Raw genomic sequence first — 115,343 nt, forward strand, 5'->3', positions numbered from 1 at the left:
GAAATCCTCCCGATTTTTCTTCGGGAGATTGCAGTGTACAGCCTGACGCAGCTGTAACGCAGAGGAAGCTGGGGCATGCTCAAAAAAAATCCCTCTTGAGAATGTCAAAAGGGATTGTGTTGCTGAACTAATGCTTTTCTCGACTGCGCTCGAACTGACTGCTGTGTACTCTATAAATTGAAAATTATTCGTTTTCTTCTTCGTCTTTGTCTTCTTTTTCCACCGCGTCTTTATAATCAGGATATAAAAACTTATTGTACGGAAAACGGGTGATGTGAATTTGTCGTACGGCTTCGTAAACACGTTCTCTGAATTCCTCAAAATTTTCTTTCTCGGTAGCCGAAATGAACAAAGCATTTTGCTCTCCTACTCGGCTCATCCAAGTTGCTTTCCATTCTTCCAGCGTGTAATGTCTTGGCGTTTTTTCGGTCATTAAATCATCTTCATCAATAGTCAAATGCTTGTAGGCGTCGATTTTGTTGAAAACCATAATAACGGGTTTGTCATTTGCCTTGATGTCCAATAACGTTTGGTTTACGGATGCGATATGATCTTCAAATTCCGGATGCGAAATATCAACAACGTGCAATAACAAATCAGCTTCGCGAACCTCATCCAACGTACTTTTGAAAGAATCAACCAGCTGTGTTGGCAATTTCCTGATAAATCCTACAGTATCCGAAAGCAGAAAAGGCAGGTTTTTGATAACTACTTTGCGAACGGTGGTGTCCAATGTTGCAAAAAGTTTGTTCTCTACAAAAACGTCACTTTTCCCAACTGCATTCATCAAAGTCGATTTTCCCACATTAGTATACCCAACCAAAGCCACGCGTACCATGGAACCGCGATTGCCTCTTTGCGTTCCCATTTGCTTGTCGATTGCTTTGATTTTATCTTTCAATAAAGCGATTCTATCTCGTACAATACGTCTGTCTGTCTCAATCTCTGTCTCTCCAGGTCCACGCATTCCAATTCCCCCTTTTTGACGCTCAAGGTGAGTCCACAACCCCGATAATCGAGGCAACATGTAGATACATTGTGCTAATTCTACCTGCGTTCTTGCATACGAAGTTTCGGCACGTTGCGCAAAAATATCCAGGATAAGGTGCGTTCTATCCAGAATTTTACATTCTGTTATAATTTTAGATATATTTTTTTGTTGTGAAGGCGATAATTCATCATCAAATACCAAAGTTGAGATATCATTCTCTTTTACAAAAAGATGAATCTCTTCAATTTTTCCAGTTCCTACAAAAGTCTTGGGATTAGGGCGTTCCATTTTTTGCGAAAAACGTTTCACCACTTGGCCTCCTGCGGTAAAAGTCAAAAACTCCAATTCGTCAAGATATTCGTTTAGTTTCTCTTCACTTTGGTTTTGAGTCACAATACCAACGATAGCCGTTTTTTCGAAATTTATTACTTCTTTTTCTAACATATTTTTGAATAAGTTACAAATTTAATGATTTGTAAGGGACTTATTGAGTTCTGGGTTTATAAAAAAATCATAACGTGTGAATAATGATAGTATTTTGGTCAAGACGGAAATAAGATGAAAAAAAAATTTGCCTCGGGTTAATCTTTACTTTTTTAAAAAATCAGTCAAAATTTGGATAATTGATGGCTAAAAAATTTATCACCCGAAATCAGCGAATTTGCCGTTATTTTGAAAACTGTTGCTTTTGCACGAACGACTTTAGGAGTTCAACTGGATTTTTAATTATTTTTACACCAATATAATCCCATTTGAATGAATCGCTTTTTGACATTCCTCATTGCATTCTTGTTCCCCGTTTTTCTTTTTGCCCAAAATAATTCTGAGGAATTATTAGAGGAATTGGATCAAACGGTAGCTGATTATGCTCTTTATTCCAATAAAAAAGAGATTCAAATCAACAAACTCAAAGAACTGCTGCTTTCTACTACTACCGATATTCAAAAATATGCTGTTTACGGAAAGTTGTATGCGGAATATAAATCGTATCAATCGGATTCCGCTTTAATTTATGCTCGAAAGAGTTTTCAAATAGCCGAAAAACTAGATGACATTGAAAAGCTAAATCATGCCCTATTAAATCTAGCTTCCATCATGGGAACATTAGGAATGTACAAGGAAGCAACCGACATTCTTAATCGAATCAACATCACTACCTCACCCGAATTAAAAGGTTATTATTTTACCGTAAATAGCGTCGTTTATGGCTATATGTCTGATTATGCGGCTTCGCTTCAGGAAAAAAAGAACTATATTGTTTTAACAAAAAAGTACCGTGATTCCTCCTTAAATTGCTACAAATCACAATCAAGTGCTTATATTATGGCAAAGTCCAGTACGCTTCTTGATGCCGGAAAACACAAAGAAACACTGGATTTATTACTGAACTATTTCCCGAAAATTGCTCACAACAGTGATGATCGAGCAGTTATTGCCTACATTATTTCGCAGGCTTATCGCCAAAAAAAGGATGCTGAGCAAGAGAAAAAATGGTTGACTATTTCGGCTATTTCCGATTTGCAGTTGGCCAAGAAAGAATACATTTCGTTGCGTTCGTTGGCTTTTCTAATGTATGAAAACGGGGATATTGATCGCGCTTACAAATACATAAAACGCTCGCTGGAAGACGCTCTTTTTTGTAATGCACGCCTACGAACCTACGAAATATCGAAGATGCTACCCATTATCAACGAAGCGTATCAAAAACAAAATGAAACCAATCGATTTCAGTTGATTCTGTTTTTGATAAGTGCCAGTATATTATCCGTGTTCTTGTTGGCGGTGCTTTTTTTACTTTTTAAGCAAATGAAAAAATTGTCTAAAGCAAAGCAGGATTTAAGTTTGGCTAACGGCAAGCTTTCGGAACTGAATACAGAATTAAATACTTTCAATGAAAAATTGAATGAGACGAATTATACGCTGACCGAAGCCAATCTTCTGAAGGAAATATACATTGGACGTTACATGGATCAGTGTTCCGATTATTTAGGCAAGTTAGACGAATACCGCCGAAAACTGAATGTCATGGCAACGACAGGAAAAATGAACGACCTCATCAGTGCCGTAAAATCGAAACAATTTGTCGAAAATGAGCTTAAGGAATTCTATACTAATTTCGACAAAACATTCTTGCAACTCTTTCCTAACTTCATACCGGAATTCAGGGCTTTGTTGCTTGATGACGAAGCAACACAATTGAAGGAAGGCGAACTGCTGAATACGGAACTAAGAATCTTTGCACTCATCCGTTTGGGCATCAAGGACAGCGCAAAAATTTCGACTTTTCTTCGGTATTCGGTATCTACAATTTACAATTACCGCTCACAACTTAAAAATAAAGCAGCAGGTCCACGAGAAGATTTTGAAGCTAAAGTAATGCGGATTGGAACCCATTTAAAATAGAAAAATTCTGTTTTTAAAGGAGGTGTTCGGGATTAAAACAATCTCGAACACCTCTTTTTCATTATAAATTCACCACTTTTTTTAAACGATAAATTTACACAATACACAGTTATTCAGTATCTTGCATGTAAAAAAGAAAAACACAATCTACTTTTTTAGAATGATAAAAATATGTAGTGTGTAAAGCGTTTACTTTTACTTCCTCGAAATCTGAAAAACTTTGGTTTTTTCAATAAATCGATTTCGTGAAAATCATGTTTATCACAATCTATTACCAAACCTGAAAAATTAATTTATCAAATTCTATTTAAAAAATGAAGCAATTTCTTTTCACAGCCCTAATGTGGCTCGCGTTTTTTAGCCCTGCAAAATCGCAGCAGTTAAAATCACCAAATGGAAAATTTGTAATGGAGTTTACATTACAAAATGACGGAACTCCAAGTTACAGTTTAAATTACAAAAATAAAGCAGTTGTAAAACCAAGTAAATTGGGTCTTGAGTTAAAAAATGACAAAAAATCACTGTTAAATGACTTTACGGTTGTTGACTCGAAAGCGACAACTTTTGATGAAAACTGGCAACCAGTTTGGGGAGAAGTAGCCTCCATTCGCAATCATTATAACGAACTCGCAGTAACCTTAAATCAGAAAGAAACTGACAGAAAAATTCTTATTCGTTTTCGTTTATTTGACGATGGTTTAGGATTTCGCTATGAATTTCCTTCGCAAAAAAACCTTACTTATTTTGTAATCAAAGAAGAAAGAACCCAGTTTGCAATGACTGGCGATCACACTGCGTTTTGGATTCCGGGTGATTATGATACCCAAGAATACGATTATACTACCTCAAAATTATCAGAAATTAGAGGGTTATCAGAGAAAGCAACTACTGCAAATGTTTCTCAAAAGTCATTCTCTACAACAGGAGTTCAGACTTCGCTAATGCTAAAAACAGCGGATGGATTGTATATCAATTTGCATGAAGCGGCATTAATTAATTATTCCTGCATGCATTTGAATCTGGATGATGCAACCATGGTATTCGAATCGTGGTTGACACCAGATGCCAAAGGCGACAAAGGATATATGCAGGCTCCAAATCACTCGCCTTGGCGTACCATAATAGTCAGTGATGATGCAAGAGAAATTTTGGCTTCAAAAATGACCTTAAACTTGAATGATCCGTGTAAAATTGAAGATACTTCATGGATAAAACCCGTTAAATATGTAGGTGTTTGGTGGGAAATGATTACCGGAAAAAGCTCTTGGGCGTACACGGATGAATTTCCAACGGTACAACTTGGCGTTACTGATTTTGCAAAAGCGAAGCCTAATGGAAAACATGGTGCAAACAACACTAATGTGAAAAAATACATTGATTTTGCAGCTAAACACGGTTTTGATGCCGTTTTGGTCGAAGGATGGAATGAAGGTTGGGAAGACTGGTTTGGTCACTCCAAAGATTATGTTTTTGATTTTCTGACTCCTTATCCGGATTTTGATGTCAAAGGATTGCATGAATATGCTAAATCAAAAGGCGTAAAAATGATTATGCACCATGAGACTTCGGGTTCTGTGCGTAACTACGAACGTCACATGGACAAAGCGTATCAGTTTATGAAAGACAATGGTTATGATGCCGTGAAAAGTGGTTATGTAGGAGATATTATGCCAAGAGGCGAAAACCACTACAGCCAATGGATTGTCAATCATTATCAATATGCAATAGAAAAAGCAGCCGACTATAAAATTATGGTGAATGCGCACGAGGCAGTTCGCCCAACAGGAATTGCAAGAACATATCCAAACTTAATTGGTAACGAAGCGGCACGCGGAACAGAATATCAATCGTTTGGCGGGTCAAAACCAAATCATGTAACGGTGTTGCCTTTTACACGTTTAGTGGGCGGACCGATGGATTACACGCCGGGTATTTTTGAAATGGATTTGAGTAAAATGAACAAGGACAACAACTCCCATGTGAATAGCACGATTGCAAATCAACTGGCATTGTATGTAACGATGTACAGCCCGTTGCAAATGGCAGCGGATACTCCAGAAAATTATGATCGTTTTCCGGATGCGTTCCAGTTCATTAAAGATGTAGCCGTAGATTGGTCGGACAGTAAATACCTTGAAGCAGAACCGGGTCAATATGTTACCGTTGCGCGTAAAGCAAAAGTGACGAACAACTGGTTTATCGGTAATGTAAATGGCGATACTTCTCGTACCTCAACAATCAAATTTGATTTCTTGGAAAAAGGAAAAAAATATGAGGCAACGATTTATGCTGATGCAAAAGATGCGCATTATAAAACCAATCCGCAAGCCTATACGATTCGTAAAATGACCGTAACCAACAAATCGAAACTGACACAACTCAGTGCTCCGGGTGGAGGTTATGCGATAAGCATTGTCGAAATCAAAAAGTAAATAACTAAAAAAGGCTGTCCAAATAGACAGCCTTTCTTGATTTTATCATAGCCTTAAACTAATTCACTGAAATAAGTTTTACCTCAAAAATAAGTACAGAACCTCCGGGAATACTACTGTAATCATTACTCCCATAACCAAGATGAGAAGGTACCAAAAGTATTCCGCTTCCGCCTTCTTTAAAATAAGGGATTCCTTCCGTCCATCCTTTTATCACTTGGTTCAAATCAAATGAAATTCCTGAAGCATTACTTTGATCAAAAACATTTCCATTAGTAAAATACCCTTTGTACGCAACTGTTACATTAGAGGTTGCGGTAGGTTGTTCTCCATCACCAGCTTCATTAATCACATAATACAATCCTGAATCGGTTTTTGTGGCAGTCAATTTATTTTTGGCAACGTAATCCACGATTTCTTTTTCGTTTTGAACGGTGTAATCAACAGGTTTAGATGCTTCATTATCTGATAAACAAGAAACAAATAATAAAGAAATTAGGGCTAATAAAGTAGATTTCATAATTTAATTTAAATGTTAAGGCTGCAAATATAGTAATTCAAGTAAAGCCTTTAATAAAAATTATTTGTCTCCAAAAACCTGAACATCATCTACTTGAAAAGCACCATCCAAAGCCAGGTTTTTACCGGAACCCGTATATTTAAAAGCAATGTTGATTTTACCTTTATACGAAGACAAATCTACTGCGCCGCTTCCTACAAATTGATACCAAGGCGTAGCTTGTTTGGGTAAATTAACAACTAACGGAGTCCAAGTTGCGGTAGTAATATTCAACCCGTCAAAATTACTGGAAACATACACTTCCAAAGAATTTAACTGGGAATCAACATCTAAGTGATGCTGAGCCGTTCTAAAAGTCAAGACTTCTTTCGTATGAACCTCCATATCTATTTTTGGCGAAATCAACCAAGCCACATTCGAAACGACTTTGGTTCCTGTGATACTAAATTCGGCATAACCGTTTCCGGAATAAACAGTGCCTTTCCAGAAAAGCGTTCCTTTTTGGACCATATTTGCCCAACCGGGAAGATTTAGTTTAACATTATTTTCAACCGCTTCAAAATCTTGAGAGAAAAAAGGAGTCGCTCTGCTTCCGGTCATCACCACATCCTTTTCGGAACGCGGTAATAATTGGTAATCACTTCCGTATTTCGTTAAAATTCCTCTTACTTTTCCACTTCCATTAGGGACTAATTTAGTCGCAAAATCAGAAAAACTGCTTGTTCTAAAATACACTTGATTCCCTAGTTTATCCACCAAACTCCAATTCGTCGCACCGCCGACATTATTTGTTTCTTCAAAATAATGACGCCCTATTGCGGCAGCTGAAAACTGAACATCAGATAACTCAACCAACGTATTCAAGTTAGAATCATTCAGTAATTCTGACATGGTCAGAGACCGAACCAAAACCTCTTCCTTTACATTCGTGCAAGATGCGTTCAGGACTTTTTTATACTCATTTTGAGAAAGTCGCCCTACTCCGCCTTCATTATAGGAATTCACAAAAATGCTTCCTATGCGCATCCCGCCAAACGAAATATCCGTGTATTGGTCTTTCAACTTTATGTATACTTTATTGCCCAGTCGGTAATCAATGTACAAATTTGTGGCATCCACGGGAACACTAAATCCTATCGCAGGTGTTGTGGCTGTTGCCAAAGTCTGAAAGGAAATCGACTTGAAAAAATTCCCCGATTCATCACTGGAAACCACATACGCCTCGATAATGTCATCGTATTTATACTGGGCTACAATCGCATTTGCAACCGAGTGAACTTCGCTTACCGTTGTATTAGTAATTAAATCCGGTTGCGTACAAATGAGTTTTGGAGTGGCAACCTCATCCGTTACGCAACTGCTGAAAGTAATTGTCAACAGTAAAAATAATTTGCAGAATGTTGATTTCATATGCTTTAATTTAAAGATTGATATAAAGATTCACGAAATACGTTCTTCCGTATCCGTAGAAATATTTTGGCCCAAAAGAAGGCGTACCACTGGAAACATCCTGATTGATTTGCCTGAAATTAGCGTTTCGGGCTTGTTCGTAACCGCCCGTTTTATAAGTAACATCCAGCACATTATTGATACTGGCAAAAATTCCAACATTCTTTCCATAAATGCGCCATGATTTTCCACCAACAAGATTGAGCAACATCGTTGGGTCAAATTCTTCTTGTTTTAATAGTGTTGCTGCACGTTCCTCGGTTGCCTCCGGGAAATTAAAACCGCTTGCGGGATTTTTATAAAATATTTCGGTTCTGGAAATAGGCGAAATATCAATGTAACTATTGGTGAGGTAATTTAGATTGGCACTAATCCACCAATAATTTGGATCTCGATATTCAATTCCCACGGAATACGCTCGCTGTGGCATTCCTGCTTGTTTGTAATTTTTGAGTGAGGCTGTTCCAAAATCAAAAACCGGACTGGTGTTTTCCAATGAAGCTTCGGCATCGTTTGTCAACGTCACATGTGGATTACTGTCATACGTATATTCCCCAAAAGCTGCTGAAAAAGTAGTTTTAAACGTTTGGCTTAATTGGTATTCCAAACTGAATTCTGCACCCATATTCTTCTTGTTCAATTGCGTTAACGTCTGACTCACAAAAGCATCGGTGTTTAAATAACCCGCGCCATCATCAAAAATCCCTTCGGCATAAAAAAAGGAAATTTGAGTCGCATTTTTAATTAGGGAATAATAAGCTGTCAGTCGGGCTTTTAATTTTGGGGAACGATAGACATAACTGGCATCCAAACTGCTGATGTTCTCACTTTCGAGTCCGTCAACAATTGAATTATTCAATCGGGAATTTGCAAAAGTATTTCTCAGAGAAGGTGCTTTGGTCAAATGCGCCGCATTGAAAGTCACCAACTGTTTGCCGGAAATTTTTAAATTGAATCCGGCTTTGAAGCCAAAGTTTTCAAACGCTACTTTCTCACTTTTCCCAAAGGAATTCGTTTCATAGATTCCGTTTTTGTACAAACCTTCCCTCTGATAATTTACAGTGGAGAAATTTTGAGCCAGATAAAAATCTACTTTATTATACGTGAATTTAAATTGCGTGAAAGCCTCTAAAGTATTGGCAAAATAATTATAATTGTACCCATACGTATCCCCAACAACTACTTGGCGGTCTGGATTATTCAAATCAGATTGGGATTGGTTTCCGCTGTAAAAAGCGTCGATATCTTCAAAATAGGAACCACCAAGCAAGTCCAAAAGCTTTTGAGAATTATGTGATTTTAGTTTTTTGAATGATGCTCCGGCATTCAAAAAAATGTTTTCTGACAGTTGCGCACTCAAATTTGTTGTGGCAACCGCCATTTGGTCTTCCACTTGATCTTCATACAAAACGTACTTGCTTTTTGTGGGTTCATAACCTGAAATTGTACCGTTGGAATCCAAAACTGGATTTTGATTGGCTTGGTACAAAGCCGTCCAATCGATTTGCGAATGGGCTAAAAATTCTGCTTTGCTTTTCTCCGCATTTTCATAATCTGGAGTAAATGCTCCCGAAAATTCTCCGTTATCCGGCGCATAAAGTGAGCTGTAATAACTAGGCATTTTTCTGTAATACGTGGGGTCTGGACTATTGGCATTTTGATAATCGATGTTGCTGTTGGCAATTTTTCCAAATTGATACATCACACTCGAATTCAGATTGGTTTTATCATTGATTTTAAAATAATGATTTAGCATTATTGTGGGCTCTTCAATGGTTTTTATGCGGGCATTTCTCTTTTCACCATCTTGAAAACCCCAATACGAATTGTATTTCACACTGGTCAATTGCATAACTTCGGCAGTGTTTGGAGAGTTTTTGGCTCTGGAATTGGGAGTATACATTGCCGTCAGATTCAACGAATGATTCTCGTTTAATTTTTTTTCGAGACTTATAAAAAAGGAATTCGCATCATAATTTGTCCCTTCAAAGTAGCCTTCTTGCGCCCAGCGCTTTCCTGCCGAAACTACAAAAGCCCAACCGCGGGAATTCATTCCGGAAGCATACGTTCCCATGGTGCGCCAACTGTAATTAGTATTGGTTGATGAAAATGAAATTCGGGAACCCGGTCTGTAAATAGAGGCTCGTGTGTTAATTTCCTGTGTTCCTAAAATACCGCCAAACGTATAATCCGAAGGTGCTGTTCCCAATGTAAATTCCTGATTGCGAAGCGCATCATTCAATCCGCCCCACTCGCCCCATTGCGGTCTTCCATCATAAATTTTATTCATGGAAACGCCATTAATCATCATCGTGGAATGTTCGCTGTCTAATCCTCGAACTCTAAAACGGGCTTGTCCCCAATTGAAAGCTGCGGCTTGCAAAAAAGCATCTCGGGACGATTGTAACAATCCGGAAGTACTTTCGGAACTGCTGTTGTCATCGCTAAAATCACTTTCGATAAGTGTGATGATACTATTTTGTTGTTCTGTGGATTGATCTTCTTCTAAAGTTATGATTCCTAAATCCAGCATTTTCCCTTCGATAATTTCTATAGGATACAAGCCATCTTTGAAACCTTGACTGTGAATAAGCAGCAATATATTTCCCGAAGGAGCGGTTTGAAAACTGAAATTACCATCGGCTTTGGTGAGTTGCATTAAAGTAGTGTTTTGAACACTAACGACTACAAACCCTAACGGATTTTGTGTTTTGGACTCGATAACTTTACCGAAAAATCCCGTATTATTTTGTGCTATAACGCATCCTACTTGAACGATAAAGAAAAAACCCATGTAAAATTTATTCATATATTCAAATGTATGGTGATGGTATATAGTCACTAAAATTGCGGTCGAGAGGATTTCTTTTTATTATTTCTAGCAAGAAGTTCAACCGTTAAAAACAAATTTCAACGGTTGAACAAAAAGCATAGAAAGCGTCATCCAAAATGGAACAACAGCTTAAAATAATTAAAAATGGATTTTGGAAATATGGGACGTAAATCCCAATGGGTATACTTATAAAGAGTGGTATTTGAAATTTCTTATTGAAAGAATTATAATGTTAAATATACAAAAAAATAGTATACAATTGATTTTTAAATAAAATTTTTCTTATAAAAACAAAAAAAGTAGTAATTAGCCCCGATGGAAGCAAGTATCCTTTTTTATAAACGCTTGGAATTCATTCATCGTTTGGAATGCGAATAGGTTGCGTTTAAAAAAAGATACTGCGCACAGCGGGAGGATGTGTTATTATGGAAACAAAATGTAGTGCTCCTAATACTTCTATTTATTCGATTGCTTTGATTCTCGATACCATAATTGCGATGAGAATCCCAAAAATACCGATGAAAGCAAATGAAAATCGCAAGCTTGATAACTCAGCAATGTAACCGATAATAGGCGGTCCCATAAGAAAACCCAAGAAACTGACACTTGAAACTGTCGTTAACGCTACGCTGGGAGAAACGTTCGGGTTTTTTCCGGCAACGCTGTAAACGGTAGGCACAATCGTGGAAACTCCCAAACCAACAAACATAAATGCAATGGTTGCGGGGATGACAAACGGGAAAAATACTGCTGTAAAAAGCCCTGCGGAAATCATGATTCCACTGATTTGCAAAACGGTTTTTCGACCAAATTTATGAATAAGACCATCTCCTAAGAATCGTCCGCCCGCCATCATAATCATAAAAGAAGTGTATCCCAAAATCACTAATGGTCCGGGTGCTTTGATGACATCTTTGAAATAAACACCGCTCCAGTCAAACATAACTCCTTCACTTGCCATGCAACAAAAACCAATGATACCAAGCCAAATTAAGGCACTGTCCGGTTTTGAAAAGAGTTTTTTCTTTTCGGTTTTAACGGTTTCTTTCGCTTTTATTAAAAATTTATAATTGAAAGTAATCATCAAAAGCACGATTCCCGCAACGATTAAAAAATGTTGGTATGGATTAAGTTCCAAAGCCAGCATTCCTAAACCTACTAAAGCTCCCGTGAATCCGGCAAAACTCCACATTCCATGAAAAGAGGACATTATGGTTTTTTTGAAAAGGACTTCGGTATAAACACCTTGTGTATTGACAGCGATATTCGATAAATTACCAAAAATCCCAAATAAAAACAAGCCCAATGACAGTTGCCAAGCCTGAGCAGCCAAGCCCAAATTAGTCAAACATAAAACATAAAAAAGCAGGGATGCTATAAGAATACGGTGGCTCCCAAAACGAGTGACCAATTTACCGGAAAAAGGCATAGCAACCAATTGCCCTAATGGTAATGCAAATAAAATACTTCCTAAATCTCCTTCGCTTAACTGTAATGCTGTTTTAATATCCGGAATGCGGCTTGCCCAAGTGGCAAAACACAAACCCATTGCAAAATAAAACATGGAAACTGCCCAACGCGTTCTTTTCAAATAGGAAATCTTAGCGTCTTTATATGTTTTTTTGAATTTTGCTTTGGTTCTAAATCGGGATATAAAATTTAAGTCTATCAAGATAATTGGATTTTGAAATTTGATTTATCAAAATTACAAAATCCAATCATTGGTTGTTTCAAAACAACACATAAGAAAAAAATACATCGTTATTGTTTATAAAAATACAGATTACTGCTATAAAAAGTGATGGCCGCGAATTCGCGAATTCCTTTTATACTTGGTAATTGATAGTTGATTTTACAAATCAATCCCTTTTTTCTGGGCACTGCTTTGAATGGCTGCTTCAATAATTTGCATCACATGAACGCCATCTTGTGCCGTTACCGGTACCATAGCATCTTGTGCAATTGAATTGTAAACGCCGTCAAAAAAGTCATAATAATTCCCCTGAAGAGTTGGGATATATTCTTTTACTATTTCACCATTTATTTCTGTGTGTAAAAGTCCTTTTTTATCTGAAGATTCCGTTCCCCAAGTATCCAAATTCGGTTTCATTCCTAATTTTAATTCGTCTTCTTGTACATCGCCACGCGCTTTTAGAAAAGAGCCTTTCTTACCATGAACCACAAAAGACGGAATGGCTTCGCGAACAAAAAAACCCGCTTTTAATCGGACACGGAAATGGGAATAATACAATAAAATATCAATGTAATCATCTACCAAAGAATGTTCGCGTGTGATGCGAATATCCGCAAAAACCGATTGAGGCAAACCAAACAAACACAACGCCTGATCAATTAAATGTGGTCCTAAATCCTTCAGAATTCCAGCACCAGAATTCGCCGTTTCTTTGTGTTGTTTTGGACTTAAAATCGGATTGTAGCGATCAAAATGGAACTCGGCTTCCACAATTTCGCCAAGGACATTATCTGAAATGATTTTTTGTACCGTTTTGAAATCGCTGTCCCATCTTCTATTTTGGAAAACGGACAGTTTCAATCCTTTTTCTTTGGCTAAAGCCGCTAATTCCTGCGCTTGAGCAACAGTTGTGGTAAATGCTTTTTCGACTAAAGCATGTTTTCCTGCCAGTAAAACTTTTTTGGCATATTCATAATGTGTATCTACGGGCGTATTAACTACCACTAAATCAACATCATCTTGCAATAACTCTTCAATCGTGGCGTAACTTTTCACCGAAGGATAATCCTGATGAATTAATTTTTTACTTCGTTCCCAAGAACCTAGTAGTTCAAATCCGGGATGAAAATTTAAAAAAGGAGCATGAAATACTTTTCCGGACATTCCGTAGGAAAGCAAAGCAGTTTTTATTTTTTGCATGGTATTATTTTATAAAATACGAATTTATACTTTTTAATCTTAAGACTTATATTCAAATTTTAACCACATAAGGAATATAAGTTCATCGAAAAGATGGGTTTTGTTATTTAATTTTAGCTCTTTCGTATTGTTTAGGCCATTGAATATCCGCCTGAAGTTCCTCGGCAAATTTCAATCCTAAATTTGGATTTCTAAGCGATTCTCTGGCAAATAACACTAAATCTGCTTTTCCAGAAGCAATAATTTCCTCGGCTTGAGCGGCTTCGGTGATTAAACCAACTGCGCCAGTCAAAATTTCGGTTTCTTTTTTTATGCTTTCGGCAAAAGGAACTTGGTAGTTTGGGCCCAACGGAATTTGCTGGTGTGAGACTAATCCTCCCGAAGAAACATCGATTAAATCCACTCCTTTTTCTTTTAATATTTTCGAAAGTTGCACTGATTCTTCAGCATTCCATCCGCCTTCTGCCCAGTCTGTTGCCGAAATTCTAACAAATAAAGGTAAGTTCTCCGGCCATTCCGATTGAACTGCATCCACAACTTCTAGTGTCAAACGGATTCGGTTTTCAAAACTTCCACCGTATTCGTCAGTTCTAAAATTGGACAAAGGCGAAAGAAACTGATGCAACAAATAGCCGTGAGCTGCATGAATTTCCAGCACTTGAAAACCAGCTTGAACCGCTCTTTTAGTAGATGATTTAAAGTCGGAAATTACTTTTTCAATTCCCGTTTTATCTAATGCTATAGGTGTTTTTTCGTTATCATGATAAGCAACAGCACTTGGCGCAACAGTATTCCAACCGTCTTGTGAATCGTCTAGTTTTCTTCCGCCTTCCCAAGGAGCCGCAGCGCTTGCTTTTCTTCCGGCATGCGCCAATTGGATTCCGGGAACGGATTTCTGACTGACAATAAACTGATTAATTTGCTGCATTTTTTCGATTTGTTCGTCTTTCCAAAGTCCTAAATCTCCGGGAGAAATTCGACCTTCGGGAGAAACTGCAGTCGCTTCCTGAATAATTAATCCTGCACCACCGCTAGCGCGACTTCCCAGATGTACAAGATGCCAATCATTGGCAAAGCCATCTTGAGCAGAATATTGACACATGGGAGAAATTGTAATTCTATTTTTGAGCGTAATGCTCTTTATTTGGAGTGATGAAAACAATTGAGATGACATACCTTTTATTTTAATAAAATTTAAGTGAAGATAAAGGAAATTTCCTTTTTGGAAAAGTAAAGTTAAGGGACAACGACCAAACTAGGAATTGAATTTCTATTAATTAACAAACATTTAAAATGGTATGGAACAATTATTGTAAAATAAACAAATAGAAAACCTTACTTTTGTGAGTTGTAAAAGAACTAAAATTAAAAAATGGACATAGTTATCAAGCTTTCTCAATTTTTATTGAGCTTATCATTACTTATTATACTTCACGAATTAGGACATTTTATTCCTGCTAAACTGTTTAAAACCAGAGTCGAAAAATTCTACTTGTTTTTTGACGTTAAATATTCCCTTATAAAAAAGAAAATTGGCGAAACTGAATACGGTATCGGTTGGTTGCCTTTGGGCGGTTATGTAAAAATTTCCGGAATGATTGACGAGAGTATGGACAAGGAGCAAATGGCTTTACCTCCGCAACCATGGGAATTTCGTTCTAAACCGGCTTGGCAACGTTTGATTATTATGTTGGGTGGTGTTACCGTCAATTTTATTTTGGCTTTCATTATATATATCGGAATGGCATTTGCTTATGGCGATACTTATATTGCTAATGAAGATTTGAAAGACGGACTTTTGATTGAGAATCCAGCAATGAATAAAGTAGGTTTTCAAACTGGAGATAGAATTATTGCTATTGATGGTGAAAAAATCATCAAGTATGACAATGAGATGAATATCAAAATCATCATGGCTAAACAAGTCTTGATTGAAAGAAATGGAATAGAGCAAACTATAAAAATACCGGTTGATTTTGTGGATCAATTGTCTAAGTTAGAAAAAGGTACTTTGGTTTCGATTAGAAAACCATTTGCCATAACTTCAATTTCTGAAGGATCATTGAATACTAATTTACAACCAAAAGATATTATTTTGTCTTTAAATGGACAATCGACCAAATATTATGATCAGGTAACTTCGGTTTTGGAAAAGAATAAAAACAAAACTATTTCGGCTGTTGTTTTAAGAGATGAAAAACAAGTTCCGTTGCAACTTATTGTTTCTAAAGATGCAACATTAGGCATTGGCATTGGAAGCTTAGGAATGGAATCATTAAAGAAACTGGGATACTATAAAATCAGCAAACAGGAATTTAGTTTCATGGAATCTATTCCGGTTGGTATTACTAAAGGAAAAGATCAATTAGTAGGATATGGAAAACAATTGAAAATGATTTTCAGTCCAAGTACGGGTGCTTACAAACAAGTAGGTGGTTTTAAAGCGATATTTGATATTTTTCCTAATACTTGGAGCTGGGAAGTTTTCTGGAACATCACTGCTTTATTATCCATTATGCTTGGTGTAATGAACTTATTACCTATTCCGGCACTTGATGGTGGGCATGTAATGTTTTTATTATATGAAATCATCAGCGGTAAAAAACCAAGTGATAAATTCTTAGAGAATGCGCAAATGGTTGGTTTCGTATTACTTATAACACTGTTGTTATTCGCTAACGGAAACGACATTTACAAGTCAATTGTAGGGAAGTAAAAAAAATTAATTTTTTTTTAATTTTTGCTTGCGAAAATCAAATTAAGCCCTATCTTTGCACCGCTTTACAAGTGAAACACACTTCATCAATAAGCAACAAAAAAACGTTCATTCATTATCAGAATAAAAATATACAGTTTCCTTCTTAGCTCAGTTGGTTAGAGCATCTGACTGTTAATCAGAGGGTCCTTGGTTCGAGCCCAAGAGAGGGAGCTTTAAAAGCCTGACAGCAATGTCGGGCTTTTTTTATGTCCAAAAATTAGTGATTCCTGATTTTTAAATTTCGAAAAAAGGCATCCATTTTATATAAAATAATTTTTATTACCAAATAATTGATAAATTAGAGGTTCTAAATTATTTACTATGAAACGTCGTCAATTTCTTCAAAGTACTGCCCTTTTTTCTGTGGCCTCTTTAGTAAACGCAAATGAACTGTTTGCCCAAACTCCATTAATCAATAAAGCAGGCTTAGGTTTATTCTCTATCCCAAAAATGCTAGAGAATGACTTTGATGGTGCTTTTGCTATGTTAGCTAAAATGGGATACAAAGAAGTGGAATGTTTCGGTCCTTATGAATTCAGTACTGAAAAAGCAAAAGCTTCATGGAATGCCGTTACACCCCAACTAGGATTTAAAGGGAGCGGCTTCTTTAACAAAACTGCTGCTGATTTTTTTAAAGCAGCGAAATCAAATGGCATTAGTATTCCTGCCATGCATACTGATTTAGATACACTATCAAATAATATGGGTCCATTGGCGGAAGCCGCTAATTTAATCGGTGCAAAATATGTGGTACTGCCTTCCATTCCAGATGCTGAAAGGAAAAACTTGGACGATTATAAACGAGTAGCAGAAAAATTCAACTCGATTGGTGCTGAAGCCAAGAAAGAAGGAATTCGTTTTGCCTATCACAATCATGGTTATGGTTTAAACAATGTGAATGGCGTAATGCCGTTAAATATTATTTTTGACCAAACTGACCCTAGCCTGGTTTATTTTGAAATGGATCTTTATTGGACAATAGCCGGCGGAGCAGATCCTGTAGAATTATTCAAAAAGCACAAAGACAGGTATAAAATGGTCCATATAAAAGACATGAAAGAAGCTAAAAGATTTGCAGGAGATGGTGGCGATGCATCACAATGGATCAGTCTTTTTCCATATATGACTTCGTGTGGTGAAGGTGTGCTAGATTTGCCTACAATACTTACTGCTGCTAAACAAAATGGTGTGGAGCATTTCTTCGTGGAACAAGATATGGTACAATCACCTGAAATAGCATTGAAAAAAAGTATCGATTATTTAAAGTCACTTTAAATTTATATAGGCTTTTTTCTTAGAAAGAGAACTGTAAAGCCTGACAACAATGTCGGGCTTTTTTATGCACAGAAATTAGGGATTTCTGATTTTTTAGGGATTAAAATTTTAAAGAATTTGTTGACCGCAATTATGGATTGGTTTTTCTACTTCACCATTTCGGTAACAATCTTTTTTGCTTCATTCGAATTACCCCAGCTTGCGATTTCATGCAAAACAGGCATCAAACTTTTCCCCGAATCGGATAACGTATATTCTACTCTTTGCGGGCTTTCTTTAAACTCTTTTCGTTCAATTAATCCTAAAGTCTCTAATTCTTTTAATTCATTAGAAAGCACTTTGTTAGAAATAGCAGGCATTAATTGGTTCAGTTTCCCGAACCGCAATGAACTTTCGCCAATACAATTCAATATTATAGGTTTCCATTTTCCACCAAAAATGGACATGGCTCGTGTTACAGGACAATCATAAGGGTTTTCTATATATCTCATATAATTTGTAGTAACCTACTGGTTACCGGTATTTAATTTCTTGGTTACAAATATACACTAATGATTGTAAATTTGTAAAAACTATAAAAACAAGAAACATGAAAAAGATTGTATTACTTCTGACCGTATTTTTATCTATGAGCAATTTGAATGTACAAACAACAACAGTAGATATTCTTAAAGACTGGGAAAGAGCCAAAGCGTATACTAAAGAATATCTGGATGCAATGCCTGAAAGTGGCTATTCCTTTAAGCCAACAAAAGAAATGCGTTCTTTCTCAGGTCAAGTTTTACACTTGAGCGATGCGATATATGGTTTTGTGGGTTCCGCAACCGATGAGAAACCGCCAGTAGGTTTTGGGGATTTAGAAAAATCGGGTGATGAGAACAAAGCAAGCGTTACCGCCAAAGTAATGGCTTCCTATGATTTTGCTATTAATGCTATCAAAAAATATCCTAATGCAAAACTTTCGGAGCCTATTAAATTGTTCGGACAATTTGATATGAACAGAGAGCAGGTTTTAAACAAATGTTTTGAACATCAAACCCATCACAGAGCACAAACTACTGTTTATTTGAGATTAGTGGGCGCTACACCTCCAGCTGAAAAATTGTTTTAAAACCTACATATGAAAATCAATAAAAGGATTTGGCTGGCAATTATTTTGCTGGCTTCCATAAATATATTTGCTCAAGAAAATACTAGTGAGAAAAAAATTGGTATACATTTATATGTGAATCCAAATGTAGGAAAAGATGATTCCGATGGTACAAAGGACAAGCCGATTAAATCATTACCCGAAGCGGCGAAACGGGTCAACAAAATGGTTGGAGAGGGGACTATTGAAGTGTATCTGTCATCCGGAACGTATGGCTTATCTGAAACAGCCGCTTTTAATCCCGTGAATTGGAAATTTTCAAAAAAGGATCGTTTGATTATTCGTGCTGAAATTTTACCTGATAGCACGGTTTGGAATCCAAGTAAAATGCCAATTATTATTTCAACAATGCCTTTTAACTTAGAAATAAATGATAAAAAGGAAGTAACAGGTGGTTCGAATTATGGCATTTTGATTGAAACCAGTCATGTGACAATTCAAGGATTACGTATATTGGGAGAACCAGTACACGAAAAACCTTCTGAAGGAGCATTAGTTCGAAATTATCCTATCGTTTGGGACGGTAAGAATTTAAGAGATTTGAGAATAACACAATGTTTGTTTTTAGGCAACATATTTGCTTTGCCAAATCACTTAGGGATTCTAGCTAGCGGTAAAGAATTAGAGGTTGACCATTGTGTTTTTTATGGTGTTAAAGATGCTGTTGTTATGTGGAATACACCGGCAGATCAATGTACAATGCACCACAATTTGATTTTAAATAGTTATGGAGCCGTCGTATGGACGTGGTCCACAATGGAGGATTTTAAATTTTATAATAATGTAATCAGTGGTGCCAATGTATTGTGGGTTCTAGAAAAAGAAGCAAAAAATGCTTACACGATTCAAAATTCTATGTTGGTTGGCTATAATGAATTAGTGAATAAAGGTGGTGGTCCACAAGATTTTGGAATCCCAGCCGATCCAAAAAAATTAAAGTATAATTCAGATTTTAAGATTAAAAAAACGGGAAGTTTGGCAGTTGAAGAAGATCAAACCAGTCGTTATTATTTACAATTGAAGCCGGGAACATTAGGAACTGCCTATGATGCAGGATTATTTTATAAAGTAAAGTAGATGAAAAAAGTAATAGTATTTTTAGTAAATGTAGTTTTTTGTTGTGGTGCGTTTGCACAAAAACCGTTACGACATTTTATGCAGCCACCAAATGTAATTAATACCATTCCCTATGGTAATAATCCACAGGCAGGGCATTATGTACAATCTAAAGATGCCAAAATTTATTACGAAGTATACGGCAAAGGGCAACCCATTATAATATTACATGGCGGATTGTTTGGTTCAACCGTAGAAATGGCAAAAATCATAGATAGTCTTTCAGTTGATTTTCAGGTAATCGCTGTTTCTACCCGTGGGCATGGGAAATCAGAAATTGGAACCGAACCATTGACATTAGAACAAAGAGCGAATGATGTACTGGCAGTAATCCAAAAAGTAACTTCAGAAAAAGTAATGATTCTTGGATTTAGTGATGGCGGATTTACCGCTTACAAGTTCGGCTCAATGTATCCTGATAAAGTTAAAAAAATGATTGTTATAGGTGCCGGTATTTTATATCCCGGATTAAGGGATTTTAGTTTTAACTTCAATCAAGCGATGGAAATGGATGCGGAATTTTGGGCACAACAACGCGACTTAATGCCAGAACCGAATCGACTGAAAGAGGTGTTTCAGCAAATTGCCGCTTGTTATAGCCAACTTACTGTAGGAGCTGAATTATTGGGCGCTATCCAATGTCCCGTTTTAGTGATGGCGGGCGACCGAGATGAGGGCAACTCCGTACAAAATGTTTTAAATGCCACATTGCTAATTCCCAATCATCAGTTAGCGATTATTCCAAATGCTGGTCATCCTGCTTTTATTATAAATTTTAACGCCTCCTGGGCAAGTATAGTTCCGTTCATAAAAGAAAACTAAATCCGTTCAAAATGAAAAAAGCACTTATATTGAGTATCCTTATTTTACAAATTACGGGAGTATTTGCTCAAAAATTCACCTGGGATAAACATGAATTTGAAGCTGTAAATACCAAAGCAGAAATCGTCAATATGGACGGTGTCCAAGTCTTAAAAGTGGAGCGTGATTTAATTGCCTTTCCTTTTGATGAGAAAAACATAGACACTTCAACGGATGGTCCTACATACGTTAAATTAACTAATGTTGCTATGGAGAACGGAACGATTGAAGTTAAAATGTTAAGCCGAATCATGGAAAATTCCCCTTTTCCTGCTGCGCGTGGATTTATTGGCGTAGCATACCGCGTAGATCAGGAAAATAAAAATTTTGATGCTATTTATCTTCGTCCAAGTAATGGAAGAGCCGATGATCAATTGAGGCGCAACCACACCATTCAGTATTTTTCCTATCCGGGAAATACCTTTGGCCGCTTGAGAAAAGAAGCGAACGGTTTATATGAAACCTATGCTGATATTGGTTTAAACGAATGGATTGATGTGCGTATTGAATTTCAAGATGAAAAGGCAGTTTTGTACATCAATAACCAAAAATCGCCTTCATTTATCGTTACTAAAATGCTGGGGACTTCTAAAACTGGCAGTATTGCACTTTGGGTTGAGATAGGAACAGTAGGATATTTTAAAGATTTAAAAGTGACGATGAAATGATTGATTCTTAAATTCGATGATTCTTGGATAAAAAACCCGACAGTACTGTCGGGCTTTTTTATGGCTGAAAATTTGCAATTGCTTTTTATGTTTTCCACCAATTCGTTGACCAGATTAAATTTGTACTTTTCACCTATTCATCTCCATTCTTAAATCAAAACGAAGCCTTTCATTTTTTCTCAGATGAACTAGAGCTATCTGTCGATATTCTATAGGAAACTGCCGATTCTCATTTTGGGACTTAATTTATTGCGTATATTTATTTTTAAATTGTACCGGATGAAACCATTTTCAGTCAAAGACATTTCGATTTTTTCAAAAGCTTTACTCTTTCTTGGGTTGCTTATAGTTCAAAGTATGCCACTATACATGAATATTAGTTTTCCAATGGAATTTTGGATCAAACAAATCTTCATGTATGTTTTATGGATTTCCGTATTTTATCTTACCTATAAAATAATCATCCCTACTCTTTTATTTCAAGGCAAGAACGGTTTTTTCTTTATTGCAATATGCATTCTTATAGTATCAGTTCTGTACATTAGTGACACTTTTAACTCACTCATAAACCTTGATGCTATTTTAAATCAGCATTTTAAAATTTCGAAAAAAGATAACTTACAAGGTGCTTTGATATCAAATTTAAGTGAAATCATAATAACCTTATTAATGGTGGGAGCCAGCACAGTCATAAGTGTTGCCAAAAAACTGCAAGTGGAAACCCAAGTGCGACAAAATCTTGAAAAGGAAAAAGTCACTTCGGAATTATCATTCCTGAAATCTCAAATCAATCCTCACTTTTTTTTCAATATCCTGAACAGTATTTATGCTTTGGCGGGTACCGAAAATCAACCGGCACGGGAAGCCATATATACGTTGTCACACATGATGCGCTATGTGCTTTATGATACTAAAAACAACTTGACAACGCTAAGCAAAGAAATAGGTTTTGTAACCGATTATCTTAAATTGATGGAACTCAGAATAACAGATAAAGTGCAGGTAATATTTGAAAAACCTACAAGTATCAAGGATGTGGAAGTAGCGCCAATGCTATTTTTACCTTTTATCGAAAATGCCTATAAACATGGAATCAGCGGGATTTATCCAAGCTATATTTACATCGGAATTGAGCAGTCCGAAAAATTGCTGCAAATTGAAGTCCGCAATTCTATATTTGAAAATCAAACCCTAAGCAAAGAAGAAAGCAACGGAATTGGTTTAATTAATACCCGCCGAAGACTCGATTTGATTTATCCGGGCAAGTATGAATTGTCTACTAATGAAGATACCCTTCAAATGGAATACACGGTAATCTTAAAATTACAAATCTCATGATATTAAAATGTATCGCGGTTGATGACGAGCCGCTGGCGTTACAAATTCTAGTTTCTTATATAGAACAAACGCCATCCTTAGCATTAGTGGGACAGTTTTCGAATGCCATCGAAGCATTAAAAGCAATCCATGAACAGGATATTGACCTGATTTTTCTTGATATTCGAATGCCGGACATAAACGGAATTGAACTGGCAAAAATTGTCGAACAATACCATGTAAAAGGGAATTTAAGAATCATATTTACAACGGCTTTTGACCAGTACGCGCTTGATGGTTACAAGGTAGATGCACTTGATTATCTTTTAAAACCTTTTAGTTTTGTTGATTTCAGTAAATCCGTTGCAAAGGCGCTGGGTTATTTTGAGCTCATCCGAAACCCGGAACAGGAAGTACAAAAACTGAGTCCGCCAATTCCCGAAACTGAAGTTGCTTATATTTATCTAAAATTTGAATACCAGCTCGTTAGAATCGCAGTCGATGATATCATTTATGTAGAAAGCATGAAAGATTATGTAAAAGTATTCCGCCTCAGCGAAGACAAGCCCTTATTGTCACTGACAAGTATGAAATCATTAGAGGAAAAGCTTCCTGAAAATAAATTTATGCGCATTCACAGGTCTTATATTGTATCGCTTGATAAAATAAAATCTGCTACAAAAAACTCCGTCCAAATTGACAAAATCACCATTGCTGTCACTGACCAATACAAAGATAATTTCATGAAATTTTTCCAAGACTGGGCTTAAAAGTTTGGATTGTAAAAATTCCGTCGACGTTCTCCGCCTCTCTGTCGAATGTGCTGGCATATGTTCCTCTTAAGATGTTGCTTTGTACCGTAATCCAAACGAATTTATTGAAATAATTCTAATGGATTTGGAACTTAAAATATCTTGAAATGAAAAAAATCATCCTTATTACCGTAATGCTTTTTGCTGTTTTATCTGTAAAATCCCAAAATTTTACTGGAACGAACAGTTTAAAAGGAAAAATTTCTGGTACCGTAATCGATTCGATAACTCAGGCACCGGTAGATTATGCTTCGGTAAGCCTTTTCAAAATTAACTCAACGAAACCAGTAACAGGCGTTTTGACCGATGCTACCGGAAATTTCAAATTGAGTGAAGTTGAAGCTGGAACCTATACTGTCACCATTTCGTTTATTGGCTACAATGACAAAACTATTAAATCCGTAATTACAACAGATGCAAAACTGGATCTTGAGATTGGGAAAGTAATTCTAAGTCCGGAAACAAACACGTTGAAAGAAGTTGTTGTGGTTGGAAAAACGCAACAAGTAACAAACAAGATTGATAAAATTGTTTACAACGTAGAAAAAGATTTGACGGCAGGTGGCGGTAATGCTACAGATGTTTTGCAAAAAGTTCCTATGGTAAATGTGGATATTGACGGCAATGTATCCATTCGTGGAGATGCAAATGTACGTGTGCTTATCAACGGAAAACCATCGGGAGCAACTTCTGCCAACCTTGCGGATGTGTTGAAAACAATACCGGCTGACCAAATCAAAAATATCGAAGTGGTTACTTCGCCATCCGCAAAATATGATGCAGAAGGATCTGCCGGAATCATAAACATTATCACCAAACAAAAAAGTGTTTCGGGAGTGAGTGGGTCTGTAAGTGGCGGTATTGGCACGAGACAAAATAACCTTAATGCCAATATTAATTATAACAAAAACCGTTTCAGCCTTTCGGCGAATGTTGGATTCAACAATGGTTGGCCTCAAGAATCCGATTCCGAATCGAATCAAATTTTGAACAATAGTACTGCCAACAGTTTACAAACGACCAAAGGTACTAATGAAGTGCAACGTAGCGGCGTAGTAGCATCTGTAACGGCAGGATATGATTTTAATGCTTTCAACAGTTTAAGCACAACCTTTAGATATAATGAAGGAGGATTTGAACGAACAGGTACCAATGAAAATCAGTTTACTGATTATATGAATCCTTCAAATAGTACTGCTTATACCAGACAAAGCAGCGCGAAAAATTCTTTTGGAGGATTCGACTGGAGCCTGAATTATGCCCATAAATTTGCAAAAGAGGGACATGAACTTACCTTTTCATCACAATGGAGTCACAATATAGTGGAAACCAATTACCAAAATATCTACTCTGGTTTTTATACCAATCAAAAAGCAAATAATGACGGAAATAATGATGAATACACGCTTCAATTGGATTACACCTTGCCGGTAACTGAAAAATTTAAACTGGAAGCCGGAGGTAAAACAATCATCAGAAAGATTTCTAGTGATTTTCAAAATTACGTTCCTGATGCACAAAATGCATTTGTTTTTGACCCAATCAGTTCTAATTTATACAATTACGATCAGGATGTTGCGTCGCTTTATACAGTAGGAACGGTTACTTTACCCAAAGGTTTTACTGTAATGGCAGGTGCGCGTTTTGAAAACACAGCCATCAAAGGTGATCCTACAAATGCGCTGCAAACCGATTTAAGTCCATTCAAAATTAACTACGGGACATTTATTCCAAGTTTTACCGTACAGAAAGCATTGTCAGCATCGTCTTCTTTAAAATTGACGTACAGCAAACGTATTTCAAGACCAAGCTTTACCTACCTCAACCCATTTATTAATAAATCAAATATTCAAGCACAAACACAAGGAAATCCAACCCTTGATCCTGAAGTTTCACAAACTGTAGAATTTGGATATTCCACATTTTCGCAAAAGCGTACGCTGAATATTTCGGCCTATTATAGATATACATCAGACTTAATCGAAGGTATTGCCACACCTTTATCAGACGAGACAGGAACAATCACTAATTATCAAAACATTGGAAACAATAAATCGTTTGGAATGAGTTTTTTCGGTTCTGTAAATCCGTTTAAGATATTAACCTTGCGTGGAAACTTTAATGCCTTTACCTACAAACCAGATCCATCCGGGGCATACAATCTGGAACAATCCACAAATGGCACATCCATACAATATTCTGCGTTCGTGAGTGGGACACTTCAATTTAAAAACGATATTTCTGCGGAAGCGTTTGTAATCCAAAATTCTTCTAAGAAAACACTGCAAGGCACCAGTCCAGCTTTTAATTTAATGGTTTTTGGAGTCAAAAAGCAATTATGGAAAAAAACAGCATCCTTTGGATTGAACATAGTGTCACCATTCAAAAAGGATTTGGAATTTAAACAAAATTCAAGTGGACAAGGCTTCAGCCAAAGCAGTACTTTTAAATTTCCTATCCGTTCTTTTGGAGTTACATTCAGTTATAATTTTGGTTCAATGAATTTTACTGGAGCTAAAAAGAAAGGCGTTAATAATGATGACCTTAAAGAAGGAGATCAAAACAATCAAGGGGGCATGCCTGCCATAAAATAAGACTATAAAAATAGAATACAATTCCAAAAGGTTATTCAAACAAATAAAAAGAGTTATTTTTCTTTTATATTTTTAAAATTTCGATATTTACCTATTAAAAAATAAATTAATGATGATACGAAGAAGATTTATTGGTTCCGCAGCTTTATTTGGAGTTGCCGGTATTATGGGCTTTGCAATGCGTCCAAAGAAAAAATCATTGTTACACCATGTCTTTTTTTGGTTAAAGAACCCACAATCAGAAGCTGATAGACAACAATTGATTACTGGTTTGAAAACTTTAGCAGGAATTCCAACGATTCGTCAAATTCATGTGGGCGTTTTAGCTTCGACCGAGAAACGGGAAGTTGTAGACACCTCTTGGGATGTTTCAGAGCTGATGTTTTTTGATGATGAAGCCGGACAAAAAATATATCAGGACCACCCTATTCATCAGGATTTTATAAAGAACTGTTCTCATTTATGGGAAAAAGTAGTGGTTTATGATGCTATAGATGTATAAATATTGAAGGTGTTGGCTGTTGCCAACACAAGAAAAACACAACTAACAAAGGGTTACAAGAAATAAATCTTGAAACCCTTTTTTATGCGCACTACTTTAGTTTCGACAACTACGGAATTAATCGGTCAATACGGAGCTGTTCAAACAAATCGTAAAAGGAATCTTCCGTTCTTTGAAAAACAGGAAATCCGAGTTTACGACTTTTAGACATATCCGTCATGACTTCAATTGGTCTCCCTAAGTCAAGATCAGTATGCCACGCAGAAGCCAATTTATTTAAATCAGACTCTTCAAGAGCATATTGAACAGCAATGTTTTTCCAAACCGGAGCTTCATTTACCATTTGTTCTTCAAGTGGATGAATTGTGCCGACAAACCCTATTGCTTCAATCCCGAATGATGCAGCTATTTTTTTCCAAAGCCATTTCCAACGAAAAAAATCTCCATTTACTACATTGAATGCTTCGTTACGAGCCGCTTCTGTAGTGGAAGCCCATATTAAATGTTCTGCCAATACTCTGGCATCCGTAACATCTGAAAGTCCATCCCATTGTGCTGCTGAACCCGGCCACTGAAATGGCTTTCCTGTTTCTTTACAAATACTGGCATACACCGCGAGCGTAGTTCCCAGATTCATTAAGTTGCCTACCGCTTTTCCTATAACCGTATGCGGGCGGTGGATGCTCCATGTAAAACCATCTCGCGCTGCAGCGGCATACACTTCATCTTCTTGAGCATAATAAAAATTCTCTATTTCAAGACGCGGTTGCTCTTCCCTAAGTGGAGTTTCAGGCAAAAACCCTTCTTTGGCGTAAGCCTCAAACGGCCCAAGATAATGTTTCAGTCCTGTAACAAGCGCTACGTGTTGCACTAAATTTTTAGGCGATAATGCTTCGAGAAGGTTTCTGACCATTAAGCTGTTCACGCGTATGTTTTCGGCTTCAGAGCCCTGACGCATCCAACTTGTAATGTAAATGTGTGTGGGAGAAATATCTTTTAAAGCTATTTTTAAATTCTCCAAATCCAAAAGATCTGCAGCAACTGGCTGAAGATTTTCTATGTCTTTTCTTGGGTTTCTGGCTAAACCGAAAGTCGTCCAGCCTTTAGCAATAAGTTTTTCTGCGAGATTGCTACCCGTTATTCCGGTAGCTCCAACTACTAACGCTATATTTTCCATAATTCTATTTTAAAATTTTACGAAGTACAAAATTCGAAAACATTCTATGGATTATAAAGGACATACCTCACAGAAAATTTGTGACCTATATCACATCAATGTGACAAACGACTCAATGTTTCTCTTGAAATACCAAGATAAGATGCTATCAAAGTTTTAGGAATGCGGTGAATCAAATCTGGATATAACTGGATAAATTGCGTGTATCGTTCCTCTGAATTCTTGCTCATTAATGATAGAATTCGGTTTTGAAGCGCAATATTACCAGCGGTCATTTTTTGCAAAAAGAAGAATTCTATTTTCTGCAACTCGGCACACAGCTTTTCTCTGTTATCAAGGGTAATGTAATAGGTTTGCGCGTCTTCTAAGCAGTCAATATTGAGTGTGGCATTCTGGTTATTATAAAAACCCTGATTATCCGTTATCCACCAATCTTCCATGGCAAATTGCAAAATATGGCTCTTACCCGATTTGTCTATATAAAAAGATTTCAACAGCCCTTTTACAACAAAATGAACATACGGAACAGGATTTTCCTGCTGAACAATGTATTGATGTTTTTTATACTTACCAACAGAAAAGTGAGAGAGCACCAATTGAAATTCATCATCTGTTACTGGTACAATTTTCTCAATTTGTCTTCTTAAAACTGCTTCCATAGTTCGTTTTGTTAATATCCGATAAAAATACGAATTAAAAGAACGATTAAAAATCTTTACAATCGCAAACATGAATAGCAGAAAATTTTTGTACAATTTTTGATTAAATTGAAAACTACATTCTCGGTTATTTTATTTTAATAAAAATGTGAATCTTGTGCATTCAAGAGAATCCATTTTTTGTCACTATTGAGTTTAAAGGTGCCAATATGTTCCTTGTTCCATTCATTAGGACCTATTAATGAAAGAAAATTTACACCTTCAGCATCTCTATACAAATGATAGATTTCCCCAATAACGGGTTCAAATGAAAATTTAGCACTGTATACTAATTCGTTCCATTCGTATTCCTGCATCAGTTTTTCATATTGCAGTTTCAGTTCATTAAATTTATTGCCTAGCTCTTTATTCACATTATCAATTCCTCTGCTTTTCCAGGAAACCACGTCATCAACTCTAATCACCGGTGCTCCAACTCCAGTTGCGTAAGGCAGAACATTGGCATTATATCCTGCTTCGACTGTGTATACAACATTATCTGGTTTTTTATTTTCCATTTACTTTTTCTTTTATTTTAAGATAATTAATTAACCTGAGTAATTAATTAATACCGACTAGTTTCATGTATAATTTTTTAAAGATGAATTCGAAATATTTATTCGTTCAAAAGTATTCTTTGATTCCCAAATTTTACTCAAAACAAAAGCCGACTCACAAATTTTAAAAAACGATTATTTTGTTTAAACATAACGACACAAAGTTAAACAAAAAAACATAAATACTCAACACAATTTGAACCTTAAAAGGCAATAATTAATTTCGTTTTTGCATCATATTGATGGCCCAAAAAAATATTTTTTCAATGTATTTAAATAACACAATTGTTTTTTACATTTGGAAACTACAAAACGCTATTAGACTGATAAATAAACCATCATTAAATCAAAAATTCTTCTTCTTACGTCTTTATTGTTACTACCTGTATCATTGAATGCGCAATCCAAATAGACTCAGTTTTGCTTAAAAATATATGTTTCAAAGAATTTTTTGTGCTTTTTATGAATTCATTGCGTATAATTGACGCATTGTTCATATGTTTGCAATCTATTTTAAAGAAAAACCACAATAATTCCATTTTATGAATAAAACTTTACTTGTAATTATTGCCACTCTTTTTTGCACCTTTGCTCATGCTCAATCTGCCAGTTTTGAGGCGAGTACTGGGGGATTCTCTTTTATTCCTGCTTTTACTTCTGAAGATCCGCATTTAATAATTAATGCTGGAACAAATGAAAACAAAAAGCTTTCGTTTCACCTATTAACCACGATACGATTAAGCAATCTAATTCCCAGAAGCGTCGTTTTTATCTCCCGATATAAAATAATTGACAAAAAATTAAAAGTAAACATAGGAGTTCATTTACCTGCATTGCAAATTAGTGAAGATTATCTTGTGGATACATTCTTTGCCCAAGAATTAATCACGAGTTATGAATTGTCCAAAAGAGTTTCGATAGGCACGTTCTATTTGCATGGCAATGGGAAGAACAATGATTTTGAGGCTAATTTTTTAGCTTTTAACACTACTGTAAACAAAGGCAATTTTAGTTTTGTATCTCAATTATACGGTTTGGATTTAGATAATACGTATGGTGTTTCGGAAACGATTACGTATAAAATAAATAAAAATATTGCTGCCAGAGGATTTGTGAATAAGACAATATCTGATGGCAAATTCAATTGGACTTTAGGACTTAGGTATAACCTGTAAATCAAAAGTATTTTCAAAAACGGACCACATTAGAGTTTTTGTTCTTCTAAATCAAATCCGTAACAAGCAATACCTAAATTATTGTTTTACTAAAGCATTGTGTTTCAGCGAGACATTATTTGTTATATTTGAAATAGCTATTGCATTTTTTTTATCAAAATTTACTATTTCTATGAAACAAAACCACTTTTCCAAATGGTGCATTATTTTAGTGTCCTCAATAAGTTTACTGTCTTATGCTCAAAAAACAGAGAGTCACAATACATTAACTGACGAACAGAAGCAAGAAGGTTGGTCATTGCTTTTTGACGGAACAACTACAGCGGGTTGGCACATTTATAATCAGGAAAATATTAAGTCCGCTTGGGCGGTTATTGATGGGGAGTTAATTTGTGATCCCAATACCCAAAACGTCCAACGCGGCGACCTCGTTTCGGATAAAACGTATGATAATTATGATTTTACTTTTGAATGGAAAATCACCAAAGGAGGAAATAGCGGTGTATTCATCAATGTTCAGGAAGCAGCCGAGTTTCCAACAGCCTGGACAACTGGTCCTGAATACCAACTGTTGGATAATGCAAATGCCTCAAGCCATAATTTGAAAGATGGAAAGCGCTTATCCGGTTGTATTTATAGTTTGTCTCCATTAAAAAATAAAGTACAGTCAAAAAAATTTGGTGAATGGAATACTTCTCGAATCCTTCAACAAAATGGCCAAATTACATTTTGGTTAAATGGTGTTTTAACGGGTCAGGAAGACATGAAGAGCAGTCGTTGGAAGGAGTTAGTTGCAGAAAGTAATTTGGGAAAATTTCCGTCTTTTGGAAAAGCAACTAGCGGTAAAATTGCATTTCAGGATTGGGCAAATGGAGTATCTTTAAGAAATATCAAAATAAAAGAGTTGAATTAAGCATTCATAATTATATGAAATAATACGTAAAAGACTATCGGTACTGATGGTCTTTTTTGTTTTTGTCTCATAATCAAAATGCCTTTTACTTATTACAACCATCGTAAAACCTATATTTTGAGTTAGTTATAGCTGTATTTTAACAATGTTTTTTTATATCATTGTGTTGATGTGACACATTATTTATTATATTTGAAATCGTTTTCGTAAATTTAACGGAAACAGAAAAGGGTGTCAATTACAATTTTGCCTTTTAAAACAAGATTACAAAATATAAACCACTATAATTTAGCTATTTAATTACCAAAAACAAGAACCAAGATATGAAAAAAAGAATTGTATTACCTGCGTTACTTTTACTTGTTGGAACGCAAACGTATGCCCAAAAAAAATGGACAGAAACACCTAAAAACTCCCATAACATTGTTCAAAACCAAGGAGGACAAACATTAGGATATTCTCCAAAATCAGGAATTAAAATCATACAAGCAGGCGGCTTGGCTTTTAAAGACCTCAACAAAAATGGGAAGTTAGATATTTATGAAGATTGGAGAAAACCGGTAGCGGAACGTGCCAAAGATCTAGCCTCTAAAATGACGGTAGAACAAATGGCCGGATTAATGTTATACAGCAGGCATCAAGCTATTCCAGCTCAGGAAGCAGGAATGTTTACTGGAACCTATAATGAAAAACCATTTTCTAAAAGCGGTGCAAAGTCATCTGATTTGTCTGATCAACAAATTGCATTTTTAACCAAAGACAATTTACGCCATGTACTAATGACATCTGTTGAAAGTCCAATAGTTGCAGCAACATGGAATAATAATATACAAGCATTAGTGGAAGGTATTGGAATGGGAATTCCGTCTAACAACAGTTCTGACCCAAGAAATGGAGCTAATAAAGATGCCGAATACAATGCAGGTTCCGGTGGAGCTATATCACAATGGCCTGAAGAACTAGGATTAGCTGCTACTTTTGATGCCGCTATCACGGAACAATTTGGTGCAATTGCTGCAAAAGAATACAGAGCCATGGGAATCACCACAGCGCTATCACCACAGATTGATTTGGCAACAGAACCAAGATGGAATCGTTTTGTGGGTACTTTTGGCGAAGACCCGAAACTCGCGACTGATATGGCAAGAGCTTATGTAGACGGATTTCAAACGTCACCAAAATCGATTAATGCATATGAAGGATGGGGAAATCAAAGTGTCAACGCGATGATCAAACACTGGCCAAGTGGTGGTCCGGAAGAAGGAGGTCGTGATGGACATTTTGCTTATGGAAAATTTGCAGTATATCCGGGAAATAATTTCGAAACCCATTTAAAACCCTTTACAGATGGTGCTTTTCAGTTAAAAGGAGCTACCAAAAAAGCCTCAGCAGTGATGCCGTATTACACTATTTCGTATGATCAGGATAAAAAATACGGTGAAAATGTGGGTAACGGATTCAGTAAATACATTATTACAGATTTGTTAAGAGACAAATACGGGTATGATGGAGTGGTTTGCACCGATTGGTTAATTACAGCAGATGAAGGCGCTAAGCCAGATATCTTTTCAGGGAAATCTTGGGGTGTTGAAAAATTAAGTGTTGCCGAAAGACATTATAAAGTCCTAATGGCGGGTGTGGATCAATTTGGCGGAAATAATGATATCAATCCAGTGCTGGAAGCATACCAAATGGGTATAAAAGAGCACGGAGAATCATTTATGCGCAAGCGTTTTGAGCAATCAGCAGTTCGTTTGCTTTTGAATATTTTCAGAGTGGGATTGTTCGAAAACTCCTATTTAGATCCTAATGAGACCAAAGCTATTGTGGGAAAACCTGATTTTATGAAAGCAGGTTATGACGCGCAATTGAAGTCGGTTGTGATGATTAAAAACCAAAATAAAACGTTGCCAATTGCAAAAGGGAAGACAGTTTATATCCCAAAAAGAGTTACTCCGGCGGGAATCAACTTTTTTGGTCAGCCTTCTCCTGAAAAAATTGAATATCCGGTTAATCTAGAATTGATTAAAAAATATTATACGGTAACCGATGACCCAAATAAAGCGGATTTTGCTATCGTATTTATCAAAAGCCCGATAAGTGGCGGATACAGCAGAGCCGATAGAGAAGCTGGTGGAAATGGATATGTGCCCATTAGTTTGCAATTAAAAGACTATACCGCAGTTGATGCCAGAGCACAAAGTATTGCTGCCGGAGACCCTGTAATTGACCCAACGATTACCAACCGTTCGTATTTGAATAAAACGTCAAAATCAAATTCGTACCCAGATTTAAACACCATTCTGGAAACGAAGAAAGCGATGAATGGAAAACCGGTATTGGTATCTGTGAATATTTCTAATCCGATGGTTTTTGGAGAATTTGAAAAAGAGGTTGATGCAATCGTGGGAGAATTTGGCGTACAAGTAGAAGCTTTATTAGATATTGTTTCGGGTAAAACAGAACCTTCCGGATTGTTGCCTTTACAAATGCCGTTGAATATGACTACTGTTGAAAAACAAATGGAAGACGTTCCTCACGACATGACACCCTATAAAGATGCTACTGGAAATGTGTATGATTTTGGTTTTGGATTAAACTGGAAAGGGGTAATCAAAGATGCCAGAACTGCAAAATACAGCGTCAAGAAATAAACAAATTATATTTAAACCACCTAGCTATTTAGGTGGTTTTTTTATGTCCAATTCCAAATTTGAATTTGAATTCTGACGATAAAAAAGAGATCCAATCGGTTTGTTTTGTTAATTCTACGCAAAATTAAAGACTTATTTGTCTTTTTAAATCCGCTTTTACTACCTTTAAAAAAGATTTCTTTCTTTAAAAGATTAAAAATTATACTCATGAAAAAAATAATAATAGTCTCCCTCTCGATTCTTTCATTTCTCTCTTTCAGTTGCGAAGCACAAGTAAAGCCAAATGATATTTCTATAAAAGACGAGGTAAAAAATTATACCATTGAAATCGTAGCTTCTGATATTGCAATTCCGTGGGGAATGACTTGGTTGCCAGACGGAACAATGTTAGTTACTGAAAAAAGTGGTATTCTGTATCATATCAAAAACGGTATAAAAACCGAAATCAAAAATGTTCCAAAAGTATATTCTCGTGGACAAGGCGGATTGTTAGATATCGTTTTACATCCTGATTATGCTAAAAATGGTTGGATTTATATGACTTATGCTTCCGATGAAGGTGAAGGTACCGGCGGGAACACTAAACTTATTCGAGCAAAATTATTGGACGGAAGTCTGACACAAATCGAATCGCTTTACAAAGCCACTCCCAACACTACAAAAGGACAGCATTTTGGATCCCGAATTGTTTTTGACAACGATGGTTATTTGTATTTCTCTGTTGGTGAGCGTGGCGATCATTTTGTAAATCCGCAAGACATTAAACGCGATGGTGGAAAAATATACCGTTTAAATGACGACGGAAGCATTCCTAAAGACAATCCGTTTGTCGGTCAGACCGGAGCCAAAGAAGCGATTTACACCTACGGGAATCGCAATCCGCAAGGAATGGCAAAAAACCCCGTAACAGGAGCAATTTGGGCACATGAACACGGTCCTCAAGGTGGCGATGAAATCAACATCATAAAAAAAGGAGTCAATTACGGATGGCCTATTGTTACTTATGGCATCGATTATGACGGAACAACCATCAGTAAAGAAAACGAAAAACCAGGTATTGAAAAACCTATTTATTATTGGCTGCCTTCTATCGCTCCAAGCGGAATGACTTTTGTGACCGGTGATAAATATCCAGACTGGAAAGGACATTTGTTGGTTGGTTCTTTAAAATTCCAATATCTTGAATTGCTAAAATTGAAAGGCAATGAAGTTATAGGCAGACAAAAAATTACTACCGATATTGGTCGTGTGCGTAATGTGGTGCAAGGCCCGGATGGCTATATTTATATGGGCGTTGAAGGAAAAGGAATACTCAAAATTATACCGAATTAAATTATGTTGACAACGAAATTATTTTTAGGATTTGGAGTGTTTATATTGGGAAGCTTCTCTTTTGAAAACCCATTTTCCCAAGACAACTATATTGAATTGAATAAAGAAACCGCTGTTGTTTCAAAATTTCAGTCACCCGGAAAAGAAATCTATGCTGATTTTTGCATGCAATGTCATGGTGCAAATGGCAAAGGAGACACTAAAAACTTCCCTCCTCTTGATGGTTCTGACTGGTTGAAAACCAAAAGAAATCAAAGTATTGCTGCCGTGAAATATGGACAAAGTGGCGAAATTGTTGTCAATAAAATCAAGTACAATAGTAGCATGCCAGCCATGGGACTTACGGATCAGGAAGTTGCTGATGTGATGAATTACATCATGACTTCTTGGAGCAATAAACAAACCAAAATCGTTACTGAGAAAGAAGTAGCAGCCATTAAAAAATAAAATTCAGGCTTAGGATTTCTATCTAAAAAACATACGATACCGAAAAACCACCATAAAAATTTACGGGATTTCCGGGGTAAAAATAACGTGGTGCAGCAGTGCCAAAACCAACTGCGTTAGGCAAAATATTAGCCGCATATTTAGTGTCCAATGCGTTATTGACTCCGGCATTCAGCTCTATTTTTAGGATTTTAAGAATCGTAAAAACATACGCCGTTTTAATATCGAGCAACGAATACCGCTCACTGTATTTTGTATTGGAATCATTTAACGGAATTTTACCCATCGTTCGGAAAGACGTGTTTACACTAAATCCGTTTTTTGTGTTTAAATCCACTCCAAAATTAAATTGCTTTTCGGGAACGCCCGTAAGTTGGTTTCCCGAATAATCAGCATCACCATCCAAGAATTCTTTGAATTTAAAATTATTCACCGCACCTGAAAAATAAGGGGTGATTTGAAGTTGGGTCTGTTCTATAATTTTATAATTAACCAAGAATTCCAATCCCGTATGCGAACTGCTGCCTGCATTAATCCCTACAAATTGATCATCGGCAGTGCGTCGTGCCACTAATAAATTTTTAATTTGTGTGGTATAAAAAGTTACTTCGGTGTATATTTTATTTTTAAGCCAATTCCCTTTGAAGCCCAATTCATAATTCCAACCGATTTCTGGTTTTAAATCGGTGTTTATTTGACCTTCGGGAGTCAATGTTTCTGCAACTGATGGAACCGAAAATCCTTTGCTGACGGATGTAAATATGTTTTTTCCATTGCTTATTTTATACGAGAAACCAACTCTTGGCGACCAAACATTTCCAAATGTAAACGGCATCTTTTTATCGCCAGAATTATTTTCGAAAACATCTTCTAACGAATATTTGGTTGTGTTTAATGCCACTCCGGTTTCCATATGTAGCTTTTCTGAAATCCAAAGTTCCATTTGTAAAAAGTAGTTGGTGTAATTCCGATTTTGTTTGATAGCGCTGAACTCGTCGCCTTTTATACTTCCTTGTCCCGGTTGCGATTGATATAAATTTTCAAAAAGCGAATACGCATACTTTTCCGTTAATAATTCGGTTCCCAAACTCAGTTCAAACGGCAAAGAAAACAATCGGTCTTTATAATTCACATTGGAACGAAAACCTGCAGCACTTGTTTTTTCATCCAAAATATCAAAAGGTCTGGGCTCATAAGCGTCTTTAAAATTAGAAAAAACACTAGTTTGCATGGACCATTTTTCAGAAAATTGATGGTCGTACCCTAATCCGAGCATGAATTTATCATACGACTCAAAACCTTGTGCCGCAGCCCAAGTAGCAGCTGCTTTTTCAGGATTGTTTTTTAAATCCGTTTCATTGATAGAACTCGGAATAAAAGCTTTCAATCGAGTGAATGTTCCCAAAAATGACAAACTGCCCTTGGAACCCATTTTTTGTTTGCCGTGGAGATTAAATGATTTTCTGTTGTAGGAACTATTGACTCTAAATCCGTCACTTTGTAAATTAGTATAACTTGTGAATACATTTGTTTTGGAATCGCTGTATCCAGCCGAAAGTCGGTTTTGCAACAACCCAAAACTTCCAAAAGTGACCGTAGATTTTCCAAATGATTCCAGCAAAGGAGTCTCTCTTGAAAACAGCTGAATCACTCCACCCAAACCGGAACCAAAACTGGTGGAATTTGGTCCTTTTATAATTTCTATTTTTTCGATTGAAGCCAAATCAATATCATCAATAGTAGTTTCGCCTTCACCGGAACTCAATGGAATCCCATCAAAATAGGCTTTTATTTTATTGGTTCCGTATTGAGATCGCGCGCCAATACCACGAATAGTAATCCTGTTGGTATTGAAAGCGCCTTGTTGCATCGTAACGCCAGGGATTTTGTTTAAAATTGGAGTCAATATAATTCCGTCACTTTTATTAATGTCAGCTGTAGTAATCACTGAAACGGAGGAAGCAACATTTTGAAGCACATTCTTGATAGGCGAACCTTTCAAAGTGATTTCTGAAAGTGCAATAGTATCTTTTTTTATTTGTCCAAAAATAGCAGTGGCACTGCATAAAAAAAGAAGAAAAGAAAGGAAATTTTTGAACAATTGTTTGGTATTTAGATGAGTGAAAACTTTTATAAAGTTAGCCTTTTCTTTGTATTTCCCAAAAGCTATTCTGAAATTCTGATAAAGGCAAATTGTCTTTTTATAAAAATTAAAAGCGAAACAATTAACCGAAGTACATTCCGTTTTAATATTAAACGGGAAGAAGATTAAAATTCAAGTCTGATAAATTAAAATCCGTAAATTATATAAAAAATAGCCCCTTGAAACACTATTATAATTGATATCACACTTCTAAAATACTTTATCTTTACATTGAAAATAAATAGAATTAATTTATGAAAAAATCAGCTATTGCATTAATTGCACTTCCATTACTGCTTTTAACCATTTCCTGTGAAAAGGGAAAAGCGGCTGATGCTGCAAACAGTACAGAAAAATCAGATACCGTAAAAACGAATACAACAACAACAACCCTTGCCATTGATACTGTTGACTTCAACAAAAGAATGGTGGCATTAAGTAATAATGACACTACCGGCAGATGGCCTGTAAAAGCGCCCTATCCTTTGCCTGGCGCATTATTACCGTACAATAGAATTATTGCGTATTACGGAAATTTATATTCTACAAGAATGGGAATATTAGGAGAGCTTCCGCGAAAAGAAATGTTGGCAAAACTACAAGGAGAAGTAGCTAAATGGCAAGCAGCGGACTCTACCGTCAAAGCAATTCCTGCTTTGCATTACATTGCTGTTACCGCCCAAGGTGCTCCGGGGAAAAATAATATGCACCGCATGCGAATGCCGTTTAAACAGATAGACACTATTATAAGTTGGGCTAAACCAATCAATGCTTTGGTTTTTTTAGATGTACAAGTAGGACACAGTACCGTTAAGGCCGAAGTGGAACAACTGGAACAATATCTTGCTTTGCCAAATGTTCATCTAGGAATTGATCCTGAATTTTCGATGAAAAACGGAGAGCGTCCAGGTTCTAAAATCGGGTATTTTAATGCTGAAGATATTAATGATGCAATTGATATTTTGGCAAACATTGTGCGCAAAAATAAGTTGACTCCAAAAGTACTCGTAATACACCGCTTTACCCAAGGAATGGTTAAAAATTATAAAGCGATTAAAACCGTTCCTGAAGTTCAAATTGTAATGGATATGGATGGTTTTGGTAGTAAAATACTAAAAAAATCTACTTACTTGAGTTATATTTATAGAGAGCCCGTACAGTTTACTGGTTTTAAATTGTTCTATAAAAATGACAACAAAAAAGATTGGAAAATGTACAGCCCGGAAGAGTTAGTTAAATTTACTCCGAAACCAATTTACATTCAGTACCAATAATTACTATTTGATTTATGAAAAATATCTTATGTCTTATTTTTGGTGCATTTATAGTATTGGTCGGCTGTCAATCAGAACCTCGTAAAACAATCCCGGAAACACCACTTATTGCAGTGCCCGTAAAAAAAGTTGTGACCAAAAAAGTCATGGCGGATGCAGCGACTATTCTTTCGAAAAAAGAAGTTCCTATTTTATGTTATCATAACATCAAGGATTTTAGCACCAGTGCGAGCGGAAACATAAAAGTGTACACCGTAAAACCTCCCGCTTTTGCAGAACAAATGAAAGCCTTAGCCGATGCGGGTTACGAAACTATTTTGCCGGAACAATTGTATGACTACTTAGTCTATGACGGTCCATTGCCTGCAAAACCTATTATGATAACCTTTGACGACACCAGAGAAGAACAATTCAGCATTGGTGCAGCCGAAATGAGAAAATACGGTTTCAAAGGCGTGTTTTTTATCATGACCGTTTCTATTAACCGTCCCGGATATATGAGCAAAGAGCAAATTAAAAGCTTATCTGACAATGGACATCTTGTAGGCGCACACACTTGGGATCATCATATGGTCACAAAATACACCGGAGATGACTGGAATACGCAATTGGTAAAACCAAAAGCAAAATTGGAAGATATAATAGGAAAACCAGTTAAAGATTTTGCCTATCCGTTTGGTTTATGGAATACAGCGGCAATTCCTGAAATAAAAAAGAGCAATTATAAAATGGCTTATATCTTGTCTACCAAAAGGGATTCTATAGATCCATTGTACACCATCAGACGCATCATCGTTTCTGGAACTTGGTCTACTGAAGGGATGATGAAGGCTATAAATTCTTCCTTTAATAAAACAGAGTAATTGACAAACCAATATAATTTTAAAAATCAAAAGACACATTGGTTTCCTTAAATTAGGTTGGAAATGGCCTTTATAAAACCCATTAAACCGCCCTTATCCGTTAGTTATACGTATTTATAACTGGTCACCTTCCATAAAAAAGCACTATTTATTCGAAGGAGTAAATAGTGCTTTTTTTATATAAAATAACCGTTTTATCTTGGTGATAACCAACCTTCGGGATTATTGTAGGTTGTGTTTTGAAGGATTAAAAATTTGATTATCGTTTTTCCAGTCTCGCCATTGGTCCTTACTTTTCCAAGGCTTTGCTTAATACTCACTTTATCCCCTTTGCTAACATTGACAGAGCTCAAATTTTGATATACTGTAAAGAAATCTCCGTGTTGTATCATTACCGCTTTGTTTACAGGTGATAAAACAATAACACTGGTTACTTCTCCGCCAAAAACGGCTCTTGCGTTTGCGCCACGGTCTGTTGTAATTTCTACACCACTATTGTGAACCGTTATGGTATTGAATAACGGATGTGTTTGATTTCCATAGCCAAGTGATATAAATCCTTTTTCCACAGGATAAGGCAACCTTCCTCTATTTGCTCTAAAATTATCAGCAATCATTTTAGACTCTGGTGTTAATTCTATTTTTGATGATGAAACCGCAGCTTTTGAAACTGGAGCACTTGGATTTGCTTTTGCTTTTTCTAAAGCTGCTTTTCTATTGGCAGCCGCAATAGCTTCACGTATTAATTTATTGATCTGCCTGTCGATTGTTCTGTATTCCTGTTGTCTTTGCTTAATTTCTCGGGCAATCTTATTTTTGTCTTTTTTTATGGAATTGACTAGCTTTTGTTGCTCTTGCTTCTCTTTTTCTAATGTTAATCGCTCTTTTTCGTTCTCAGCTATCAGTTTTTGTTTCGCTTTTTTCTGAACATATAATTTCTCGTTATAATCCGTAAGCTGATTAGATTTCGATTTTATTTCTTCGCCTTGCATTTTTCTGAAACCAGTATATTGTTTCATGTACTGCGCTCTTTTATACGCTTGTAAAAAATTCTCAGAGGACAACAAGAACATGGCACGACTTTCTTCGGAACGGCTTTTATATGATTTTACAATCATTTCAGCATAATCTTCCTTGAGTAAAGCCAATTCTTTTTTTAGCTTATTAATTTGCATTTGATTGATATACATATCATTTCCAAGCAATTTAGTTTGCTTTTCGGTAGTGTTTATCAATTTTTCTTTAAGCTTTATTTTAGTGCTTTGAATCACTATTACATTCACAGCAGATTTTTCTTTTTTCTTAACGGTTTGTAATAACCTTTCATTTTCTCTAATTTCTTTTTGAATTTGAGCTTTACGTTCTTCTAATTTTTCTTGTTGGGATTCCTGACTCCATAATAATGAAGTCATACAGATAAAGATTAGGCTAAGGAGAAATTTTGGCATATTAAAAAAATATTTTTGCTAATTTACTTAATTATAATTCTTTTGTACCCATTTGGAACACTATATGGAAAAGAAAGTTCTTCATTGAAAGTTACCGTGTTGTAATCCAGATTAATTTCGGTATTGCCTTTCTTCTGAAAAGTATTGATCAGAACACTTGTAGGCAACGTTGCCTCATTGTACACTTTACTGTCAGCATAAGCCACTTTAATCATTCGTTCTTCAGCAGTTTGTGTGATTTCTTGTTTTTGAACCAAAAAATTATCGGCATCTAAAAAGAACGATTTTTTCGTATTTGAATTTGAAGCATCATCTAATCGATACGTTTTTTCCAATAATGATTCAAGATATTTCCCTTTTGTCAAATCATCAATCGCTTGTCCCAATAACATATTTTGAATTTTATTGTAATCCAAATCAGTTCCCAGCCATTGACTTAAACTGCTAAAATCCCCTTCAAAATAACTACCGTTTATTTTTTCATAATAGTTCACTGACTTTGGCGTAATCAATGCTTTCGCCATTGTAATTCCAAGAAAACGAATGCTTACCAAAATTTGTTCGTCCTTCTTAATCCTAATTTCGGCCGTAACATTTTGAGTTTGTTTGTTGTCAGCATAACGGGCGCTTGACTTAATATATAATGTAGAAAATTGATTTTTATTGTTGTAGTGATTTTCTATTATTTTTTTGGACGTCATATAACCCGCCGCCTCAGTTGTTGGCGCATTACTGGCCGCAACCGCAATGGCTTTCGATTTACAGGAAACCACAAAAAGAGCGAGTACTATTATTATTGCTATTTTTTTCATTATTTTTTTTCTTTTAATAATTGATTGGCTTTAGAAAAATACATTTCTTTTTTCTTGAAATCTCCTAAACCGTTGTATGCTTCTCCCAACTGAATGTTGAAATTTATTTCTAATGCTCTGTCCTCTACTAAATAATCCAAGCCCATTTCCAGCATATCCTTGGCTTTTTTAAATTGTTGCAATTGATTATTTGCCATCCCTGAATAGTAGTAAAACTGAGGCTGTGTTGGAAAAGTATCCACCATTGCGGAGGCTTTTTTGGCAACTAATTCAAATTGCTTTGTCTCTGTATACGTTTGAAGCAAAAGCAAATTAGTTTCGATATCATCTCCTGAACCGTTTTTCAATGCTTGCTCATAATACTTTGTCGCTTTTGCCCATTGCTTTTTAGCGTGGTAAAACTTCCCTATTTCCTTAGCGACATTAACCGCTGCGTCATTATCAAAATACGAAATCGCTTTTTCTAAATCAGCTGTGTATTGCGGATTTTTATCTGCAAAAATCAAAAACTCATTCAGTATTCTGTGCTTTATTTTAGCATCTATTTTGGTACTGGCCAAAACCACATTCATGGCGTTTATTGCTTTTGGAGCGTCATTACTATCCAAATAATTTTTGAATAATGTTACTTGAGCCCATTCGGAATTTGGTAAAGCTTTTTCGAGTTTTTTGACAATTTCAAATGCTTTTTCTTCCTCATTATTTTTAGAATACAAAACAATCAAACTGATATAATTAGATTCTTCTTTGGGGTTCTTTTCAATTTGCTCTAACAAATTTGAAGCTTCCATATTCTGAAATTTCCCTTCCGATAAAATCTGGCTTTTGTATAAATCCCTTCTGTCCGTTTTTCCAAATGTTTCGTTTAACTCGTTGATTAAATCCAAGGCTTTGTCAAATTGTTTGGTTCCCATATAAAGCGATGTCAAATCTTCTTTATACTTCTCATCAAATTCTATCAATTTATTGATAACCATTATTGCCTGGTTATAATCGCTCGTTTCATAATTCACATCGTACATTCCCACCCAGAACCATTTGTTTTTTGGATCAATTTGTGTGGCTTTTTCAAATGAAGAATAGGCATTTTTATATTCCTTTAATGCTAAATAATTTTTCCCTAATTCATAATATACAGCGGCATCATTCGGTTTAATCTTGATACATTTATCCAAAGCCACTACTGCTTTGTCATAATTCTCGATTCCTTTTTGAAGTAATGATTCATAAAAAAATTCCTGAAACTGATCTGCATCGAGCTTAATTTCTTCGGGTTCCGTTTGTGCCAATAGCAAAGCTGAATTGCATTGCAAAACCAGAAATAAAAGTATTAAAGCGCTTTTTTTCATTCTATTTTTTTAATCCCGAATCTATCTTATATATACAAGAATTGAACCATTTTTTATTCTAAAACCGAATAGTCTCCAATACTGATGCTTGTAAAGTTACCATCAAAACTGGCATGATTACCAATCATCGCATTATCCAAATTCGCGTTTTTTATGTTAGAGTGTGTTTGTACCAAACTGTTTTTAATACTGCTGTTTATTACATGACATCCTTTTCCTAAAGAAACATTAGGACCAACGGTTGCGTTTATCAACACTACATCTTCCCCAATATAACATGGCGGAATAATTGTGGAGTTCTCTAATTTGACATCAAAATCTACCAAATGTGTCCCGTCACTATGCAAGAAACCTAACATCCTGGAGTTTGTTTCTACCGTAACGTCTTTGTTTCCACAATCCATCCACTCGTCGACTGTTCCTGGTACAAATTTCATGCCTTTTGCCATCATTTGCTTGATTCCGTCGTTAATTTGATATTCTCCACCGTGAATAATATTATTATCTAATACTAATTGAAGTTCGTTTTTTAAAACGGCAACATCCTTAAAATAGTAAATTCCAATAACGGCAAGATCCGAAACAAAGGCCGCAGGTTTCTCTACCAGTTCTACAATTTCATTCGCTTCGTTTAGGTTTATCACACCAAAAGCCTCTGGATGATCTACCTGTTTTACCCAAATAACACTATCGGCATTTTGATCTAAATCGAAATCGGCACGAATTAACGTATCGGCATAAGCAATCACAGCTGGTCCGCTCAAGGAATCTTTGGCACACATAATCGCATGACCTGTTCCTAAAGCTTCATTTTGATAATAAATAGTGCCTTTGGCACCTAATTTTTGTGCGATAGCAATTAATTCTTCTTCTACTTTTTTACCAAAACTTTCGTGAATAATAAAGGCTACTTCTTCAATATCTTGATTCAACACGCCGGCAATATCTTCGACCAAACGGTGAACGATTGGTTTTCCAGCGATAGGAATTAATGGTTTAGGAATGGTTAATGTATGCGGGCGAAGACGTGAACCACGACCTGCCATTGGGACAATTATTTTCATTTTTATTGGTTATTTAACCGCAAAGTCGCGAAGTTTTTCGCAAAGTTCACGAAGATATTACTGTTTTATTTTAGCCACAGATTAAACGGATTAAACCGATTCCCGCAGACTTTTAATTAATTTTATTACATGTTTCTTGACCGCTACACTAGGACTGAACACTAAAAACTGAGTACTGAATACTTACTTCACTCCTGTGCTTCCAAAACCACCTTCGCCTCTGGAAGTTTCTGTTAGTTCCTGTACTTCAATCCACTCAGCACGTTCGTGTTTTGCTATGATAAGTTGTGCGATACGTTCCCCGTTTTCGATTACAAAATTTTCATTGGATAAATTTACTAAAATCACACCAATTTCACCACGATAATCTGCATCTACTGTTCCTGGAGAATTCAGGACTGTAATTCCCTTTTTTGCAGCCAGACCGCTTCTTGGACGTACTTGTGCTTCGTAACCTATCGGTAATTCTATGAAAAGACCTGTTTTTACAATGGTTCTTTCCAGTGGTTTAAGGTGTATCGATTCTGTTAAGTTTGCTCTTAAGTCCATTCCTGCCGATGCTATGGTTTCATAGTTTGGCAAGGCGTGTTGTGATTTGTTGATTATGTTTATTGTCATTGTTTTTTTATTTAAAATATGTAGGGACAAATCGCGACTTGTCCCTTCTTGTCTGTAACTATGTTTCGATTATTTTGAGTTATAGCCCTGATAATAGTGAAAATCCTTTTCCTTTTTAAAGAAAAAAGGAAAAGATTGCAACGAATAGCAGGAAATAGCTCCTAAAAATTTAAATTAAGTTCTAACTCTTTTTTCGGTTCAAAATTTTGATTAATAATTCTTTTTCGTTGTGGTATATAAAATACATGAACGCGAGTAATAATGTGATTCCGACATAATAATTTTCCCTAAAGCCATAAAATGAAACTGCCGAAAATCCTATTGAAATCAATAGATACATGGCTATTTTGTTCGTATCATACGGAATGGGATAATATTTATTTCCAAAATAGTAGGAGATAAACATCATGCTACCATAAGCCGCAATCGTGGCAATTGCTGAGCCGTAATAGCTCATTGTTGGGATTAGCAGGTAATTTAACGCCAGTGTAATTATTGCACCAATAATGGAAATATAAGCGCCAATATGCGTTTTGTCTATCAGTTTGTACCAAACGGAAAGATTGGTGTAAATGCCTAGGAAAAAGTTAGCCAAAATGATTAACGGCACCACTTTCATCGCTTCCCAATACGACTCATCCCGAATCATGATGTATTTTAAAACATCGGCAAAAACGATTACTGACAGCAAAATAAAAGAACCAAAAATGACAAAATACTTAGTAATCGTAGCGTAGGTTCGAGGCGCATCCTCCTTATCAGCGTGGCTAAAAAAGAACGGTTCGATTCCTAATGTGTAGGCCGTACGGTACAAAACCATAAATAATCCCAGTTTATAACACGCCGAATATACTCCTACTTCGGCTTCTGCAATATTAGCAGGCAGTAATTTACCCAATAAAATTTTGTCGAATTGTTCGTTGATAGCAAATGCGATTCCGGCCACCATAATAGGCAAACCATACCCCATCATTCGTTTCCAAAGCTTGTAATCAAAATGCCATTTCAGCAAAAGGTAATTAGGGGAAAGTATTAAGAATGTAACTAAGCTCGCAACGATATTAGACACAAAAATATAGCCTATTTGAAAATCTTCTAAGTAAAAAGAACTTAAAAAACTATCTGGGTTGGATTGTGCAATTACTGGCAAATAACTTAAAAAGAAAAGGTTTAAAACCAGATTGATTGCAACATTTCCAATTTTGATTATAGCATATTTTATGGGTTGCTGATTGACCCTTAATTTAGAAAAAGGAACAATCACCAAGGCATCCAGGACTAAAATCCAGATGGTGTACGTAATGTACTGCGCATCAATTCCAGACCAAATGGCTAATTTATTTCGGAATAATAAGGCTAGGAATAAAAACGAAAGTGAAGTCCAAAAAAGGGAAACAGATGTTGTTTCCACAACCGATTTCTTATCTGTTTCTTTATTGTAAAACCTAAAGAAAGCAGTCTCAAATCCGTAAGCCAGAATTACATTAAAAAAGATCATCCAGGCAAAAATGATGGAAACCTTACCATATTCGGCTTTTGGAAGCAAATCTGTGTATAATGGAACCAGTATAAAACTGAACATTCTTGGTATGACCGTAGCCAATCCATAAATGGCAGTCTGTTTAAAAAGATTTTTATATAATCCCAAAATGATGTGTCTATTACTATTTATAAAAACAAAAATAACGAATTCTTTGGTTTAATCATCTGAAGTGAATATTTGTTTTAGAACAGAAATACCACGACAAGAACTGATTCATTTTTACCAAATTTATCTTAATGGCTTTTCTATGGGATTTATTATTTTGAAAAAATAGGTTTTATCATCTTTCTTGTATTCTAATACCGCTTCATTAGGTTTCAAATCAAATTTAGTTTTTTGAATTACCGGCGCTTTATTCCCATATTCTTTTGAAGGGTCTTTGTGTAGAATGAAATCTTCCTTTTTATTTTCTTTGTAAAAATGGGCTGTAAAAGTATTTTTTACAATTCCTTTTATAGCTAATTCCTGATTTTGAAAATAGATTTTCTCCAGCTTAATGTTTGCCGCAAGCGATTTTTTGAATTCAATATAAAAATCAATTCCGCTACTTTGCTTGCCGTCTACCCATTTCTGGTAAAAAGCAGATTGTATTTCTTGAGGAAATTCCGTTTGAAATTCTGGTTTCATGGCACAAAAAGTCAGGCTTATTGCAATAATAAATAAGGGAATGATTCTTTTATATCCTTTCATAATCCTAAATTTAACTTAATCCTTCTTCGTTTAAAATCTTAAGAAAGTGAAATCCTTTAGGCACATACCCTTGGTTATAATAGAAGCGATGTGCGGTGAAATTCCCGGTAAAAGCATCCAAAACAATCATTGTACAGCCCGTTTCTTTGGCCAAAACATCAACATAATCGGTCATCATTTTGCCCAAACCTTTGGAACGATGCTCTGGATGAACAATAAAATTATCAATCTCGATGTATTTTCCCGACCAAAGTTTTGTTCCTGACCAAAATCCGGAAACTGCCACACAAACCTCATTTTCAAAAACGGCTACCTGCTTGTAATTATGTGGAATCATTTCGACCAAATACGATTCATACTTTTCTACCGTAAATGTGGGATATAAAAACCGCATTACTTCAATGTTACTAAGCATTTCTTCTACTGTAGTCAGTTCTCTAATTTCTAATTTCATTCTTCCTAGTATTGTTTTAAACTATAAAATTAAACAAAAAAAGAGCCAACATCTGTTGGCTCTTAGAATATATTTTGAATCAATAATTTTTATCCATTCAATGCTTCCGCTCCACCAACAATCTCTAAGATTTCATTAGTAATAGAAGCTTGACGTGCTTTATTATAAGTCAATTTCAATTGATTTCTCAACTCAGTTGCATTATCAGTTGCTTTATGCATGGCAGTCATACGCGCTCCGTGCTCTGAAGCAAATGAATCACGAATACCTTTATACAATTGTGTTTTCAATGATTTTGGAATCAAAGTCAACACGATTTCTTCTTTTGAAGGTTCAAAGATATAATCACCAGTTGAAACCGTAAGATCAGATTTGATAGGTGCTAATGGCAAAAATTGTTCAGTTTGAACGATTTGTGTCGCAGCATTTTTAAATTGATTATAAATTAACTCAATTTTATCGTATTCACCTGAAACGAATTTCTCCGTCAATAGATCCGCAATTTTAGCTACATTATCAAAAGTTAAATCATCAAAAACTGTACTTTGATTATCTACTACTGACAATGTTTTGCTCAAAACATCATTTCCTTTTTTACCGATAGCAAAAATATCAACTTGTTTTCCGGCATAAACTTCCGAACGGCTTTTAGCCTCTTTGATAACATTTGTATTAAATGCACCACATAAACCTCTATTAGAAGTTATGGCTACAACTAAAACTTTTTTAATCTCACGTTGTGCTGTAAACTCTCCACCTGCATCACCTTCAAGTGTTGCAGAAAGATTTTGCAATAATTCCGTTAATTTTTCGGCATAAGGGCGCATTGCTGTGATTGCATCTTGTGCTTTCTTTAGCTTTGCTGCAGAAACCATTTTCATTGCCGATGTAATTTGCATCGTAGATGAAACGGAAGTAATTCTATTACGGATTTCCTTTAAATTTGCCATTGTTTTCTAGTAATTAGTAATAAGTAAACAGTAATCAGCTCTTCACTAATCACTATTCACTATTCACTTATATTAATTATATTTTGCTGATAATTCTTTTGCTACAGTTTCGATTACATCAGTAATTTCGTCTGTTAATTTTCCTGCTTTCAAAGCATCAAGAGTTGCTCTGTGTTTGTTGTTCAAGAATTCCAAGAAATCTTTCTCAAATTCTCTTACTTTATTTACAGGAACATTTCTCAATAAGTTTTTAGAACCAGCATAGATAATCGCAACTTGATCTTCAACAGTATAAGGATCATTCAAACCTTGTTTCAAGATCTCAACGTTTCTTTTTCCTTTTTCAATTACGTTTAAAGTAACTGCATCAAGATCAGAACCAAATTTAGCAAACGCTTCCAATTCACGGAATTGTGCTTGATCCAGTTTCAAAGTACCTGCTACTTTTTTCATTGATTTAATTTGTGCATTTCCTCCAACACGAGATACTGAAATACCTACGTTAATTGCTGGACGAACCCCAGAGTTAAACAAATCTCCATCAAGGAAAATTTGACCATCTGTAATCGAAATTACGTTTGTTGGGATATAGGCAGAAACGTCACCAGCTTGAGTTTCAATAATTGGTAACGCAGTCAATGAACCACCACCTTTTACAATTGATTTCAATGAATCTGGTAAATCGTTCATGTCTTTAGCAATTCCATCATCTGCAATTACTTTACAAGCACGTTCTAATAATCTACTGTGAAGGTAGAAAACGTCTCCAGGATATGCTTCACGCCCCGGTGGTCTTCTTAATAAAAGAGAAACCTCACGATACGCAACAGCTTGTTTAGATAAATCATCATAAACAATTAAAGCCGGACGACCTGAATCTCTAAAATATTCTCCAATTGCAGCACCTGCGAAAGGAGCATAAACTTGCATCGGAGCTGGATCAGAAGCATTAGCAGCAACAATAATAGTATACGCCATTGCACCTTTTTCTTCTAACATTTTAGCAATTCCTGCTACAGTTGACGCTTTTTGTCCAATTGCAACATATATACAGAATACTGGTTTCCCAGCATCATAAAATTCTTTTTGATTTAAGATAGTATCGATACAAACAGTTGATTTACCTGTTTGACGGTCACCAATAACTAGCTCACGTTGTCCACGACCAACTGGAATCATAGCATCTACTGCTTTAATACCTGTTTGTAATGGTTCAGTAACTGGTTGACGGAAGATAACTCCAGGAGCTTTTCTTTCCAAAGGCATCTCGTATAAATCTCCACCGATTGGTCCTTTTCCATCAATTGGAAAACCAAGAGTGTTTACTACACGACCTACCATTTGTTCTCCTACTTTAAGAGAAGCAATACGTTGTGTTCTTTTAGCAGTTGAACCTTCTTTGATTCCTGTTGATGGTCCTAAAAGTACCACACCCACATTGTCTTCTTCAAGATTCAAAACAATAGCTTCTAATCCATTGTCAAATTCAACTAACTCTCCATATTGAACATTAGAAAGCCCGTAAACACGAGCAATACCATCTCCAACTTGAAGTACTGTTCCTACTTCTTCTAGTGTAGCACCAGATTCAAAACCTTCTACTTGCTTTCTTAATATTGCTGAAATTTCAGCAGGTTTGATTTCCGCCATCTTAATTTATAATTTAGACACTTAAATGTGCAATAAAACTAATTACTTAACTCTCTTTTTAATACTTGTAATCTGTTGGCTACTGAAGCATTGTATTGCTTGTCGCCTATTCTTAGAATAAATCCTCCAATGATTGAAGCATCTACTATATTTTCTATTGTGATTTTTTTATCCGAAAGGGTTGCAATTTTAGCCAAAACTTGTGCTTCTAATGCTGCATCCATAGGAATAGCTGTAGTAACCTGAGCTACTTCAATACCATTCATAATATCAGATAATTTACTGTATTCTATTGCAATTGCTTCTAGAATTTCGAATCTTTTGTTTTCAAATAACAAATGAAACAACCCTTGAGTTACGCCATTGATACCTGCAAAAACTTCTAACAGTGCTTTCTCTTTTACTTCAACTTTAGTAGTTGGATTTTGAATAAAAGTACTCAATTCCAAATTACTGCTAATTGTTGAAGCAATCAATTTCATGTCGTTATTTACAACTTCGGCAACACCTTTTGAGTTTGCTAAGTCTAGAATTGCTTTTGCATAACGAATTGCTGCTCTTGTACTTGCCATAATTGTTAGTTTAACTTTACGTCACCTAACATTTTCTCAACTAATTTAGTTTGAGCTTCTTTGTTAGATAATTCGTCTTTCAATATTTTTTCTGCGATACTCAATGATAAAGTTGAAACTTGTAATTTCAATTCTGCCATAGCTGCATTTTTTTCGCTTTCAATTGCTGCTTTCGCTTGCTCAATCATTTTCAATCCTTGAGCTTGCGCTTCATTTTTAGCATCAGCAACCATTTTCTCTTTCATTTCACGAGCATCTTTAAGCATGTTGTCACGCTCTAATCTTGCTTCTTGTAAAATACGTTGGTTGTCAGCTTGAAGATTTTGCATTTCTTTTCTAGCATTTTCAGCAGAAAGTAATGCATTTTTAATTCCTTCTTCTCTATCATTAACTGCATCAAGAATTGGTTTCCAAGCGAATTTTTTTAACAAGAGTATTAATCCAACAAATATTGCTATTTGCCAAATAAACAAACCAAACGAAAAATCATTTATTAACTTATCCATTATATCTAATTATAAATTTTAAAGTATGAATTGCTTTTAATCGCAATTTGTAATGTTTTAATTTTAAAAACAATAGTTACAACCAACCGTTGTAACTATTGTTTTTTAAGTTTTAATTACGATGCGAATAACGCAGCGAAACCAATACCTTCAATAAGCGCAGCTGCGATAAGCATAGCTGTTTGGATTTTTCCAGAAGCTTCTGGCTGACGAGCAATAGCGTCCATTGCTGAACCACCAATTCTACCAATACCTAAACCTGCTCCGATAACAATCAATCCTGCTCCTACAATAGTTGGAATTTCCATAATATATATATTAAAAATTAAACATTCTTATTAATAGTCAAAAGTTGTAAAGTCTAATGTCATAAAGTCAAGCGCTGACTTTTAAACCTTCGACGTTTGACTTTAGACTTAATGGTGAGCCTCGTCGTGATGATGCTCTTCGTTTCCTGCTCCAAAATAAAGTGCAGATAACATGGTGAAAATATACGCTTGTAAAAACGCAACTAATATTTCAAGGATAGAAAGTGCGAATGCCAATCCAAATGACAAAGTACTTCCAATCCAGCTTTTAAAGATAAACATTAAACCAATAATACTCATCAACACAACGTGTCCTGCTAAAATGTTAGCGTACAAACGTATCATTAATGAAAATGGTTTGATGATTGTTCCCAATAATTCAATTGGAGCCAAAATAAATTTCATTGGAGTTGGCACACCTGGCATCCAGAAAATATGTCCCCAGTAATTTTTATTAGCCGTAAAAGTTGTAATTAAATACGTCAACAAAGCTAGTGATGCTGTAATAGCAATATTTCCAGTTACGTTAAATCCTAGTGGAGTTAATCCTAATATATTTAAAAAGAAAATAAAGAAAAATATAGTCAATAAATAACTCATGTATTTTTTATATCCTTTTTCTCCAATGTTTGGAATAGCAATTTCGTCTCTTACATAAAGAACAAGTGGCTCAAAGAAACGACCAGCTCCTGAAGCAATACCACCATTTTTAGCATACGATTTTGCTAAACTTGTAAACAATACAAACATTAAGATTGCTATTCCTAAAATACCGATTACACTTTTTGTAATAGATAAATCTAGTGGAGTTGCATTTGTAGGGTGACCGTGCTCTTCTGTTAAAGTTCCAGAAGCATCCGTTTTGTATATTTTTTCGTGGTGTAATACGTAGAAGTTTCCATTGTGTTCAGCAACTTCTTCACCATGGTGAAATTTTGAAGAAGAAAATACTTGCAAACCATTGTCCCAAAGAATAATTGGCAATGAAAAACCATAATGCGCGCCTGTTTCTTCATTTGCTAAAAAGGTAAAATCATGCGCATCCAAAAGGTGATGATTAATAAATGCCTTAATTTTAGATTTTACATCTGTTGGTTCAGCATGAGCTCCTTCGGCTGCCTCATGGGCAACTTCTGTTTTTACTTTTACAGTATCCTGTTCAGGATTTGCAAAACTAATTAAAGGAAGACACGCTACTAAAGTCGCTAATATAAATCTAAGTGGTTTGTTTGAAATCACCATAACAGTTAATTATCTTAATTTATTACGTTTCTGAAATTTGGTGCAAATGTACATCTTTTATTAATATTCAAAAGAATATAAAAAATTATTTTTGATGGATTTGTTCCTTGAATAACATATTTATTGCTTTTCGTTTAATATACGTATTGTTAATATGGTTTCAATTGCTAAAAAGAGAATAAACATCATAAAAAAATTCTTTTTCTCTATTGCATTGTTTTGAGCTGTAACCTGCAATATAGGCTTTAAAATCAGATAACAAACAATCATTTTAATACTGGTACTCAAAAGAAATGACATACCCACATTATCAAAACTGCGTTCTTTGACTTTTAACAAAACTACAAATACCATAATAGACAAAACCAGAAATACCATATAAAGGGTTTCTATCGAATAATAAAAAGTCGCATCATTTATATCTAATAGATAAAAAGCAACTCGATGAACCACATAAGCCAATCCCGCAAGTGCCAATAAAGACAGAAGCGGTTTGTAATTTTTTAAATTCATTGTATTTATTTTTTGCCGCAACGGCACTAAGGCGCAAAGTTATTTTAATTTATTCGCCCATCCGGACGTTTACAACTCGTTTGTATTCCTTTTTCCTCTTGAAAAATTACTGCATTTTATTGATTTCGTTAACCTGTCGTATCACATTATACAAAGCCAGTGCAACGCCAACCATTACCAAAATTTTACTGTAATATACTTTTGGGTGCGGATGACTCTCGTCTAACCAGTCTCCCAGATAGGAAAACAAAAAGATGATGGCCCCCATTTGAATCGGAATATTAATCAGCGCAAGCCATTTATTCGCTCTTTTTTTGGGATTGTTGTCCATCGTTCTGGATTAGATTTTTTACATTAGTCTTCATTGTACAAGAAGCGCTAAAATCAGCTCCTGGCTCTACTGATAGTTTTCCAGTGGTAACTTCTCCATGAATACTGGCTTTTGATTTTACATTCAGCACTTCGGTTACTTGAATTTTTCCATCAAATTTTCCTTCAATATCTGCATTTTTACATACAATATCTCCAGTAACGCTTCCGGCCGGACCAATAACAATTTTCCCGCCAGACTGAAAATTACCTATCAAGTTTCCGTCTAATCTAAAATCAGCATGCGAAATAATATCACCTTTTATAATAGTACCTTCAACAATTCTATTGGTTTTACCCAAAAGATCAGTGTATGATTTTTGCTTTTTATCAAACATATTTATGGGTTTTTTGGTGCTAAATAAGTGTCCATATTTTTCTTGATTTGAATCACTTTGTAGTTCTCACCCGAAACCACAATAGCAGGATCGACCAATTTATATTTTACATTATCCTTCAATACAAATACAATGTCTTTAGCATAAAGTTCTGATTTTATTCCGTGAATGGTGATGAAATTTTCTTTTTCAGTATAAATATCATAAGAATAATATAGTTTCTGAGGGCTTTCTGCAGCAACTAATATTTTGATTTTTTCCTCTATTGCTTTTGTATTTTTATCCTCTCGTGAACCTACTCGATATAAAATTTTCCAATTATTTGAATCCGTTGTACTCAACTCCATTTTCTCTAAAAACGGAATCTGACTCGTCAAGATTTCTTGTGCATTTTTGCCTTCTTCACTGTTCGGATAATTATCAGCCACTACTTGCAATGCATTTTTGTAAGCTGTTACTCCTTTTAGTTTTCCAATGGCATTTGCTTTAAGCAGTTCGAATTTTGATACAATTTCATCTCCCGAAAACTGATTAATCAAAGCGTCTGAGTTCTCTAAAACCGAAACAAATTGTTCTTGTTGGTATAATTTATACCATTTAGTATAGGCACTTTCCGGTGTCTCATTTACTGAAGCCACACTGGAGCTTGTGTTGTTCATAATTTGTGCATAACGAGAATCCGGATATTGAGCCGATATTCTTTTTCTCATCGCTTCCGCTTTACTTGCATCCGTAATTTGATATAGTTTATACAAATTATACATCGATGGCAGCACCAGTTTTTCCTCTGGATTATTGTTTAATAATTGTTCCAGTTTAGCGATGGCCAAATTATTTTCTTTGAATTTTTCTTTATAAATAATTCCTAATTGGTAATACGCAAAATTACGTTCTTTACCTATGCTGTCTATCTCCGTTTGTGCTATGGGAAGTTGTTTCAAATAAAAATCCGTGGTGTATTGCTCCACGATTTTCTCTGCTGTTGAAACCTCTTCAACAGTTTCTTTATCATCATTCAACGGATCAGCTGAAGTTGAATTTACAGCGCTGGATGAGATTCTCCAATTGCCATTCAGGGTTCTGTCACCCCACGTTTTTTTAAATTCTATTTTTCCAAAAGCTACGGTTGTAGGATTATAAAAATAGAAAATACTACCTGCTTGTTGTGAGGAAACATTTGGAATAGCCGGCGGCATCAACGCCGATTTTTTGGCCGGTTTTCCCGGTTCCTGACTAGAAGCCGGATCAATAGAACTGGTTGTACTATTCCTTTCTATGTTTTCTTGTTTTTCTTTTCGTTTTTCTTCTAAAACTCTTTTGACTTCATCCTCTTCTTTTAATTTAACGATGTACTTTTCAAAATAAGCTATTTTACCGCTCTCATTTAATGAAACAACATTTAAAATACTGTCATTTCTTTTGGCAAGAGCCTCATACAAAATCACTTCATCCAGATTAGTTCTAATTTTTTTAATTTTATTATGCTCTCTGGTTTTGTCATTGAGTTTTACCAATGTACTGTCATAATATTTTGCAGCGGCAGGATATTCTGCATTTCTAAAATACATATTTCCTAAATTTCGGTAATTTGAAGCTACTAAATAGGAATCTTTTGAATCTGTTCTTAAGGATAAGTTGTAAAAATCTAATGCTTTCTTCTGGTCGTTTTTTTGATCATAAAACACCGCCATATGATGAAAAATTAAATCTTTATACGGTCTATTTTCTCTGTCTTTTGCCAGCTTATCAAATGTTTTTGTAAAGGAATTGAAATCCCCGTTTTGATAATCAAACAATTCTGCTTTTTTAGCATGCGCCTGAATGACAAATTTCCTGTCTGCTTTTCGGTTCATGTCAATCACTGATTGATACGAAGCTACAGCACTGTCCTTGTATCCTAATTGCTGATACAATTGTCCCAAAACAAAACGATATCGTGCTCTTTCCTGATTTACTTTGGTAAACTCTATGGCTAGTTTTAGTTTAGCAACTGCGCTGTCTTTTTCTTCTAAGTTCAAAAAAGACTCTGATAAAAGCGCATTTGCATCCGCAAAAACTTGTTTTTTTACTTCGTGATCTTCTAATAATTTACTTATGTTTTTTATTACCAAAGCGTCATTTCCTAAACGCATATTTGTTTTTTCACGCCAAATTTTAGCCTCATAAATCTTGCTGCTGTTGGGATATTTGTACAAAATATAATTGAATGCATCAAGTGCGGGAACGAATCGTTGGTCGTAATAACGGGATTTGCCAAGCATAAGATACGCTTCGTCAATTTGAGTGTTTTTCTCTCTTCCGCCAATGTTCATGGAATGTTTCTGGATGGCTTTGGTCGCTTTGGCTTCAGCCAATTCAAAATTTGTGTTTTTAGGTTTTGTTGTGGAAGTGAAGTCTTCTACAATTTGCATTTTTTCTATTGGCAGACGTTTCCAGAAATCGTCATCGCTGTTGGATTTTATTTCCTTGACTCCTTTGTCCAAACCTACTTGACCGTTGTATAAAATATTATATTTTGTACTTAAGGCGTGGGAATTTCTGGCCATAAAAGTATCTCTCTTAGTAGAACAAGCTACTAAAAAACCGAAGAATAAGAAGAAAAATAACTGTTTAAATCTATTGACTTTCAATGGAAAACGTTTTTATCAATTAACTTTTAAATATGCTTTTTAGTATACTGACTGGTAAAAATACGTTTCTTTTTGATATCGTGAAAATTATCAGGGTTTATTTGAGTCTGTTGTGCGCGTGAGGGATGTAACGGAAATCCTTTTTTATTCTTTTTTTTCAAGAATAAAAAGATTGAGAGTGAAAGCCCGACCCGGATTTTTTTTCCGGGTCACGCCCAAATTAAACTCTTATTGGCATTTGAAAGACTAAAAATAAACCGCGAATTAGCGGTTGAGTTATATTCTGTTTAAACCGCAAAAAACGCTTCTAGTTCCTTTAATGTTTCCTCAGAAGTTTGAATATCTTTGACCACTTCGCCTTTATGCAAAGCGACAATCCTGTCACTCACCTCAACGGTGTGCAACAAATCGTGGCTGGAAACCAGCACGGTAACATCCGGATTATCAGCTAAATCCTTGATAATTTTCTTTAATCGAAATTGTGTCGTTGGATCTAAATTAGCAAACGGTTCGTCCAGAATAATAACTTCCGGATTCCCGATTAATGTGGCGATGATACCCACTTTTTTTTGATTTCCTTTGGATAAATCGCGTAAATATTTTTTGTTTTTAAGGATTTCGCCGTTGAAAAATTCTTCGTGTGTGGCCAATAAAGCATCGACATCGGCTTTATTTTGTCCGCGTAAATCGCCTATGAAATAAAAATATTCTTCGGGCGTTAAGTAGCCAATCAAGAAGCTTTCGTCCAGAAAGGAAGCCGTGAATGGTTTCCAGTTTTCGCTGGTGTTTACTTGTACCTCGTTGTTGACAATATTCCCTGTTGAAGGCTGGATTAAATCTAATAAAAGGCTGAAAAAAGTGGTTTTTCCGGCTCCGTTATTCCCCACTAATCCAAAGCTTTCGCCTTTTTTTATTTCTAAAGTATCTATTTTTAATACGGTTGTTCCGTTGTATGTTTTCGAAAGGTTGTTTACTTGTATCATTTTTGAAAAAGTTTATTCGGTTATTTGTTGATTTCGTTAATCGCTTGATTATCCTTTTTGTTTGTATGCAGCAATGGTTGCGTATTTCTCTGATTTGTAAATTTTCTCAATCAAGGAGAAAACTTTGTTTTTTAATGCAAATCCGATCACTCCCATCGACGCTACTAATGCTAATCCTACATTGGGATTGCCTAATTTAGCACCTAACCAATACATTAAAACGGGCAATCCTAATTGCGGCAGTGAAATTAGCATGGTTTTTACGTTGAATGCTTTTTTATCTCCAAAAGCGCCTTTACCGGAACTCAAATCGATTGGCGTTTTGGTATACGCGCCACCCAACAAAACCAAATGGGAATTGACTCCAATATTATAAATCGCACCTACAACAATGGTTAAATACACCTGCCATCCAAAATAGAGGTAGAAAGAAGCTATTGTTGTGGTCACTATTGTAGCTATTACCATCAACCACCATTTAGAGCTCAAATAGCCTTTGTAAGGAATATTTTGCGTCATCATTAAGGGATAATAGGCGCTGTCCCAGCTCGGTACAAATTGTCCGAAAGTGATTAAGAATCCTCCCGAAACGAAAATCCCTGCAAAAATGTGCATTACAGGATTGTTGTACACTTCAATTGCATTGGTAAAGAAAAGAAAACCATAAAAAAGGAACATTATGCTCAGTCCTACAGTGGTTTTTGAACGCTTGTTTCTTTTGATTAATTTAATGTCATTTTTCAAGAAAGTTCCAATGGTTCCAAATTGGTTCAACCAAGTCAACTCCTCCGTTTTGGCCTCATCGTGCTTGTTTGACAATCCCGCATCCAGGTATAAATTCTTTTTGAAATACTGGAATGTGATATAATATATAGCGATTAAAGCCAAAACCGGAATGGCAAAAGCGCAATACGTATTGAAAATAGCATCAAAAAATGGCGCGGTATAATCCGTCACATTAAAGAATCCATAATAGTGTAATCCTCCTAAAACGGCTGCTATTGTTAAGAAAATAGCAAATAAATTGTCTTTATTACTCAGTAGAATGTTTAGAAAATTATTGATAAAGATCAAAGAAGACAGCGCGGCATACCAAAGCACCACTGACACTGGATCATAACCTTCAATAATCAAAACAACACTGAACGGAATCAAGAAAAAACCATGCACCAAATTGAAGAAGGACAAAACGGTTTTTCCTAAAGAGAAATGAACAATTGTGGATTTTTTTATTGGGAAAATCAACATCGGACGAATGTTCATCACGGGGATTTTTTGCAACAGCAGTCGGATGATTAAATCCATCAATACATAATAAATCATGAATTTGTTTACCGTTACAATTGGGTCTAAATTCATTTTCTTCAGAATATAAAATGCCCCGACTCCTAATGCTAAGAAAATTAAAATGAAATAAGCGGCCACGAAACCCATCAGGATTTTTAAAGCCAAATTAGTTGCGAAGGAAGCCGATCTAAAAAATGCTTTCCATTCGAGATAAAGAAATTTTTGAATCATAGTTTGGTTATTTTGGTTTTATAGTATGTAGTCAAAATAAGAAAACGTTACAAATTTTCTAATTTATATTCTGGGTAGGTTTGTTTTAAATAGGCTTCAGCCTTGGAAGGGATGACTCTGAATAAAATATAATTTAAAATTCCAAAAAGCACTATCATAAAACTTACGGAGAAAATCCAATAATCATTTAATAAATATCTTTCTGCACGACTGCTTATTTGAATAAAAAAATAAAACGGAACCGTAAAAGCTCCTGAGGAAACGCCATATTGGTTGATAATTTCTTCAAACAACCATTTCTTTTTATTGGTCTCTTTTTTTATCTTTTTGATTTTCTTATTCTTGTAAAATTCATGAAAAATAAATCCAAAATAAATAATACAAATACCTATTAAAATATAATCGTTGTAAATACTTGTTTTCAGAATATTAAAAAGTAAAAGGGTCATTACTATCGTTAATAAAATTTTCGGCACTTTAAAAAACGTTTTAAAATGTTGAAACACTAACCGATTGTATTTTTTCTCTAGAGCAGTTTGCCGACTTTCTACCACATCCATAAATCCAAAAACGCCAAACTTCCTAAATTCTTTATGTAGAACTTCGTCAAAAGTAAGCTTGGGATTTTGTTTCCATTCGGTCTCTATGGCGTTTGCCAAATGATCGACTAATTCAGTTTGTAGATCGTAATATTCCACATAATGCTGACGGGTAAAAAGGTAGAGTTGGTCTATTTGTTGAGGGGTTAGTTTCATAAGAAAAGATTATACAAATTTTAACTTTTTTACTATTTTATGGTGTTCAAAAGCCATCGTTAATTGAAAAAATAGAATAAGTAAAGGGAAAACCTAATAAAAAGCAATTGATACAATTATGCCAAAAGGAATTATTGATATCAAAATTTTTTAATGGATTACTAATCATGTTAAACTGAAAAATAAATAAAAATAGTAACCAACCTCTGTAAAGAAACAACCGCCCGTAAGTTGTTTTTATTTTGGAATTCCATATTAAAAACATACTTATAGATGTGGCTAAAACCAATAGTAAACATGCTCCTCTCATTCCTAAACTAAGAATATTAAACGTCTGTTCCAACTGAATATTTGAAACAATAAGAGCTAAAACAAAACCAAAAACAAGAGCTGACAATAATATAATGACAGTCTGTCTTTTAGAATACGAAATCAGTTTATCCACTACAACTCTTGGTGCTTGAAAAAACACTCCTAACCAAGCACTACTTGAAGAAATTACTAATGAACTTTTCCATTTTTCAAAAACTGATTTGTAAACAAGTTCAAATGAAATTTCTTCATTACTCATTTTCTCCTCAATTTCTGAAGCAATGTGGTCTAATAATTCTAATTTGACATCTTGATAAACAAGACCGTTTAAAATTAAGGTTTCTTCAATTTGAGCTATTTGTTCTATGGTTAATTTCATCTTCAAAAAATTAAAATTCTAATTTTGGACTTGGGCTCACTAAACTCTGCATGTTTCGAATAAAATCTTCTAGTTCTGTGAGTCGGTTTACGGTTTCTTTCTGCCCGCTTTCCGTGAGTTTGTAATATTTACGCATCCTATTATCCACTTTTTCAATCTCGACATCCAGCAAACCTTCGGCTTCCAGTTTATGCAAAGCCGGATATAAAGCGCCTTCGGTAATGTTGAGTTCGCCTTGGGTAATCGCCTTTACTTTCTGCGTGATTTCATACCCGTACATCTTGCCGTTTTCTTCCAGCAATTTCATGATAATCGTATTCAGGCTTCCTTTGTATAGTTGTGAGTTTTTCATGATTCAATCGGTGCAAGTTTTGTGGTATTTCTTACTTTAAAAATCAAATATACATAAGAATCTTATACATAGCAATTTTAGGTATACAAATTTTCAATACTTTTGATTTTTAGAAACCTAATGTGTTTCCTATCTTTGTAAAAAAAAAATCACATGCCATCTTTTTTAAAACTAATAATAAAAGAAGTAAAACGCGAAACCAAAGACGCTGTTTCCATACTTTTTAACGTACCTGAGGAATTAAAAGCAAATTATACTTTTGTTGCAGGTCAATATATCAATTTAAGATTAACCTTAGACGGCGAGGAAATTCGTCGCGCGTATTCTATTTGCTCGGCGCCTGACAGCGGAGAATTGCGTATTGCAGTGAAAGCAGTGAAAAACGGTGCTTTCTCTCAATTTGCTAACACAAAACTCAAAGCTGGAGATGTTCTTGAAGTAGGAAAACCGGAAGGAAAATTTACTTTCGAACCACAAGTTGGCCGACAAAAAAACTACGTCGCTTTTGTAGCCGGAAGCGGAATTACACCAGTACTTTCCATCTTGAAATCAATATTAAAAAATGAACCTAAAAGTTCTTTTGTATTGGTTTACGGTAACAAATCTCCCGAAGAAACCATCTTTCATCAAGAATTACACGATTTGCAATTGCAATATGTGGGTCGCCTTTTTGTACATTATGTTTTCAGTCAAGCCAAAGCAGAAAATGCTTTATTTGGGCGAATTGAAAAATCGACTGTGAATTTTGTCTTGAATAACAAACACAAGGAATTAGAGTTTGATAAGTTCTATTTATGTGGACCGGAAGAAATGATCAATACTGTTTCTGGTGTTTTGAAAGAGCATAATATTAAAGAATCGGCTATAAAATTTGAATTGTTTTCTTCTTCTACCAAAGAAAACAAAATAGAAAAATCATTAGAAGGACATTCTAAAATCACTATAATGGTAGATGACGAGGAAACGACTTTCGAAATGTCACAAAAACAAACTGTTCTTGATGCTGCTTTAAAACAGGGCATTGATGCTCCTTATTCTTGCCAAGGCGGAATCTGTAGCAGCTGTCTGGCTCGCGTTACCTCCGGAACTGCCGAAATGACTAAAAACTCTATTCTTACCGATAAAGAAATAGCCGATGGTTTGATTCTTACCTGTCAAGCGCATCCAACATCAGAAACTATTTATGTAGATTATGATGACGTTTAGAAAACTGTTTCATTTTTGATAGCGGTGTTCAATTAAAAAAAAGAGTTTGCACATTGCAAACTCTTTTTTTTAACTAAATGTTGTAAAAACATCTTGTGATATATAATTTAAGACTTAATTTTTCTAAATTCCTTAATGGTTCAAAACACTTTAAATTTTTTTAACAATCGCTTCAACAGCAATCCTTCTCATCACATCATGATTACTGATGAGTTGTAGTACCAAATTTAAAATCAACTTATTAACCCATTATAGAAAAGCATTCCACAAGAAAATATTTTTTTGTCTTTTGTTTTCTTCTTTATCCTCGCCATATTTAAACCAATCCTTTGTTTTTTCTTCTATCATCGATTTTAGTCCTATTAAATCATAGGTTTTTTTGGCTGTGATTGGTTTTATGTCAGATGGGTTACTGATTTTTAAATCTATTTTGGTCGCTATAAACGAAGTGTATAATCTTGGTATTGAAAGCCCCAAAATCATACCCGGTAAACCATTTATTGAACATGGACCGCCAGAAATGGTGATGTCGTCCGTGTAAAAAGCAAACACATATACGTCATCCATTATTTTTCCAACGGCTTTTCGGCAATTATAACCTGCTATTTCTCTATGCTCATTGGTGATTTTCCATTGTATATTTGGTATGCTGTCATCTATTACAAAATTAGTTCCTACTATTTGCTTTTGCATATTCATTTTTCTTGCCGTAAAATCAGAATACCAGATATTTTCTTCATCTGCATCTTTTTCGTGTTTTGGTATTCTTGTTTTTGGACTCCATCTGTCAAATTTGTAGATGCTTTTGTTATCCGCAAAAGTATAGGTGAAATAGGATATTTTTAGGTCGGACAGGTTCTCTTTCATCATCTCATCCCAGCTATCATTGCTCATCGTTTTTTTGAGATTCGTATTTACTTCATATTCAATTACAGCTTCATCTATAAATTGCTGTGCTTTTGATGTAATTGTAAAAAGTAGTGCTGCTATAAAAAAAAGTATTGATTTCATATGTTGATATTTATTGTTTTTTATCAGTCATATGTAATTCGCATATCATCATTGGTGTTCTCGACCCAATTACAGTCATGCTCATTTCATATATAGATAATTAGATTTTTTGAATGCTCATTATTGCAATTCCTTGAACTTCGTTTAGGACAGTTGCTAATTTATTTCTTTACTGTTTCTCCTTTTCTCCTTTGTTTTTAAAATTCCAGGTAAAGCCTATCATAGCATATCTTTTTAGCCTGTCGTTTCGTTCCTCACCTATTATATTTTCATAAACATATCTATTGATGCCTACATTTTGATTGAGAATATCCCGTACTAAAATATAAGCCGTAAACTCATCATTTTTGAAGGTGCGTTGCAACCTTGCATTCCACAATTGATTGGTAAGATTGGTTTGGAAATCGGTCGTTTTTTGACGAGAATTTAAATTGTAGTCTGTGGACAATTTCCATTTTTCTCTAAAATAAACCCCTATATTCAGGTCCAAATTATTAGTGTTAAATGATTTTACTTCATCATTTTGAGAAGTACTGTTTCTGTTATTTGAAAATCTATTACTTAAACTAAATTCGTATTTCTTATCTTTTGATTTATTTAAATAAATTGAAAATCCTGAATTTAAAGTACTGGAATTATTGATTTTGCTATTAATACTAAGTACGGATTTGTTATAGCTAACAGATGGATTAAGATTAACCTGTAAATCTATTTTTTTTACCTTAAATCCATATCCAAAATAAAAATTACCAGAAAAATTACCGTTTGTGTTTATAGGCGTGGTAATCGTTTTAGCACTTTCCGGATCTATATCTTTATTGTAAGAAATTAAATTGGAAGTCGTTCTAAAAAAAATATTTTGGTAAAAATGCGATTCTGTCAAAATACTATAACTATTGTGTGATATGCTTATACTATTGGTAAAGGATTGCTTTAAATCCGGATTCCCTAAAGTTTGATTAAAAAAATCTTGATTGTTTCTCAAAGGCTGTAATTGATCTATAGTAGGCTGTTTGGTAGCGCCTTGATAATTGAAACGTAAATTACTGTTGCTTTTGTACTTGTAGGAGAAATTTGCAGTTGGGAAAAAGTTGGTATAGCTGCGCTTGTATTCTTTGTTTAAGGTTTGATCTTGCAAATCAAACGAAGTAAAACCAAAGCCACTTCCTAAGCTATAATTTATTTTTTTGGCATTATAACTCAATTTTATATTGGGCTTGTTCGTTGTTATTGTCTGTTTGAACTGGTTTGATAGAGAATCTACAATCACATCATACTTGCCTGTAACATCTGAATAATCATAGGTTAAATAATTGCTTTCGCCAGTGTTATGAGTAATTTGATAGGCAAATTGCAATGCAAATTTCTTACCAATAGGCTCTGTATAATTAACGTTTACAGCAAGATTTTGATTTGTTTTTTCTCCTATTTTGTTTTGGTCCACATCATCTCTGGAGGAAAAAACACCTCCTTCATAACTTTCGTTGGAAGACTTTAAAAAATTATTTGCATCCGTATTCAACGTGTTCCAACTACCGTTTGCGGAAAATGTACGACGGGCTTTGGTAAATTTATGTTTGAACAAAACACTGGCAAACAATGATTCCTTATCCGATTTTGTAATGAATGTTTTTTCCTGTTTGTTTTTTAACAATCCGTCACCTCCTGTGGTACTTCCGTTTGTAAATTCATCGCTTTCCGTATCATAAAAATTGGTTTTGGCTGTAAATTTTATCGAGTTAACAGAATCTAATTTTACGTCGTAAGTAGCATTCAATTTAAAATTACTTCTGTTTACATTGCTTACCGTGGATGTCGTATTGTTTAACTGGGTATCTCCCACTTGTGTTTGGGTAATCCTGCTATTATTGTTGGTGTAAATTTGCTTATTATATTTTGGCGATAGATTCAATGTTTGCTTATCATTCCACTTGTTGCTGTATTGCAATCCTGCGTTAGTGTTTTTGATAAAACCATTTTGAGTGTCAACATACGGTTCTTCATCAGTATTGCCTCCCGTCCATTCATAACTTACATTTCCATCGTCGTCCATGTTCATGCTTATATCATCCCGTGCTCCAAATTTTTCGCTGTCTTGCCAATCAAGTCCATCCTGACCCGTATTCCCATTTAATAAAAAAGCGGATAGTTTTCTTTTGCCTTTAAAAGAGCTAAACATAAGATTGCTATTGTATCTGGAATCCATATTTGCTAATGGTCCGTTTGCAGCATCTACTTTACCAAAATAGCCTTTCTTTTTATCCTCCTTTAATTTTAGGTTAATTGTTTTTTTTGTGTCACCATCATCAATTCCTGTAAACTCGGCTTGATCACTTTTCTTATTAAAAACTTGTACTTCTTTTACCGCATCTGCTCGTAAGTTTTTTACCGCCATGCCAGGGTCGTCACCAAAAAATTCTTCGCCATCTACCAATACTTTTTCTACCGTTTCGCCCATGGCTTTTATGGTCCCATTTTTGTCTACTTGTATTCCTGGCAGTTTTTTTAGTAATTCTTCTACATTGGCATTGGCATCTACTTTAAAATCACTTGCCCTATAACTGGTCGTATCTCCTTTAATTTTAATAGAACCCGTCTTTATAATTACTTCTCTAAGCGCATTAATTTTGCTTATCAATGCAATTGTCCCCATTTTTTTTTCGCCTTCTTCAACAGTTATGGCATCTACATAATCAGCATATTGGCTATGAGCTGTCATCAATATATAATTTCCTGCTTTTACATTTTTGAGATTAAAGTTTCCCTCTTTATCCGATCGGGTAAACTTATATAAAATAGAGTCTTTGGGGGTTAATAAAGCAACAACCGAATTGTAAATGGGGGTTTTTTCGCTGCCTTCCTTTAAAACACCCGAAAGGTTTGCTTTTTGAGAAAACGCCGATAAAGAGAATAAGAACAAAATTGCAGTTGTTACAGTAATTTTTAGCATAAATAGTTTCTATTTTTATTGTATTAGCATTTCAGGATTTCTAAAAGCAACTTGATTAAAAAAGCGCCTCTTTTTCCTAATTGAAACTTGATTTGTAAGGTCTAACTCACAGCAAGCCAAAGTAGTATTTTTAATACTAATAATTTAAAACCTATTTGTTAAATAATTTATAAAATTATTCCTTCAAATAAATAGCTAAAAAACAATAAACCTAACTATGAATTTGATTAAACTCACTTGTTGACACTAATTTAAAACCTTTATAATAGAGTCAACAGTAATCGTTCGCATGACATCTTCATATCCTTCTACTTTTTTATTTCCATAAACTGAAGTGGGTAGTTTTTGAAACTGATTCCTATCCGAAACCAACGCATTTTCTAAAGGTTGATTAAAGGGAGAAAATCCCGCATACGGATGCGTCGCGCCCCAAAGTGAAATGACTTTAACGCCAAGCATGGCTGCTATATGGGCATTTCCAGAATCCATGGAAAGCATTACATCAAGATTACTGATGAGTTGCAATTCCTGTTGGAATTTAATTTTGCCCGCCATATTGATGACGTTTTCTTTATTAGCAGAAAACGAATCCAGGATTTCGATTTCCTTTTTTCCCCCGCCAAAAAGTAAAATTTTATAGTCTAAATTTTTCGATAATTGATTGATGACTTCCTGCATCAAATCCAGCGGATATACTTTAGAATCGTATTGTGCAAAAGGAGCTATTCCTATCAGTTTTTTATTTTTTTCTCCAATTACCGCTAGAATTTCCGGACTCAAAACTGCTTTTTTAGGAAAAACAGCCTGCGATAAATCAACCGTAAAACCGAGTTGTTCAAAAACTTTTACGTGTCTTTCAAACATTGTTGGCAGTTGCTTAAAAACTTTATTTTCGGGTTGCGTCAATGCTTTTTTTTCTGCTCTTCCCTTATCAACCGAAGCTGTTTTTTTTCCGCTTAAAGCAAAAAGGTTTCGAATGATTTTAGAGCGCAACACGTTGTGTAAATCGGCAAAAGCATCAATATTTAAACCTTTTAAATCTTGGAACAAACGCAACAATCCAAGAAATCCTTTGTGTCGTTCTTTTTCATCGAAAGCAAAAAAAGTAATATTAGGAATCCCTTCAAAAAAAGGTTTGAAAAAAGGTCTGGAAATCATCGTGATTTTAATTTCCGGATGCTGGTTTACAAAAGTTCGTAAAACAGGAACCGTCATGGCGACATCTCCCATTGCGGAAAGTCTCATGACGGCTATATGCTTTATTTTATTTGACAATTTTGAGGTTGTCAGAAATTACTTCTTGTTTTGATACAAAATAGGATTCAAATCATCATCGTTGTACATTTTCATTTGCTTGTACACTTTCATGAATTTATCTCCATTTTCAATGTCTGTCAATAAATCATCGATAGCCAAAGACAAATCTGTTCTTTGTTCCAATAAAATATTCAACTTCGCTTGACATTTATCTCTATGATCTTGTGAAGCTTCGGCACGAGTAGCTTCTTCTTGCATGTGATAAATTTTCAATGCCAAAATAGACAATCTGTCAAAAGCCCAAGCCGGACTTTCTGAGTTGATTTTTGCATTTTCTTTTACTTTTACATGACTGTATTTTTGAAGAAAATAACTGTCTATATATTCCACCATATCAGTGCGTTCTTGATTAGAAGCATCGATTCTTCTTTTCAAAGTCAAAGCAGCAACAGGATCAATGTTTGGATCACGAATAATATCCTCAAAATGCCATTGAACGGTATCAATCCAGTTTTTGTGATACAACAAATGCTCAAATTTATCTTTTGGAAAAGGGTTATTAATCGGTTGATCTACATTATCAAACTGATGATAATCTTTAATACTTTGTTCGAATACTGAATAAGCTAATTTTGAAAACATATCTTTATATTTTAAAGGACAAAGATACTTTTTTATACTTTTATAGATTATAAAAATATTTATAAGTTTAATAGCAAAAATAAAAACATGCAAATCCATTATTTATCAGAAGACAATAGCATCCTAAATCATTTTTTAGGACAAATACGAAATGTAAATGTTCACAATGACAGCATGCGTTTCCGAAGAAATATTGAACGAATTGGCGAAATAATGGCGTATGAATTAAGTAAAAAATTACACTACAAAAGTGTCGAAATCCAAACCCCATTAGGTATAAAAACAACAACTGAGATTAAGGATCAATTGGTTTTATGTTCCATTTTACGCGCTGGTTTACCCTTACATTTAGGGTTTCTGAATTATTTTGATAATGCCGAAAATGGTTTCATTTCCGCCTTTAGACACCATCCAAACAATGACGATTATTTTGATATTTTAGTGCAATACCAAGCTATTGCTGCTATAAATGAAAAAAACCTAGTATTAGTAGATCCCATGCTTGCAACAGGTCAATCTATTGTTGCCGTTTTCAATAAATTAATGGAAAGAGGGACGCCAAAAGAAATTCACATTGCTGTTGTGATTGCCGCGCCGGAAGGCATTGCTTATCTTGAAGAACATTTGCCGGAAAACTGTCATCTTTGGGTTGCTTCATTGGACGAAAAACTCAACGAGCACAGTTATATTGTACCAGGATTGGGAGATGCTGGAGATTTAGCGTACGGTGAAAAATTATAATTGGGAGAAAAAAGCAAAAAAACTGCAGGCAGTCAGCACATACATCACTAATTCCTGATTTAATTTTTCTTGAGGAATTTCAATATGGCTGGTTGCCATCATGGCCAAAGGCGCAAATGTAAACAGCAACAAATCATTACTTTTATTAGCCGAAATCAGAAAAATCACAACTCCGATGAAGAAAGAGGCGATGATTTTTTTGAAGGAAGTATGTAATAATTGTGGCCTATTTGATAATGTGGCAAACATAGAAACCAAGAAAAACAAAGCTACTGTGGCATAAATTGACAAAGCCCCGTTTTGATAATTATTTGTGAAATAGTCGATTTTAAAATTGATTTGTACACTTTTAATGATGTATTCAAGAACATCCAAATCGAAAACTGTTGCATAAATCATGAACAGAATTCCAACAATAAAAAAAGCGATAAAAGGCAATATCCAGTTTCTATAATCTCTGGAAACATGGAAAATTATGGATATAAAAACCAACACTATGAAAATTATACTCCAAAAATGAAATAGTGCCGCTAAAAAAACCCATAAAGAGGCATCAAATATTTTTTCTTTGGAAGCTTTCAGGGATTGCAATGAAATCAATCGGCGAAGCGCCAAAAGAATGAAAAAATTAGACAATATCAGGTTTAAATTATCTAATACTGAAGGAAAAAAAAGTAGAAACAAAAAGTAAAAAAAAACTGTGTAGCTGCTGTCTTTACTCAATCCGTTTTTCTTTACAACAAAATTCGTGATAAAAACAGATGCCAATAAAACACAAAACAACATTCCCTTTTTTGAAACTAATACAAAGGAATTCATCCAGGATAAATCTTGAAATTGGTATATAGAAAAGAAAACCAGCATTAAAATTACGACCAATGAAAAATTTAATGGTGTAGATTTTCTAAAAACACTTGTTATCATAAGGATATTTTATACTTTTGTGTTCGTAAATATAATACTTGTTTAAAAAGTAAACCCTGCAAGTTCAAAAAGATTCTTCTAAATAAGAACTTTTAATTCCCAGAGTTCCTCAAAAACAATTAATAAAATTAATTTTATACATTATGAAAGCATTTTTCGAAGGAATACAATACTTATTTGTAAATATTTTATTTGCTCCTCTAGACTTTTTACGCTCATTAGAGCTATCATCTTGGTTTGCTGCTAATACAATCAATTGGATTTTCATGATTATTTGTGCTTCGGCAATGGTATATTGGATCAAACAATTGAAAATTTTTGAAGACGCCGGAACAGAGAAGCAAGATACTACCGCTCACTCTTTCTTAAAATAAGAATTAAAAAAAAGTGAACGATAATTGGAAACTATTTTAAGTCGTTTCCAATATCTTTTCTAAAATACATCTTATCAAAATTTAGTTTATCTATGTTTTGGTAAGATTTTTTTATGGCCTCTTCGAAATTATTTCCATACGAAGTTACGGTTAAAACCCTTCCTCCGTTTGAGACTACGTTTCCGTTATCCAGTTTAGTTCCTGCGTGAAAAACAATCGAATCTTCAATGGTTTCTAATCCTGAAATTACTTTTCCTTTTTCAAAATCTTCAGGATATCCGCCAGAAACAACCATAATTGTAGTCGCACTTCTTTCGTCAACTTCCAGATTGATTTCGTCTAGTTTTTCATTGGCTACAGCCAAAAATAACTCCACTAAATCCGTTTTTAATCTCGGGATAACCACTTCGGTTTCAGGATCTCCCATTCTCACATTGTATTCAATTACGATTGGCTCGTTTTTCACATTAATCAATCCGATGAAAACAAATCCTTTGTACGGAATTCCGTCTTTCTGGAAACCATCAATAGTTGGTTTTACGATGCGTGTTTCGATTTTTTCCATCAAAACTGCGTCAACGTAAGGAACTGGAGAAACTGCTCCCATTCCGCCTGTATTTAACCCCGTGTCCCCTTCGCCAATACGTTTATAATCTTTGGCCGTTGGCAGGATTTTATAATTTTTTCCATCGGTAAGGACAAAACAGCTTAATTCTATTCCGTCAAGGAATTCTTCAATCACCACTTTAGAACTCGCGTCACCAAATTTTTGGTGTACTAACATGTTTCTTAATTCTTCTTTGGCTTCCGCCAAATCTTGAATAATCAAAACCCCTTTTCCAGCTGCTAATCCATCCGCTTTCAAAACATACGGCGGTTGCAATGTTTCCAGAAATTTACAGCCTTTTTCTACCGTTTCTGCAGTAAAACTATCGTAAGCGGCAGTTGGTATTTTATGTTTGATTAGAAATTCTTTGGCAAATTCTTTACTTCCTTCCAATTGCGCACCAATTTTTGAAGGACCGATAACCGGAATATGACTTAATGCAGCATCGTTTAGAAAGAAATCATAAATCCCTTTTACCAAAGGATCTTCTGGTCCTACCACAACCATTGCTACTTTTTCCTGAATAACAAACGTTTTTATAGCTTCAAAATCAGTTGGGCTAATAGCAACGTTAGTAGCTATTGAAGCCGTTCCAGCGTTTCCTGGCGCTACAAAAAGTGTGTCACAAAGCGGACTTTGAATCATTTTCCATGCAAAAGCATGCTCTCTTCCGCCCGAACCCAGTAGTAAAATTGTCATGTGTAGTTGTGTTTAGTTGTCGTGCAAAAATAATTGCTTTTGAACTTAAAAAATAATTAATTTTCAAAAAGTTGTTGGTTCTCCGTCATTAGTTGTTGGTAAATATTATTTTTGGTGAAATATACCTTTAAAATGTTTCGACTATTCGACTTATCGTTGCAGATAAATGGCTTCCAAATGAAGGAAGCTAAAGCCGAATTGCGGAAAATTGTGGCCTTTTCTGAAAAAGAACACGCCGTTTTCGTCGAAAATAAAAAATTGGAAATTGTCCATTTTCATTTGCAAAATAATCCTTTTTACAAAGATTTAACGGGAATGACAACTTTTACAAACTGGGAAGATTTACCTGTTTTAAATAAACAAAACTTACAAAAACCATTATTGGATAGGCTTTCGAAAGGTTATTTTCCTAAAAATAGCTACGTAAACAAAACGTCCGGATCGAGCGGAACTCCTTTTATTTTTGCCAAAGATAAATACTGTCATGCGTTGACTTGGGCTTCAAACATATATCGATTTGGTTGGTATGGAATTGATTTTAATACTTCCTATCAAGCGCGTTTTTATGGAATTCCAATGGATTTCATAGGCAATAAAAAAGAACGTTTTAAAGATTTATTGAGTCATCGATTTCGGTTCTCCATTTTTGATTTATCGGATGACGTTTTAGAAGGTTTTTTGAATCATTTTCGAACCAAAAAATTTGATTACATCAATGGTTATACAAGTTCGATTGTTTTGTTTGCTAAATTTTTACAAAAGAAAAATATCGTATTAACAACAATTTGTCCCTCTTTGAAAGTATGCATGGTCACTTCAGAAATGCTTTTTGAAGAAGACAAACTCCTTTTAGAAAAACAATTTGGCATTCCTGTTGTCAATGAATATGGTGCTTCGGAACTGGATTTGATTGCTTTTCAAAACCCTCAAGACGAATGGCAAGTCAATTCAGAAACCTTGTTTGTGGAGATTTTAGATGACAATAACCAGCCTGTTCCAAACGGCACAGCAGGTCGAATTGTGATTACTTCCTTGTTCAATAAAGCACATCCTTTTATTAGATATGACATTGGTGATATTGGAATTTTGGACGAAAAAAGCACCTTACAAAAACCGATTCTCAAAAAATTAATAGGCCGTACCAATGATGTTGCTATTTTACCCAGCGGGAAAAAATCACCCGGACTTACCTTTTATTATGTTACAAAAAGCATCATTGAAGATGACGGAAACGTAAAAGAATTTGTGATAAAACAAACCAAAATAGATACTTTTGAAATTGAATATGTGAGTGAAACCGAATTAAATTTGGCACAAATTAAAAAAATTGAAGAGGCAATAGCTTTGTATTTAGAACCTCATTTAATCTTTAGCTTTGCCCGAAAAAAATCTTTAGAAAGAAGCAACAGAGGCAAATTGAAGCAGTTTAAATCAATGATTTAACGTAGCGTGGTTTTATGATTAATTGCGTGAATAAAAATCCTGTCATACAAAGTATCGAAACAACTAAATTAAAGCGGTGAAACGTTCTGTAAACGGCAAAATTGTGTTTTAGCAACTCATATTTAGAAGCAGAAATTGAGTTTTCTCTGATTCTATAAAAAGCTAAACTTTCCGGAACAGGTTGTGCGGTTTTTATTTTTTTGAGAATAGTAAGCCAATGCACCCAATCCTGGCGTTTTCGAATAGGAGAAATAGGGATTTTCCCAAAGTAGTTTACCTCGTAGATTCCCGTTAAATTTCCAACATAATTGCAAAAAAACAACTGACGATAAGAAAGATTCCTCGGTGATTCTATTCTTCTATTGAGTGATTCTCCCGCTTCATTAATGCATTCGTAAAAGGAAAAAGTAAACGGTAAATTATGTTTTTTGAGAAAATCAATTTGTAGTTCTAACTTAAGCGGCTTCCACAAATCATCTGCGTCTAAAAAGGCTATATATTTCCCAGTTGCTTTCTCCAAAGCAGTATTTCTGGCAATTCCGGTTCCCGAGTTTACATCGAGTAGAAAAAGTTGAATTCTATTATCTTGACTGGAAATTTCTTTTATTATTGAAACCGTTTCATCGGAAGAGCAATCGTCTACGATAATCATTTCCCAGTTTTTGTAGGTTTGATTCTGTACGGACAAGATTGTTTTTGCAATAAATTTTTCACAATTAAAGGATGGCGTTATTATGGATACAAGGGATTTTTCCATACTAATATGCTTTTTCTTCTCCTTTAAAAATATTGATAACTGTTTGGAAAATTATTTTTAAATCTAAAATTAAAGACCAATTTTCAATATAAAAAACATCAAATTTTATTCTGTTAATCATATCGGCTTCTGTCTCAATTTCACCACGAAAACCGCTCACCTGCGCTAATCCTGTAATCCCAGGTTTAACATAATGGCGTACCATATACTTTTTAACTTTATTCCCATAGGCTTTATTTTGAGCCCAAAGATGTGGCCGCGGACCCACAACTGACATGTCACCCAGTAAAACATTTAGAAATTGAGGCATTTCGTCTAAACTTGTTTTTCTCATAAATTTTCCTATTTTGGTAACACGAGGATCATTTTTTGAGGCTTCTTTTTCTGTTGTTTTATTGATTTTCATCGAGCGAAATTTATAACAGAAAAATTCATTTTCATCAATTCCAGGTCTTCCTTGTTTGAAAAAAACTGGTCCTCTAGATTCTAACTTTATTAAAATTGCCAATAATGGAATGAGCCAGGATAAGAGAATAACAACAATTATACTGGAGAAAATAATGTCAAAAACCCTTTTAAATACCATTGTAGCGGGCTCATGGAGCATGGTTTTTTTTAAAGAGAGTACGGGGAAAAACTCGTAGTAATCAATTTTCAAATTTTTTGAAAAAATCTCTTTTGTATCCGGTATAAATTTTATCGTTTTATTGTTTTCATCAGCAAAATCAATCAAATCTTTCAAATGCTCATTAGAAATTTCGTTTAAGGAGCAATAAATTTCATCTACACAATTTTCAATTACAAAGGGTTTCAAATCTGCTAATTTCCCTTTAATATTTTGATTTGATTTTTTATCTGAAAAATAGCCTAAAAAACGATAGCCATAATCTTTTCTGGCTTCAAAAAGATTTTTTAATTCTATCGCCTCAGGAGTATATCCAATTATGACAGCGTTTCTATAATTACTTCCGGTTATTATCCTATATTCTTTTAAATAGTAAAATAATAAAAATTTTGAAATAGTAATTAGTAACATTATAGAGGAGATAAACATGGCAATCACCACTCCGTTAAAAACAACTTGTTTTGAAAACGGAAAAAAAGCAATGGTTATTAAAAGAAACAAAACGCCCTGTTTTACTAATTTTGATATTATTTCAAGCGGAGTTGTGAAGCGATATATTCCGTAGAATCTTATAAAAAAAGCAATTATACTCCATCCAACTATCTGATAAATAAGAAAATGCTCGATCTTAAAATTCAGGTCTTTGAAAAAGAAAAAACCTAGAATCAAGATAACGATTAGATCTATTGAAATACTAATGGGTCTAATATACTTCGAATATCTTCCTGTTTGAGATGCACTCATAATTAACGAATATAACCTATTTGGTTTTTTATCGGTTTTAAAAAAACTCCTGTTACTATTGAATTGAAATAGTTGCAGGTAATACCTATCATTTCTGATAATTTTACTTTCACTTGCCAACATATCATCTGTTTTTACATTTGCTTAGCTGGTGAAAATTATAAAATACAAACGAACAGAAAAATGGATAAAATTCACTTTATTGGATTTACTGTTTGTTTGTTTTTTAAACTCCTTGAAATAGCTTTACAAAATTTAGTACAGTAAATATGTTACTATTTTTTTATTTTCTGTTACATTCAAAGTATATTAAAACTATACATTACAAACATTTAATAAATTCATTTACTTTATATAACTGGAAAAATCTTTATGCTCTTCTTTAGAAAGTTCCTCTTTAGATAAGGATTTAAAATAGTTATAGGTGATTTTCATTCCTTCGGCACGACCTATTTTAGCTTCCCATCCCAACAATTCTTTTGCTTTTGTGATATCTGGCTGACGCTGTAAAGGATCATTTACCGGTAATGGATGATATACTACTTTTTGATTAGTTCCTGTCAATTTTATAATTTCTTCGGCAAAATCCTTGATGGTGATTTCATCTGGATTTCCAATGTTTACCGGATAGACATAATCAGAATGCAATAATCTGAAAATACCTTCGACTTGATCGTCCACATAACAAAACGAACGGGTTTGCATTCCGTCCCCAAAAATAGTTAAGTCCTCCCCACGAATTGCTTGACCTATAAAGGCGGGAATTACGCGGCCATCATTAAGACGCATTCTTGGTCCATAGGTATTGAAAATTCTAACAATTCGAGTTTCTACACCATGAAACGTATGATACGCCATAGTTATGGATTCCTGAAAACGCTTGGCTTCGTCATAAACACCCCTTGGTCCAATCGTGTTTACATTTCCATAATATTCTTCTGTTTGTGGATGAACCAATGGATCTCCATATACTTCAGATGTAGATGCTATAAGAATTCTGGCATTTTTTACTCTTGCCAAGCCTAAAAGATTGTGTGTCCCAAGAGAGCCTACTTTTAAGGTTTGTATCGGGATTTTTAAATAATCTATTGGACTTGCAGGCGACGCAAAATGAAGAATATAATCTAGTTGACCTGGAACGTGAACAAATTTTGTAATATCATGATGATAAAATTCAAAATTCTCCAATTTGAACAAATGTTCTATATTTTTTAAATCTCCCGTAATGAGATTGTCCATCCCAATAACAAAATAGCCTTCTTTAATAAAACGGTCGCAAAGATGTGATCCTAAAAATCCAGCTGCTCCGGTGATAAGTATTCTTTTCATGAGTCAATTTTACGAATGCAAGGTAGAATAAACCGTGAATATTTTCATCAAAAAAACAACATTTTTCGATCATGTTTGAATTTACAACAATCAGTATTAATTCTAAAAATTCGATACTGAACCATTTTCAATATCCTTTTGAAATTGACTCAAAACACTTTCAATAGAATATTTTTCAATTACAAATTTCCGTGCTTTATTGCCCACAATATTAGACAGTTCTGGGTTCTCCATTAAATTTTTTAGAATTCCCATTATTTCTTGAAGTTTATTATTTTGATAAAAATAAAATCCTCCTTCGGAAATTTCGAGATTATATTTCACCTCCGAATATTCATTCCCGGTAACAATAGAGGGCTTTGCACTTGCCATCATTCCTAATATTTTTGATGGCATTACAGAGTCAATAACTGTGTGTTTTTGAAAAAGTAGATGCAAATCAGTATTGCACAGCACATCATTTAACTCTTCATAACGAACGGGTGGATAGTATTTACAATTTTGAAATTGTTTTAAACTCTCAACGACCTCTTTCCGTTTTGCTCCCTCGCCAATCAAGTGAATCTGAACGTGCTTCATTTCTTGACAAGCACTTACAAAATCAATAAAAAATTCCCAATCCTGCTTAGCGCCAATGTTTCCGGAATACAAAATATTAAATTTTGAAGCATTGAATAGTGAACTTGGTTTTGCCAAATCCGGATTTATCTTCGAATGGTCAATCCAATTAGGGAAAAAGTATTTTTTGGCGTTTGATTTGGTTTCTAATTTATTTAACATTCCATTGCTAATAGTACTCGTGAAATCTGCTCGATTAAATATAAATCGCTCCATTCTAAAAATAACTCTGGACAAGATTCCCTTTTTATTCGAAATTCCAGTTTCGAAAGCAGCATCAAATTCAAAATCCTGAACATGTATCCAAAGTTTGCCTCCTCGAAATATTTTTATAAACCAGCCTAAAATTACCGATATTGTAAAAGGCATCACAACTATGACAATATCATTTTTTTTTATTTTTAAAACATTAAAAAATGAACCCATAAAAAAATGAATCATTTGAAATATCCTCCCTTTGAATGTAGGGATTTGAGGAGTAAATTGTTTGAAACGAAAGATTTCCACACCATTGATAACTTCGGTGCTAAAAAGTCCTTTTTTATCGTATTCTTGGTATATTTTCCATTGTGGATAGTAGGGTGTTGCCCCAATCACTTTAACCGTGTGTTTTTGAGCTAAAAACTCAGCCATTCCTGTAGAATATAGCCCAATTCCACTATCTTCAGGGTAATAATGGTTACTGATTATTGTTATATTCATTTGATCAATTTATCCGTATTTATTCCTTTTTTACAGGATTTCCTATATAAACTCCTTTTTCTACAATACTCTTAAAAACAGATGACCTGGCTCCTACAACAACCTCATCAACTATTTCAACTCCAGGAGACACAAAAACATCTGCCGCTAACCAGCAGGAATCGTGAATAAGAATTGGTTTTGCAAAAATTGGAAAATCAGTTTTTGTATAATCGTGAGAACCTGTACATAAATAACTTCGTTGTGAAATTACAGTATTGCTTCCTATTTTTATTTCACCAAGAGTATACAAAACAACTTCATCTCCAATCCAGGAATAGTCTCCAATTTCCAGCTTCCAAGGATACGTTATTTGACATGATGGTCTCAAAATTACCTTTTTTCCAATTTTCGAACCAAAAAGCCTTAATAAAAATCGTCTCCAGCCATACATAAACTGAGGAGACGGTTTAAATAAAAAAAAGTAAACCAACCACCAGAGTTGTACTGTAAATGCATTTCTTCCTCTGAATCCCTCGGGAAGTTTAAACTCTTTTAGTTGATACATTGCAATAAAATTTTATTTGCGTTTTCAATAAACATCTCTTCGGTAAAATATGCATTGGCATATTGCATATTCAGCAGTCCTTTTTGTCGAATCTGATTTTGGTCATTGACTAATTCTTCTAATTTTTTTGCTAAATCTTCTACGCTTTCTTTTTCACAAAAGACAGCATTTTGTTCTTTACAAATATCTGTTATTCCAGCATGATTAGTTGTAAGTATTAAATTTCCCATCGCCATTGCCTCTAATATACTTATGGGTTGGCCTTCCATTTTGTAAAAGGTTGGCAAACAAAAAACATTGCTCCACAGCAGTAATTTCTGTTTTTCCTTGCCGTGAACTACTCCCACATAATCTACACTGTCTAAAGTATTAAAATAATTAGATAGATTATTTTCTTTAATCTTGTTTCCGGCAACTTTTAACTGAAAATTTATTCCTTTGTCTTTTAATTTTTTTACTGCTTCTAATAAAATATTAATCCCTTTTTCTTCTATTAAATTACTCAAAAATAGAACTCTTAACTCTGAGTACTCTTTTTGTTGAATTAACTCTTCAGGAGGAAGAATTAATGATTCTTCAAAAAAATTATGCAACTCAAAAATAGATTCTTTTTTTAAAAAAGGTTCAAAATTATTACGCAATGATTTTGACAAAACAATTCCATAATCAAACATTGAAATTAACTTGTGGAAAATGATTCTTTTTAATCCTTCTAATGTATTATACTCCTTGAGCAGATGATTTCCGTGTAAGTGAACCACTAATTTTTTTCTGGCAAGCTTAGCCAATATTATGAAAGGAAGATATTTTAAAACTCCAAAATAAGATTGGCCTATGGTAATGTAAGTGATTTTTGAAAATAAAACTTTACCAACAAGTAAATATGTTCTTATAAAGTACAATTTTTTAAGACTGATTGTACCGTGTTTATGAGTAATAGTTTCAGAATATTCTGAATTAATAGTGTCAACTTTCCAATTTTTTTTACGTAGTCCTTTAGAAATAACCTGATTCGCAATACTCACTCCAGATATTGGTGGCGGAAACGGACCTATAATTAAAATTTTATTTTGCATCAAAAGTTAAACAATTTTAACAGGTTTATTTGCTAGTTTAGTGAAAATATTAAAAACGAAAAATAGGAAAAAAAGCAATAATAAAATTCCGTATTTTCTTTCTATAATATTTTCAAAATTAAATATATACAGATAAAATAAAACAAGTACCAATAGAAAATTATTTTTATTTTTTAAAGCATGGATGAAAAGATAAATAAAAAAAAGCAAAAAACTCAATAAGCCAATCAAACCTGTTCCTAAAAGAATACTGAAATACTGATTGTGTGTATTATAATATTTTCCCAATTCAGGATATTGTGCGTCATAACATTCCTGCAAAACAGAAGGAACATCTCCAATTCCGTTTCCAATTAAAGTATTAGAGCTTTTAATTTTTTGAATTCCGCAATCCCAAACCGCAATTCGAACACTTGTGGAATTATTTGGATTTACCTTTGAATAGGAAACCGGAATAATCATTTCTCGGAACCTTTTCTTAAAATCACTATTAAAAGCAAAAAGGAAATAAATCAAAAAACAAGAAATAACTCCCAATAAAAATTTTATTTTCAGAGATAATCTTCCAAAGAATAACACCAAAAACAAAATTATAAAAAAACCGATAAAAGTAGCCCTTGCCCCAGTTAGAAAAAGTAAAACAACATTTACCACTATCAAAAAAGAGCATTTTTTTAAGTTATCCCCGAAAATATAAATACAAGACATTAAACCCAGTACTGAAGTAATCGAAAGGTAAATAGGATGCATATTAATCAAAGGGATTTCATTGAAAACTGTCCGGATTGTATTGTACGTTATTGGAATATTTTGATAATAAAAATACAAGCTAACGACAATTAAAAAAACAAAATTAGAGCCGTTAAAAATTAGTATCCAATTCTCTACAAACTTTCTTTCAAATCTTAATTCCATTTTTGAGAATACACAATACGAAAAAGTAAGATAAAGCAAAGGAAGGAATCCTTCTATTCGTTTTAATCCATAAGATAAATCTTTGGTATATAGCAAACTGAAAAGATTTACAACAAAAAATAGTCCAAATATTGTAAACGTTTTAGTGTCGATCTTTCTTTCTCTTATAAAAATAACAATAGAAAATAGTCCCAATAAAATAAATGGCAATTCCTTTATACTATTAGGCAACAGTATAAAAAAAGCTATAGAATATAAAATATAATTAAGAAAAGTTAATTCTTTTTTCATTTGAGACATAAGCTAATGTTATCCAAAATAATGGGCAGGTCCATAAATAAGAGGCAGCAGGAAAGGAATATAACATCCAACAAAATTGAAATACAATCAATGTTTTAAACAAGGATTGCTCTGATAAAATGATCGTAAATAAATACTTAAATAAATTATATATCAGAATCAAGAATAAACCAATTCCAATAACTCCATATCTAAAAATCAAGGCAAATGGTAATAAATGAATATTATGTATAGCTGTCTTTCCTAATAATGCAGAGTCAGCAACGCCAATGTCTTTAAAAGAAAAACCTTCAATCGTAGCTCCCATTCCTCCTCCAAATAAAAAATTAAAGGGATTTAAGCACCAATATGCTATTACCGCTTTAGCTTCATCAATTCGTTGGCTAAGAGATAATAATGCGGGAGAATTCCAATCTACATTGCCTTTTAACAATAAATACACTTGAACCAATCGGTCTTTTAAAGTAGAATTCTCCGGAAAATAATTAATTATGACTTTTAATACATCATCTAAAAAGAAAAAACAGAGTAATAGAAAAACTACAATAATTAGCAGAAAAACATTGATGTTTTTTTTTGAAAATCTTTTTTGTACAAAGGCAAAAAACAATACTAAAATAAAAACTAGCAATAACGCTCTGTTTGATTTAAGTATTTGAAAAAAGAAAGGAAGTGAATACAAAAACATCAGGCCATAGTTTTTTTTATTGTAATGATATAATGCATACACTAAGGTGAAAACTACCGTAAAAGAAGGCAAGTCGATGTTTAAAACAAATGCTAATACTGAAAGAAATAAAATAGGGATAACAAAATAGTTTTCTTGCCGTAGAGTTAATTCAACTGTAATTTCATCCAGTAATTTTTGATTACTATAAAAAATCCGATACAAAAAATAGCCAAAAAGGATATAGATCATATCTGTAAAAAGATATAAAATAGAATTTCGGTGTACTATACCCACGAAAAAACCTAGGATAGTAAAGCTGACCCATACCAGAACTAAAAGATTTTCTGAGTTTGCTTTTAAACTGATTTTAAAAAAATTCTTGAGGTAAAATTTGTTTTTAAAGAAGAATAAAAAGGTGAATAATAATGACATTAACCTAAGGTAAGGTATCATTTGGAATTGCTGAAGACCTAGTAATTTAAAAAAATAAAAAAAACCAGTCTCCACTAAACTTATAAATAATATAAATTCAAATAGGACTGGCAAAGATATTTTTCTAAAATATAGTTTCATCAAATAAAAATAAAATGGTTTTATTGTTTATCTGAATAGTATATTTTTAATTTAGGTCTTAAACTAACATCACTATTATTACTTGACGCTAAGAGAACTAAAGAACTACTGTTTTCATTTATCAACTTTAATAAAAACCCATAACTATTGTCTTTATCATCAGAAATATCTTGAACTAATCTTGTGACATTAATTCTGTTTGGATCTTTGTTAAGCTTAGTTTTATCAGTGAAAATCTGGTTATCATCTGTTGTAACAGGTGCGTTTGCCCAATTCACTTCGGTTTCGTCCCAAGGAGAAATTATACGTTGAATAACGAAGCCATTTTCACCATAACTCTCTTTTCCAATTACCGATTTTGCATTAAATTTTAATTGTAAAAAAGCGCTATCAATTTTTATATTGGCCGGAATTTCCTTGAAATTTAAAACCACCCTATTAACATTTATTGAATCTCCTTGTTTTGAGGAATATAAATGGATGTTTTCTTCTTCAGAAAAATTTTGATACGGTAAAAATTTACAAATTAAAGCATCTTCTATGTTACCATTTTTTGCTTCTAATACTATTTCTTCCTTTGAGTTCTTGGAACAAGAAGCCAAAAACAAAGAAAAAAGCACTAAAGCAACTAAGTTATTTATTCTCATTTTATACTTTTTTTCAAAATTAACTTTTTTAATCACTTTCATAGTACTATTTAAATTATTTTAAATTTAAAATTATAGTAGAATCTAATTAATAATTGGATAAAATCTGCCAAAACCCGAATTAGAATAACATTTAAAAAATTCAATTGATCAGTAGTTTTTAATACAATCAGTAAGGAAACAAATACCATTGCTGACACTATCAAAGACCAATTATATTGCTTATAATATCCCTTTGCTACAAGAATACAATTTCCAACGACTATTGTTAAACTAACAATAGGAATTAAAACCAAAACCAAATCAAGGACATAACCGTATTTATACATTTCGGTTCCGCCAAAAATCACAATTACATTTTCAGAAAAAACATATAATAAAATAGAGGTAGCCGTACTGATAATAAAAGTTGCAACTGTAATGTTTCGAAGTACACTTTTCCTTACTCCCCTAACTATAACAGGGAAAAGTGCCTGCTGCAAAACCTCAAAAGGAATAATAAAAACAAAGACAATTTTAATAGCTATATCAAAACCTGCAACTTGACCTTTTGTAAATAAATAACCTATCAAAAATACGGTCCCCAGATTAAACAAAAAAGTAGAAAATTTGCCTATAAAAAAGAGATATCCTTCTTTTAAATAGTTTTTTATTAAATCAAAAGTAACCGCAACAAATTTAAAACTTGCTTCTTTTTTCATCATTAAAAACCCAAAAAAGCCCCAAATGATATTTGTAAACACCAAAAACAAAATATACAAATGAATATCAGTACTATTTTTTATAAAGAAAAAGGTTAGTAAAACTAAGATTAGTTTAGAGAAAAAGGTGATAATGGTAATAGTTTTCATTTTCTCAATACCTTGAAAAAACCAAATGGGAGTCAACACTTCACCGATTCCCATGACCAACATCAAAAAAATTAAATTAATAACGGTGTTGATTTCTGTATTAAAAGTCAGTGGAATCAATAAAACAAAGGAAATAAGAAGTAGTATTCCTTTGATATAGTATATGGCAGAAATTGCTTCGTTCAGCTTTTTAGGATTGTTCTTGTTTTCAACTACATATTTAGCCGCATACAAATCAAACCCAAAATTGATTAACATTATAAAATATTGAACAATTGAATCTATCCATGTTAATGTTCCATATCCATTTTCTCCCAAAACCCTAATCAAGTAACCCACCAGAATATACTTAGAACCAATATTCAAAAACTTCATTACGCCAATGTAAAAAAAGTTAGATATCATGTTTAATCTTGTTCTACTTATATTCATTGATATCCTATGTATTGATCCTGTTTTGCGCTTTTAAATGTATTAAACACTACCCTAAACTCTAATTTATCAAGTTTGCTTTTACAGACTGCTTTTTATAAAAAGCGATAAAAAAACGAATCAAAATGAAAATACAAACAAATAAAATTGGCAAAATAAATTTTAATTTTCCATTTATAGAAGTGGTATTTTCAATATTCAATATTGAACTATTTTCCTTTACAATGCTATTTAATCCTACCAAATCAACTCTAAGAAATCCTTGCTCATTAATCAAAGACTCCTTTGTTTTAATGATATCATTCAATTGGGTATTTTCATTATAATAAACAAGATTATTACTTTTTGCCCCTTTTGCTGTATTCGAAAAACCACTTAAAACTCCATTTATCTGTGCTATAATAGTGTCATTTTGAATCATCTTTAACTGAACATTATTAACCATTTCTTTCTGTACTTTTGAATAATACTCCGATTCATTTAAAAAATGTAATATCGGTTCAATTGTAGATTTTTCAGTTGTATTATGTTTCGTTTGGAAATAAATCGTGTGAAATTTATAATTCTTACTAGTCAAATTTTCTTCAAGGACTTTTTTTATATCACCATCTTCAGCCATCAACTTGATTAATTCAAAGTTCTCAGTCTTGTTTTCAATGAATTTATAAACATCTGTTATTGGTTTGATTTCAATTTTTAGTATTTCTTTAGGCTTTTTTAGACCTAGAACTTCTTTTATAAAAATCGTATCTCCTTCTTGAATTTTTGATTCAATCAAGTCAATTTTTGAATATAAATAATCCGTGCTTCCAAAATTTGGAGCCACTGTAATTTGATGATTATAGATTTTTTTTGTCACATCTAAATAAAACCCTAATCCAACTCCAATTACCAACAAAATCAAAATTACAATAGCATTTTTTACAAAAAACTGAATACATCTAAACAAAAAGGTGTTAATCGATTCAAATAATCTTCCTATTTTTTTAGAAATTTGTGTCAAATCAATCTCCTGATCTTCTTGGTTATTGGGTTGGTTTTTGTTCATCCTATATTTTTATTTTACGTTGAAAATTTGTTCCAATATCTTTATTGTAATCAAATATGTTGGCTTTACTCCTGTTGTTCCCAATCCGCCTGAAGCCAATGTGCTTCCTGTTTCCAAAGGATTATCAGAGGCATAATACGCATATCTTACCTTCACATCATGTGGAACACTCTTTCTGATTTTTGAAGCAGATTGAATCGCTTTTTGGTAATAAGAACCTTCCATTTCCAATCCTATAACTCCCCAAGTTGATTCATGGAAAAATTTCAATAAATCTCTGTTTTGTAATGAAGTCCCCAAAACGGTGACCATTGGTCCGGCAAAAACAGCAATATCATTTCCTTCAAACATATCAGCAGTCAATTCATTTTCGAAAAAATAATTGTCCGCTGTTCCTTCATTGATGTGTGCATTCGGAATCATAATGTCTCCTTTTCCGCCTTCCAGAATTCCCGCTTTTCCCATGATAGAAACTGATTCTACATTAAGCAAAGTCGCTTTTTTATACGGCTTCAATAACTCATCAATGGTCTCGTAAGCTTGCTCCCCAAAAGCATAATCCATAACAATAAGCACCGGTTTTTTATCTCCGGTATTTGCTTTTGGAAACGATGTTTTGGACCAATCAATTTTGGCTGTATCAAAAATTTGTACATCTATATTTGTTCCGGAAGTATCCAGTAACGAAATCATCCCGTGTTTCAAAGCTACTGCTGAAACCTGATTACGAACTTCGTTCGCACCCGATTTGCTTAATTCTTCATAAATAAAGAAATCAGATTTGTCTTTAAACCTCGTTTTTAAAACCTCAGTGGCAAAAATAGAGTTCATTACACTGTGCATGTTCGCACTAATCACGTGAATTGGTCGGTCCAAAAGTTGGTTTTCTTTCAAAACCTCCTTAATGTTAGTAGCCCAAATTTCACCGTGAATATGGTGTCCCAATCGTTCCCTCAAAATAGGGCTAAACGTTATGGTTCTCTTATTATCGTCAACTATTTCTTCAATCGCCAGTTTTCCCAACCAAAAAATAACGTGCAAAAATCGATCTGGCGCCGCGGTTGAACCAAATGCATCATAAATATCCAACACTTCCTCAAATGTCCTTCCCAGAATATTCGCAGCATGTGAAATGGCTTTTTCTTTTTCTACCTGTGTCAGCTTTTTCTTTTGAGAAACGGCTTGTTCCAGTTTGAACCAATCGCGGGAAACTTCGCCGGCATCATCCAGTAAAACTCTATTTCTAATTTTGTGGGATTCGATGAAAATAAACGTCAAATGCGTCAAAATATCATAAATATCAGAGCGTCCGCGGGTGATTTCCACGTTCATTTGTTCTTCGTCAATACGGTAACAATTGCGTCGTCTTTTTGGTGGAACAATCGCTTGAAAATGAGATTTTGAATACCCTTCTTCCGAAGTTAAATTGATAAATCTACACTCTTCAATTCCTACCGGAAGACGCTCTATAACATACAAAAGTCCATTCAATTCTACTTTTTCATCTGCAATATTTCCATATATTTCTGGGCTTAATGCCAATAATGCTTCTCTCAATGTATCTCCGGAAACTCCCATTGGCTTGTAAAATCCTCTATTGAAAAGATGACGCATGGTGATGTACATTTTTTCAATTGCTGCCGATGATTCTTGCGCTCTGGAGCGTGATATATTTTTAGTCTCTTTCATTTTCTAATTATTTTCTAACCTTCAAAGGTAACTCTTTTATTTATTTTTTAATAAATCTACTATATTTCTGTCATTAGAGAGTCTCGGAATTTTATTTTGTCCTCCCAGTTTGCCTATCGATTTCATATAATCCTGAAACCCATTTTTAGCCACTTTGGTGACAACCACTTTACGCAACACTTTGCCCACAATCAAATCGTCATAATACACATTTTGTTTGCGCATGGCGGTATCTATCGCTTCCGCAAAAGATACGCTGTCTTCCGGTTCGTTCTCAAATTCGATGAACCATTCGTGGTATGGCAATCCTTCTGCCGGCGTGATTTGTGGCGCAACGGTAAATTCATTGATGCGAATATCCGTTCCAAGAATTGCTTCCTGCAACGCACTTTCCACTTCCTTACCAATCACATGTTCTCCAAAAGCCGAAATATAATGTTTGATTCTTCCGGATACTATAACTCTGTAAGGTTTTAAACTGGTAAACTGAACGGTATCTCCAATGTTATATCCCCAAAGTCCCGCATTCGTCGAAATGATTAAAACGTAATTTACGCCCAATTCTACTTCGCCAATCGTATAACGTCTTGGTCCCGTCCCGAAACTTCGGGATTCGGGATCAGTATAAAATTCGTCACTTTTTATAAATTCATAGAAAATCCCGGAGTTCAAAAGCAGTAACATTCCCTTTTCTTTTTGCGAATCCTGATACGCAAAAAATCCTTCCGAAGCAGGAAATAACTCAATACTGTCTACTTTTCTTCCTATCAAATTCTCAAATTTGGCGCGATACGGCTCATAATTTACACCGCCGTAAATAAACAAATTGAAGTTTTTGAAAATGTCTCCTACGGGCTTCCCTCCTTTTTGATTTAGTTTTTCAAAATACATTTGAACCCAAGACGGAATTCCAGAAATAACTCTCATGTCTTTATTAAAAGTTTCCTCGACAATTGCGTTTACTTTGGTTTCCCAATCTTCAATACAATTGGTTTCCCAAGAAGGCATTCTGTTTTTTTGAAGGTATTTTGGAACAAAATGAGCGACAATTCCAGACAATCTGCCTAATTTAACTCCATGCTTTTCTTCTAATATTGGGCTTCCTTGCAAGAAAATCATTTTGCCATCCACAAAATCAGCATTTCCAGTTTCATGAATGTAATGTAGAATTGCATTTCGAGCCGCCTCAATATGAAACGGCATGGATTCCTTAGTCAACGGAATGTATTTTGCCCCAGAAGTAGTTCCGGAAGTCTTGGCAAAATAAAGCGGTTTTCCTTTCCAAAGTATATTCTCCTGGCCTTTTACCACCTTATCAACATAAGGTTTCAATCCTTCATAATCTCTTACTGGAACTTGTTTCGCAAAATCCTGTTGAGTTTTTATTTGGTCAAAATGATGGTCAATACCAAATTGTGTTTTCTTCGCTTCTTTGATTAATTTTTGCAAAACCTTCTTTTGAGTTTCAATAGGATTATTGGCCCAAAGTTGTGTTTTCTTGTATATTTTTTGTGCAAATAATTTTGCAGCCGTAGATTTTATTGACATTTTTATTTTTGTTCTTTAAAAGATAAAAGTTGGTTTTTTTACTCTTTTTTTGATTTTTTAGAAAGTGCTTTTTTTTCTTCTTTTGCTACTTGTTCTCTCAGTTCCAGTTCTTGTTTTGATGCAGCTAAATCAGCTTGAGAAGGTACTTCATCCGCAGCCGAAAGTATTGAATCTTTATTGAATTTTGCATATTCTAACTCTCCTGTCAACACTTTTTGAATCGACTGGATGTACGCTTCATTTTTCTTTAAAGCTCGTGTCAAAGAATCTGATTTCAAGGCCAATTCCATTGCATCCTTCTTTAATTTTGAGGAAGAATAGCCGGGTATAAATTCTCGTAATGGGGTAAAAGCAATAATAAAAGTAGTAACAAATGTAATTATTATCGCTCCTAAAGTCGCTACCACAAAAACATTCATTAAAGTAAGTTTCAAAGAAAATGTCTCTTCAAAAGTATCTTCGTTAAGTATTATTAAACGTCGTTTATTGAATAAATTTTCCTTGAGTTTGCGCCGTTTTAGTCGTTTTTTTGACATACTTTTTTATTATTGAACAAATATAACAATTATTGTCGTTGATTGTATTCGCTTGTTTTTGTTCACTTTTTTTAACCTAAATTTATTTTTAATAAATTTTTAACGCTTTTGAAACCAAATAAATGTACCAAAATGAGTTTCCATTAACTAATTCTATATACCTTTGTCGTTAGAGTTATTACAAATTTGCTTAAGCAATAAATTATTCAATCATGGGAAGATTAGGTGTTACAGAAATCCTTGTTATATTGGCGATTGTTTTATTACTTTTTGGAGGTAAAAAAATTCCAGAATTAATGAAAGGTCTAGGAAGCGGAATTAAAGAATTCAAAAACGCAGCCAAAGACAATCAGCCAGCTGATAAAAAAGAAGAAGAAGAAACAAAATAAAAAAAAGGCTTTTCAATTGAAAAGCTTTTTTTTGTTTTAAAGTATCATACTCAACTGAATCCGTTTTCTATCCTCATCGACTTCAGTCACTTTTACCTGAACGTGTTCGTGCAATTTTACCACTTCATTCACATCGCTTACAAAACCTGCTTTGAGTTGCGAAATGTGAACCAAACCACTTTCTTTTACGCCAATATCCACAAAACAACCAAAATTGGTAATGTTATTTACAATTCCAGGTAAAACCATTCCCGTTTTTACATCTTTTATCGTTTTTACATTGGGGTCAAATTCAAATACTTTCGCAGATTTTCTTGGGTCTAATCCCGGTTTTTCGAGTTCTTTTATAATGTCTTTCAATCCCAATAAACCTATTTCTGGAGTAATATAATTTTCTGGTTTTATCAAAGCGGTTTTTTCTTTGTTAGCAATCAAATCATTCACCGTTAATTTCAAATCTTTTGCCATTTTCTCCACAATTCCGTATGCTTCTGGATGCACAGCCGAATTATCCAACGGATTTTTCGCATTCGAAATTCGAATAAAAGCAACGCCTTGTTGGTACGCTTTTTCGCCCAAACGCGGCACTTTTTTAAGTTGTTTCCTGTCTTGAAAAGGACCGTTTTCTGAACGGTATTGCACGATGTTTTCGGCCAGCTTCTCTCCTATTCCACTCACATAACTCAACAAATGTTTACTCGCCGTGTTGATATTTACACCAACCGAATTCACGCAACGAATCACCGTACTGTCTAATTCTTCTTTTAATTTATTTTGATCCACGTCATGTTGATATTGGCCTACGCCAATGGCTTTTGGGTCAATTTTTACTAACTCCGCAAGTGGATCACTCAATCGTCGTCCGATAGAAACCGAACCACGAACAGTGACATCATAATTAGGAAACTCCTCTCTGGCTATTTTTGAAGCTGAATACACCGATGCTCCGGCTTCGGAAACGATAAAAACCTGAACTGGTTTATCGAAAGCTATTTTCTTAATGAAGAATTCGGTTTCACGTGAAGCCGTTCCATTTCCTATTGAAATAGCATCAATTTTATACGAATTCACCATTGAACGAATTTTTTTCATTGCCATCACTTCCTCTTTTTGAGGCGCATGCGGATAAATGGTTTCGTTGTATAACAAATCCCCTTTTTCGTCCAGACAAACAATTTTACAACCACTTCTAAATCCAGGATCAATCGCCAGAATTCGTTTTTCACCCAAAGGCGGAGCCAATAATAACTGTCCAAGATTATTCGCAAAAACCTGAATCGAATTAGCATCAGCCTTAGCTTTTGCTTCTTGCAAGGCTTCATTTGAAATGGCTGGATTTAGCAATCTTTTGTAACTGTCTTCGATGGCTAATTGTACGTGAGACGTGGTTTTATTTTGACCTTTTAAAACTAACGCATCAATAATATCATACGCTTCATCAATATCAACTTCTACTTTAAACTTGATAAAGCCTTCATTTTCGGCACGAAGCATCGCTAATAATCGATGCGATGGTGCTTTAGTCAACGGTTCAGACCAATCGAAATACTGATTGAATTTCTGCGCCGCTTCGTCGTCTTTCTTCGTTTTTACTACTTTGGTGGTAATGGTTGCTTTGCGTTCGTACAATCTTCGGAGTTGCTTTCGAACATAAATATTTTCATTAATCCATTCGGCAATAATATCTCTTGCTCCTTGCAAAGCTGCTTCTTCATTGATGACATTTTCATTCAAATATTGTGTTGAAATGAAATCGACATCATCATTATTTTGCGCCATGATGATTTTTGCCAACGGTTCTAATCCGTTTTCACGGGCAACATCGGCTTTCGTTTTTTTCTTCTTTTTGAATGGCAGATAAAAATCTTCCAATTCTTGTAAATCGAAGCTCTGTTGGATTTTTTTTTCTAATTCTGGACTAAGCGCATTTTGTTCCTGAATCGATTTTAAAATCGCTTCTTTACGTTTTACAATAACCTCGTATTCTTTTTGGAGCTTTGCAATTTGTTCTATTTGTACTTCATCCAGATTTCCTGTTGTATCTTTTCTATACCTCGAAATAAACGGAATCGTACAATCCTCTTGTAATAATTGAACGGTTTTTTCAATGTTTATTCCTGCTGTAGCAACGATTTTTGATATGAATTGTATGTTAGTCATTTTAAATTTAAGATTATAAAATCATGTTGCTAAAATAGTATCTTTGAGTCAAAACTCCTTATTTATGTCTTTTTTATTCTGGTATTTTCCACTTATTAATTTAGTTGCTTTTTCAATAATAGCAGTTGACAAACGGCTGGCCATACAGCAAAAAAGGCGCATTTCTGAACGTAATTTATTGCTTACGAGTCTAATCGGCGGTACAATTGGTTCCGGATTAGCGATGCTTTTTTTTCGACACAAAACTTCTAAAATGTCTTTTTTATGGAAGTTTTTTTTAATTGGGATATTGCAACTTTTTATAGTGTATTTCTATGTTATAAAATCTAAATAATTACTCTTGTTGATTACTTCAAAAGTAGCTTCCGGATATGCTTTTGCGAAAGCAGCAGGAATTTTGACTTTTTTGGTTTCACTCCACTTAAACTCAAATCCAGCCAGTTCTTCTCCTTTTTCTTCGAGCCAGTCTAGTTCTTGCTGATCATAAGTGCGCCAGAAATAATTATTCGTTTTTATTTTTAAATAGTTTTGTTTTTTAACGCGTTCTACCGCCAAGTAATTTTCCCATAAATCGCCCACATCTGTTCTAGAATCCAATCGGTTGAAATTATTAATGATGCCGTTTCTAATGCCATTGTCATAAAAATACCAACGGCTGGATTTCACAATTTCTTTTCGAAGATTGCGACTGAACCCTTCTACTTTGAAGATAATAAACACTTTAGAAAGCAAATCTAAATAGTTAGCAACTGTATTTTTAGACATTTGCAACTGATTTGCTAATTCCTGCAACGAAACTTCTTTTCCTAATTGATAGGCTATCAAACGCAGCAAATCATATATTTTATCGGCGTGTTTTATTCCTTCAAAAACTAAAATATCTTTCAGTAAATACGAATTGATGATTTCATATAAATACTCTTTTTTATCCTCCCAATCTGAATATTGAATCAGTTCCGGATAACTTCCAAAGAGTAATCTTTCCTCTAATTTTTCTGTAGTTTGTTTGTAATTTTCGTATTGGGAATATTCCATTTGTGCCAATGGAAAAAGATACAAGGTGTTTTTTCGTCCTACTAATGGTTCACCAAGATTGTTGTTTAAATCAAATATTGAGGAACCTGTAGCAATGATTTTGATTCCATCAATAGCATCCACAATCAATTTTAGAATAAGTCCAATATCAGGAATCGTTTGGGCTTCGTCTATAACCAGTAAATCAATATTGAGTAATAATCGCTTGTAATTTGCTACAGAACGTTCTTTGAGCAGATTAGCGTCATTAATATCTTCCCCGTTCAGTTGCAAATAACTTCCATCAGGAATAGTTTGAAGGTAATTTTTTATTAGTTCGGTTTTTCCAACACGACGAGCACCTAGTAATATCAATACTTTATTAGGAAGTACTTTGTTACCAAAATCTTGAAAGAGTGCTCTTTTTAAATAATTTTCCATTCTATTTGATTTAGAAATCTAAACCAAATATAATCAAAAAACAGTAATTCAGTCAGTACGTTGACTAAATTAATGTAAATTCAGTCAACGTACTGACTGAATTAATGTAAATTCAGTCAATAAAAATTTCTAACAAGAAATTTTATCTACTCTATTTTGGTGTCTTCCACCTTCAAATTCGGTGTTTAAGAACGCTTCTACCATTTCTACTGCTTGTGGAATTGAAGTAAAACGAGCGGGAATACTAATAATATTCGCATCATTGTGTTGACGCGCCAAAACTGCAATTTCTTTCATCCAACATAAAGCAGCGCGAACTTTAGACTGTTTATTCACTGTCATAGAAATTCCGTTTCCGCTTCCGCAAATAACAATTCCAAAATCAGCTTTTCCCTCAGCAACATCAGTCGCAACCGGATGACCAAAATCAGGATAGTCCACACTGTCTGCTGAATCTGTTCCGTAATTAGTTACCTCATGTCCTTTTGCTTTAAGCATTTCAACAATTGCTTTTTTGTAATCTGGTCCTGCGTGATCGTTTCCTATGGAGATTTTCATCTTATATGTATTAAGTTGTGTGGTGCAAATTTAAATAAAGAAATCTAGTTTTGCAGAATTTAAATTTCGCTTCTTTAATTGATTGTTACAATTGATATAAGTCACGAAAAATATAAATTAACAGGATATTTTATAACTATCAGATTGCTATTGTATTAGCGGTTATCAACAATTCCAATAAATCTATAAATAGCTGTAAATCAATGTGGATTTTATATTTAAAATGTTAAAAATTTACATTGTTAATAGCAAAACGCAATTGCTTGATATTCAGTTAACTTTAAATTAACATACAATGTTCATAACTTTAGATAGAATATTAGAAGTTTTTTATGGTTGTATCTAAAAAATAAGTAATCCAAAACCCACATTAGAAATCCAAATTAAGTTCGTTGAATTTTTAGAATAGTTATCAATATTAAAAAGTAGTTTATCAACAAATTTTAAAAAAGTACTTATTTACAAAATCAATTCTTTTTAGATTATTAACCATTGTTAATTAAAATTAGAAAAGACTTTAAAACGAAGACTTTAGTATAAAATAACTATGTTGATAAGTCCGTATAACATCTTTTAACTTGATTTCAATACATTTTAAAATAAATTTATTGCCACTATTAACACACTATAATAACAACCAAGAAAGAATTTAAATTTAATTTTTCTTTTTGTTTATTTAAATATATGTTGACAACTTTGAAAAAATTAAAATTTAAAAAATAGATTTTACTGTTCTAATTTCCTTTAAACGATTTTTAGATTGTTATTCAAGTCATCAAGAAATTCTTGCACTTTTTCAAAATCATTGATATGAATTTTAAGCTTGATTCCACCGTAGGCAAAACTCCCAAATGGATCAACTGAAACTAAGGTTTCGTTTTCAAAAAAATAATTAATTTTTTCTTGTTCCAATAAATGCTTCAGCACTACAATTTCATGTGAATAATTAAAAATCGCAATTATTTGAAAGTCTTCCATTTTAATTGTTTTTATAAAGATACAACTATTCTTTAAAGTTATATTTTCTTTAAAACTGTTAGCTCTTTACCGAAAACAGTTAAGTATTTTGTAATTTTAAACTTTTAAGAAAAGATATATGAGTAAAAGATTAAGAAAGCCGATAAAAAAAGAGAAAGACTACTCTGATAAAATAGTAAAAATATTATCGCAAAGTGCTAATAAAGCATTCAATTATAAACAAATAGGAGCAAAGCTGGAACTCGATGATACCCAAAGCAGAAATCAAATTATAAAAGATTTGAAGATTCTGGCTTCTCAAAATAAAATTATAGAATCTGAACCTGGTAAATATTTAGTAAAAGCAATAAGCAAAGACTATTACGAAGGTAAAATTGACATGACGGGACGTAAAACAGCTTATTTTGTTTGCCCAGATTTAGAAGAAGATGTTTTTATTCCTACCAATAATTTGAACCATGCTTTAGACAAAGATATTGTCAAAGTCTATGTTTACAATCGAAGAAAAGGGAAAAGACCTGAAGGTGAAGTCATTGAAGTCATTGAAAGAAATAAAACTGACTTTGTTGGTGTAATTGATATTCAAGCTAATTTTGCTTTTGTTTCTACTGCAAATCCAAAAATGTATACTGATATTTTTATTCCAAAGGATAAAATAGGTGAGGCAGAGCAAGGTGATGTAGTTTTAGTTCATATCGAAGATTGGCCAGCCAGAGCCGATAGTCCTTTTGGTTCCGTAATAAAAGTTTTAGGTAAACCAGGAGAACACGATACAGAAATTCACGCTATTCTTGCTGAATACGGATTACCATCAGAGTTTCCTATTGAAGTAGAAACGTTTGCACAAAAAATTGATACTTCCATAGAGGAAAGTGAAATTGCCAAGCGTCGCGATATGCGCGATACATTGACTTTTACCATTGATCCAAAAGATGCGAAGGATTTTGATGATGCTTTATCATTTAAAAAATTAGAGAATGGTAATTACGAAATTGGTATTCACATTGCCGATGTTTCCCATTATCTTCAAGAAGGAACAATCCTGGATGATGAAGCGTATCAAAGAGCAACATCAGTTTATTTAGTGGATCGAGTAGTACCAATGTTACCCGAAGTATTATCAAATTTTGCGTGTTCATTGCGTCCAAATGAAGAAAAATATACGTTTTCGGCTATATTCGAAATTACGGAAAAATCTCAAGTGGTGAATCAATGGTTTGGAAGAACTGTAATTTATTCAGATCAAAGATTCTCCTACGAAGAAGCGCAATATATCATAGAAACGAAGGACGATGTTATTCCTGAAGAAATTTCTATAACTGGAAGTTCGTATCAAGTTTCAGCAGCAATTGTTGCAGCGACGCTAAAAATGGATGAATTAGCTAAAATTTTCAGAAAAAGAAGAATGGCTGATGGAGCCATTTCTTTTGATAAAGTAGAAGTGAAATTTAATTTAGATGAAGCTGGAGAACCTCAAGGAGTTTATTTTAAAGTTTCGAAAGATGCGAATCATTTGATTGAAGAATTCATGCTTTTAGCCAATAAAAAAGTAGCAGAATACATTGGAAAACAAAAGAAAACCTTCATTTACAGAATTCATGATGAACCAAATGAAGATAAATTAATTGCCATGCAAACGGTAATTGCCAAGTTTGGTTACAAAATTGATTTTAGAAACAAAGGAGATATTTCAAAATCATTGAATGCTTTGATGGAAGAAGTGAATGGTAAAAAAGAACAGAATTTAATTGATACGCTTGCCATTAGAAGTATGAGTAAAGCTAAATATTCTACTGATAACATAGGACATTACGGTTTAGCTTTTGAATATTATTCTCATTTTACATCGCCAATTCGTCGTTATCCGGATGTAATGGTGCATCGATTATTACAACATTATCTTGATGGAGGAAAATCAGCTGATGAAGAAACGTATGAAACAAAATGTTTGCATTCATCTACAATGGAAGGTTTAGCAACCAATGCCGAGCGTGATTCTATCAAATACATGCAGGTAAAATACATGCAGGATCATCAGGATCAGGAATTTTTAGGTGTAATTTCTGGTGTGACGGAATGGGGAATTTATGTTGAAATAATCGAGAATAAATGTGAAGGAATGTGTAGAATACGTGATATAAATGACGATTATTACACTTTTGATGAAAAACAATATGCACTAACTGGCGCAACTTCTGGTAGATTATTACAATTAGGAGATGAAATTTACGTTAAAGTAAAAAATGCCGATTTAGTTAAAAAACAACTGGATTTTAATTTTTTAAGAAGAATTGAAGAACCAATTAAATAAAAAAAATGAAATCAAAGACTCACGAATACCAAAAAAGCAATATTAGAAATATGAGTAAAAAATTAGTGATTATTGCCTTTGTATTGTTAACTCAAATTACAAATGCTCAGGTAAGCAGAAACTTAGGAGATTTTGATGAAGTAAAAGTATTTGATAAAATCAATGTAAAATTAATTCCAGCTTCAGAAAATAAAATAGTTATCACTGGAGACCGTGCAGATGAAGTAGAAACAGTAAATAAAAATGGCGAATTGAAAATCAGAATGCCATTTCCACAATTGTTATCTGGAGATGATATTACAATAAAATTATATTTTAAAAATATTGAAAGTATCAGCGCAAGCGAGGGAAGTTATGTATCAAGTGAAACTGATTTCAAACAAACTATGTTAGATTTAAATGCAAAATCAGGAGCAGAGATTAACATTGAAATTGATGTTGATAAAGTGAATATAAAAGCAAGTGCCGGCGGAATAATTGATGTTTCTGGTAAAGCAACAAATCAAGATGTTGTTATTACTTCAGGCGGAATTCTAAAAGCAATTGATTTACATACAAAACAAACAACAATAAGCGTTGCTGCTGGAGGAAAATCTGAAATTCATGCAACTACATTAGTTGATGCAAAAGTGAAAGCAGGAGGCTCTATTTTTATCTACGGTAAACCAAAACAGATTAATAAGGAAGTTTTCATTGGCGGTACTATTTTAGAAAAAAATTAGTACTTTGGTTTAGATTTTATGGTAATAAATTTAAATTTTTAATGATAAACGATATTTTATCTGGTATTCCTTGGGGAATTTTCTTGAGTTTTATGATTGGCCCTGTTTTTTTTATTTTACTGGAAACAAGTATTATAAAAGGGTTTAGAGCTGCTTTAGTATTTGATTTAGGGGTAGTTTCAGGAGATATTGTTTTTATTGGAATTGCTTATTTAGGAAGCTACAGGTTGATTCAAAGTTTAAAAGATCAACCGGCACTTTTTATTTTTGGAGGTGTATTGATGCTGGTTTATGGTATAATTTCCTTCATACAATTAAAAAAAGAAGAAAAAATAAATACTGATATTATTGACAGGGAAATAGTCAAAAAAAACTATTTAAGTCTTTTTATAAAAGGGTTTTTGTTAAACATTATCAATATTGGTGTTCTTGGTTTTTGGTTGGCTATTATTATTTCAGTAGGACCAAAACTAGAAATGCAAACCTCCAGAATGATAACTTTTTTTACATCAGTGGTGGTTTCTTATTTACTTATTGATTGTATTAAAATATTATTAGCCAAGCAATTAAAAACAAAACTAACACCGGTAAACATTCTTAAAATCAAAAAAGGAATCAGCATTGTGATGATGGTTTTTGGGATGGTTTTAATAACTCAAGGTTGGTTCCCAGAAGAAAAAGCAATGGTTAAAAAAGCATTTGATAAAATAGATAATTAAAAGAATATAATTTCTATAATAATAAAAAAAGCCTTGATTCTAATTAATTTAGAGTCAGGGCTTTTTTATATTTAAAAAGTTAAGTCATTTTTTTTAACCATTAAGGAATTAAGAAAAATTAAGTCTAAATCTTAATGAAACTTAATTTCTTAATGCTTAATAATTTAGATGTTTTTTATGTCTAAATTACTTTGAATATCGTCTGTATTCAAACTATATCTTTACTTAATTTTTCTTAAAAATTAGACATAAAAAAACCTCCAAATTACTTTGAAGGTTTTTGAATATCGTCTGGATTCGAACTATATCTTTATTTAATTTTTCTTAAAAATTAGACATAAAAAAACCTCCAAATTACTTTGAAGGTTTTTGAGGCATCGTCCGGATTCGAACCGGAGTAGGAGCTTTTGCAGAGCCCAGCCTAGCCGCTCGGCCACGACGCCAATTATTTATTGGTGTGCAAATATAGTAAAAAAGTTAAAAAAGGAAAGCTAATAACTACAAAGTTTTAAAAATTCATAATTTGTAATTTGTAATTAACTTCTATATTCTTCCATTTCTATAGTAACTGCTTCAACATCACCACCAATAGGAGGATTGAGTTTAGAAACTGCAACAATAATTCTGGAAACCTCAGGAATTTCCTCAAAAATTCGAGTTATGATTCGGTGTGCCACATGCTCTAATAAGTCCGAACGAATCGCCATTTCTTCTACAACAATGCGATTTAAAAGCACGTAATCTACGGTATCTTTCAAATCATCTGAGATACTGGATTTTCTCAAATCAGTCTTAACTTCTAAATTTACTATATAGTCAGACCCTATTTTTCCTTCCTCGATTAAACAACCGTGGTAGGAGAAGGTTCTTATATTTTTAAGTTTTATGATTCCCATTATTTTATTTTTTTGTTTAAAGCGTAAAGTTTAAAGCGGAATTACTAACTTTTCATAGGTTTCTATGGAAACAGTAAACATTAAACCTTAAACTTTTTTACCTTTGCTAAAATAAAACAAAAAAATGTCAACTGAAGAAAAATCACTCCATTTTATAGAACAAATCATAGAAGACAGTTTATCAAACGGTTTTCCCCAAGATAAATTACGTTTCCGTTTTCCACCAGAACCTAATGGGTATTTACACATAGGTCATGCTAAATCGATTTGCTTGAATTTTGGATTAGGGTTAAAGTACAATGCGCCAGTTAACTTACGTTTTGACGATACAAATCCAGCCAAAGAAGAGCAGGAATATGTAGATGCCATAAAAGAAGATTTACAATGGTTGGGCTTTAATTGGGCCGAAGAAAGATATGCATCGGATTACTTCCAACAATTATACGATTGGGCTGTGAAAATGATTAAAAACGGTAAAGCTTACATTGACAGTCAATCTTCAGAGGATATGGCTGCGCAAAAAGGAACGCCTACACAACCTGGAGTTGATGGACCTTACAGAAACCGTTCTATCGAAGAAAATCTTACTTTGTTCGAAGGAATGAAAAATGGAGATTTTGAGGAAGGAAGCCATGTTTTACGTGCTAAAATTGATATGACTTCGACTAATATGTTGATGCGCGATCCATTGATGTATCGTGTTTTACACCGTCATCATCACAGAACAGGAAACGATTGGAAAATCTACCCAATGTATGATTTCGCACACGGAGAAAGTGATTATATAGAACAAATTTCACATTCTATCTGTACGTTAGAATTTGTCATGCACAGAGAATTATACAACTGGTTTTTGGACCAAATTTATGATGACTCAAAAGTAAAACCACATCAATATGAATTTGCGCGTTTGAACTTGAATTACACCGTAATGAGCAAGCGAAAACTGTTGCAATTGGTACAGGAAAATATAGTTAATGGTTGGGATGATCCAAGAATGCCAACGATTTCCGGATTAAGAAGAAGAGGCTATACAGCTAATTCTATTCGTAAGTTTTGTGATATTATTGGTGTTGCCAAAAGAGAAAATATAATCGATTTTTCACTTTTGGAATTTTGTTTGCGCGAAGATTTGAATAAAACTGCTCCAAGAGTTATGGCGGTTTTAGATCCGATAAAATTAGTAATTACGAATTATCCGGAAGCTAAAGAAGAATGGCTGGAAGCCGAAAATAATCAAGAAGACGAAAGTGCAGGATTTAGAAAAGTTCCTTTTTCAAAAGAATTATTTATTGAAAGAGAAGACTTTTTAGAAGATGCTCCGGCTAAGTTTTTCCGATTGAGTTTAGGCCGAGAAGTACGTCTTAAAAATGCGTATATCATTAAAGGAGAAAGTGTTATAAAAGATGCAGCTGGAACTATTACGGAGATTCATGTAACGTATGATGAAGACAGCAGAAGCGGAAGTGGGAGTGAAGCCAGTCAAAGGAAAGTGGCTGGAACCTTGCACTGGGTTTCTATACAACATGCTTTAGAAACAGAAGTTCGTCTCTACGATCGCTTGTTTATTGATGAAGCACCAGACAGTCATAAAGAGAAAAATTTCTTAGAATTTATGAATCCTAGTTCGTTACAAATTGTAAAAGGATTTGTAGAACCAAGTTTAGCAACGGTTCAATCTGGAGAGAAATTCCAGTTTCAACGTTTGGGTTATTTCAATGTGGATAAAGATACAACCGAAGGTAAAATTGTCTTTAATAAAACCGTTGGATTGAAAGATGCTTGGGAAGAAAAAGGCAAAAAAGAGGAAAATTTATTGATGAACACTCAAAAAGAAATTAATAAATATGTAAAAGAAAAGGATGAAAACAACGCGAGTTTGATTTTAAACAGCATTGTTGAAAACATAAAAAGTATTGATAATTACAGTTTAATTATTCAGACTATTGTCAAAAATATCAAGAATGACAATAACTCATTGTTGTTTTCTAATTTGATTTTACATCATTCAGATAAAGTTCAAGTAAAAGATATCGAAGAAGAAGCTTTGACAAAATTATACACGATGTCGTTAAAAAGTCAAATGGCAGCCGTTAGAATTTTAGCTGTTGAAAATTTGCAAAATGATTTGAATAATTTCAGCCTTTTCGAAACGCAACTTTCAGAATTAAAAACGAACGAGAAAAACGAAAAAGTGTTACAATTATTAAATGATCTTAAATTTTAAGATTTATTTTTTAAATAGATTTTATCAATTAAAAGCTCTCTTCTTAGAGGGCTTTTTTTATTATTGTAATTTCTTATAAAAAAAGTATTTTTAATAATTATTTCCAATTAAAAACGAGGTTCATAAATTGATTTTAAGGCAGTTTTTTAAAACAAATGACAGTCAATATAGAATCCAAATAAACATTAAACAGCTCGCTTTTATTTGCTTTTTGTCTTGTAAAATTACACTTTAACGAGTTGTTAACGGGTTGTTGTTAATAAATCCGTATCTTTATGAAACAAACTTTTAAAATTAAGAATCATGTCGAATAATACGGGAAATACATTATTGGCTCTTTTGACAGGAGCAGCTATCGGAGCTGGAATCGGAATTTTATTTGCTCCGGATAAAGGTTCTAAAACAAGAGGAAAAATTAAAGATGGTTTTGATGATGTTAAATGTGAATTAAAAAATAAATTGGACAATGCATCTTTAGAATTGAAAGATAAATTCACAAGTGCAAAATTTGATTTAGAAGAAACTTATGAAGAACTGGTTTCAAATATGAGTCACAAGACCGAAGATGTAATTTCATTCTTAGAGGAAAAATTAGCGGAGCTAAAGAGGCAGAACGCAAAACTTCAAAAATAATTTTGATTTACCTATTGTATCAAATCCTAAAAACAAATCCATGGCCTTTGAAGAACTAAAAGAAAATACAGAAAACATTCAAGAACAAGCCAAAGCTTATTTAGAAAGTACTGTGGCGTATTATAAATTGTGGGGTTTCAAGGTTGCAATGAAATCAACAACGATGATCATAAAATTTTCATTGATTTTATTGTGTTTCAGTATGGTTTTATTGTTTTGTTCTGTTGCCGCTGCGTTAGCTATAGGTATCGCTTTAGATAGTTACGCTTTGGGATTTTTAATCGTTGGAGGAGTTTATCTTGTGATTACAGGAATTTTATTTTCTATAAAAGATAAAATCGTTGAAGGACCAATTTTAGAGAAATTTTCAGAAATATTTTTTAACGACTAACTTATGGAAACCAAAAAATATTCTTCGTATGCTCAAATTGAAAGGGAACTTGAAATTTTAAAAATTGAACAAGAAATCAGTTATCAGAAATTGGCTTATGGTTTTCAAAAAACAAAAGAAAGCATAACACCAATGAATCTAGTAAGTGGAGTTGTTGGTTCTTCCTTATCGGCCTTTTCAGGGTCATACGGAACAATCTTAAACATTGCATTACCGTACGTAATCAAATGGATTAAAAAAATAAAAAGAGGCAATTAAGCCTCTTTTTTTATGAATTCTAGTAAATTATTCTTCTGTTTCCGGGCTTTCTGGAGCTTCTGGTTTTTCAGGAATTTCTATATTTTTTTCTCTTCTTGAAGTTCCTTTTTCACCTCTTTTTTTCATCAATTCACCCACTTGATTCGAAGCACTGAACGAAGCAATCATATTGTTCAGCATATCACTTCCAGCTTGTGGAGAATTAGGCAATAAAATCAGATTAGAATTTGCGTCAGCACCAATAGCTTGCAGTGTATCATAATGTTGTGTCACTACAATCAATGCCGAAGCTTCCTGAGAATTTATCCCAACTCTATTCAAAACATCTACACTTTCTACTAAACCTTTGGCAATTTCTCTTCTTTGGTTCGCAATACCTTGTCCTTGTAATCTTTTGCTTTCGGCTTCAGCTTCGGCTTTGGCTACAATTCTAATTCTTGATGCTTCAGCTTCAAATTCAGCTACCGTTTTTTCTCTATCAGCAGCATTAATTCTATTCATGGCATTTTTCACTTGAATATCCGGATCAATATCTGTTACCAAAGTATTGATAATCGTGTATCCATAAGTAGTCATGGCTTCATTCAATTCTCTTTTTACAGCAATGGCAATATCATCTTTTCTTTCAAAAACATCATCCAGTTTTAATTTAGGAACTTCGGCACGAACTACATCAAATACATAAGAAGTAATTTGATCGTGTGGATATTCCAGTTTATAAAAAGCATCATAAACGGTCTCTTTAATAACCATAAATTGAACCGAAACTTTAAGCTTAACAAAAACGTTGTCTTTAGTTTTTGTTTCAATGATAACGTCTAATTGTTGAATTTTTAGATTCACACGTCCTGCAATTCTATCTATCAAAGGAATTTTTAAATGCAAACCGGATTGTCTGATACTTAAAAATTTTCCAAATCGTTCTACAACAACAGCCGTTTGTTGTTTTACCGTAAAAAACGAAGACAGTAAAATAAAGAACCCAAAGACTAGTAGGATAATTAATGCAACATTCATAATATTTTTTGTTTTTAGTTAAAAATTATCTCACAATTTACAAAAAAACTTTAGGTTTGTCTTTGTAAATTTCAATTATATGAGAAAGATATCGTTTACTTTATTTTTTGTTTTCATTTCCATAACAGCCTTTTCCCAATATAAATACAGGGATTCAAATAGGATAGGAATCAGTTTTGGAGTCAATCAATTTACCCTGAACACTGATAATTTCCAAACTAAACCTGAATTGGGTTGGAATGCCGGACTTTCTATGCGGGGAAATTTCTATAATAATTGGGACATGGTGTATAACATTCAATTTAGCGAGAATAATTTTTCTGTTGGAACAAACACTTTTACTTTGGCTAAAGAAGATGTTAACTATAAATTGGCGTCAGCTCAAGTGTCTTTACAAGTGAGTTATAAACTTGTTGAAAATCATTTGAGTATTGAGTTTGGACCCATTGTTCAAGTAAATGGAAAATTAAATATTGATAATACAGATGAAAATAATGTTATTTCTGGTACAACGTTGTTAGCCAAAGATATTAGAGAGATTTCTAATTTTAATTTTTATCCAACGGTTGGAATCACGTTTGGTGTTCGTCATTTCAGAGCCAATGTTTCCTATCAATATGGTGTCAATAACATGCTTGAAAACTTGAACAACAAGAATTTAGGAGTAAATTTCAAAGGGAATCCAGGAATACTAAACGGGAATTTGATTATTTATTTGTAATAAAAAAGCTCCCAACTTGGGAGCTTTTTTTATTTTTGATATATGTCATTATACTTATATAGATAGGAACTTAACCTATTATATTGTGCTTTACTACATTTTAATTTTAAATTACTTTTTAGAATATTAAAACCATAATTATCAATAATATTACCTAAAGAAGAATTTAAAAACGAAGATGTTAATTGCATATCATTTTCAATTTCTAAAGTTATAATATGTTTTTCTTTTAGTGATTTATCTAATACACAATAAAGCTTTATACCTTCAACGTTAGTTTCGGTGTTTGATACAATGTTTTTTACTGATATTTGAGTAGTGTTGTTCATAATTATGGTACAAATATAAATATAAAAATTATTAACAAAGTAAAAAAAATGTTAATAAGCTTAATTAGATCTCATAAACATCATTTTCTTGGTCAATTTCATCAAATTCTAATGTGCTAATTTCTACTTTGATTAAAGTTCCTGAAAAATTCAGATTTGTTTCTTTTAAATAATAATCATCATTAAATTCTTTTAATAAATATCCATTATTTGAATATATTGTCAATAGACCTTTAAAATTTTCAGTAAAATCTAAAACATTACTTAGACCAAAGCCTTTATTACGTAGTGTTGAGAAAGATGATACCCCCGTTTCTAATGAATTTTTTATTGCTTGAGAATCTGAAACCCTATCTATTCCTTTTTTATCATAATAGTTATTCAATGAATTTGCTATACCTACACCGAAATCACAAACAGAAAAGGATAATAATTTTTTTACAGGCGAGTATTGGGTAATTATATACCCATTAACTGGAGATTTAGAATGATCAAAAATATTGTTGAAAATTTCAGACATATTTGTTGCAATTGGTAGAAGATCTTTCCCTTTAAAAAATGTTCTTTCAAAATACTTCTTTGCATATTCTGAATAACTAGTTATCATTGTAGGAGATATATGCCATAAGCAAAGTGTATTTTTGTTATGTGTTTCTGTAAAATTATCTCTATTAAAACCATTACTCCAATATTTTTTAAATTTGATACCTCTTAAATGTTTGGTCAGTTTACCTCTTCCATTTATAAATTGAATTTTAATTTTTTCATTGTTAAATAGATCCATTAAACAACCTAATAAAACTAGATCATCAGTATCTAAATAAGTTAAATCATTAAAATCTACTATTAAAGTATCAATATCAGAATTTAGTTTAGATTTAGAATTATTAATAAAATTAAACCAAGCAATTGGATTACCATTATTAGGTGTTTTAATCGTTAGGTTGGCCATTTATTTAGAGTTATGATTTATTGCTTTTAATATTCTATGGGTTGTTTCTTGTTTACCAATTAGTTCAGATAATTCAAATAAGTCAATTCCTTTCATTTCTCCTACCAAAGAAATTCTAAAAGGAGGCATTATTTGTCCAAATCCTAAACCTTCTTCATTAATCCAATCTTTTACTTTAATTTCTATTTCACTGCTGATAAAATTTTCTATTCCGTTAATTATTGTTAATAAATTAGTCATTAAAAAAGAAGTGTTTTCTTTCCAATTTTTCTCCATAGCCTTTTCATCAAACGACTTAGGTTTTTCAAAAATATAATTACTCAATTCCCATAAATCACTTATGAACACGGCTCTATCTTTTGTCAATGTAACAATTTTCTCAACAAAAACAATTGATTTATTATACCCTTTTTCCGATAAAATCACATTAAATTTTTCCGCAATTTCATGATTATTTTTGACATGTAAATATTGTTGGTTAAACCACTTTGCTTTATCTGGATTAAATTTTCCTCCTGATCTAGTTACATGCTCTAGTGAAAATGCTTTAATTAACTCCTCTAGTGAATATATCTCTTTTTCTATTCCCAATCCCTCATTCCACCCCAGCATAACTAACATATTTAATAAAGCTTCTGGAAAATATCCATCTTCTCTAAAACCTCTTGAATCGTTCCATTTTAAAGGAAATACAGGGAATCCTCCTATATCACCATCTCTTTTTGATAATTTGCCTTTTCCATTTGGTTTCATAATCAATGGTAAATGTGCAAATTCTGGAGCTTCCCAACCAAATGCTCTGTACAATAAAACGTGTAAGGGCATTGATGGCAACCATTCTTCACCACGAATTACGTGAGATGTTTCCATTAAATGATCATCCACAATATTAGCCAAATGATACGTTGGCATCCCGTCACTTTTGAACAATACTTTATCGTCTAAAAGATTCGTTTCAAACTTTACATCACCACGAATGATGTCATGCAAATGAAGCGTTTCATTTACCGGGGTTTTAAAACGGATGACATAATGTTCGCCATCAGCAATTCTTTTAGCAGTTTCGTCTGCAGAAATAACTAACGAAGTGTCCAGTTTTTCTCTGTTAGTATGATTGTATATAAAGGTTTTTCCTTGTTCTTCTTCTAATTTTCGTGCTGCATCCAAAGCTTCTGCTGTATCAAAAGCATAATACGCATTCCCGGAATTAATTAATTCAGCTGCATATTGTTGGTACAAATCTTTTCTTTCGCTTTGACGGTATGGACCAAATTTTTCATTTTTACCAATAGTCTCATCTGGCGCAATTCCTAACCATTCTAGTGCTTCCATGATATATTCTTCAGCATCTGGAACAAAACGATTTTGGTCCGTATCTTCAATTCTCAGGAAGAAAACACCATTGTTTTTTTTGGCAAACAAATAATTGAATAATGCGGTACGAACTCCGCCAATATGTAAAGGTCCTGTTGGACTTGGTGCAAAACGCACCCGAACTTGTTTAGACATTGCTATAAATTTTTTGCGAAGATACAAATTCGATTTCTCTTGTTATTATCTGTAAATGAGATAATGTAAGATTAATGAGTTTGATGATTTTTAACATTTCTTTATTCATATAAATTATTACTTTTATTGGTTATAAAAAACAAAGCATAAATTTTGGAAAATCAGCAATTTATTTATCAAAAACTAGAAGCTTTCATCAGGAAGTTTTATACCAACGAATTGATACGGGGAACTATTTTCTTTATCGGTTTAGGATTGTTGTATTTTCTATTTACGCTTTTTGTCGAATATTTTCTTTGGCTCAAGCCAATGGGAAGAACCATTTTATTTTGGACTTTCGTTGGAGTAGAAGTGTATTTGTTGTTTCGTTTTATTTTGTTTCCAATTTTTAAATTATTCAAACTTCAAAAAGGAATCGATTACAATCAGGCTTCGGCAATTATTGGAAATCATTTTACAGAAGTGAGCGACAAGCTGACTAACTTTTTGCAATTATCAAATCCCAGTGAACATCAAATCAAATCGGAATTATTGGCCGCATCAATTGAACAAAAAGCGAATGCGTTGCAACCAATTCCTTTTGGGAATGCCATTAATTATAACCGAAACAGGAAATATTTTCCTTTGGCTTTAATTCCAATATTATTGTTTGCTTTCTTTTATGTCTCGGGTAACAGCAATATGATTTCTCAAAGTTTGAATAGAGTAGTACATTTCAATTCGGCTTTTCTGCCACCTGCTCCTTTTAAATTCGTAGTTCTTAATTCGAATTTACAAACGGAGCAAGGAAAGGATTTTATCCTTCGAATAAAAACCGAAGGAAAAATTGTTCCTGAGAATGCGATGATTTTCATTGACGACGAAAGTTATTTTATGGAATCATCTAAAGCAGGAGAGTTTCAATTTAAGATGGCAAAGCCTTCAGAAAACATTTTGTTCCACGTGGAGGGAAATGCTATTTCTTCTCCAGATTATGAATTGAAAGTGATAACCGTTCCATCGATTGCAAATTTTGAAATGCAGTTGAACTTTCCTTCTTATTTGAATAAAAAATCAGAAACTATAAAAGGAACAGGAAATGCTGTTATTCCGGAAGGAACGCGTGTGACTTGGAAAATGAACACACAAGCCACAGAAAATGTAGCGTGGATGGATGGAATTTCAAAAGCTACTTTTTCGAAAACTGAAAACACCTTTGTTTTATCTAAAAATATAGTTCAAAACACAGATTATCAAATATTTACTTCAAATGATAAAGTAAAAAACTACGAAAAACTCAATTATCAGCTTACTATTGTTAAAGATCAGTTCCCAACGATTAATGTGAACAACGCACCGGACAGTTTGAAGGTGGCTAAGAACTATGTTTTAGGTCAAATCTCAGATGATTATGGTTTGTCTAGACTTCAGATTGTGTATTACGAAAGAGAGAAACCACAAACTGCCAAACGTGGAACAATTGCTATTAAGAAAAGTGCTTTTGACCAATTCGTATTTTCATTTCCAAGCAATCTTCCGGTGGAGCAAGGCGTGTCTTATGATTATTATTTTGAAGTTTTTGATAACGATGCCATTCATAATTTCAAAAGTACAAAGTCTTCTGTTTTCTCGAATCGTGTTTCCACAAATGAAGAAAAGGAAGATCAAATTTTGCAACAGCAAAATGATAACATTAACAGTTTAGAGAAGTCTTTAAAAAACCAGGATAAGCAAATTTATGAAATGGAGAAGTTGCAAAAAACTGGAAAAGAAAAAGAAAATCTGGATTTCAAAGATCAGCAAAAAGTAAATGATTTCATCAAACGTCAAATGAAACAGGATGAGATGATGAAAGAATTCACTAAAAAAATGAACGATAATTTCGAGCAATTTAAAACCGATAAAAAGGATGAGTTGAAAGAAGAGCTTCAAAAGCGAATGGACAAAGCCGAAAAAGAATTAGAAAAAAACCAGAAACTTTTAGATGAATTGAAAGAACTAAACGATAAAATTCAGAATGAAGAGTTGTTGTCTAAGTTGGATAAATTCAAACAAAACAGTAAAAACCAAACTAAGAATTTAGAACAGTTGGTGGAATTGACAAAGAGGTTTTATGTAGAAAAGAAAGCAGAACAATTAGGGGACAAACTGGACAAGCTTTCTGATAAACAAGAAAATTTATCTAATGATGAAAAGGAAAACAAACTGGACAAGCAAGAAGATATTAATACTGAATTTGACAAAATCCAAGAAGATTTAAACGATCTTGAAAAAGAAAATAAGGAATTAAAATCACCTTTGGACTTGCCTAAAGACGATGCTAAAGAAAAAAGTATTGACGAAGATTTAAAGAAAGCGTCTGAGGAATTGAAGAAAGACAAAAAGGACAAAGCAAAGCCTAATCAAAAAAGCGCTTCTAAAAAGATGAAAGAGATGGCGCAAAAAATGGCACAAACTTTGGAGCAAGGTGAGATGGAACAATTGCAGGAAGATGTGGCAATGTTGCGACAAATCTTGGATAACTTATTAGCATTTTCTTTGTCACAAGAAGACTTGATGAATCAGTTCAAAAAGCATAAATCAGGGTCTCCGGCTTTTAATAAAAACATTAAAATTCAACAGGATTTAAAGCAACAGTTCAAGCATGTTGATGACAGTTTGTTTGCAATGTCGTTGCGTAATCCAAAAATTGCTGAAGACATAACCAAAGAAATTGGTAATGTAGTTTACAATGTAGATAAGTCTTTATCTAGTTTAACCGATGCTCAAGTTCCAAAAGGATTGTCACACCAACAATATACTGTTTCTGCGGCTAATAAACTTGCAGATTTTTTAAGTGATATGCTTAACAATATGCAAATGCAGATGTCAGGAATGGGTTCTGGGAAACCGAAGCCAGGTCAAGGTCACGGAATGCAATTACCAGATATTATTAAAAAGCAAGAAGGTCTTGGTGAGAAAATGAAAGACGGAATTAAAAAAGGGGAGAAACCTGGCGAAGGCCAAAAAGGACAAAATGGCAAGCAAGCTAAACCAGGAGAATCGGGTGAAGAAGGTGAGGGTGGCGAAGGCAATGCACAAGCTATAATGGAAATTTATAAAGAGCAAAAGCAATTGCGCGAAGCATTGCAAAACGAATTGAATAAACAAGGATTGGGGGGTAATGGACAAAGCGCTTTGGAACAGATGAAGCAAATTGAAAAGCAATTATTGAACAAAGGTTTTAAGAACGAAACACTTCAAAAGATACTGAATGTAAAACAGGAATTATTGAAATTGAATTCTGCTATACAACAACAAGGAGAGGAAAATAAGCGCCAATCTGAAACCAATAAAAAGGAGTTTAATAATCAATCTAATGCGCTCCCAGCTGCTTTATTAGATTATTTGAATAGCATAGAAATATTAAATAGACAATCCTTACCTTTGCGCTCGAATTTTAATCAAAAGGTTCAAGAATATTTTAATAAAAAATGATCAATTTTAATTACGAAACCGACTTTAATTTAGACAACGAAGAAGCCATTGAGGCTTGGTTGGGAAATGTTATTGTGTCGGAAAAGAAAAAAGAAGGAGAGATAAATTATATCTTTTGTGATGATGAATATCTACACAAAATTAATGTTGAGTATCTTGACCATGATACGCTTACGGACATCATCAGTTTTGATTATTCTATGGGTAATGAATTGCACGGAGATATTTTTGTTTCTGTCGAAAGAGTAAAAGATAATGCTGCTGATTTCAATGTTTCTTTTGAGGAAGAATTAAAACGCGTTTTAGTTCACGGCATCTTACATTACTGTGGCTATAAAGACAAAGGTGAAGCTGAAGAGCTTTTAATGCGTTCTAAAGAGGATGAAAAAATAGCTATGTTTCACGTGGAACAATAGTGCTGTTTTTGTTTTTTAAATCTAAAATGTTTCACGTGGAACATTTAGTATTGATTTGATAAATGGGTTTACAATGTTTCACGTGGAACAAAATACAGATTTCAAAATTACAATCCTGAATAAGGATTAAACTATAAAAGAAGATGTTTCTAAATGAATATGATGTAATCGTTGTGGGTGCAGGGCATGCTGGTTCAGAAGCTGCCGCCGCTGCCGCAAATTTGGGTTCAAAAACCTTATTGGTTACAATGAGCTTGCAGAACATTGCGCAGATGTCATGTAATCCAGCGATGGGTGGAATTGCCAAAGGACAAATTGTGCGTGAGATTGATGCGCTTGGAGGATACTCGGGAATTGTTTCGGATAGGACTGCAATCCAGTTCAAGATGCTGAACAAATCCAAAGGTCCTGCAATGTGGTCGCCGCGTGTTCAAAGTGACCGTATGCGTTTTGCAGAGGAGTGGAGAATGATGCTGGAAGGAACTCCAAATCTTGATTTTTATCAAGAAATGGTGAAAGGTTTGATTATTGAAAACGGAAAAATAAAAGGAATCCGAACTTCGCTTGGAGTAGTGATTCGGTCTAAATCGGTTGTGTTAACCAATGGAACTTTCCTGAATGGTTTGATCCATATTGGTGAAAAACAATTCGGTGGTGGAAGAGCAGGCGAGAGTGCCGCGTATGGAATTACCGAAGATTTAGTTGCGGCTGGTTTTCAATCAGGACGAATGAAAACGGGAACGCCTCCAAGAGTCGATGGGCGTTCTTTGGATTATTCGAAAATGAACGAAGAAAAAGGAGATGCTAAGCCGGATAAGTTTTCCTATTCGGATGTGACTTCGCCGTTGATTCATCAAAAATCGTGTCATATGACCTATACGTCTCTTGACGTTCACGATATTTTAAGAGAAGGTTTTGATCGTTCGCCGATGTTCAACGGAAGAATAAAAAGTCTTGGACCAAGATATTGTCCGTCAATTGAAGATAAAATAAATCGTTTTGCTGATAAGGAAAGACATCAATTGTTTGTCGAACCTGAAGGATGGAATACCTGTGAAGTTTATGTAAATGGATTTTCTACATCGCTTCCTGAGGATATTCAATTCAAAGCCTTGAGTTCTGTTGCGGGATTTGAGAAAGTGAAATTCTTTCGTCCAGGGTATGCAATCGAATATGATTATTTCCCGCCGACACAATTGAAACATACTTTGGAAACAAAATTGGTTGAAGGATTGTATTTCGCCGGACAAATAAACGGAACTACCGGATATGAAGAAGCGGCTTCTCAAGGATTGATGGCTGGAATAAATGCACATTTAAAAGTACACGAAAAAGCGCCGTTAATTTTAAAAAGAGACGAAGCATACATCGGAGTTCTAATTGACGATTTAATTACGAAAGGAACAGAAGAGCCGTATAGAATGTTTACTTCCCGTGCGGAATATAGAACTTTGTTGCGTCAGGATAATGCCGATTTCAGATTAACGCCAATGTCACATGAAATTGGTTTGGCTTCAGAAGCGCGTTTGCGAAGAATGGAACACAAACTAAATGAATCTGAAAAAATGGTGGCTTTCTTCAAAGAAACAAGTGTTTCGGTTGCGGAAGCAAATCCTATTTTGGAATCAAAAGATACGGCACTGATTACGCAAGGGGATAAAATGTTCAAAGTGTTTACTCGTCCACAAATTGATTTGGAAGACATCATGAAATTTGAAAAGGTAGTAGCTTATGTTGCAGAAAACGATTTGGACCAAGAAATTTTGGAACAAGCCGAAATCCAAGTGAAGTATTCTGGTTATATCGAAAAAGAAAGAAATAATGCAGATAAGCTGCTTCGATTGGAAGATGTAAAGATTCCTGAAAATTTTGATTACGATAAAATTAAGTCGATGTCAATTGAGGCTAAACAAAAATTGAGCAAGATTCGTCCGGTAACTATTTCTCAAGCTTCACGAATTAGTGGTGTGTCGCCTAGTGATGTTTCAGTCTTGTTGATTTATATGGGACGGTAGGGATTGTAGATTTTTGATTAACGATTTCTGATTGCAGATTTACCAAGATCTGAAATCAGAAATCGTTAATCAAAAATCTTAAATCAAATGTTCCACGTGAAACTACGTTGTGAAGCCTTGCTATAATTGAATAATCACAAAAATAAATATTTCAACCTTGAAAGCACCCGTTGGTGTTTTCAGGGTTTAGTTTAAAATTAAAATATAAAAGCACTACTAATTAATGGACATTTCAAACCAACAGCCTTTTTTAACCGTTCAAGATTATTCTGTTTCTCAGGAAATTTTCGACTTATATCATGACGAGAAATTAGACATGCTGATTACGTCTCCGCAACCCAGTTTAGAAAATTTAGGAAAGTATTACGAAAGCGTTGATTATATTTCGCACACGGATAGTAAACGATCTTTGTTTGAAAAAGCATATCATTTTGTAAAAACCATTGCGCTTAAAAATAAATTGAATTTAATCAATTCATTGCAACCGAATAAAGGAAGCATTTTAGACATTGGTGCCGGAACAGGAGATTTTTTATCTGTGGCCAAAGAAAACGGTTGGCACACCATAGGAGTGGAGCCAAGTGAAAAAGCAAAAGCGATTGCAAAAAAGAAAGGTGTTTCATTTGTTGGAGAAACCAGCGAATTAGACAATCATTCTTTTGATGTGATTTCGATGTGGCATGTTTTGGAACACGTTCCTAATTTGGAAAACCAAATCAAAGAATTGAAACGATTATTAAAACCAAATGGAACTTTAATAATTGCTGTTCCAAATTTCAAATCTTTCGATGCAAAACATTACGGAAAGTTTTGGGCTGCTTATGATGTGCCGATTCATTTTTGGCATTTTTCTAAAACGGCCATAAAAATGCTTTTCAAAAAAGAAGAAATGAAATTGGTAAAAGTGCTTCCTATGAAATTTGATTCTTTTTATGTGAGTTTGCTTTCGGAAAAATATAAAACCGGGAAAATGAATTATATAAAAGCCTTTTTTGTTGGATTGCAATCGAATTGGGAAGCGAAGAAGAATTTTGAGTATTCTTCACACATTTACATCCTAAAAAACAACTAAAAATCATTTTAAGCGCATTTAAGCGTATTTTTTGATGAAATCGAGGGTGGTTGTCGGATTTTTAGACTGATTAGTTTATTTAAAAGATATGAACGTCATTTTTGATAGTCATAAATTATGCGTTCATTAATCACAATAATAAAATCTTATATCATAAATATGTAGCATTTTTTAAACTTTATGTCAATGCTGTCTATTTTTTTATATTTTTGTCACCAATACTTAAAATTAGAAATTAACCGAAATGAAATCGAATATTCAAGAATACCAAAAAAGTAATATTAAAAATATGAGTAAAAAAGCATTAGTAATTATCGCACTTTCAATTTCTCTTGTTGCTTGTAATAAACCTGCAGAAGTTAAAGAAGTAAAAACAGCTTACGTAGACACTTCTGAATTAATGAAAGAATATACAGAGGCAAAAGACCTTGAAGCAAAATATAAATCAAAAGCAGAAGAAAAAGGAAGACAATTAGAAGCTGAAATTGCAAGATTTAAGCAAGAAGCAGCAAGTTTTCAATCTCAAGCACAAGCAAACGGTCAAGCTTGGGCACAACAAAAAGGTGCTGAATTGCAAAAAAGAGAGCAACAATTAGGTTATGCACAACAAGCATTGTCTCAAGAATTGCAACAAGAAAGCGGAAAAGAAATGGATTCTTTAGTAAGCGGAGTGAAAAAATTCATTAAAGCATACGGTAAAGAAAAAGGATACGCATACATCTACGGTACAGGTGACGCAGCTTCAATTCTATACGCTGAAGACAAATTTGATATCACAAAAGAAATTATCAAAGCCTTGAACGACAAGTATAAAGCTCCTGCTAAAACAGAAGAAAAAGCAGAAGCTAAAAAATAATTTTTTTATATTAATTCAAAAAATTGCCTTCGTCTACAGTTAGATTGAAGGCATTTTTTTTGAAGCTATTTCCCGCTATCCGATGTAATCTCTCGTTTAGCAAGTGTTTTTTCTTACCCATAAAAGGAGCTTCTTCTAGTCGCTCTTTTCCGGCCAGAAAAAATCACTTTCTAAATTTCGAGGATTTCCGCTGCTATCGGGGCTAAAAAATAGTCGAATTATAATCCTAAAATGTTTTCCAAAAATTAAAATAGTATTCCTAATTTTCAATACTTTAGCTTTACATATACACGCCTAATGCAAACCATTTCAGAAGCCGCTGCTTACACCTTACGATTCATCAATCAAACCCATCGATCCGTTTTCCTGACAGGGAAAGCAGGAACGGGAAAAACTACCCTTTTACGGGAAATTATCCAAACCACACACAAGAACACTGTAGTTGTGGCACCAACGGGAATTGCGGCGCTAAATGCTGGCGGTGTAACGATTCATTCCATGTTTCAGTTGCCGTTTGGAGGGTTTATTCCGGATAATTCATCGCCTCAATTTTCTGAAAGCACCAAATTTGAAACCAAAGCTACCTTGCGCAGGCATTTCAAAATGAGTGGTTTGAAAAAATCAGTAATCCGCAATATGGAATTGCTGATTATTGATGAAGTGAGTATGCTTCGTGCGGA

At 33.9% G+C, this 115,343-nt stretch carries 103 protein-coding genes and 2 tRNA genes (1 of these 105 cut by a window edge); 40 read left to right on the plus strand and 65 right to left on the minus strand.

Going from position 1 to position 115,343, the window contains the following annotated elements:
* Positions 1–184: 184 nt before the first annotated feature.
* Entirely contained in the window at positions 185–1,435 is a 1,251-nt protein-coding gene (gene hflX, locus QLS65_RS04020) for a GTPase HflX (RefSeq protein ID WP_091166402.1), read from the minus strand.
* A 312-nt stretch (positions 1,436–1,747) separates the two neighbouring features.
* Here hflX and QLS65_RS04025 point away from each other — a divergent pair, with 312 nt between their 5' ends.
* Together QLS65_RS04025 and QLS65_RS04030 are read left to right on the plus strand one after the other, a co-directional pair.
* Complete coding sequence (locus QLS65_RS04025) at positions 1,748–3,394, plus strand: DUF6377 domain-containing protein (RefSeq protein WP_282715348.1); 1,647 nt, start codon at positions 1,748–1,750, stop codon at positions 3,392–3,394.
* Between the two features lie 314 nt (positions 3,395–3,708).
* A complete protein-coding gene (locus QLS65_RS04030) occupies positions 3,709–5,826 on the plus strand; it encodes a glycoside hydrolase family 97 protein (protein WP_282715350.1) in 2,118 nt (705 codons plus the stop codon).
* Positions 5,827–5,884: 58 nt separating this feature from the next.
* Here QLS65_RS04030 and QLS65_RS04035 read toward each other — a convergent pair whose 3' ends face one another.
* The 6 genes from QLS65_RS04035 to QLS65_RS04060 form a co-directional block, all read right to left on the minus strand.
* Complete coding sequence (locus QLS65_RS04035) at positions 5,885–6,346, minus strand: FKBP-type peptidyl-prolyl cis-trans isomerase (protein WP_282715352.1); 462 nt, start codon at positions 6,344–6,346, stop codon at positions 5,885–5,887.
* Between the two features lie 60 nt (positions 6,347–6,406).
* Positions 6,407–7,756 (minus strand): DUF5689 domain-containing protein, encoded by a 1,350-nt coding sequence (locus QLS65_RS04040; RefSeq protein WP_282715354.1) that lies wholly within the window; start codon positions 7,754–7,756, stop codon positions 6,407–6,409.
* Positions 7,757–7,766: 10 nt separating this feature from the next.
* Positions 7,767–10,604 (minus strand): carboxypeptidase-like regulatory domain-containing protein, encoded by a 2,838-nt coding sequence (locus tag QLS65_RS04045; protein WP_282715356.1) that lies wholly within the window; start codon positions 10,602–10,604, stop codon positions 7,767–7,769.
* Positions 10,605–11,088: 484 nt separating this feature from the next.
* Complete coding sequence (locus tag QLS65_RS04050; RefSeq protein ID WP_282715358.1) at positions 11,089–12,300, minus strand: MFS transporter; 1,212 nt, start codon at positions 12,298–12,300, stop codon at positions 11,089–11,091.
* A gap of 180 nt (positions 12,301–12,480) precedes the next feature.
* The gene (locus QLS65_RS04055; protein WP_282715360.1) at positions 12,481–13,521 is read right to left on the minus strand and encodes a Gfo/Idh/MocA family oxidoreductase; all 1,041 of its coding nucleotides are present in this window, start codon (positions 13,519–13,521) and stop codon (positions 12,481–12,483) included.
* 103 nt (positions 13,522–13,624) lie between these two features.
* Positions 13,625–14,695: an NADH:flavin oxidoreductase/NADH oxidase gene (locus QLS65_RS04060; RefSeq protein ID WP_282715362.1), complete on the minus strand. Its 1,071-nt coding sequence runs from the start codon at positions 14,693–14,695 to the stop codon at positions 13,625–13,627.
* 198 nt (positions 14,696–14,893) lie between these two features.
* Between QLS65_RS04060 and rseP the strand changes: the two genes are divergently transcribed.
* The 3 genes from rseP to QLS65_RS04075 all read left to right on the plus strand — a co-directional run bounded on the left by rseP (position 14,894) and on the right by QLS65_RS04075 (position 17,554).
* A complete protein-coding gene (rseP, locus tag QLS65_RS04065; protein WP_282715364.1) occupies positions 14,894–16,237 on the plus strand; it encodes an RIP metalloprotease RseP in 1,344 nt (447 codons plus the stop codon).
* A 139-nt stretch (positions 16,238–16,376) separates the two neighbouring features.
* A tRNA-Asn gene (locus QLS65_RS04070) sits at positions 16,377–16,450 on the plus strand.
* A gap of 150 nt (positions 16,451–16,600) precedes the next feature.
* The gene (locus QLS65_RS04075; RefSeq protein WP_282715366.1) at positions 16,601–17,554 is read left to right on the plus strand and encodes a sugar phosphate isomerase/epimerase family protein; all 954 of its coding nucleotides are present in this window, start codon (positions 16,601–16,603) and stop codon (positions 17,552–17,554) included.
* Between the two features lie 146 nt (positions 17,555–17,700).
* Here the strand turns inward: QLS65_RS04075 and QLS65_RS04080 are convergent, their stop codons facing one another.
* Positions 17,701–18,045, minus strand: coding sequence for a winged helix-turn-helix transcriptional regulator (locus tag QLS65_RS04080; protein WP_099714018.1), 345 nt, complete (start codon positions 18,043–18,045; stop codon positions 17,701–17,703).
* 98 nt (positions 18,046–18,143) lie between these two features.
* Here QLS65_RS04080 and QLS65_RS04085 point away from each other — a divergent pair, with 98 nt between their 5' ends.
* The 8 genes from QLS65_RS04085 to QLS65_RS04120 all read left to right on the plus strand — a co-directional run bounded on the left by QLS65_RS04085 (position 18,144) and on the right by QLS65_RS04120 (position 26,574).
* Complete coding sequence (locus QLS65_RS04085; RefSeq protein WP_282715368.1) at positions 18,144–18,665, plus strand: DinB family protein; 522 nt, start codon at positions 18,144–18,146, stop codon at positions 18,663–18,665.
* Between the two features lie 9 nt (positions 18,666–18,674).
* Positions 18,675–19,781, plus strand: coding sequence for a hypothetical protein (locus tag QLS65_RS04090; RefSeq protein WP_282715370.1), 1,107 nt, complete (start codon positions 18,675–18,677; stop codon positions 19,779–19,781).
* Positions 19,782–20,642, plus strand: coding sequence for an alpha/beta fold hydrolase (locus tag QLS65_RS04095; RefSeq protein ID WP_282715372.1), 861 nt, complete (start codon positions 19,782–19,784; stop codon positions 20,640–20,642).
* Positions 20,643–20,653: 11 nt separating this feature from the next.
* Positions 20,654–21,349, plus strand: coding sequence for a LamG domain-containing protein (locus QLS65_RS04100; protein WP_282715374.1), 696 nt, complete (start codon positions 20,654–20,656; stop codon positions 21,347–21,349).
* A 279-nt stretch (positions 21,350–21,628) separates the two neighbouring features.
* Positions 21,629–22,687, plus strand: a complete 1,059-nt coding sequence (locus QLS65_RS04105; protein ID WP_282715376.1) for a sensor histidine kinase — start codon at positions 21,629–21,631, stop codon at positions 22,685–22,687.
* A complete protein-coding gene (locus QLS65_RS04110; protein WP_282715378.1) occupies positions 22,684–23,436 on the plus strand; it encodes a LytR/AlgR family response regulator transcription factor in 753 nt (250 codons plus the stop codon). Before QLS65_RS04105 ends, QLS65_RS04110 begins: the two co-directional genes overlap by 4 nt.
* 149 nt (positions 23,437–23,585) lie before the next feature.
* Complete coding sequence (locus QLS65_RS04115; RefSeq protein ID WP_282715380.1) at positions 23,586–26,072, plus strand: TonB-dependent receptor; 2,487 nt, start codon at positions 23,586–23,588, stop codon at positions 26,070–26,072.
* A 109-nt stretch (positions 26,073–26,181) separates the two neighbouring features.
* On the plus strand, positions 26,182–26,574 hold the full coding sequence (locus tag QLS65_RS04120) for a Dabb family protein (RefSeq protein ID WP_282715383.1): 393 nt from the start codon (positions 26,182–26,184) through the stop codon (positions 26,572–26,574).
* A gap of 109 nt (positions 26,575–26,683) precedes the next feature.
* Here the strand turns inward: QLS65_RS04120 and QLS65_RS04125 are convergent, their stop codons facing one another.
* The 3 genes from QLS65_RS04125 to QLS65_RS04135 form a co-directional block, all read right to left on the minus strand.
* Positions 26,684–27,751 (minus strand): SDR family oxidoreductase, encoded by a 1,068-nt coding sequence (locus QLS65_RS04125; RefSeq protein WP_282715385.1) that lies wholly within the window; start codon positions 27,749–27,751, stop codon positions 26,684–26,686.
* A 95-nt stretch (positions 27,752–27,846) separates the two neighbouring features.
* A complete protein-coding gene (locus QLS65_RS04130) occupies positions 27,847–28,410 on the minus strand; it encodes a Crp/Fnr family transcriptional regulator (RefSeq protein ID WP_282715387.1) in 564 nt (187 codons plus the stop codon).
* A gap of 137 nt (positions 28,411–28,547) precedes the next feature.
* Positions 28,548–28,967 carry a DUF2452 domain-containing protein gene (locus tag QLS65_RS04135; protein ID WP_282711155.1) on the minus strand — a complete coding sequence of 140 codons (420 nt, stop codon included), beginning with the start codon at positions 28,965–28,967 and terminating at the stop codon, positions 28,548–28,550.
* Between the two features lie 581 nt (positions 28,968–29,548).
* On the opposite strand from QLS65_RS04135, the gene QLS65_RS04140 reads away from it, so the two are divergent.
* The 5 genes from QLS65_RS04140 (at position 29,549) to QLS65_RS04160 (ending at position 35,527) form a co-directional block, all read left to right on the plus strand.
* Positions 29,549–30,181, plus strand: a complete 633-nt coding sequence (locus QLS65_RS04140) for a hypothetical protein (RefSeq protein WP_282715389.1) — start codon at positions 29,549–29,551, stop codon at positions 30,179–30,181.
* 172 nt (positions 30,182–30,353) lie between these two features.
* On the plus strand, positions 30,354–31,094 hold the full coding sequence (locus tag QLS65_RS04145; RefSeq protein ID WP_282711157.1) for a 3-keto-disaccharide hydrolase: 741 nt from the start codon (positions 30,354–30,356) through the stop codon (positions 31,092–31,094).
* Between the two features lie 323 nt (positions 31,095–31,417).
* The gene (locus tag QLS65_RS04150; protein ID WP_282715391.1) at positions 31,418–33,748 is read left to right on the plus strand and encodes a glycoside hydrolase family 3 protein; all 2,331 of its coding nucleotides are present in this window, start codon (positions 31,418–31,420) and stop codon (positions 33,746–33,748) included.
* A gap of 207 nt (positions 33,749–33,955) precedes the next feature.
* On the plus strand, positions 33,956–35,080 hold the full coding sequence (locus QLS65_RS04155; RefSeq protein ID WP_282715393.1) for a PQQ-dependent sugar dehydrogenase: 1,125 nt from the start codon (positions 33,956–33,958) through the stop codon (positions 35,078–35,080).
* A gap of 3 nt (positions 35,081–35,083) precedes the next feature.
* Positions 35,084–35,527 (plus strand): c-type cytochrome, encoded by a 444-nt coding sequence (locus tag QLS65_RS04160; RefSeq protein ID WP_282711160.1) that lies wholly within the window; start codon positions 35,084–35,086, stop codon positions 35,525–35,527.
* A gap of 22 nt (positions 35,528–35,549) precedes the next feature.
* On the opposite strand, the gene QLS65_RS04165 is transcribed toward QLS65_RS04160, so the two are convergent.
* The gene (locus QLS65_RS04165; RefSeq protein WP_282711162.1) at positions 35,550–37,628 is read right to left on the minus strand and encodes a TonB-dependent receptor family protein; all 2,079 of its coding nucleotides are present in this window, start codon (positions 37,626–37,628) and stop codon (positions 35,550–35,552) included.
* A gap of 296 nt (positions 37,629–37,924) precedes the next feature.
* On the opposite strand from QLS65_RS04165, the gene QLS65_RS04170 reads away from it, so the two are divergent.
* Both QLS65_RS04170 and QLS65_RS04175 read left to right on the plus strand, forming a co-directional pair.
* Positions 37,925–38,944, plus strand: coding sequence for a hypothetical protein (locus tag QLS65_RS04170; protein WP_282715396.1), 1,020 nt, complete (start codon positions 37,925–37,927; stop codon positions 38,942–38,944).
* A 14-nt stretch (positions 38,945–38,958) separates the two neighbouring features.
* Positions 38,959–39,807, plus strand: coding sequence for a polysaccharide deacetylase family protein (locus tag QLS65_RS04175; RefSeq protein ID WP_282715398.1), 849 nt, complete (start codon positions 38,959–38,961; stop codon positions 39,805–39,807).
* A gap of 194 nt (positions 39,808–40,001) precedes the next feature.
* On the opposite strand, the gene QLS65_RS04180 is transcribed toward QLS65_RS04175, so the two are convergent.
* From QLS65_RS04180 to QLS65_RS04290, 23 genes are all read right to left on the minus strand, one after another.
* Positions 40,002–41,219: a murein hydrolase activator EnvC family protein gene (locus QLS65_RS04180; protein WP_282715400.1), complete on the minus strand. Its 1,218-nt coding sequence runs from the start codon at positions 41,217–41,219 to the stop codon at positions 40,002–40,004.
* 59 nt (positions 41,220–41,278) lie between these two features.
* Positions 41,279–42,067 (minus strand): lipoprotein insertase outer membrane protein LolB1, encoded by a 789-nt coding sequence (gene lolB1 / locus QLS65_RS04185; RefSeq protein WP_282715402.1) that lies wholly within the window; start codon positions 42,065–42,067, stop codon positions 41,279–41,281.
* Positions 42,067–43,416, minus strand: coding sequence for a tetratricopeptide repeat protein (locus tag QLS65_RS04190; RefSeq protein WP_282711169.1), 1,350 nt, complete (start codon positions 43,414–43,416; stop codon positions 42,067–42,069). The genes lolB1 and QLS65_RS04190 overlap by 1 nt, the downstream gene beginning before the upstream one ends.
* A 53-nt stretch (positions 43,417–43,469) precedes the next feature.
* On the minus strand, positions 43,470–44,480 hold the full coding sequence (locus QLS65_RS04195; RefSeq protein ID WP_282711171.1) for a sugar phosphate nucleotidyltransferase: 1,011 nt from the start codon (positions 44,478–44,480) through the stop codon (positions 43,470–43,472).
* A 183-nt stretch (positions 44,481–44,663) separates the two neighbouring features.
* Positions 44,664–45,098: a dUTP diphosphatase gene (gene dut, locus QLS65_RS04200; protein WP_282711173.1), complete on the minus strand. Its 435-nt coding sequence runs from the start codon at positions 45,096–45,098 to the stop codon at positions 44,664–44,666.
* Between the two features lie 181 nt (positions 45,099–45,279).
* On the minus strand, positions 45,280–46,746 hold the full coding sequence (locus tag QLS65_RS04205; RefSeq protein ID WP_282711174.1) for a lipopolysaccharide biosynthesis protein: 1,467 nt from the start codon (positions 46,744–46,746) through the stop codon (positions 45,280–45,282).
* Between the two features lie 123 nt (positions 46,747–46,869).
* Positions 46,870–47,331: a hypothetical protein gene (locus QLS65_RS04210; RefSeq protein WP_282715405.1), complete on the minus strand. Its 462-nt coding sequence runs from the start codon at positions 47,329–47,331 to the stop codon at positions 46,870–46,872.
* Between the two features lie 10 nt (positions 47,332–47,341).
* Positions 47,342–47,785, minus strand: coding sequence for a GNAT family N-acetyltransferase (locus QLS65_RS04215; protein ID WP_121343110.1), 444 nt, complete (start codon positions 47,783–47,785; stop codon positions 47,342–47,344).
* Positions 47,786–47,874: 89 nt separating this feature from the next.
* The gene (atpG, locus tag QLS65_RS04220; RefSeq protein WP_282715407.1) at positions 47,875–48,735 is read right to left on the minus strand and encodes an ATP synthase F1 subunit gamma; all 861 of its coding nucleotides are present in this window, start codon (positions 48,733–48,735) and stop codon (positions 47,875–47,877) included.
* A gap of 72 nt (positions 48,736–48,807) precedes the next feature.
* Positions 48,808–50,385: a F0F1 ATP synthase subunit alpha gene (atpA, locus tag QLS65_RS04225; protein ID WP_035669021.1), complete on the minus strand. Its 1,578-nt coding sequence runs from the start codon at positions 50,383–50,385 to the stop codon at positions 48,808–48,810.
* Between the two features lie 38 nt (positions 50,386–50,423).
* Complete coding sequence (gene atpH, locus QLS65_RS04230) at positions 50,424–50,957, minus strand: ATP synthase F1 subunit delta (protein ID WP_282715410.1); 534 nt, start codon at positions 50,955–50,957, stop codon at positions 50,424–50,426.
* Positions 50,958–50,962: 5 nt separating this feature from the next.
* Positions 50,963–51,463 carry a F0F1 ATP synthase subunit B gene (locus QLS65_RS04235; RefSeq protein WP_099713990.1) on the minus strand — a complete coding sequence of 167 codons (501 nt, stop codon included), beginning with the start codon at positions 51,461–51,463 and terminating at the stop codon, positions 50,963–50,965.
* Between the two features lie 116 nt (positions 51,464–51,579).
* The gene (gene atpE, locus QLS65_RS04240) at positions 51,580–51,771 is read right to left on the minus strand and encodes an ATP synthase F0 subunit C (protein ID WP_073353856.1); all 192 of its coding nucleotides are present in this window, start codon (positions 51,769–51,771) and stop codon (positions 51,580–51,582) included.
* A 108-nt stretch (positions 51,772–51,879) separates the two neighbouring features.
* Positions 51,880–53,013: a F0F1 ATP synthase subunit A gene (gene atpB / locus QLS65_RS04245; RefSeq protein WP_282715412.1), complete on the minus strand. Its 1,134-nt coding sequence runs from the start codon at positions 53,011–53,013 to the stop codon at positions 51,880–51,882.
* Between the two features lie 120 nt (positions 53,014–53,133).
* Positions 53,134–53,526: a hypothetical protein gene (locus tag QLS65_RS04250; RefSeq protein WP_099713988.1), complete on the minus strand. Its 393-nt coding sequence runs from the start codon at positions 53,524–53,526 to the stop codon at positions 53,134–53,136.
* Between the two features lie 106 nt (positions 53,527–53,632).
* Positions 53,633–53,857: an AtpZ/AtpI family protein gene (locus QLS65_RS04255; RefSeq protein ID WP_282715415.1), complete on the minus strand. Its 225-nt coding sequence runs from the start codon at positions 53,855–53,857 to the stop codon at positions 53,633–53,635.
* Positions 53,826–54,233, minus strand: coding sequence for a bactofilin family protein (locus QLS65_RS04260; protein ID WP_282715417.1), 408 nt, complete (start codon positions 54,231–54,233; stop codon positions 53,826–53,828). Before QLS65_RS04260 ends, QLS65_RS04255 begins: the two co-directional genes overlap by 32 nt.
* Positions 54,234–54,235: 2 nt before the next feature.
* Positions 54,236–56,863 carry a type IX secretion system periplasmic lipoprotein PorW/SprE gene (gene porW, locus QLS65_RS04265; protein WP_345959162.1) on the minus strand — a complete coding sequence of 876 codons (2,628 nt, stop codon included), beginning with the start codon at positions 56,861–56,863 and terminating at the stop codon, positions 54,236–54,238.
* 287 nt (positions 56,864–57,150) lie between these two features.
* The gene (locus tag QLS65_RS04270) at positions 57,151–57,846 is read right to left on the minus strand and encodes an ABC transporter ATP-binding protein (RefSeq protein ID WP_099713984.1); all 696 of its coding nucleotides are present in this window, start codon (positions 57,844–57,846) and stop codon (positions 57,151–57,153) included.
* Between the two features lie 48 nt (positions 57,847–57,894).
* The gene (locus QLS65_RS04275) at positions 57,895–59,364 is read right to left on the minus strand and encodes a DUF5687 family protein (RefSeq protein WP_282715419.1); all 1,470 of its coding nucleotides are present in this window, start codon (positions 59,362–59,364) and stop codon (positions 57,895–57,897) included.
* Positions 59,365–59,411: 47 nt separating this feature from the next.
* Positions 59,412–60,119, minus strand: a complete 708-nt coding sequence (locus QLS65_RS04280) for a hypothetical protein (protein ID WP_282715420.1) — start codon at positions 60,117–60,119, stop codon at positions 59,412–59,414.
* Positions 60,120–60,165: 46 nt separating this feature from the next.
* A complete protein-coding gene (locus QLS65_RS04285; protein WP_282715421.1) occupies positions 60,166–60,810 on the minus strand; it encodes a hypothetical protein in 645 nt (214 codons plus the stop codon).
* A gap of 10 nt (positions 60,811–60,820) precedes the next feature.
* A complete protein-coding gene (locus tag QLS65_RS04290; RefSeq protein ID WP_282715422.1) occupies positions 60,821–61,162 on the minus strand; it encodes a PadR family transcriptional regulator in 342 nt (113 codons plus the stop codon).
* Between the two features lie 153 nt (positions 61,163–61,315).
* Here QLS65_RS04290 and QLS65_RS04295 point away from each other — a divergent pair, with 153 nt between their 5' ends.
* Positions 61,316–62,368: a ferredoxin--NADP reductase gene (locus QLS65_RS04295; protein ID WP_099713982.1), complete on the plus strand. Its 1,053-nt coding sequence runs from the start codon at positions 61,316–61,318 to the stop codon at positions 62,366–62,368.
* 249 nt (positions 62,369–62,617) lie between these two features.
* On the opposite strand, the gene QLS65_RS04300 is transcribed toward QLS65_RS04295, so the two are convergent.
* From QLS65_RS04300 to QLS65_RS04315, 4 genes are all read right to left on the minus strand, one after another.
* Positions 62,618–63,379: a GLPGLI family protein gene (locus tag QLS65_RS04300; RefSeq protein ID WP_282715424.1), complete on the minus strand. Its 762-nt coding sequence runs from the start codon at positions 63,377–63,379 to the stop codon at positions 62,618–62,620.
* A 169-nt stretch (positions 63,380–63,548) separates the two neighbouring features.
* Positions 63,549–66,329, minus strand: coding sequence for an outer membrane beta-barrel family protein (locus QLS65_RS04305; RefSeq protein ID WP_282715426.1), 2,781 nt, complete (start codon positions 66,327–66,329; stop codon positions 63,549–63,551).
* Between the two features lie 246 nt (positions 66,330–66,575).
* Positions 66,576–67,574 carry a glycosyltransferase family 9 protein gene (locus QLS65_RS04310; protein WP_282715428.1) on the minus strand — a complete coding sequence of 333 codons (999 nt, stop codon included), beginning with the start codon at positions 67,572–67,574 and terminating at the stop codon, positions 66,576–66,578.
* Positions 67,575–67,622: 48 nt separating this feature from the next.
* Positions 67,623–68,228 carry a DUF4254 domain-containing protein gene (locus QLS65_RS04315; RefSeq protein ID WP_282715430.1) on the minus strand — a complete coding sequence of 202 codons (606 nt, stop codon included), beginning with the start codon at positions 68,226–68,228 and terminating at the stop codon, positions 67,623–67,625.
* A gap of 87 nt (positions 68,229–68,315) precedes the next feature.
* Here QLS65_RS04315 and upp point away from each other — a divergent pair, with 87 nt between their 5' ends.
* A complete protein-coding gene (gene upp, locus QLS65_RS04320; RefSeq protein WP_282715432.1) occupies positions 68,316–68,969 on the plus strand; it encodes a uracil phosphoribosyltransferase in 654 nt (217 codons plus the stop codon).
* On the opposite strand, the gene QLS65_RS04325 is transcribed toward upp, so the two are convergent.
* Positions 68,964–69,893 carry a DUF6427 family protein gene (locus QLS65_RS04325; RefSeq protein WP_282715434.1) on the minus strand — a complete coding sequence of 310 codons (930 nt, stop codon included), beginning with the start codon at positions 69,891–69,893 and terminating at the stop codon, positions 68,964–68,966. The two genes, upp and QLS65_RS04325, sit on opposite strands and share 6 nt — an antisense overlap.
* Positions 69,894–70,036: 143 nt before the next feature.
* On the opposite strand from QLS65_RS04325, the gene QLS65_RS04330 reads away from it, so the two are divergent.
* Entirely contained in the window at positions 70,037–70,267 is a 231-nt protein-coding gene (locus tag QLS65_RS04330) for a DUF6341 family protein (RefSeq protein ID WP_099713975.1), read from the plus strand.
* A 31-nt stretch (positions 70,268–70,298) separates the two neighbouring features.
* Here QLS65_RS04330 and purD read toward each other — a convergent pair whose 3' ends face one another.
* Positions 70,299–71,573 carry a phosphoribosylamine--glycine ligase gene (gene purD / locus QLS65_RS04335; RefSeq protein WP_121343122.1) on the minus strand — a complete coding sequence of 425 codons (1,275 nt, stop codon included), beginning with the start codon at positions 71,571–71,573 and terminating at the stop codon, positions 70,299–70,301.
* Positions 71,574–71,705: 132 nt separating this feature from the next.
* Here purD and QLS65_RS04340 point away from each other — a divergent pair, with 132 nt between their 5' ends.
* Positions 71,706–73,016 (plus strand): phenylacetate--CoA ligase family protein, encoded by a 1,311-nt coding sequence (locus tag QLS65_RS04340; RefSeq protein WP_282715438.1) that lies wholly within the window; start codon positions 71,706–71,708, stop codon positions 73,014–73,016.
* Here QLS65_RS04340 and QLS65_RS04345 read toward each other — a convergent pair.
* From QLS65_RS04345 to QLS65_RS04410, 14 genes are all read right to left on the minus strand, one after another.
* Positions 73,000–73,773 (minus strand): glycosyltransferase family 2 protein, encoded by a 774-nt coding sequence (locus QLS65_RS04345; RefSeq protein WP_282715440.1) that lies wholly within the window; start codon positions 73,771–73,773, stop codon positions 73,000–73,002. The two genes, QLS65_RS04340 and QLS65_RS04345, sit on opposite strands and share 17 nt — an antisense overlap.
* A gap of 1 nt (position 73,774) precedes the next feature.
* Positions 73,775–75,142, minus strand: coding sequence for an undecaprenyl-phosphate glucose phosphotransferase (locus QLS65_RS04350; protein ID WP_282711214.1), 1,368 nt, complete (start codon positions 75,140–75,142; stop codon positions 73,775–73,777).
* A gap of 345 nt (positions 75,143–75,487) precedes the next feature.
* Complete coding sequence (locus tag QLS65_RS04355) at positions 75,488–76,471, minus strand: UDP-glucuronic acid decarboxylase family protein (RefSeq protein ID WP_282715443.1); 984 nt, start codon at positions 76,469–76,471, stop codon at positions 75,488–75,490.
* A 102-nt stretch (positions 76,472–76,573) separates the two neighbouring features.
* Positions 76,574–77,791, minus strand: a complete 1,218-nt coding sequence (locus QLS65_RS04360; protein WP_282715444.1) for a glycosyltransferase WbuB — start codon at positions 77,789–77,791, stop codon at positions 76,574–76,576.
* Between the two features lie 19 nt (positions 77,792–77,810).
* Entirely contained in the window at positions 77,811–78,338 is a 528-nt protein-coding gene (locus QLS65_RS04365) for a WcaF family extracellular polysaccharide biosynthesis acetyltransferase (RefSeq protein WP_282715446.1), read from the minus strand.
* Positions 78,326–79,414: a glycosyltransferase family 4 protein gene (locus QLS65_RS04370; protein ID WP_282715448.1), complete on the minus strand. Its 1,089-nt coding sequence runs from the start codon at positions 79,412–79,414 to the stop codon at positions 78,326–78,328. Before QLS65_RS04370 ends, QLS65_RS04365 begins: the two co-directional genes overlap by 13 nt.
* A gap of 6 nt (positions 79,415–79,420) precedes the next feature.
* Complete coding sequence (locus QLS65_RS16155) at positions 79,421–80,629, minus strand: O-antigen ligase family protein (protein ID WP_345959173.1); 1,209 nt, start codon at positions 80,627–80,629, stop codon at positions 79,421–79,423.
* Positions 80,595–81,872: a hypothetical protein gene (locus tag QLS65_RS04380; protein WP_282715450.1), complete on the minus strand. Its 1,278-nt coding sequence runs from the start codon at positions 81,870–81,872 to the stop codon at positions 80,595–80,597. The genes QLS65_RS16155 and QLS65_RS04380 overlap by 35 nt, the downstream gene beginning before the upstream one ends.
* Positions 81,873–81,892: 20 nt before the next feature.
* Positions 81,893–82,519 (minus strand): DNRLRE domain-containing protein, encoded by a 627-nt coding sequence (locus QLS65_RS04385; protein WP_282715452.1) that lies wholly within the window; start codon positions 82,517–82,519, stop codon positions 81,893–81,895.
* 50 nt (positions 82,520–82,569) lie between these two features.
* Positions 82,570–83,775 (minus strand): oligosaccharide flippase family protein, encoded by a 1,206-nt coding sequence (locus tag QLS65_RS04390; protein ID WP_282711228.1) that lies wholly within the window; start codon positions 83,773–83,775, stop codon positions 82,570–82,572.
* A gap of 88 nt (positions 83,776–83,863) precedes the next feature.
* A complete protein-coding gene (locus QLS65_RS04395; RefSeq protein ID WP_282715454.1) occupies positions 83,864–84,850 on the minus strand; it encodes a hypothetical protein in 987 nt (328 codons plus the stop codon).
* 9 nt (positions 84,851–84,859) lie between these two features.
* The gene (locus tag QLS65_RS04400; RefSeq protein ID WP_282715459.1) at positions 84,860–86,539 is read right to left on the minus strand and encodes a DUF6909 family protein; all 1,680 of its coding nucleotides are present in this window, start codon (positions 86,537–86,539) and stop codon (positions 84,860–84,862) included.
* A 36-nt stretch (positions 86,540–86,575) separates the two neighbouring features.
* Positions 86,576–88,087, minus strand: a complete 1,512-nt coding sequence (locus QLS65_RS04405; protein ID WP_282715460.1) for a GH3 auxin-responsive promoter family protein — start codon at positions 88,085–88,087, stop codon at positions 86,576–86,578.
* Between the two features lie 38 nt (positions 88,088–88,125).
* Positions 88,126–88,623 (minus strand): peptidase, encoded by a 498-nt coding sequence (locus QLS65_RS04410; RefSeq protein ID WP_099713959.1) that lies wholly within the window; start codon positions 88,621–88,623, stop codon positions 88,126–88,128.
* Positions 88,624–88,835: 212 nt separating this feature from the next.
* Between QLS65_RS04410 and tatA the strand changes: the two genes are divergently transcribed.
* On the plus strand, positions 88,836–89,012 hold the full coding sequence (tatA, locus tag QLS65_RS04415) for a twin-arginine translocase TatA/TatE family subunit (protein ID WP_099713958.1): 177 nt from the start codon (positions 88,836–88,838) through the stop codon (positions 89,010–89,012).
* Positions 89,013–89,048: 36 nt separating this feature from the next.
* On the opposite strand, the gene QLS65_RS04420 is transcribed toward tatA, so the two are convergent.
* The gene (locus QLS65_RS04420; RefSeq protein WP_282715463.1) at positions 89,049–91,172 is read right to left on the minus strand and encodes a Tex family protein; all 2,124 of its coding nucleotides are present in this window, start codon (positions 91,170–91,172) and stop codon (positions 89,049–89,051) included.
* Between the two features lie 64 nt (positions 91,173–91,236).
* On the opposite strand from QLS65_RS04420, the gene QLS65_RS04425 reads away from it, so the two are divergent.
* Complete coding sequence (locus QLS65_RS04425) at positions 91,237–91,506, plus strand: DUF1294 domain-containing protein (RefSeq protein WP_282715465.1); 270 nt, start codon at positions 91,237–91,239, stop codon at positions 91,504–91,506.
* Here the strand turns inward: QLS65_RS04425 and QLS65_RS04430 are convergent.
* The 3 genes from QLS65_RS04430 to QLS65_RS04440 all read right to left on the minus strand — a co-directional run bounded on the left by QLS65_RS04430 (position 91,485) and on the right by QLS65_RS04440 (position 94,163).
* Entirely contained in the window at positions 91,485–92,627 is a 1,143-nt protein-coding gene (locus QLS65_RS04430; protein WP_282715467.1) for an ATP-binding protein, read from the minus strand. The two genes, QLS65_RS04425 and QLS65_RS04430, sit on opposite strands and share 22 nt — an antisense overlap.
* A gap of 129 nt (positions 92,628–92,756) precedes the next feature.
* Positions 92,757–93,185, minus strand: a complete 429-nt coding sequence (gene rpiB / locus QLS65_RS04435; RefSeq protein WP_099713954.1) for a ribose 5-phosphate isomerase B — start codon at positions 93,183–93,185, stop codon at positions 92,757–92,759.
* A 744-nt stretch (positions 93,186–93,929) separates the two neighbouring features.
* The gene (locus QLS65_RS04440; protein WP_282715469.1) at positions 93,930–94,163 is read right to left on the minus strand and encodes a DUF2007 domain-containing protein; all 234 of its coding nucleotides are present in this window, start codon (positions 94,161–94,163) and stop codon (positions 93,930–93,932) included.
* A 118-nt stretch (positions 94,164–94,281) separates the two neighbouring features.
* Between QLS65_RS04440 and rnr the strand changes: the two genes are divergently transcribed.
* The 3 genes from rnr to QLS65_RS04455 are packed head-to-tail and all read left to right on the plus strand — an operon-like array spanning position 94,282 to position 97,915.
* Positions 94,282–96,474, plus strand: a complete 2,193-nt coding sequence (gene rnr / locus QLS65_RS04445; RefSeq protein WP_282715471.1) for a ribonuclease R — start codon at positions 94,282–94,284, stop codon at positions 96,472–96,474.
* Between the two features lie 5 nt (positions 96,475–96,479).
* On the plus strand, positions 96,480–97,196 hold the full coding sequence (locus QLS65_RS04450) for a head GIN domain-containing protein (RefSeq protein WP_282715473.1): 717 nt from the start codon (positions 96,480–96,482) through the stop codon (positions 97,194–97,196).
* 41 nt (positions 97,197–97,237) lie between these two features.
* Positions 97,238–97,915: a LysE family translocator gene (locus tag QLS65_RS04455; RefSeq protein WP_099713951.1), complete on the plus strand. Its 678-nt coding sequence runs from the start codon at positions 97,238–97,240 to the stop codon at positions 97,913–97,915.
* A 372-nt stretch (positions 97,916–98,287) separates the two neighbouring features.
* Here QLS65_RS04455 and QLS65_RS04460 read toward each other — a convergent pair.
* Both QLS65_RS04460 and folB read right to left on the minus strand, forming a co-directional pair.
* Positions 98,288–98,358: transfer RNA gene (locus tag QLS65_RS04460), tRNA-Cys, on the minus strand.
* A gap of 93 nt (positions 98,359–98,451) precedes the next feature.
* Positions 98,452–98,811 (minus strand): dihydroneopterin aldolase, encoded by a 360-nt coding sequence (gene folB / locus QLS65_RS04465; protein WP_282715476.1) that lies wholly within the window; start codon positions 98,809–98,811, stop codon positions 98,452–98,454.
* A gap of 124 nt (positions 98,812–98,935) precedes the next feature.
* Here folB and QLS65_RS04470 point away from each other — a divergent pair, with 124 nt between their 5' ends.
* From QLS65_RS04470 to QLS65_RS04485, 4 genes are all read left to right on the plus strand, one after another.
* The gene (locus QLS65_RS04470) at positions 98,936–101,038 is read left to right on the plus strand and encodes a glutamine--tRNA ligase/YqeY domain fusion protein (protein ID WP_282715478.1); all 2,103 of its coding nucleotides are present in this window, start codon (positions 98,936–98,938) and stop codon (positions 101,036–101,038) included.
* A 303-nt stretch (positions 101,039–101,341) separates the two neighbouring features.
* Positions 101,342–101,671, plus strand: coding sequence for a YtxH domain-containing protein (locus QLS65_RS04475; RefSeq protein WP_099713948.1), 330 nt, complete (start codon positions 101,342–101,344; stop codon positions 101,669–101,671).
* Positions 101,672–101,711: 40 nt separating this feature from the next.
* Positions 101,712–102,062, plus strand: coding sequence for a phage holin family protein (locus QLS65_RS04480; RefSeq protein ID WP_099713947.1), 351 nt, complete (start codon positions 101,712–101,714; stop codon positions 102,060–102,062).
* 3 nt (positions 102,063–102,065) lie between these two features.
* Positions 102,066–102,320 (plus strand): DUF6327 family protein, encoded by a 255-nt coding sequence (locus QLS65_RS04485; protein WP_099713946.1) that lies wholly within the window; start codon positions 102,066–102,068, stop codon positions 102,318–102,320.
* A 27-nt stretch (positions 102,321–102,347) separates the two neighbouring features.
* On the opposite strand, the gene QLS65_RS04490 is transcribed toward QLS65_RS04485, so the two are convergent.
* Complete coding sequence (locus QLS65_RS04490) at positions 102,348–103,337, minus strand: SPFH domain-containing protein (protein ID WP_282715480.1); 990 nt, start codon at positions 103,335–103,337, stop codon at positions 102,348–102,350.
* Positions 103,338–103,416: 79 nt separating this feature from the next.
* On the opposite strand from QLS65_RS04490, the gene QLS65_RS04495 reads away from it, so the two are divergent.
* Entirely contained in the window at positions 103,417–104,058 is a 642-nt protein-coding gene (locus QLS65_RS04495) for an outer membrane beta-barrel protein (RefSeq protein ID WP_282715482.1), read from the plus strand.
* 29 nt (positions 104,059–104,087) lie between these two features.
* Here the strand turns inward: QLS65_RS04495 and QLS65_RS04500 are convergent, their stop codons facing one another.
* The 3 genes from QLS65_RS04500 to gltX form a co-directional block, all read right to left on the minus strand.
* Positions 104,088–104,387: an STAS-like domain-containing protein gene (locus QLS65_RS04500; RefSeq protein ID WP_282715485.1), complete on the minus strand. Its 300-nt coding sequence runs from the start codon at positions 104,385–104,387 to the stop codon at positions 104,088–104,090.
* Between the two features lie 64 nt (positions 104,388–104,451).
* A complete protein-coding gene (locus tag QLS65_RS04505; protein ID WP_282715487.1) occupies positions 104,452–105,339 on the minus strand; it encodes a hypothetical protein in 888 nt (295 codons plus the stop codon).
* Positions 105,340–106,848 (minus strand): glutamate--tRNA ligase, encoded by a 1,509-nt coding sequence (gene gltX, locus QLS65_RS04510; RefSeq protein WP_282715489.1) that lies wholly within the window; start codon positions 106,846–106,848, stop codon positions 105,340–105,342.
* Positions 106,849–107,157: 309 nt separating this feature from the next.
* On the opposite strand from gltX, the gene QLS65_RS04515 reads away from it, so the two are divergent.
* The 6 genes from QLS65_RS04515 to QLS65_RS04540 form a co-directional block, all read left to right on the plus strand.
* A complete protein-coding gene (locus QLS65_RS04515) occupies positions 107,158–110,304 on the plus strand; it encodes a hypothetical protein (RefSeq protein ID WP_282715767.1) in 3,147 nt (1,048 codons plus the stop codon).
* Positions 110,301–110,720: an rRNA maturation RNase YbeY gene (gene ybeY / locus QLS65_RS04520; RefSeq protein ID WP_282713222.1), complete on the plus strand. Its 420-nt coding sequence runs from the start codon at positions 110,301–110,303 to the stop codon at positions 110,718–110,720. The genes QLS65_RS04515 and ybeY overlap by 4 nt, the downstream gene beginning before the upstream one ends.
* 143 nt (positions 110,721–110,863) lie before the next feature.
* Complete coding sequence (gene mnmG, locus QLS65_RS04525) at positions 110,864–112,735, plus strand: tRNA uridine-5-carboxymethylaminomethyl(34) synthesis enzyme MnmG (RefSeq protein WP_282715492.1); 1,872 nt, start codon at positions 110,864–110,866, stop codon at positions 112,733–112,735.
* Positions 112,736–112,958: 223 nt separating this feature from the next.
* The gene (locus QLS65_RS04530; RefSeq protein ID WP_282715494.1) at positions 112,959–113,807 is read left to right on the plus strand and encodes a class I SAM-dependent methyltransferase; all 849 of its coding nucleotides are present in this window, start codon (positions 112,959–112,961) and stop codon (positions 113,805–113,807) included.
* 244 nt (positions 113,808–114,051) lie between these two features.
* Positions 114,052–114,663, plus strand: coding sequence for an OmpH/Skp family outer membrane protein (locus QLS65_RS04535; RefSeq protein WP_233206852.1), 612 nt, complete (start codon positions 114,052–114,054; stop codon positions 114,661–114,663).
* Between the two features lie 297 nt (positions 114,664–114,960).
* Positions 114,961–115,343, plus strand: the beginning of a protein-coding gene (locus QLS65_RS04540) for a helix-turn-helix domain-containing protein (RefSeq protein ID WP_282715497.1). 1,885 nt of this gene lie beyond the right edge of the window; the window shows 383 of its 2,268 coding nt (coding positions 1–383); it begins with the start codon at positions 114,961–114,963; the stop codon falls past the right edge of the window.

Origin of the sequence: Flavobacterium algoritolerans, assembly GCF_030010385.1 — a bacterium.
GTDB classification, from domain to species: domain Bacteria; phylum Bacteroidota; class Bacteroidia; order Flavobacteriales; family Flavobacteriaceae; genus Flavobacterium; species Flavobacterium algoritolerans.

Coding starts and splice junctions, on each gene's coding strand:
- hflX (WP_091166402.1), bottom strand. CDS start 1,435: ATGTTAGAAAAAGAAGTAATAAATTTCGAAAAAACGGCTATCGTTGGT.
- QLS65_RS04025 (WP_282715348.1), top strand. CDS start 1,748: ATGAATCGCTTTTTGACATTCCTCATTGCATTCTTGTTCCCCGTTTTT.
- QLS65_RS04030 (WP_282715350.1), top strand. CDS start 3,709: ATGAAGCAATTTCTTTTCACAGCCCTAATGTGGCTCGCGTTTTTTAGC.
- QLS65_RS04035 (WP_282715352.1), bottom strand. CDS start 6,346: ATGAAATCTACTTTATTAGCCCTAATTTCTTTATTATTTGTTTCTTGT.
- QLS65_RS04040 (WP_282715354.1), bottom strand. CDS start 7,756: ATGAAATCAACATTCTGCAAATTATTTTTACTGTTGACAATTACTTTC.
- QLS65_RS04045 (WP_282715356.1), bottom strand. CDS start 10,604: ATGAATAAATTTTACATGGGTTTTTTCTTTATCGTTCAAGTAGGATGC.
- QLS65_RS04055 (WP_282715360.1), bottom strand. CDS start 13,521: ATGCAAAAAATAAAAACTGCTTTGCTTTCCTACGGAATGTCCGGAAAA.
- QLS65_RS04060 (WP_282715362.1), bottom strand. CDS start 14,695: ATGTCATCTCAATTGTTTTCATCACTCCAAATAAAGAGCATTACGCTC.
- rseP (WP_282715364.1), top strand. CDS start 14,894: ATGGACATAGTTATCAAGCTTTCTCAATTTTTATTGAGCTTATCATTA.
- QLS65_RS04075 (WP_282715366.1), top strand. CDS start 16,601: ATGAAACGTCGTCAATTTCTTCAAAGTACTGCCCTTTTTTCTGTGGCC.
- QLS65_RS04080 (WP_099714018.1), bottom strand. CDS start 18,045: ATGAGATATATAGAAAACCCTTATGATTGTCCTGTAACACGAGCCATG.
- QLS65_RS04085 (WP_282715368.1), top strand. CDS start 18,144: ATGAAAAAGATTGTATTACTTCTGACCGTATTTTTATCTATGAGCAAT.
- QLS65_RS04090 (WP_282715370.1), top strand. CDS start 18,675: ATGAAAATCAATAAAAGGATTTGGCTGGCAATTATTTTGCTGGCTTCC.
- QLS65_RS04095 (WP_282715372.1), top strand. CDS start 19,782: ATGAAAAAAGTAATAGTATTTTTAGTAAATGTAGTTTTTTGTTGTGGT.
- QLS65_RS04100 (WP_282715374.1), top strand. CDS start 20,654: ATGAAAAAAGCACTTATATTGAGTATCCTTATTTTACAAATTACGGGA.
- QLS65_RS04105 (WP_282715376.1), top strand. CDS start 21,629: ATGAAACCATTTTCAGTCAAAGACATTTCGATTTTTTCAAAAGCTTTA.
- QLS65_RS04110 (WP_282715378.1), top strand. CDS start 22,684: ATGATATTAAAATGTATCGCGGTTGATGACGAGCCGCTGGCGTTACAA.
- QLS65_RS04115 (WP_282715380.1), top strand. CDS start 23,586: ATGAAAAAAATCATCCTTATTACCGTAATGCTTTTTGCTGTTTTATCT.
- QLS65_RS04120 (WP_282715383.1), top strand. CDS start 26,182: ATGATGATACGAAGAAGATTTATTGGTTCCGCAGCTTTATTTGGAGTT.
- QLS65_RS04125 (WP_282715385.1), bottom strand. CDS start 27,751: ATGGAAAATATAGCGTTAGTAGTTGGAGCTACCGGAATAACGGGTAGC.
- QLS65_RS04130 (WP_282715387.1), bottom strand. CDS start 28,410: ATGGAAGCAGTTTTAAGAAGACAAATTGAGAAAATTGTACCAGTAACA.
- QLS65_RS04135 (WP_282711155.1), bottom strand. CDS start 28,967: ATGGAAAATAAAAAACCAGATAATGTTGTATACACAGTCGAAGCAGGA.
- QLS65_RS04140 (WP_282715389.1), top strand. CDS start 29,549: ATGAATAAAACTTTACTTGTAATTATTGCCACTCTTTTTTGCACCTTT.
- QLS65_RS04145 (WP_282711157.1), top strand. CDS start 30,354: ATGAAACAAAACCACTTTTCCAAATGGTGCATTATTTTAGTGTCCTCA.
- QLS65_RS04150 (WP_282715391.1), top strand. CDS start 31,418: ATGAAAAAAAGAATTGTATTACCTGCGTTACTTTTACTTGTTGGAACG.
- QLS65_RS04155 (WP_282715393.1), top strand. CDS start 33,956: ATGAAAAAAATAATAATAGTCTCCCTCTCGATTCTTTCATTTCTCTCT.
- QLS65_RS04160 (WP_282711160.1), top strand. CDS start 35,084: ATGTTGACAACGAAATTATTTTTAGGATTTGGAGTGTTTATATTGGGA.
- QLS65_RS04170 (WP_282715396.1), top strand. CDS start 37,925: ATGAAAAAATCAGCTATTGCATTAATTGCACTTCCATTACTGCTTTTA.
- QLS65_RS04175 (WP_282715398.1), top strand. CDS start 38,959: ATGAAAAATATCTTATGTCTTATTTTTGGTGCATTTATAGTATTGGTC.
- QLS65_RS04180 (WP_282715400.1), bottom strand. CDS start 41,219: ATGACTTCATTATTATGGAGTCAGGAATCCCAACAAGAAAAATTAGAA.
- lolB1 (WP_282715402.1), bottom strand. CDS start 42,067: ATGAAAAAAATAGCAATAATAATAGTACTCGCTCTTTTTGTGGTTTCC.
- QLS65_RS04190 (WP_282711169.1), bottom strand. CDS start 43,416: ATGAAAAAAAGCGCTTTAATACTTTTATTTCTGGTTTTGCAATGCAAT.
- QLS65_RS04195 (WP_282711171.1), bottom strand. CDS start 44,480: ATGAAAATAATTGTCCCAATGGCAGGTCGTGGTTCACGTCTTCGCCCG.
- dut (WP_282711173.1), bottom strand. CDS start 45,098: ATGACAATAAACATAATCAACAAATCACAACACGCCTTGCCAAACTAT.
- QLS65_RS04210 (WP_282715405.1), bottom strand. CDS start 47,331: ATGAAAGGATATAAAAGAATCATTCCCTTATTTATTATTGCAATAAGC.
- QLS65_RS04215 (WP_121343110.1), bottom strand. CDS start 47,785: ATGAAATTAGAAATTAGAGAACTGACTACAGTAGAAGAAATGCTTAGT.
- atpG (WP_282715407.1), bottom strand. CDS start 48,735: ATGGCAAATTTAAAGGAAATCCGTAATAGAATTACTTCCGTTTCATCT.
- atpA (WP_035669021.1), bottom strand. CDS start 50,385: ATGGCGGAAATCAAACCTGCTGAAATTTCAGCAATATTAAGAAAGCAA.
- atpH (WP_282715410.1), bottom strand. CDS start 50,957: ATGGCAAGTACAAGAGCAGCAATTCGTTATGCAAAAGCAATTCTAGAC.
- QLS65_RS04235 (WP_099713990.1), bottom strand. CDS start 51,463: ATGGATAAGTTAATAAATGATTTTTCGTTTGGTTTGTTTATTTGGCAA.
- atpE (WP_073353856.1), bottom strand. CDS start 51,771: ATGGAAATTCCAACTATTGTAGGAGCAGGATTGATTGTTATCGGAGCA.
- atpB (WP_282715412.1), bottom strand. CDS start 53,013: ATGGTGATTTCAAACAAACCACTTAGATTTATATTAGCGACTTTAGTA.
- QLS65_RS04250 (WP_099713988.1), bottom strand. CDS start 53,526: ATGAATTTAAAAAATTACAAACCGCTTCTGTCTTTATTGGCACTTGCG.
- QLS65_RS04255 (WP_282715415.1), bottom strand. CDS start 53,857: ATGGACAACAATCCCAAAAAAAGAGCGAATAAATGGCTTGCGCTGATT.
- QLS65_RS04260 (WP_282715417.1), bottom strand. CDS start 54,233: ATGTTTGATAAAAAGCAAAAATCATACACTGATCTTTTGGGTAAAACC.
- QLS65_RS04270 (WP_099713984.1), bottom strand. CDS start 57,846: ATGATACAAGTAAACAACCTTTCGAAAACATACAACGGAACAACCGTA.
- QLS65_RS04275 (WP_282715419.1), bottom strand. CDS start 59,364: ATGATTCAAAAATTTCTTTATCTCGAATGGAAAGCATTTTTTAGATCG.
- QLS65_RS04280 (WP_282715420.1), bottom strand. CDS start 60,119: ATGAAACTAACCCCTCAACAAATAGACCAACTCTACCTTTTTACCCGT.
- QLS65_RS04285 (WP_282715421.1), bottom strand. CDS start 60,810: ATGAAATTAACCATAGAACAAATAGCTCAAATTGAAGAAACCTTAATT.
- QLS65_RS04290 (WP_282715422.1), bottom strand. CDS start 61,162: ATGAAAAACTCACAACTATACAAAGGAAGCCTGAATACGATTATCATG.
- QLS65_RS04295 (WP_099713982.1), top strand. CDS start 61,316: ATGCCATCTTTTTTAAAACTAATAATAAAAGAAGTAAAACGCGAAACC.
- QLS65_RS04300 (WP_282715424.1), bottom strand. CDS start 63,379: ATGAAATCAATACTTTTTTTTATAGCAGCACTACTTTTTACAATTACA.
- QLS65_RS04305 (WP_282715426.1), bottom strand. CDS start 66,329: ATGCTAAAAATTACTGTAACAACTGCAATTTTGTTCTTATTCTCTTTA.
- QLS65_RS04310 (WP_282715428.1), bottom strand. CDS start 67,574: ATGAGACTTTCCGCAATGGGAGATGTCGCCATGACGGTTCCTGTTTTA.
- QLS65_RS04315 (WP_282715430.1), bottom strand. CDS start 68,228: ATGTTTTCAAAATTAGCTTATTCAGTATTCGAACAAAGTATTAAAGAT.
- upp (WP_282715432.1), top strand. CDS start 68,316: ATGCAAATCCATTATTTATCAGAAGACAATAGCATCCTAAATCATTTT.
- QLS65_RS04325 (WP_282715434.1), bottom strand. CDS start 69,893: ATGATAACAAGTGTTTTTAGAAAATCTACACCATTAAATTTTTCATTG.
- QLS65_RS04330 (WP_099713975.1), top strand. CDS start 70,037: ATGAAAGCATTTTTCGAAGGAATACAATACTTATTTGTAAATATTTTA.
- purD (WP_121343122.1), bottom strand. CDS start 71,573: ATGACAATTTTACTACTGGGTTCGGGCGGAAGAGAGCATGCTTTTGCA.
- QLS65_RS04340 (WP_282715438.1), top strand. CDS start 71,706: ATGTTTCGACTATTCGACTTATCGTTGCAGATAAATGGCTTCCAAATG.
- QLS65_RS04345 (WP_282715440.1), bottom strand. CDS start 73,773: ATGGAAAAATCCCTTGTATCCATAATAACGCCATCCTTTAATTGTGAA.
- QLS65_RS04350 (WP_282711214.1), bottom strand. CDS start 75,142: ATGAGTGCATCTCAAACAGGAAGATATTCGAAGTATATTAGACCCATT.
- QLS65_RS04355 (WP_282715443.1), bottom strand. CDS start 76,471: ATGAAAAGAATACTTATCACCGGAGCAGCTGGATTTTTAGGATCACAT.
- QLS65_RS04360 (WP_282715444.1), bottom strand. CDS start 77,791: ATGAATATAACAATAATCAGTAACCATTATTACCCTGAAGATAGTGGA.
- QLS65_RS04365 (WP_282715446.1), bottom strand. CDS start 78,338: ATGTATCAACTAAAAGAGTTTAAACTTCCCGAGGGATTCAGAGGAAGA.
- QLS65_RS04370 (WP_282715448.1), bottom strand. CDS start 79,414: ATGCAAAATAAAATTTTAATTATAGGTCCGTTTCCGCCACCAATATCT.
- QLS65_RS16155 (WP_345959173.1), bottom strand. CDS start 80,629: ATGTCTCAAATGAAAAAAGAATTAACTTTTCTTAATTATATTTTATAT.
- QLS65_RS04380 (WP_282715450.1), bottom strand. CDS start 81,872: ATGAAACTATATTTTAGAAAAATATCTTTGCCAGTCCTATTTGAATTT.
- QLS65_RS04385 (WP_282715452.1), bottom strand. CDS start 82,519: ATGAGAATAAATAACTTAGTTGCTTTAGTGCTTTTTTCTTTGTTTTTG.
- QLS65_RS04390 (WP_282711228.1), bottom strand. CDS start 83,775: ATGATATCTAACTTTTTTTACATTGGCGTAATGAAGTTTTTGAATATT.
- QLS65_RS04395 (WP_282715454.1), bottom strand. CDS start 84,850: ATGAACAAAAACCAACCCAATAACCAAGAAGATCAGGAGATTGATTTG.
- QLS65_RS04400 (WP_282715459.1), bottom strand. CDS start 86,539: ATGAAAGAGACTAAAAATATATCACGCTCCAGAGCGCAAGAATCATCG.
- QLS65_RS04405 (WP_282715460.1), bottom strand. CDS start 88,087: ATGTCAATAAAATCTACGGCTGCAAAATTATTTGCACAAAAAATATAC.
- QLS65_RS04410 (WP_099713959.1), bottom strand. CDS start 88,623: ATGTCAAAAAAACGACTAAAACGGCGCAAACTCAAGGAAAATTTATTC.
- tatA (WP_099713958.1), top strand. CDS start 88,836: ATGGGAAGATTAGGTGTTACAGAAATCCTTGTTATATTGGCGATTGTT.
- QLS65_RS04420 (WP_282715463.1), bottom strand. CDS start 91,172: ATGACTAACATACAATTCATATCAAAAATCGTTGCTACAGCAGGAATA.
- QLS65_RS04425 (WP_282715465.1), top strand. CDS start 91,237: ATGTCTTTTTTATTCTGGTATTTTCCACTTATTAATTTAGTTGCTTTT.
- QLS65_RS04430 (WP_282715467.1), bottom strand. CDS start 92,627: ATGGAAAATTATTTAAAAAGAGCACTCTTTCAAGATTTTGGTAACAAA.
- rpiB (WP_099713954.1), bottom strand. CDS start 93,185: ATGAAAATCTCCATAGGAAACGATCACGCAGGACCAGATTACAAAAAA.
- QLS65_RS04440 (WP_282715469.1), bottom strand. CDS start 94,163: ATGGAAGACTTTCAAATAATTGCGATTTTTAATTATTCACATGAAATT.
- rnr (WP_282715471.1), top strand. CDS start 94,282: ATGAGTAAAAGATTAAGAAAGCCGATAAAAAAAGAGAAAGACTACTCT.
- QLS65_RS04450 (WP_282715473.1), top strand. CDS start 96,480: ATGAAATCAAAGACTCACGAATACCAAAAAAGCAATATTAGAAATATG.
- QLS65_RS04455 (WP_099713951.1), top strand. CDS start 97,238: ATGATAAACGATATTTTATCTGGTATTCCTTGGGGAATTTTCTTGAGT.
- folB (WP_282715476.1), bottom strand. CDS start 98,811: ATGGGAATCATAAAACTTAAAAATATAAGAACCTTCTCCTACCACGGT.
- QLS65_RS04470 (WP_282715478.1), top strand. CDS start 98,936: ATGTCAACTGAAGAAAAATCACTCCATTTTATAGAACAAATCATAGAA.
- QLS65_RS04475 (WP_099713948.1), top strand. CDS start 101,342: ATGTCGAATAATACGGGAAATACATTATTGGCTCTTTTGACAGGAGCA.
- QLS65_RS04480 (WP_099713947.1), top strand. CDS start 101,712: ATGGCCTTTGAAGAACTAAAAGAAAATACAGAAAACATTCAAGAACAA.
- QLS65_RS04485 (WP_099713946.1), top strand. CDS start 102,066: ATGGAAACCAAAAAATATTCTTCGTATGCTCAAATTGAAAGGGAACTT.
- QLS65_RS04490 (WP_282715480.1), bottom strand. CDS start 103,337: ATGAATGTTGCATTAATTATCCTACTAGTCTTTGGGTTCTTTATTTTA.
- QLS65_RS04495 (WP_282715482.1), top strand. CDS start 103,417: ATGAGAAAGATATCGTTTACTTTATTTTTTGTTTTCATTTCCATAACA.
- QLS65_RS04500 (WP_282715485.1), bottom strand. CDS start 104,387: ATGAACAACACTACTCAAATATCAGTAAAAAACATTGTATCAAACACC.
- QLS65_RS04505 (WP_282715487.1), bottom strand. CDS start 105,339: ATGGCCAACCTAACGATTAAAACACCTAATAATGGTAATCCAATTGCT.
- gltX (WP_282715489.1), bottom strand. CDS start 106,848: ATGTCTAAACAAGTTCGGGTGCGTTTTGCACCAAGTCCAACAGGACCT.
- QLS65_RS04515 (WP_282715767.1), top strand. CDS start 107,158: ATGGGAAGAACCATTTTATTTTGGACTTTCGTTGGAGTAGAAGTGTAT.
- ybeY (WP_282713222.1), top strand. CDS start 110,301: ATGATCAATTTTAATTACGAAACCGACTTTAATTTAGACAACGAAGAA.
- mnmG (WP_282715492.1), top strand. CDS start 110,864: ATGTTTCTAAATGAATATGATGTAATCGTTGTGGGTGCAGGGCATGCT.
- QLS65_RS04530 (WP_282715494.1), top strand. CDS start 112,959: ATGGACATTTCAAACCAACAGCCTTTTTTAACCGTTCAAGATTATTCT.
- QLS65_RS04535 (WP_233206852.1), top strand. CDS start 114,052: ATGAAATCGAATATTCAAGAATACCAAAAAAGTAATATTAAAAATATG.